The following is a 109946-nucleotide window of genomic DNA, read 5'->3' as shown; positions in this document are numbered from 1 at the left end:
GCCAGCTCTGGCCGCTGAGGCGCTCGCCGTTGAACTCGGCGCTGACCGTGCGCTGCGGCGCGCCGGCCGCGATGCGCAGCCGCGAGCTCGACTGCCCCGCGCCCTGGGCCGACACGCCGGGCGGCGGGCTCTGGCCGTCGAAGTTCATCGTATCGCGCTGCGCATCGAAGTAGCCGCGCGGGCGGGTGAAGACGACCACCGCGCCCGCGCCGCTCTCGGCCGGCGCCAGGCGCTCGGTCCGCAGGTTGACCACGCCGCTGCTGCGCACGAACGGGCTGCGGTAGATGTGCGTGGTGCCCTGGCCGGGCACGTCGAGGACGAACTCGTAGCGCGCCGTGGGCTGCGCGCTGAACGGGCCCCAGCGGCCGTCGGCGCCGACCGTCTGCTGGTGCGCCGCCTCGCCGCGCCGCGCGCCCGAGGCCGGGTCGACCGCAAAGACCGTGACGCGCGCGCCGGTCAGTGCGAGGTTGTCCGCGCCGGTCGCGCGGCCGTCGAGCACGACCTTCGATTCCGGCGCCACCGCCGTGCTGGCCGGCGCCTGGCCGGTCAGGAAGCGCCAGGTCGCCGCGAAGGCAGAGGGCGAAAACGAGGTCTCGCGGTGGTCCACGCGCGGCAACACGAGGTTGGTGGCGCCCTTGAGTGCCGGCCCGTCGAAGCCGATGTTCGTCGGCTGGCCCGGCGCGCCGATCCACAGGCCGTCGGGCTGGGCGTACTTGTCGTTGGTGTCCGAGCGCAGCGTGAGCCACTGCACGCCGGGCGTGACCTCGTCGCCGTTCGGTCCCTTGGGCGCATTGAGCTGCTGCATGAAGGCCGAGAGCCCCGAGAACTCGTTGTTCTCGCGCAGGCCCTTCACCTTCCAGATGCCGTGCGCCGGGTTGCCGCCCAGCACCCCGTGGCTCACCACGGCCGCGCCGCCGCCGTTCTGCACGTAGTTGCGGATGGTGTTGCCGCCGCGCGAATTGCCGATGAGCACGACCTTGGGTGCGCCCGTGGCCTTCAGCACCTTCTCGACCTCGGCGCGCAGGAACGCGGCCGACTCGGCGGTGGAACTGCGCCCCGGCTGGGCCACGGCGTCGTCGTCGCGGGCCAGGGGATTCGGCTGGTCGACGGCGAAGAGCCGCTCGCGCGGCCAGCCGTTCGATTCGAAGCGCCAGATCGTGGTCTGCCACAGCGCGGCCGAGTCGCCGTTGCCGTGCATGAAGACGATGGGCGGACGCTCGGTGGAAGAGGGCGCGGAGGTGGCGCAGCCGGTCAGCCAGGTGACGGCGGTGGTTCCGGCAAGGGCCAAGGCAAGCAGGGTGCGGCGGGAAGGCATGTCTGTCTCTCTCCTGGCAGGGGGCTGGGGCCCCGCAAGTGAAAACGCCCGCCGGCGCAAGGCGGGCGGGCGTTGGATGCTATCGACAAACAGCCGTCAGGCGAAGACGCCGGCGGTGTCCTGCATGCGTGCCGACACTTCACCCAGGTGGTGCAGGGTGTCGCCGAAGGTGAGCTCGAGCTGCGTGAGCTTGCGGAAGTAGTGGCTGCCGATGTACTCGTCGGTCACGCCGATGCCGCCATGCAGCTGCACCGAGTTCGCGGCCACGTAGCGCATCGACGTGCCCAGCTGGTACTTGGCGCGGGCCAGCGCCTGGCGGCGTTCGTCCGCCGGGGCGTTGAGCTTGAGCGTCGCGTAGTAGCTCATCGAACGCGCCAGTTCCAGCTGCATCTTCATGTCGGCGACGCGGTGGCGCAGCGCCTGGAAGCTGGAGATGACCACGCCGAACTGCTTGCGCTGGTTCATGTAGTCGATGGTGACGTCGAGCGTCTTGTCGAGCACGCCGACCGCTTCGGCGCAGGTGGCGGCAATGCCGACATCCACCGCGTATTCGAGCGCGGCCAGGCCGTCGGCCGTGACCAGCGTGGCGTCGGCCTTGTCGAACACGACTTCGGCCGCGCGGCCGCCGTCCTGCGTGCCGTAGCCGCGGGCTTCGACGCCGCTGGCGCTGCGCTCGACCAGGAAGAGGGCGATCTTGCCGTCGACCTTGGCGGGCACGATGAAGGCATCGGCCTCGTCGCCCACGGGCACCACGCTCTTGGCGCCGGTCAGCGAGTAGCCGTTGCCCGACTTGACGGCCGTGGCCTCGCACACGTCGAGGCGGTAGCGCGCCTTGCGCTCCTGGTAGGCCAGCACCACGATGGCCTGGCCGCCGGCGATGCGCGGCAGCCAGTTTTCCTTGGTGGCCGCATCGGCGTAGCCGCCAAGCACGGCGCCGGCGATCAGCGTCTGCGCGAAGGGCTCCAGCACGATGCCGCGACCCAGTTCTTCCATCACGACCATGCCGGCCACCGGGCCCATGCCCAGGCCGCCGTCGTCTTCGCTGATGTACAGGCCGCCCAGGCCGAGCTCGGCCAGTTCGTCCCAGGCTTCGCGCGAGAAGCCGCCCTTGGCCTCGATGCCGCGGCGGCGCTCGAAGTCATAGCCCTTGTCGACCCACTTGCGAACGGCGTCGCGCAGTTGGTCCTGGTCTTCCGAAAAATTGAAATCCATGTTGGTGTCTCCTCAGCCCAGGACGGTTTGCGCCACGATGTTGCGCTGCACTTCGTTCGAGCCGCCGTAGATCGTGGTCTTGCGCATGTTGAAGAAGGTCGATGCCAGTGGTGCCAGCGCCGGGTTGCCGCCGGGGAAGTTGCCCTGCCAGCCGGCTTCCATGGCTTCGCGGATCAGCGGCAGCGAGTAGGGGCCGCCGGCCAGCAGCATCAGCTCGGCGTAGCGCTGCTGGATCTCGCTGCCGCGGATCTTGAGCAGGCCCGCCACGTCCAGCGAGTTCTTGCCCGAGGTGGCAGCCGAGAGCACGCGCAGCACCATCATCTCGAGGGCGACGATGTCGACTTCGAGCTTGGCAATCTCGTCGCGGAAGCGCAGGTCGTCGTACACGCCTTCGCTCTTGGCGATGCGCTTGAGGCGCTCGAGTTCGCGCTTGGCGCGGTTCACGTCGGCGATGTTGGTGCGCTCGTGCGAGAGCAGGTGCTTGGCGTAGGTCCAGCCCTTGTTCTCTTCGCCGATCAGGTTCTCGGCGGGCACTTCGACGTTGTCGAAGAACACCTCGTTCACCTCGACGCCGCCGTCGATCAGCTTGATCGGGCGCACGGTGACGCCGGGCGACTTCATGTCCAGCAGCAGGAAGCTGATGCCGGTCTGGGGCTTGCCCTCGTTGCTGGTGCGCACGAGGTTGAACATCCAGTCGCCGTGCTGGCCGAGCGTGGTCCAGGTCTTCTGGCCGTTGACGATGTACTTGTCGCCCTTGCGCTCGGCCTTGGTCTTGACCGAGGCCAGGTCGGAACCCGAGCCGGGTTCGCTGTAGCCCTGGCTCCACCAGACTTCGCCGCTGGCGATGCCGGGCAGGAAGCGCTTTTGCTGCTCGGTGTTGCCGAAGGCCATGATCACCGGGGCCACCATGACGGGACCGAAGGGGATGATGCGCGGCGCGCCGGCCAGGGCGGTTTCTTCCTCGAACAGGTGGCGCTGCACGGCGGTCCAGCCGGGGCCGCCGAATTCCTTGGGCCAGCCGTAGCCCAGCCAGCCCTTCTTGCCGAGGATCTTGGCCCAGCCTTGCAGATCGTCGCGCGTCAGTTCGAGCGCGTTGTGCACCTTGTGCGAAATCTCCTGGGGGAGGTTGTCCTTGACCCATGCGCGAACTTCTTCGCGGAACTTCTGTTCTTCGGGTGTGAAGCTCAAATCCATGCGTGCCTCGCTGTGTTGATCGGTCCACCGCAGACGCGGGGTGTCTCCGGAACTGCGAGTTTTAGCACGGTCGTGCTGCGATCCGGTGTCCGCGTCGCGACAAGCCCGCCGGCGTGCGGGTCGACGGGAGGCTGATCGGGGTGTTGGCGGGGCACGGATAATCCCGGCCTCCCATGAAGAACATCGTGATCCTGATCTCCGGCGGCGGCTCGAACATGGCGGCCATCGTGCGCGCCGCCGAGCGCGACCGCTGGGCCGAGCGCTTCGGCGCGCGCATTGCCGCCGTCATCAGCAACAAGGCGGAGGCTGGCGGGCTGGCGCTCGCCAGGTCGCACGGCATCGCGACTGCCGTGGTGCCGCACCAGGCCTTCGACAGCCGCGAGGCCTTCGACGCGGCGCTGGCCGAGGCGGTCGACGCCCACGAGCCGGCCCTGGTGGTGCTGGCAGGCTTCATGCGCATCCTGACGCCGGGCTTCGTGGCGCGCTACGCGGGGCGGCTGGTGAACATCCACCCCTCGCTGCTGCCGGCTTTTCCGGGGTTGCACACGCACCAGCGCGCCATCGAGGCGGGCTGCAAGGTGGCCGGGGTGACGGTGCACCAGGTCACGGCCGAGCTCGACCACGGGCCGATCCTGGCACAGGCCGTGGTGCCGGTGCTTCCCGACGACACGGCCGCCACGCTGGCCGCCCGGGTGCTGTCCCAGGAGCACCTGCTGTATCCGCGCGCCATCGCTGGATGGCTTTTGGATACATTGAGTCACAAAGCTTAAAGTTGTTTATATTGCTGGGTTTTCGGGAGCACAGAACTTTGAAAACCCAATCGCTACTGCTGACGATGGCCACCGCGGCCCTGCTGGCCGCCTGCGCCGCTCCGGCCCCCGCGCCGGCACCGGGCGCTGCTGCGCCCGCGCCCGCCGCGCCGGCCGAGCCCGTCTTCCAGTGCAACGCCGAGGGCGCCCGCTTTGCCGTGGGCCAGCAGGTGACGCCTCAGCTTGAAGCCGCCGCGCGCGCACGTGCCGGCGCCGGCACGGCGCGGGTGCTCAAGCCGAACCAGGCGGTCACGATGGAACTCAACCCCGGACGGCTCAACATCAGCGTCGACGCGCGCGGCCGCGTCAAGGAAGTTCACTGCGGCTGAGCGTCGATCGGGGTGAAGCGGCGTTGCGGCCGGCCGTCGATCTCGATGGTTTCTTCGAACATCGCGGCGGGCCGGACCCACAGGCCGCGGGCACCGTAGAGGGCGCGGTACAGCGTCATCGGCTCCAGCGTTTCGCTGTGGCGGACGGTGCCGATCACGTCGTACTCGCCGCCCTTGTAGTGGCGGTAGCGACCGGGGGGCGTTTCGATCAGGGGAGGGAGGTCTTCGTCGTTCAACGGGGCACTTCTTTCTTCGAATAACAACTGTCGGATACGTATTTGACGGGAGTCGGATGGACCGTGCGGATTTTGTTCACCTGGTTCGCCTGAGCGAGCACGCGAGTGCGGACGACAGCGCGCGCTACCGGCGTGGCGTCGCGGCGTTCGCCGCGCTCGGCTACCTCTGGGTGCTGGCCTGCCTCGGGCTCGCGGTGGGCATTGTGGCCTGGGTGGTCGTGTCGGTGGCCGAGGGGCGTTTCAACTTCACCCGCGGCTGGCTGCTCGTGTTTGCGCTGGGCTTGTTCTGGGCGACCCTGCGCGCGCTCTGGGTGCATTTCGACGAGCCCGATGGCGAGCCGCTCACGCGCGCCGACGCGCCCGGATTGTTCGAGGCGCTGGACCGCATCCGCGAGCGGATCAAGGGACCGCCGGTGCACCGCGTCTACCTGGACGACAACTTCAACGCCAGCATCAGCCAGGTGCCGCGCTTCGGCCTGTTCGGCGGCGCGCTCAACTCGCTGAGCATCGGCCTGCCGCTGCTGATGATGCTGGACCGGCAGCGCCTGCTGTCGGTGCTGGCCCACGAGTACGGGCACCTGCGCGGCAACCATGGCCGGCTGAGCGCCTGGATCTACCGCACGCGGCTGTCGTGGCTGCGGCTCGATGCCAGCCTGCAGCGCGACGAGGGCGTGATGGCGCTGGTGTCGCAGGCCTTCTTCCGCTGGTACTTTCCGCGCTTTGCCGCCAAGACCTTCGCGCTGGCTCGCCAGGACGAGTACGAGGCCGACCGCATCTCGGGCCGGCTGCTCGGCACCGCGGTGGCCGCGGCTGCGCTCACCGAGGTGGCCATCAAGGGCAACTGGTACGCCAGCGAGTTCTGGCCCTGGCACTGGGCGCGCGCCGAGCGCGAGCCGCTGCCGCCCGGGCCGTTCGCCGCGCTGCGGCAGCGCGCCCGCACGCCGCCGAGCGAGGAGTTCGCGCGCCAGGCGCTGCGCGAGGCGATGCGCCGCGTGAGCGACCTGGACGACACCCATCCCGTGCTGCGCGACCGGCTGGAAGCGCTGAACCAGAAGGCGGCGCTGCCGGCCTGGTCGCTGCGGCCCGCGCTGGACATGCTGGCCGACAAGCACAAGTGGATCTCGCATTTCGACAACGCCTGGCGCCGCGCCCATGCCGCGGACTGGAAGCAGCACCACGCGCACCGCTCGCGCATCCGCGAGCGCATCGCCGTGCTGGCGGCCCGCGGCGAGCGCAACACGCCCGACGAGATGGTCGAGTGGGCCGACGCCGAGCGCCGGCTCGACCCGGCGGCGCCGGTGCGTGCGCGCTACGAAAGCGCGCTGCGGATCGCGCCGGACCACCCAGGCGCCCTGCGCGGGCTGGCCCAGATGCTGCCCGTGCGCGAGCGCGCCGAGCGCCTGGTGGTGCTCGAGCGGCTGCACCAGTCGGGCGTGGCCAGCCGCTGGTGGGCGGCCAAGAACGCCGTCGCCTCCCTCGAAGATCCCGAAGCCGGGTCGCACGACGAGCAGGGGCTCAAGCTGTGGCGCGCGCGGCTCAAGGAGGCGGAGGAGGCCGAGGCGCGCGCCTGGGAAGAGATCACCGACACGCCGTTCTTCAGCCAGATTTCGCGCCACGACCTGAACGACCATGAGCTGGGCGAGCTGCGCGCGGACATCGTGCGCTGCCTGCCCGTGTCGCGGCTCTGGGTGGTGCGCAAGAACCTGCGCGAGTTCGCCTGGCGGCGGGCGTACATCGTGTTTGTCGAGGTGCCGGGGCTCGATGACGAGGACCGCTGGCACCTGTGCCGCGAACTCGAACAGACGCTGACCCTGCCGGGGGCGGCGCTGGTGCTCTGGGCGGGGCATTCGCCCACGCTGGAAGACATCGAGCGGCAGGCCTTCGGAACCGTCTGGGTGCGCGGCGCCTGAGGCGTTTCGGCCGCGAGGCCGGCCGGCTGAGACAATCGGGGCTATGCATCCCAAAGCCCTGTTGGAGGCCACCGCCGATCTGGTCGGCCTGGTCCTGAAATTCGATCACCCGGCCGACCAGGTCGTTTCGCGCTTTTTTCGCGACCACCGCGAGTTCGGCCCGCGCGAGCGCGCGACGCTCGCCGAAACCGTCTACACCGTGCTTCGCAAGAAGCTGCTGTTCGATCACCTGTCGCCCTCGGGCAGCGGTTCGAAGGAGCGCCGCATGGCGATTCTGGGCTTTCACGGCCCGCGCGACTTCTTGAAGAGCGCGCTCAACGACACCGAGAAGCGCTGGCTCGACAACTGCGACGCTGTCCAGCCCGACGACCTGCTCGAGCGCCATCGCCACAACCTGCCCGAATGGCTGGTCACGCCGCTCAAGGCGCAGCTGGGCGACGGCTTCTGGCCGATGGTCGAGAGCCTGCAACAGCCGGCGCCGCTCGATCTGCGCGTCAATGCGTTCACCGACAAACGGGCCGAAGTGAAGGCGGAGCTTGCGAAGGCTGCTATCAAATCGGAAGTGACGCCGTTCTCGCCCTGGGGGCTGCGCATCGACGGCAAGCCCGCGCTGACCAAGCTCGACGCGTTCGTGCGCGGCGCCATCGAGGTGCAGGACGAAGGCTCGCAACTGCTGGCGCTGCTGCTGGACGCCAAGCGCGGCGAAATGGTGGTCGATTTCTGCGCCGGTGCGGGCGGCAAGACCCTGGCCATCGGCGCGACCATGCGCAACACCGGCCGGCTCTACGCCTTCGACACCTCGGCCCACCGTCTGGACGCGCTCAAGCCGCGGCTGGCGCGCAGCAAGCTCTCGAACGTGCACCCGGCCGCGATCGCGCATGAGCGCGACGACCGGATCAAGCGCCTGGCCGGCAAGATCGACCGCGTGCTGGTCGACGCGCCCTGTTCGGGGCTCGGCACGCTGCGCCGCAACCCGGACCTCAAATGGCGCCAGTCGGCCAAGTCGGTGGCCGAGCTGACAGCCAAGCAGACCGCCATCCTGCAAAGCGCGGCCCGGCTCGTGAAGTCGGGCGGCCGGCTGGTGTACGCCACCTGCAGCGTGCTCCCGGAGGAAAACGAGGCCATCGCCGAGGCTTTTGCCGCCGCGAACCCCGATTTCGAGCCCATGAACGCGGCGGAGTTGCTGCAAAGCCTCAAGGTGGAGGGCGCCGAGGCCCTCTGCGCGGGCGGGGAAGACGGCCGCCGCTACCTGCGGCTGTGGCCTCATCGCCACGCCACCGACGGCTTTTTTGCCGCCGTGTGGAACCGTAAATAGGGACGGGGCTCCAAACTAGGGTAAATCTGCGGTGTGACAGAAGGACAAAAGGCCTCGTTTTGGCCCTGACATCCTAAAATCGCGGGTTACTTACCTGAAGGCTGCACCTTCGTGTGGCCATGGAGTACCTGACTCAATGATGCTTCCTGACTCCGCCGTTCTGAACGCGGTCATCCAATGGCTCGGACACGGCCTGTGGGACATTGCCTGGTGGCAGGTCGTGGTGTACACGCTCGTCACCACGCACATCACCATCGCAGCGGTCACGATCTTTCTGCACCGCACGCAGACGCACAAGGCGATGGACCTCGGTCCGATCCCCTCGCACTTCTTCCGTTTCTGGCTCTGGCTCGGCACCGGCATGGTGACGAAGGAGTGGGTCGCCATCCACCGCAAGCACCACGCGAAGTGCGAAACCGCCGACGACCCGCACAGCCCGCAGGTCAAGGGCATCGACGAAGTCTTCTGGCGCGGCGCCGAGCTGTACCGCAAGGAATCGAAGAACAAGGAAACGATGGAGCGCTACGGTCACGGCACGCCCGATGACTGGATCGAGCGCAACCTGTACACGCGTTACAGCTGGCAAGGCGTGGGCCTGATGCTGGTGATCAACCTGGCGCTGTTCGGCGCGCTCGGCCTGACCGTGTGGGCGGTCCAGATGCTCTGGATCCCGATCACCGCCGCCGGCATCATCAACGGCATCGGCCACTACTGGGGCTACCGCAACTTCGAGGCGTCCGACGCCAGCCGCAACATCATGCCCTGGGGCCTGATCATCGGTGGCGAAGAGCTGCACAACAACCACCACACGTACCCGACCTCGGCCAAGTTCTCGGTCAAGAAGTACGAGTTCGACATCGGCTGGGTCTACATCCAGGTGTTCCAGAAGCTCGGCTGGGCCAAGGTCAAGAAGGTGCCGCCGAAGATGCAGATGGGTGACATCCAGCCCGTGGCCAACGAGAAGACGCTCGAGGCCGTCATTGCCAACCGCTACGAAGTGATGGCCGGCTACGCCCGCGAAATGCGCCGCGCCACCAGCGAAGAAATCGACGTGCTGAAGGCCAAGGGCGCCGACCTGTCGGTGCTCAAGGCGGCCAAGCGCTGGCTGCATCGCGACGACGACAAGGTGCCCGCCTCGGCGCGCACCCATCTGGTGCAGGCCCGTGCCGCGCACCCGGTGCTCGACAAGATGGTCACGATGCGCGAAGAGCTGCGTCAGCTCTGGCTGAACACCTCGCAGTCGCGCGAGCAGCTGGCGGCCGATCTGGCGGCCTGGTGCCACCGTGCGGAAGCCAGCGGCATCGCCGGCCTGCGCGAGTTCTCGACCCGCCTGCGCGCCGCACGCGCCTGAAGAAGCTGGGCGCCAGCGCCTCGTGCGCTGCGGCCCTTGCTCAATAAAGAAGCCGACCTGAGGGTCGGCTTTTTTGTGTCCGCCTTTTCTGCTTTCGCAAAAACGACAGGCAATAAAAAACCCGCTGGGTGAGCAGCGGGTTTCTTGGGAAGAACAGGCCGAATTACTTCAGCTTGATTTCCTTGTATTCGACGTGCTTGCGTGCCTTGGGGTCGAACTTCATGATCGACATCTTTTCAGGCATCGTCTTCTTGTTCTTGCTCGTCGTGTAGAAGTGGCCGGTACCCGCGGTGGATTCCAGCTTGATCTTTTCGCGTCCGCCTTTGCTCGTTGCCATGATTCAGCTCCTTAAGCTTGGCCGCGGGCACGCAGGTCTGCGAGCACGGCATCGATACCGTTCTTGTCGATCAGGCGCAGTGCAGCGCTCGAAACGCGCAGGCGAACCCAGCGGTTTTCGGTCTCGACCCAGAAACGGCGGTATTGCAGGTTCGGCAGGAACCGGCGCTTGGTTTTGTTGTTGGCGTGGGAAACGTTGTTTCCGACCATCGGGCCTTTGCCCGTTACGTCGCATACGCGTGCCATGTGGACACTCTTTCTTGAACAGCTGGCACCGGCGCAATCAGGGTGATTGCAGGGTGTTTTGCAGCTTGACCTCGCCAGAAACGGGTGGCGGTACCCCGGATTTGCCGCAACCCGACTCCCGGTGGGAGGTAGGCCCTGTTTCGGCAAAGCCTTGGATTATAGCCCTTTCAGGCCCGACTGGGCTGGCCGTGCCGCAGATGCGGAAAACCAGGCCCTGCAGGACGGTGCCCCGTCCCGCGGGAAAGGCCTCAGTGTTCCTCGAGGAAGCGCTGCGCGTCGAGGGCGGCCATGCAGCCCGTGCCGGCGCTCGTGATGGCCTGGCGGTAGATGTTGTCCTGCACGTCGCCGGCGGCGAACACGCCGGGCACGGTGGTCATCGTCGCGAAGCCCTTCAGGCCCGAGCGGGTCACGATGTAGTTGTCCTTCATTTCCAGCTGGCCCTGGAAGATGTCGGTGTTCGGGTGGTGGCCGATCGCGATGAAGCAGCCCTTGAGTCCGATCTCTTCGGTGGCGCCGGTCTGCGTGTTCTTGATACGGATGCCCGTCACGCCCGTGCCGTCACCGAGCACCTCGTCAAGCTGGTTGTGCAGCTTCAGCACGATCTTGCCTTCGGCCACTTTCTCCATGACCTTGTCGATCAGGATGGGCTCGGCGCGGAACTTGTCGCGGCGATGCACCAGCGTCACCTTGTTGGCAATGTTGGAGAGGTACAGCGCCTCTTCGACGGCCGTGTTGCCGCCGCCGATCACGCAGACTTCCTGTTCGCGGTAGAAGAAGCCGTCGCAGGTCGCGCAGGCGGAGACGCCGCGGCCCATGAACTTCTCCTCGGAATCCAGGCCCAGGTACTTGGCCGATGCGCCCGTGGCGATGATCAGCGAGTCGCAGGTGTAGGTGCCGCTGTCGCCCGTGAGCGTGAACGGGCGCTTGCTCAGGTCGACCTTGTTGATGTGGTCGAACACGATCTGCGTCTTGAAGCGTTCGGCGTGCTCGAGAAAGCGCTGCATCAGCTCCGGGCCCTGGACGCCGTGAACGTCGGCCGGCCAGTTGTCGACCTCGGTCGTGGTCATGAGTTGACCGCCTTGTGCGATGCCCGTGATGAGCAAAGGCTGGAGGTTGGCGCGTGCGGCGTAGACGGCGGCGGTGTAGCCGGCCGGGCCGGAGCCCAGAATGAGAACCTTGGCGTGTTGGGGTGCGGACATGAGTAGAAAACCTAGGATGGACGCTGCGTCAGCGTGTACATTTTCAGGGTGGTAGCGATACGTGGGGAGTATCACCGCCCGGTTCAACACCGGGTGCACGGTGTTTTCAATGCGCGCGATTGTAGTAATCCATGGGCTCAGCATCAGGATCACATTGCGCGCTGTTTCAGGGATTGATTAATGTCGATGCTGTCCAACCTTGAATTGCTTCGGCGCGTTCCATTGTTCGCGTCGTTGACGGCCTCGCAGTCCGCAAGCATTGCGGATGCGATCATCAAGAAGCGCTTCAAACGCGCCGAGGTCGTCGTGGAGCAGGGCAAGAAATCCGATGCGCTGTACATCATCCTGACCGGCCGCGCCCGCGTCACGAGCGCCGACAGCCGTGGCCGCGAGGTGATCCTGGCCACGCTGCATCCCGGCGACTACCTCGGCGAGATGAGCCTGATCGACGACGAGCCGCATTCGGCCACCGTGCGCACCGAAATCCAGTGCGACGTGCTCATGCTGGGCCGCGACGCCTTCGCGCGCTGCCTGCCCGAGAACTCCTCGATGGCCTACAACATCATGCGCGGCCTGGTGCAGCGCCTGCGCCACGCCGACCGCAAGATCGAGTCGCTGGCGCTGATGGACGTGTACGGCCGCGTCGCCCGCGCGCTGCTCGAGTTCGCCAGCCAGGACGGCATGGGCAACCTCAAGGTCCGCGACAAGATCTCCCGCCAGGACCTGGCCAAGATGGTCGGCGCATCGCGCGAAATGGTGAGCCGCGTGATGAAGGACCTGGAAGAGCGCGGTTTCGTCCAGTCCCAGGAAGACGGCTCGGTGATCATCAAGGACCGGCTCCTGACGCTGACCTGAGCCCATAGGCCGGGCGCTTTCGGCGTCCACGGCCTTTTGTTGTAGTGTTCGGGTGGCCGGCCTGTGTTTTTTCGGGCCGGGCGCCGTGCTTTCATGACCTATTCGCTCCATACGCTTCAATCGTCCTCCTCTTCTTCCGCTGCCGAAGGGCAACCCGTGCGCCTGCGCGCCCTGCGCTTCGCCCACGAAATCACCTTGATCGCCGGGTTTGCAGCCCTCCTGTTCTGGCTGCTGGCGATGCTGAGCTTCACCCCGTCCGATGCCGCCTGGTCGACCTCGGGCACGGGCGGTGAGATCAAGAACTGGGGCGGCCGCATCGGCGCCTGGCTGGCCGACGGCAGCTACTTCCTTGCCGGCTATTCCGTCTGGTGGTGCCTCGCGGCCGGTCTGCGCGCGTGGCTCTCGTCGCTGGCCGGCTGGCTGCGCGGCGGTGAACCGACGGCGGCGGTCGAGCAACAGCCCCCGCGCGGTCGCTTCAACCGCAGCCGGCTTGCTTTCTGGTTCGGCCTCGTCCTGCTGCTGTGCGCGAGCGCGGTGCTCGAGTGGTCGCGCCTGTACCGGCTCGAATCGCACCTGCCGGGTTCGGGCGGCGGCGCCCTGGGCTACCTCGTGGGGCCGGCGAGCGTGCGCTGGCTGGGCTTCACGGGCTCGGCGCTGGTCGCCATCGCCGGCGGCGTGATCGGCTCGGCGCTGGTCTTCCGTTTTTCGTGGAGCCTGATCGCCGAGCGCATCGGTGCCCGTGCGTACTCGCTGTTCGAGTCGCGCCGTGAAAAGCGCGAAATGGCGGCCGACATCGCCATGGGCAAGCAGGCCGCGCGCGAACGCGCCGGCGACGAAGAAGAGCAGGCGCCCGCGCCACGCGTCAAGAAAACGCGTGCCAACAAGGAACCCGTGTTCGGCGACGCTTCCGGCCCGCAGGAGCCGAGCTTCGACGACGAAGAGGAAGAAGTCGCGCCCAAGCGTCGCCCCGCATCGCCGCCCGTGCAGATCGAGCCCGCGATGACCGAGGTCCCCCGCAGCGACCGCGTCGTCAAGGAGCGCCAGAAGCCGCTCTTCAACGAACTGCCCGACAGCAAGCTGCCGCAGGTCGACCTGCTCGACGCCGCGCTGGTGCGCCAGGAAACCGTCTCGTCCGACACGCTCGAGATGACCTCGCGCATGATCGAGAAGAAGCTCAAGGACTTCGGCGTCGAGGTGCGCGTGGTGCTCGCCTCGCCCGGCCCCGTCATCACGCGCTACGAGATCGAGCCCGCCACCGGCGTCAAGGGCTCGCAGATCCTCGGCCTCGCCAAAGATTTGGCGCGCTCGCTCTCGCTGGTGTCGATCCGCGTGGTCGAGACGATCCCCGGCAAGAACTACATGGCGCTCGAGTTGCCGAACGCCAAGCGCCAGTCGATCAAGCTCAGCGAAATCCTGGGCTCGCAGGTCTACAACGAGGGCAAGTCGATGCTCACGATGGGCCTGGGCAAGGACATCATCGGCAACCCCGTGGTGGCCGACCTCGCGAAGATGCCGCACGTGCTGGTGGCCGGTACCACCGGCTCGGGCAAGTCGGTGGGTATCAACGCGATGATCCTGTCGCTGCTCTACAAGGCCGAGGCACGCGACGTTCGCCTGCTCATGATCGACCCGAAGATGCTCGAAATGTCGGTCTACGAAGGCATCCCGCACCTGCTGGCGCCCGTGGTCACCGACATGCGCCAGGCCGCGCACGGCCTGAACTGGTGCGTGGCCGAGATGGAGCGCCGCTACAAGCTCATGAGCAAGCTCGGCGTGCGCAACCTGGCCGGCTACAACACCAAGATCGACGAAGCCAAGGCGCGGGAAGAGTTCATCTACAACCCCTTCAGCCTCACGCCCGACGATCCCGAACCGCTGCGCCGCGAACCGCACATCGTGGTCGTCATCGACGAACTGGCCGACCTGATGATGGTGGTCGGCAAGAAGATCGAAGAGCTGATTGCCCGCCTGGCGCAAAAGGCCCGCGCCGCCGGCATCCACCTGATCCTGGCCACGCAGCGCCCCAGCGTGGACGTGATCACCGGCCTCATCAAGGCCAACATCCCCACGCGCATCGCGTTCTCGGTGGGCTCCAAGATCGACAGCCGCACCATCCTCGACCAGATGGGCGCCGAGGCGCTGCTGGGCATGGGCGACATGCTCTACATGGCCAGCGGCACCGGCCTGCCGATCCGCGTGCACGGTGCCTTCGTGAGCGACGAGGAAGTCCACCGCGTGGTGGCCTACCTCAAGAGCCAGGGCGAGCCCGACTACATCGAGGGCGTGCTCGAAGGCGGCACGGTCGATGGCGACGGTGACGGCGACCTGCTCGGTGGCAGCGACGGCGAAAAAGACCCGATGTACGACCAGGCGGTCGAGGTCGTGCTCAAGAACCGCAAGGCCAGCATCTCGCTGGTGCAGCGCCACCTGAAGATCGGCTACAACCGCGCCGCGCGCCTGGTCGAGGACATGGAAAAAGCCGGCCTCGTGAGCGCCATGAGCGGCAGCGGCCAGCGCGAGATCCTCGTGCCCGCGCGCCAGGCGGAGTGAACCGCCGACGCGCCACCGACGATCACCGCTGCAGGGCCGGTTACGTGCTGAGAGGCAATTTGCAAACGCGCACCGGTGCTGCTGCAAATCTTCATCAAAGCCTACAGATGCCGGCATCTGCTGCGGGTAGTGTCGATGGACATCGCAGCAACGTTTTTCCGAGGAACCTCCCATGAAGAAAACCCGCCTCTGGCTGTTGGCCGGCCTGTTCTGCACGGTGGCCGGCAGTGCCTGGGCCGACGGGCTCGAGAGCCTCGAAGCCTTCGTGAAGACCGTCAAGTCCGGCCGCGCCGAGTTCACCCAGACCGTGACGGCCCCGCCGCGCGAGGGCCAGCCGGGCCGCGTCAAGACGTCGACCGGCACCTTCGAATTCCATCGCCCCGGCAAATTCAAGTTCGACTATCGCAAGCCTTTTGCGCAAAGCATCGTGGCCGACGGCAAGACGCTGTGGCTCTACGACGCTGACCTGAACCAGGTCACGCAGCGCACCCAGGCGCAGGCGCTGGGCTCGACGCCCGCGGCGCTGATTGCCTCCGCGGCCGACCTGCGCGCCCTGCAGGCCGATTTCGCGCTGGAGGCCGCGCCCGAGCGCGACGGCCTGCAGTGGGTCAAGGCCACGCCGAAGAACAAGGACGGCCAGTTGCAGAGCGTGATGGTCGGCTTCCAGGGTGACGCGCTGGCGGCCCTCGAAATCCTGGACAGCTTCGGCCAGCGCTCGATGCTCAAGTTCAGCAAGGTCGAGGTGAACCCGGCCTTGCCTGCGAGCACCTTCGAGTTCAAGGCGCCTGCGGGCGCGGACGTGCTCAAGCAGTAGTCACACACAGCAAGACGGTAGTTCCGGTTTGGCCACGCGCTCCCACCAGCCCCTCGCCGAGCGTCTGCGTCCCAAGACGCTCGGCGAAGTGATCGGCCAGCAGCACCTGCTCGGTCCGGGCATGTCGCTGCGCATCGCCTTCGAGTCGGGCCAGCCGCACTCCTGCATCCTCTGGGGCCCGCCGGGCACCGGCAAGACCACCATCGCGCGGCTCATGGCCGACGCCTTCGACGCGCAGTTCCTGAGCATCAGCGCGGTGCTGGGCGGCGTGAAGGACATCCGCGAGGCGGTCGAGCAGGCCACCGCCGCGCGCGACGGGCTCACGCAGCAGCGCACGATCGTCTTCGTGGACGAGGTGCACCGCTTCAACAAGAGCCAGCAGGACGCGTTCCTGCCGCACGTCGAGTCGGGCCTGTTCACCTTCATCGGCGCGACCACCGAGAACCCGTCGTTCGAGGTCAATTCGGCCTTGCTGTCGCGGGCGGCGGTGTACGTGCTGCAGTCGCTCAACGAAGGCGACCTGAAGCAGATCGTCGCCAAGGCGCAATCGATCCAGGCGGTTCCGGCCATCGACGAGGCGGCCATCGACCGCCTGGTCGCCTACGCGGACGGCGACGCGCGCCGCCTGCTCAACACGCTCGAGACGCTAGCGGTTGCCGCCGGCGCCGAAAAGCTCACGAACATCACCGACGAGTGGCTGCTGCGCGTGCTCGGCGAGCGCATGCGCCGCTACGACAAGGGCGGCGAGCAGTTCTACGACACCATCAGCGCGCTGCACAAATCGGTGCGCGGCAGCGACCCCGACGCTGCCCTGTATTGGTTCGTGCGCATGCTCGACGGCGGCGCCGACCCGCGCTACATGGCGCGCCGCCTCGTGCGCATGGCCAGCGAAGACATCGGCCTGGCCGACCCGCGCGCACTGCGCCTGGCGCTCGATGCGGCCGAGGTCTACGAGCGCCTGGGTACCCCCGAAGGCGAGCTGGCACTGGCCGAATGCGTGGTCTACCTGGCCATCGCGCCCAAGTCGAATGCGGTCTACAAGGCCTACAACGCGGTGCGCGCGCTGGTGAAGAAGGACAGCACGCGCCCGGTCCCGATGCACCTGCGCAATGCGCCGACCAAGCTCATGAAGGAGCTCGACTACGGCAAGGGCTACCGCTACGCGCACGACGAGGAGGGCGGTTTTGCCGCCGGCGAGCGCTACCTGCCCGAAGGGCTGGAAGGCCAGGTTTTCTACGAACCGGTCGAACGCGGGCTCGAAATACGCATCGGCGAAAAGCTGCGCGAACTGCGCCGACGCAACGCTGAAAAAGACGATTGATACTGTCTTGCAACATGCGCTCATGCCGCGCATGACCTCACCCACATACAGCATGAGGTGAGCGGGTAAACCCCGGTCAAAGCGCCCCAAAACAGCGCCGGGGCATGTCTAAAATCCCGCCCACCAAACCTACCGACGGCACATGTTGGCTGGTTTTTTGCTTGTCAAGCCACGGCGCCAAACCGGTGCCATCGGTAGGTGAATGGCACCCGCAAGGTGCAACACATAGGGAATCGCGTTATGGAAATATTGCTGCAGCAGATCATCAACGGTCTGGTTCTCGGCAGCATGTATGCCTTGATAGCCTTGGGCTACACCATGGTGTACGGCATCATCAATCTGATCAATTTTGCGCACGGTGAAGTGCTGATGGTGGGGGCGCTTACAAGCTGGACCATCATCGGGCTCATGAAGGACGGAATGCCCAACACACCGGGCTGGCTGATCCTCTTCGTCGCGCTGATCATTGCCTGCGTCGTCGCGGCAAGCCTGAACTTCGTGATCGAAAAAGTGGCCTACCGGCCGCTGCGCAACAGCCCCAAGCTCGCACCACTCATCACCGCCATCGGCGTGTCGATCCTGCTGCAGACGCTGGCCATGATCATCTGGAAGCCGACCAACAAGGCCTACCCCAACCTGCTGCCGACCGACCCCATCCACGTGGGCGGCGCCGTGATCTCGCCGACGCAGGTCATGATCCTCAGCGTCACGGCGTTCTCGCTCGTGATCCTGATGTGGCTGGTCAACTACACCAAGCTCGGCCGCGCGATGCGCGCCACCGCCGAGAACCCGCGCGTCGCGGCGCTCATGGGCATCCGGCCCGACATGGTCATCTCGGCCACCTTCATCATCGGCGCCGTGCTCGCGGCCATCGCCGGCGTGATGTACGCCTCCAACTACGGCATCGCGCAACACGCGATGGGCTTCCTGCCCGGCCTCAAGGCCTTCACGGCGGCTGTGTTCGGCGGCATCGGCAACCTGGCCGGCGCGGTGGTCGGCGGCATTCTGCTGGGCCTCATCGAGGCCATCGGCTCCGGCTACATCGGCACCCTCACGGGTGGCGTGCTGGGCAGCAACTACAGCGACATCTTCGCTTTCATCGTGCTGATCGTGATGCTCACGCTGCGGCCTTCGGGTCTGCTCGGCGAGCGCGTGGCGGACCGGGCCTGAGGAGCAGCACACCATGAAAAACAGCAAGAACCTCGCGCTCTACATCCTCGGCGTGGTCGCCGTGCTGGCGCTGCCGATCCTGTTGCAGACCCAGGGCAATGCCTGGGTGCGCATCGCCGACATCGCATTGCTCTATGTGATGCTCGCGCTCGGCCTGAACATCGTGGTCGGCTACGCCGGCCTGCTCGACCTGGGCTATGTGGCCTTCTTTGCGGTCGGTGCGTACCTCTACGCGCTGATGGGCTCGTCGCACCTCTCGGACACCTTCCCGTGGTTCAAGGCGATGTTCCCGAACGGGCTGCACACCTCGCTCTTGATCGTGGTTCCGCTCGCGCTGGTGGTGGCCGGGGTGCTCGGCGCGATGCTGGGGGCGCCCACGCTGAAGTTGCGCGGCGACTACCTGGCCATCGTCACGCTCGGCTTCGGCGAAATCATCCGGGTGTTCCTGAACAACCTCGACCAGCCGATCAACATCACCAACGGGCCGAAGGGCATCACGGCGATCGACTCCATCAAGTTCTGGGGCCTCGACCTCGGCAAGGCGTGGAAGTTCGACGGCTTCACGATCTCCTCGGTCACGCTGTACTACTACCTGTTCCTGGCGCTGGTGGTGGCCACCATCATCATTTCGCACCGGCTGCAGATCTCGCGCATCGGTCGCGCCTGGATGGCCATCCGTGAAGACGAAATCGCTGCCAAGGCAATGGGCATCAACACCCGCAACATGAAGCTGCTGGCCTTCGGCATGGGCGCCAGCTTCGGCGGCGTGTCGGGCGCGATGTTCGCGGCCTTCCAGGGCTTCGTGTCGCCCGAGTCCTTCAGCTTGATGGAGTCGGTGATGATCGTCGCCATGGTCGTGCTGGGCGGCCTCGGGCACTTACCCGGTGTCATTCTGGGCGCCGTGCTGCTGGCCGCGCTGCCCGAAGTGTTGCGCTACGTGGCCGGCCCGCTGCAGGCGCTGACCGACGGCCGCCTCGACGCGTCCATCCTGCGCCAACTGTTCATTGCGCTGGCCATGATCATCATCATGCTGATGCGTCCGCGCGGCCTGTGGCCCTCGCCGGAACACGGCAAGACGCTGACGAAAAAGGGCGGCGTGCCCGTCGACCCGACCCATGCGGCCGTGGCGCCCGGAACGCTCCAGACCCACGCACCGGGCATCGACAGCCCCGCCGACGAAGTGCCGGGTGCGGCATCGCGTCCCATGTCCATCAATCCGTGAGCCAAGGACACACAGACATGACGACAGACACCATCCTCGACGTTCGCGGCATCTCCAAGCGCTTCGGCGGGCTGCAGGCCCTCTCGGACGTGGGCATCACCATCAAGCGCGGCCAGGTCTACGGCCTGATCGGGCCGAACGGCGCCGGCAAGACGACCTTCTTCAACGTGATCACCGGGCTGTACACGCCCGACAGCGGCACCTTCGAGCTGGCCGGCAAGCCCTACCAGCCGACGGCCGTGCACGAAGTGGCCAAGGCCGGCATTGCGCGCACCTTCCAGAACATCCGCCTCTTCGCCGAAATGACGGCGCTGGAGAACGTGATGGTCGGGCGCCACATCCGCACGCATTCGGGCGTGTTCGGCGCCATGCTGCGCACCAGGGGCTTCAAGGCCGAAGAAGCGGCCATCGCCAAGCGCGCGCAGGAACTGCTCGACTACGTGGGCATCGGCAAGTTCGCCGACTACAAGGCGCGCACGCTGAGCTACGGCGACCAGCGCCGCCTCGAGATCGCCCGCGCCCTGGCCACCGACCCCCAGCTCATCGCGCTGGACGAACCGGCCGCCGGCATGAACTCGACCGAGAAGGTCCTGCTGCGCGAGCTCATCGACCGCATCCGCAAGGACAACCGCACGATCCTGATCATCGAACACGACGTCAAGCTCATCATGGGCCTGTGCGACCGCGTCACCGTGCTCGACTACGGCAAGCAGATTGCCGAGGGCAACCCGGTCGAGGTACAGAAGAACGAAAAGGTGATCGAGGCCTACCTCGGCACCGGAGGACATTGAGATGAGCACCGCAGAAGCAACGATGGCACCCACGACGGCAGCGGCCGCCGCCAAGGCAGCGGGCAAGAACCTGCTCAAGGTCCGCGGCCTGAAGGTGGGCTACGGCGGCATCCAGGCCGTGAAGGGCGTGGACTTCGACGTGTTCGAGGGCGAGCTGGTCTCGCTCATCGGCTCCAACGGCGCCGGCAAGACCACCACCATGAAGGCCATCACCGGCACGCTGCCGGCCGGCGCGGGCGACATCGAGTTCCTGGGCCGCAGCATCAAGGGCCGCGGCGCCTGGGACCTGGTGGGCGAGGGCCTCGTGATGGTGCCCGAGGGGCGCGGCGTGTTCACGCGCATGACGATCACCGAGAACCTGCAGATCGGCGCCTACATCCGCAACGACAAGGCCGAGATCGCGAGCGACATGGAGCGCGTGTTCGTGACCTTCCCGCGCCTGCGCGAGCGCAAGGACCAGCTGGCCGGCACGATGTCGGGCGGCGAACAGCAGATGCTGGCCATGGGCCGCGCGCTCATGGCGCGCCCGAAGGTGCTGCTGCTCGATGAACCCACCATGGGCCTGTCGCCCATCATGTGCGACAAGATCTTCGAAGTGGTGCAGACCGTGGCCGCGCAGGGCGTCACGATCCTGCTGGTGGAGCAGAACGCCAACCGCGCGCTGCAGCTGGCCGACCGTGGCTACGTCATGGAGTCGGGCCTCATCACGATGAACGGCGACGCCAAGGAACTGCTGCGCGATCCGCGCGTGCGCGCCGCCTACCTCGGCGAGTAAGCGCCCGCCAGCGCCGACCGGCCAGCACCGCAGAACGCGGTGGCTGGCCGTTTTTACGTCTGGTCCTATCCCATCATCGCGGCGGCGGCCTTGATCGCCTCGCGGATGCGGCCATACGTGCCGCAGCGGCACACGTTCTCGATGGCGTCGATGTCGGCGTCCGTCGGCGTGCGCGTGCGGCGCAGCAGGTCGACCGCCGCCATGATCTGCCCCGGTTGGCAGAAGCCGCACTGCGGCACATCGAGGTTCATCCAGGCCTGCTGCACCGGGTGCAGCGTGTTGCCGTTGGCCAGGCCCTCGATGGTCGTCACCTGGCGGCCGCGCACATCGGACACGCGCACCGAGCAGGTCGTCACGGCCTTGCCGTCGACGTGGCAAGTGCAGGCCTTGCACACGTTGATGCCGCAGCCGTACTTCGGGCCGGTGATGCCGAGCTTGTCACGCAGCACCCACAGCAGCGCCAGGTCGTCGGGCGCCTCGACGTCGACGTTCTGGCCGTTCACCTTGAAAGATTGCACAGGCATGGCGGGGTCTCCTCAGGCGGGGATCGGAACGTTGACGGGCGTGGGCAGCTTGCCCGGCGGGATCGGCGTGAAGTCGACCGGGAAGTTCAGCGGGAAGCTGCGCGGCTTGATGCCGGTGGCGCGCCCATAGGCGTTGGCGATGGCGCCCGAGCTCGCCGACAGACCCACCTCGCCCAGGCCGCCGATGGCCTCGCCGCTGGCCGGCATGATGATGATCTTCACGTCCTTCGGGTAGTGCTTCATGCGCGAGAAGTGGTACTGCGAGTAGCTGCCTTCCAGCGGCAGGCCGTTCTGGATGTGCAGCCCCGCCGACAGCACCAGCGCGATCGATTCGCACAGGCCGCCCTGCAGCTGCGCCTCGATGCCCGAAGGGTTGATCGGCGTGCCGACATCGATGGCGATGGTCGCGCGCACCACGCGCGCCTGCGCCGGCACGCGCGCGTCGATCTCGACGATGCAGGCCGTGAAGGACTTCGACTCCTGGTGCACGGCCACGCCCTGCGCAAAGCCCGCCGGCATCGCCTTGCCCCATTGCGCGGCCTCCGCCACCGCCTTCAGAACCGCGCGGGCGCGCGGCAGGCGCAGGTACTCGAGCCGGAAGGCGATCGGGTCCTTGCGCGCGGCGCGGGCCATCTCGTCGACCAGGATCTCTTCCACCAGCCGCGCGGGCTGGATGTGCACCGAGCGGTAGGAGCAGGTGTTCATGTCCATCGGCACCGGCGTCAGCAGCTTGGTCGTGACGCCGAAGTTGTAGGGCGAGGTCACCATGGTCTTGAACATGACCTGCTCGATCGCGAAGTTGCCCACCGTCTGCGGGAAGGCATTGGGCAGCGCGATGGCGGCGGCCTCGAGCATGTTGCCGAAGCCGTGGCGCGTGTCCAGGCGCACGCTGGCGATGCGCTGCTCGAAGGCGATGACCTGGCCCAGCAGCATCGTGGCGCGCGCCTTCTGGTAGATCGGCGGGCGGATGCGCGTGTGGCGCATGTCGTCGGTGCGGTGGTACATCAGGCGGCAGGGGCGCCCCAGCGCCTTCGACACCTGGATCGCCTGCAGCACCGGGTCCCAGAACAGGCGCCGCCCGAACGAGCCGCCCGAGGGCACCGCATGCACGACGACCTTGTTCAGCGGCAGGCCCAGTTCGGCGGCCACCGCCTGCTGGGTGACGATGGGGCTTTGCAGCCCGGCCCAGATCTCGGCGCGATCCGCTCGCACGTCGGCAATCGCGCATTCGACTTCCATCGGGCAGTGCGCGGCCGGTGCGAACTCGAACTCGGCCTCGACCGTCAGCGCGCCCAGCGGCGGCAGTGCGAAGGGCAGCAGCGACGACTTCAGCTTGCGCATGATGGTGGCGTTCGATTCGCCGTCGAGCGGGCCGGCGGCCCAGGTCACGTCGAGCGCGTTCACCGCGGCCCAGGCCTGGCCGAAAGTTTCGGCCATCACGGCCACGCCCGGCGGCGTCGGTGTGATGCCATTGGTGGCGGGGATCGGCACCACGCCGATCACGCCCGGCATTGCCATCACCGTGTTCATGTTGTTGATGCCGACGAACTTGCCGTTGATGGTCGGCGGGCGCCGCACCATCGTCGGCTTGGCATTGGGCACCGCCTGGTCGAGCGTGAACTTCTTGCGCCCGGTGACGATGTCCAGCGCATCGAGCCGCGTCACGCGCTGGCCGACCACCGAGGGCGTTGAGCCCGAGAGCAGGCCGCCGAGGCCGCCCAGCAGCGGCATGCCCGCGTGCATCGAGCGCACGCTCGACGAGCCGCCCGTGAGCTGGTTCCAGATCAGCTCGGGGCTCGCATCGGCCGACGTGACTTCGATGGCGCTCAACGGCAGGCGCAGCTTGTCGGCCAGCATCATGGCGCTGGCCGTGGCGATGCCCTGGCCCACTTCGAGGCGCGGCAGCGCCAGGCGCACGCGGCCGTCGCCGGTGTTCGTCACCTTCACCAGCGGCATGGTCGGCAGCGAGGTCAGCGTGACCGCGTCGCCGATGTCGATCAGGTCGGTGGTGTCGGGCGGGGTCATCGGCAGCAGCGCGGCCACCGCGGAGGCGGGCGCCGTGAGGGCGCCGAGCCCCGCGATGCCGGCCGCCGCCGAGGCCAGCGGCGCGGCCGTGGCGTAGCCCAGCACGTCGCGCCGGCGCAGGCCGTGCGCATCCCCGTCGTCCGCCCCGCGCGCGGGGCGCGGGTCCTTGTTCGAACGCTTCATCGTTGTCTCCTTGTTGTTTGGCGAACGCGGATGACTGTGGCACCATCGCCGCGCCGAAGATGTCGTTGCAACGACATTTCTTACGGCCCCCCGCCGACCGGCGCCTGCGACGGATCGGCCGATGCGATGTCACGAGGGACGACAGCAGGAGGCGCGATGTCGAACGCGTTGGAGAACATGCTTCGCGAGAGCCTGTGGGCGCGCGCGCTCACGGACGATGAACTCGACCGCGTCGTCCAGGAGTCGCACGAGCGCGTGGTGCCGGCCGGCGGCTTCGTCGTGCGGCGCGGCGAGCCCGCCGATCACTGGATCGGCGTGATCGACGGCCTCATGAAGATGTCGGTGTCGCTGCCCGACGGGCGCGTGTCCACTTTCACCGGCGTGACCGCCGGCGGCTGGGGCGGCGAAGGCTCGCTGCTCACCCCCGGATGCTGGCGCTACGACGGCGTGGCGCTGCGGCCCACGCGCGTGGCCTGCGTGCCGCGGCACAGCTTCGAGCGGCTGATGTCCACCAGCATCGACTTCAATCGGTTTCTGTTGTTACACATCAATGCGCGACTGAGCCTGTTCATCGGCCTCATGGAATTCGATCGCCTGCTCGGCCCCGACGCGCGCGTGGCGCGCTGCCTGGCCAGCCTGTTCGACCCCATCCTCTATCCGCGCGCCACCCGCTTCGTGCGGCTGAGCCAGGACGAGATCGGCCTCTTGTCGGCGGTGTCGCGCCAGCGTGCCAACCGCGCGCTGCATGCGCTGCAGCGCGACGGCCTGCTGCGCATCGAACATGGCGGCGTGGAAGTGCTCGACCTCGCAGGCCTGCGCACCTACCAGAGCGGGGCGGCCGAAGCGGCGGCGGCCGTGGCTGCGGCCACCGACACGCAGGCCGCGGCGCCCCTGGACGACCTTGTCAGTCCACCTTCGCCCCGGTGGCCTTGACCACCTTCTCGTACTTGGCGAGTTCGCTCTTCATGAAGCTGCCGAACTGCTCGGACGAGTTGCCCACCGGCTCGGCCAGCATCGAGGCGAAGCGGGTCTTCGTTTCCGGCGCGTTCAGCGCGGCGACGAAGGCCTGATTGAGTTTCGCGACCACCTCGGGCGGCGTGCCGGCCGGCGCGACCAGGCCCCACCACGTGTCGATCGAGAAGCCCTTGAGCGTGTCGGCCACGGGCGGCACGTCGGGCAGGGCGCTGCTGCGCTTGAGCGTCGTGACCGCGATCGCCTTCAGCTTGCCCGAGCGGATGTTCGGCGCGGCCGTGGCGAGGTTGTCGAAGTTGAAGTCGACCTGCCCCGACAGCAGCGCGAGCTGCGCCGGGTTGCCGCCGTTGTACGGAATGTGCACCGCGAAGATGCCCGCTTCCTTCTTGAACAGCTCGCCCGCCAGGTGGCCGGCGCTGCCGTTGCCGCCGCTGGCGTAGTTGAGCTTGGCCGGGTTGGCCTTGGCGTAGCGGATCAGGTCGGCCAGCGTGCGGATGTTCAGGCGGTTGGCCGTGTCGGCGTTCATCACCAGCACGTTGGGCACGCGCACCATCTGCGTGATCGGCGCGAAGTCGGTCGCGGCGTTGAACGGCATCTTGCTGTACAGCCACGGGTTCACCGCGTTCGTGGCCGTGGCCGCGATGCCGATGGTGAGGCCGTCGGCCGGCGCCTTGGCCACGAAGTCGGCGCCGATGTTGCCGCCCGCGCCGGGCTTGTTGTCGATGATGACCGGGCCGCCCAGCGTGTCCTTCACCTGCTCGGCCAGGATGCGCGCCGTGTTGTCGATCGGGCCGCCGGCCGCGTAGGGCACGACGAGGCGGATCGGGCGGTGTTGTTGTGCGACCGCGTGGCTGGTGGCCAGCACCGTGGCGCCAGCGATCAGGGTCAGGAGGAAGTGTCTCGTCTTCATGTTGTTCTACGCAAAGGAAAAGGGGGAACGCGAAGGCTCAGGGCAGGGCCTTGTCGGCTTCGGTGGTGAAGGCGTCGGCGAAGAACTCTTCTTCGGGCAGGCCCGCGAGCGCCACGTAGTCGCGCTTGGCCGAGTCGACCACGATCGGCGCGCCGCAGGCATACACCTGGTGGCCCGACAGGTCGGTGAAGTCTTCCAGCACCGCCTGGTGGACGAAGCCGGTGCGGCCGGTCCAGTTGTCTTCCGGCGTGGCGTTCGACACCACGGGCACGTAGCGCAGGTTCGGCATCGCGGCCAGTTGCTCGCGCAGCCAGGCGTCCATGTACAGGTCTTCGGGGCGGCGCCCGCCCCAGTAGATCGCGGCGGGCCGCTCGATGCCCTTGAACTGCATGTGCTCCAGCAGCGCCTTGATCGGCGCGAAGCCCGTGCCCGAGGCCAGCAGGATCAGCGGCTTGTCGGAGTCTTCGCGCAGGAAGAAGCTGCCGAACGGGCCTTCGATGCGCAGGATCTCTTTTTCCTTCATCGCGCCGAAGACGTGGTCGGTGAACTTGCCGCCCGGCAGGTGGCGCAGGTGCAGCTCCAGGCCCGTGCCCGGCACGGCCACCGTGTGCGGCGCGTTGGCCATCGAGTAGCTGCGGCGCGCGCCGTCGCGCAGGATGAATTCGACGTACTGGCCCGCATAGAACTGCAGCGGCTCGCCGGCCGGCAGCTGCAGGCGCAGCATCATCACGTCGTGCGACTGGCGCGTGAGCGCCATCACGCGCACCGGCATCTTGCGGATCGGCAGCGCGCCGGCCTCGGTGACCTGGCGCGACTCGAGCACCACGTCGCTCGTCGGGTGGGCGCAGCAGGTCAGCACGTAGCCGGCCAGCTGCTCCTCGGCGCTCAGCGCCTTGCTTTGGTGCGGGCCGAGCGTGACCTCGCCCGACAGCTTCTTGCACTTGCAGGAACCACAGGCGCCGTCCTTGCAGCCGTAGGGGAGGCCGATGCCCTGGCGGATGCCGGCCGCGAGGATGGTTTCGTCGCCCTGGACCACGAAGTGGCGCCCGCTGGGCTCGACGGTGATGGAAAAGCCCGCTTCGTGCGGCGCTGTAGCAGTCATCGGTATTCTTCGGGGGTGAACTTTCCCGGCTGCGTGCGGCCGGGACAACTGAATTGAGACAGGAAACCCGGATTTTGCCTTCAATCAATAGTCCCTCCGGCGCACTGCCGGCCCGGTTCCGGCGCGAGCGCCTGCTGATCGTCGGCTGCGGCGACGTCGGCCAGCGCGTGGCGCGCAACCTGCGCGGGCGCATGCAGCTGGTGGCGCTCACGTCCTCGGCCGACCGCGTCGCGGCGCTGCGCGCGGCCGGCATCCGGCCGCTGGTGGGCAACCTGGACGACCGCGCCACCCTGCGCCGCCTGGCGGGCATCGCCACCCGCGTGGTGCACCTGGCGCCGCCTGCGCGCGAGGGCGGCGCGGCCTGGTGGCGCGACCAGCGCACTGCGTCGCTGGCGCAGGCGCTGCGGCTGCGCTCGCTGCCCTCGGCGCTGGTCTACGGCTCGACCAGCGGCGTGTACGGCGACTGCGGCGGCGCGCGCGTGAGCGAAACGCGCGGCGTGCGGCCCGACACCCCGCGCTCCCACCGGCGCGTCGATGCCGAGCGCGCCGTGCGCTGGTTCGGCCGCAGCACCGGTGTGCGCACCAGCATCCTGCGCATCCCGGGCATCTACGCGCCCGACCGCGAGAACGGCACGCCGCGCGGCCGCCTGGAGCGCGGCACGCCCGTGCTGCGCCGCGAGGACGACGTCTACACCAGCCACATCCACGCCGACGACCTCGCGCGCGCCTGCGTGGCGGCGCTGTTCCGCGGCAAGCCCCAGCGCGTGGTGCACGCGTCGGACGACACCGAGCTGCGCATGGGCGACTACTTCGACCTGGCCGCCGACCTCTATGGCATGCCCCGCCCGCCGCGCGTGGCGCGCGGCGAGGCCGAGCGGCAATTGCCGCTGCAACTGCTGAGCTTCATGGGCGAATCGCGCCGGCTCGACAACACGCGGCTCAAGCGCGAGCTGCGCGTGCGGCTGGCGCACCCGACGGTGCACACCGGCCTGCAGCCGGCAGACGCCTGAAAGGACGCAACCCGTGAGCAAACAGAGCGTGCGCATTCCCGACGGCCATCCGACCTTCGGCTCCACCGCCGTCTTCGACACCTTCAAGTACGCGCCCGGCGTCAAGGCCGGCGGCCTGCTGTTCGTGGCAGGGCAGGTCGGCCTGCGTGCCGACGGCAGCGTGCCCGAAAGCGCTGCGGAACAGGCCGACTGGGCCTTCCGGCGGCTGGGCGTGGTGCTCGAGAGCGCGGGGCTCGGCTTTGCCGACCTGGTGGAGATCGTGAGCTACCACGTCGATGTCGAGCACGAGCTGGCGGGCTTTCGCGAGGTGAAGGACCGCTACATCACCGAGGATTTCCCGGCGTGGACCATCCTCGGCGTGGCGGCGCTGGCGCGGCCGGCGCTGCGGGTGGAGATTCGCGCGGTGGCGGCGTTGAAGACTGCGCAAGCGGGCTGACACCGAAGCGGAAGCCCAGGGGCCGGGCGTACCATGGCAGGACAGGTTCCAGATCGAACCGATCGAAGCGAAGCGGACAAAACGAATGCCCCAAACGATTGAAGCGTTGCTTGCCGATCAAGGCGCACAGGCGGTCCTCGCCTACCTGAACGCGCGCGTGCCGCATCGGTACACCGGGATCTACAAGATCCGCTCCGACCTGGTCACGAGCCTCTACCTGCACGACAAGCAAGGCGAGCTGATCCCCGAGAACATCGCCGTCGTTCCCTTCGAGGCGAGCATCTGTCCCTTTGTCCTGCGCGACGGGTGGTTCCGCACCGACGACTCGAGCGTCGACGAGCGTTTTGCCACGCATCCCGGGCGGGACTACACCATCAGCTACCACGGCGTTCCGCTGTTGAACCCCGCGGGCGCGGTCGCCGGCACCTTGTGCCACTTCAACTTCACGGCCGTGCCGCTGCCGGACGACGAGTTCGAGCTGCTGCACCAGGCCGCCTTGTCGCTCCAGGTGAAGCTCGCCGACGTGCTTGGCTGAGGGGGGCGCTGTCCGGCCTGAAAGGCCCCGAGGCAAAGAAAAACCCGCTGCGCCAGTGAAGCGAGCGGGTTTCTTGATGTGGGGGTGAGACGGTGTCGTCTCGTGGTGCCCGGGGCCGGAATCGAACCGGCACACCTTTCGGTGGGGGATTTTGAGTCCCCTGCGTCTACCAATTTCACCACCCGGGCACATCCGGAAGGAAGCCCAAAATTATGGCACAGTGGCTGGCATGAATTATCCGACGATCGAAGACGCCATCGGCAAGACCCCCCTGGTTGCCCTGCAACGCATCCATGCCGCGGAAAACGCCAAGCGCGGGAACGTGATCCTGGGCAAGCTCGAAGGCAACAACCCGGCGGGCTCGGTCAAGGACCGGCCGGCGCTGTCGATGATCAAGCGGGCCGAGGAGCGCGGTGAAATCAAGCCCGGCGACACGCTGATCGAGGCCACCTCGGGCAACACCGGCATCGCGCTGGCGATGGCCGCGGCCATCAAGGGCTACCGCATGGTGCTGATCATGCCGGAGGACCTCTCGGTGGAACGCGCCCAGACCATGAAGGCCTTCGGCGCCGAGCTGGTGCTCACGCCCAAGAGCGGCGGCATGGAATACGCGCGCGACCTGGCCGAGCAGATGGTCGCCCAGGGCAAGGGCCGCGTGCTCGACCAGTTCGCCAACCCCGACAACCCGCGCATCCACTACGAGACCACGGGCCCCGAGATCTGGACCGACACGCACGGCAAGATCACCCACTTCGTGAGCGCGATGGGCACCACGGGCACCATCACCGGCGTCTCGCGCTACCTGAAGGAAAAGAACCCGGCGGTGCGCATCGTCGGTGCGCAGCCGGCCGAAGGCTCGCGCATTCCGGGCATCCGCAAGTGGCCGGTCGAGTACCTGCCGAAGATCTACGACCCGAGCCGCGTCGATGAAGAAATCAGCGTGAGCCAGGACGACGCCGAGGAGATGTGCCGGCGCCTGGCGCGCGAAGAGGGCATCTTCGGCGGCATCTCGGCGGCCGGCGCGCTGTGGGCGGCCATCGAGGTGTCGAAGAAGGTCGAGAACGCCACCATCGTGTTCGTGGTCTGCGACCGCGGTGACCGCTACCTGTCGACGGGCGTTTTCCCCGCCTGATCCCTTCACCCTGCGGCGGCGCCCACCGGGCGCCGCACGCCCGCGAAAAAGAATAGAGACTCCCCATGCCCCACCCCAAGTTCTGTCAGGCCTGCGCCACCCCGCTCGAATGGATCGCGTTGATGGAAGACGGCGGTCCCAAGGAGCGCCTGCGCTGCCCCAACTGCGGCCACACGCACTGGAACAACCCCACGCCCGTGCTGGCGGCCATCGTCGAGTACCGCGGCCAGGTGCTGCTGGCGCGCAATGCGGCCTGGCCGGGCAAGATGTTCGCGCTCATCACCGGCTTCATGGAGGCCGGCGAGACGCCCGAGGAGGGCATCGCGCGCGAGGTCAAGGAAGAGACCAACCTGGACGTGAGCGCCGCCAAGCTCGTCGGGGCCTACGACTTCCAGCGCATGAACCAGATCATCATCGCGTACCACGTGGTGGCCGACGGCGAAGTGAAGCTCTCGCCCGAGCTGGTGGACTACCGCCTCTACGACCTGCCCGACCTGCGGTGCTGGCCCGCCGGCACCGGCTACGCGCTGGCCGACTGGCTGCGCACGCGTGGCCACGAGCCGGTGTTCTTCACTGCGGCGGAAAACGAAGAGCGTCGTCGCGGCCTGAACCTGCCGCCGGAGCCTGGCAATGCAAGTTGACCGCGAAATCGACACGCGCGGCCTCAACTGCCCGCTGCCGATCCTGAAGGCGAAGAAATCGCTCAATGACATGGCGAGCGGCCAGCTGCTGAAGGTGGTGTCGACCGATCCGGGTTCGGTGCGCGACTTCCAGGCCTTTGCGCGCCAGACCGGCAACGAACTGGTGGCGCAGGAGACCGTGGGCAGCGACTTCATCCACGTGCTGAAGCGGCGCTAGCGTCGGCGACCGACCAAAGAAAAAGGGGCCTCGCGGCCCCTTTCTGTTTTCAGCGCTTTGCAGCGCCCTCAGAGCTTCAGGCTCTTGAGGTACTCGCGGAACTGCGCGCCCACTTCGGGGTGCGCCAGCGCCAGCTCCACCGACGCCTGCAGGAAGCCTTCCTTGCTGCCGCAGTCATAGCGGATGCCCTTGTACGAATAGGCGTAGACCGATTCCTTCTTCATCAGCGCCGCGATGCCGTCGGTCAGCTGGATCTCGCCGCCCGCGCCCTTGGGCTGGTTGCGGATCTCGTCGAACACGCCGGGCGTGAGGATGTAGCGGCCGGCCACGCCCAGGCGCGAGGGCGCGTCTTCGGGCTTGGGCTTCTCGACCATGCGGTTGACCTTCACGAGGCCGTCTTCCACGGTCTCGCCGGCCACGATGCCGTAGCGCTTGACGTGTTCCAGCGGCACTTCCTGCACGGCCAGCACCGAGGCGCCCAGACGCGCGAAGACTTCGGTCATCTGCGCCAGCACCGGCTGGCCATCGACGGGGCCGACCATCAGGTCGTCGGCCAGCAGCACGGCGAAGGGCTCGTTGCCCACCAGGTGCTCGGCGCACAGCACGGCGTGGCCCAGGCCCAGCATGCGCGGCTGGCGCACGTACGAGCAGGTCATGTCGTCGGGCGACACCGAACGGGCGATTTCGAGCAGCGCATGCTTGCCGCTGGCTTCGAGCTGGCTTTCGAGCTCGTAGGCGGTGTCGTAGTGGTCCTCGATCGCGCGCTTGTTGCGCCCGGTCACAAAAATCATGTCGCGGATGCCCGCGGCATAGGCTTCTTCGACGGCGTACTGGATCAGCGGCTTGTCGACCACGGGCAGCATCTCTTTGGGCTGCGCCTTGGTGGCCGGCAGAAAGCGGGTGCCGAAGCCTGCAACAGGGAATACGGCCTTGCGGATGCGCGTCGGGGAAGAAGTGGACATGGGCAGTTCAGTGTCGTTTCAAAGAGGAAAGAAGAGGGTTGGGAGAGGATGCAGCGCAAAGCCTGCATCCGCATCCTAAGCCCCCACCCTGGCCTCGTCTGTCAGCCGAGGCGCACAAGCTGGCCGCGCAGGCGCTCCAGCGTGGCGGTGAAATCGGCCAGGCGCGTGCGCTCCTGTTCGATCACGGCGGGCGGCGCCTTGGCCACGAAGGCCTCGTTGCCGAGCTTGCCGTGCACCTTGGCGATCTCGCCTTCGATGCGCGCAATTTCCTTGCCGATGCGCAGTTTCTCGGCCGCCTTGTCGATCTCCATGTGCAGGCACAGGCGCGTCGTGCCCACCACCGCCACGGGCGCGGCTTCGGCGGCGGCCTGCCACGAGGCCTCGTCGTCGAACACCTTCACTTCCTTGAGCTTGGCCAGCGCCTGCAGCACCGGGGCCGCGTCGCGCAGGAAGGCCGCGCCCTCGGCGTCGTCGGCCACCGCGTACAGCGGCAGGCGCGTGGCGGGCGACACGTTCATCTCGCCGCGCAGCGTGCGGCAGGCGTCGACCAGCGCCTTCAGGCGCGCCACGTGCGCCTCGGCGGCCTCGTCGATCTTCTCGGGCTGGCTCTGCGGGTAGGCCGCGATCATGATCGACGCGCCTTCGCGGCCCGCGACCTTCGACACCTTCTGCCACAGCTCTTCGGTGATGAACGGGATGATCGGGTGCGCCAGGCGCAGCAGCGCCTCGAGCACGCGGATCAGTGTGCGGCGCGTGGCGCGCTTTTGCGCATCTTCGCCGGTCTGGATCTGCACCTTGGCGATCTCCAGGTACCAGTCGCAGAACTCGTCCCAGGCGAACTGGTAGATCGCGTTGGCCACGTTGTCCAGGCGGTATTCCTCGAAGCCCTTGGCCACTTCGGCCTCGACGCGCTGCAGCTGCGAGACGATCCAGAAGTCGGCACGGCTGAACTTCAGGTAGCCGTGCGCCTTGCCGCCGACCTGGCAATCTTCCTTCGTGTGCTCCAGCAGGCCGCAGTCCTGGCCTTCGCAGTTCATCAGCACGAAGCGCGTGGCGTTCCACAGCTTGTTGCAGAAGTTGCGATAACCCTCGCAGCGCTTCGAGTCGAAGTTGATGCTGCGGCCCAGCGAGGCCAGCGAGGCAAAAGTGAAGCGCAGCGCATCGGCGCCGAAGGCCGGAATGCCCTCGGGGAATTCCTTCTGCGTGTTCTTGCGCACGGCCGGTGCGGTCTCGGGTTTGCGCAGGCCCTGCGTGCGCTTGTCGAGCAGCGCGGGCAGCTCGATGCCGTCGATCAGGTCGACCGGGTCGAGCACGTTGCCTTCCGACTTGCTCATCTTCTTGCCCTGGGCGTCGCGCACCAGGCCGTGGATGTACACGTCCTTGAACGGCACCGTGCCCATGAAGTGCTTGGTCATCATGATCATCCGGGCGACCCAGAAGAAGATGATGTCGTAGCCCGTGACGAGCACGGTCGAGGGCAGGTACAGCGCCAGGTCCTGCGTCTTCTCGGGCCAGCCCAGCGACGAGAAGGGCACCAGCGCCGACGAGTACCAGGTGTCGAGCACGTCTTCGTCGCGCGTGAGCGTCTTGCCGGGCGCCTTGGCCTGCGCCTCGGCTTCGGTCTCGGCCACGTACACCTTGCCGTCTTCGTCGTACCAGGCGGGAATCTGGTGGCCCCACCAGAGCTGGCGCGAAATGGTCCAGTCCTGGATGTTCTCCATCCAGTGGTTGTAGGTGTTGACCCAGTTCTCGGGCACGAAGCGCACCTCGCCCGACTTCACCACGTCGATGGCCTTCTGCGCGATCGACTGGCCGTCGGCGCCGGGGCGCGTCATGGCCACGTACCACTGGTCGGTGAGCATGGGCTCGACCACGGCACCCGAGCGCGCGCAGCGCGGCACCATCAGGCGGTGCTTCTTCACCTCGACCAGCAGGCCCAGCGCCTCCAGGTCGGCCACGATGGCCTTGCGCGCCACGAAGCGGTCCATGCCGCGGTATTTTTCAGGCGCGTTGTCGTTGATGGTCGCGTCCAGCGTCAGGATGCCGATCACCTCGAGCTTGTGGCGCTGGCCCACGGCGTAGTCGTTGTAGTCGTGCGCGGGCGTCACCTTGACCACGCCGGTGCCGAATTCCTTGTCGACGTAGTCGTCGGCAATGATGGGAATCAGCCGATCCACCAGCGGCAGCTTCACGCGCTGGCCGATCAGGTGCTTGTAGCGCTCGTCTTCGGGGTGGACCATCACGGCCGTGTCGCCGAGCATGGTCTCGGGGCGCGTGGTGGCCACCGTGAGCGTGCCGCTGCCGTCTTCCAGCGGGTAGGCGATGTGCCAGAGCGAGCCGTCTTCTTCCTCGCTCTCGACTTCCAGGTCGCTCACCGAGGTCTTGAGCACCGGGTCCCAGTTGCCCAGGCGCTTGCCGCGGTAGATCAGGCCTTCTTCATATAGCTTCACGAAGGTGTGCGTGACCACCTTGGAGAGGTCGTCGTCCATCGTGAAGTACTCGCGGCTCCAGTCGACCGTGTCGCCCATGCGGCGCATCTGCTCGGTGATGGTGCTGCCCGACTTTTCCTTCCATTCCCACACGCGCGCCACGAAGTTCTTGCGGCCCAGGTCGTGGCGGCTGACCTTCTGCTCCTGCAGCTGGCGCTCCACCACGATCTGGGTGGCGATGCCCGCGTGGTCGGTGCCCGGCACCCACAGCGTGTTGGCGCCCTTCATGCGGTGGTAGCGCGTGAGGCTGTCCATGATCGTCTGGTTGAACGCATGGCCCATGTGCAGCGTGCCCGTCACGTTGGGCGGTGGCAGCTGGATCGCGAACGACTCGGCGCCTTCCTTGGGCTGCTGCGTGCCGCGGAAGCCCGCCTTGGCGTAGCCGCGCTGCTCCCATTCCGGGCCCCAGTGCGCCTCGATGGCGGCGGGTTCGAACGATTTGGACAGGCTCTCGAGGCCGGGCTGGGAGGTAGGTTCGCTCATGGGGAATGCAAAACGGCACCCTCGGGTGCCGTTGGTGACAGGGTGGGATTGCCCGGGATTTTACCGGGGCGGCTCGGGGAAACCCCAGCCCCACATAATCAGCTGATGCTGTTCCTGCTTTCCCCCGCGAAGTCGCTCGACTACGACACCCCCGTCCCCTCCGAAACCCCCGCCACCCAGCCCCATTTCGAAGCCCCGCGCGGCCCCTCGGTCGAACTCATCAAGCTGCTGCGCGAGAAGTCGCCCCAGGACATCGCCGAGCTGATGCACCTGTCGGACAAGCTCTCGGCCCTCAACGTGGCCCGCTACGCCGCCTGGTCGTCCAAGAGCACCGACAAGAACGCCCGCCAGGCCGCCTTCGCCTTCGACGGCGACGTCTACGGCGGCTTCGACGCCCGCAGCCTCACGCCCGCCCAGCTCGCCTGGGCGCAGGACCACGTGGGCATCCTCAGCGGCCTGTACGGCCTGCTGCGCCCGCTCGACCGCCTGCAGCCCTACCGGCTCGAAATGGGCACCGCGCTGGCCAACCGCCACGGCAAGGACCTGTACGCGTTCTGGGGCTCGCGCATCGCCGAGCACCTGAACGAGCGCCTGGCAGCCGACCGCACGCCGGTCGTCGTCAACGTGGCCTCGCAGGAGTACTTCAAGTCGGTCGACCAGAAAGTGCTCAAGGCGCGCGTGGTCGAATGCGTGTTCCAGGAATGGAAGGGCGACAAGTACAAGATCGTGAGCTTCTTCGCCAAGCGCGCCCGCGGCCTGCTGGCGCGCTGGGCCGTGCTGCACCAGGCGGCCACGCCCAAGGCGCTGGAAAAATTCGATCTCGAGGGTTATGGTTTCGACGCTCAGGTATCGACAGCCGAAAGGCTGGTGTTCAGAAGAAAGCTAGCATGACCCCCAGGCTGCGCGCACTTCGTGTCGCTTCGCCAACCCCCTTCCAGGGGGCAACACCAGCGGCCCGGCAAAGCCGGTTCCGCGGTGTTTCTGGCGAAGAACTGCGTGGAGTCATGTGTTGCGGGTCTCATTGCAGAGTGGAGGAGCACTGACATGTCCCAAGCGATCAGTCCGGAATTGCGCGAATGGCTGGTGGCCCAGCTCGCGGCCGGCCATTCGGTGCCCGCGTTGCGCATGTCGATGCGGGCGGCCGGCTGGCAGGATGCCGCCACCGACCTGGCGCTGGCCCAGCTCGAAGCCGGCTTCCCCGATGTCGCGGCGGCCCTGGCGCCGGCCCGCACCGAGATGCCCGGCCCCGACCTCGACGGCGCGCCGCTGTACATCGAGGCCGGCGACCGCCGCGTGCAGGTGCTGCAGACCGTGCGGCATCCGCGCGTCGTGGTGTTCGGCAACCTGCTGTCGGTCGAGGAATGCGAAGGCCTGATCGCCGCCGCGCGCGTGCGGCTGGCGCGCTCGCTCACCGTCGAGACCCGCACCGGCGGCGAGGTGCTCAACGTCGACCGCACCAGCGACGGCATGTTCTTCGAGCGTGGTGAGAACGAGATCGTCGCGCGCCTCGAACAGCGCCTGGCCATGCTGCTGCGCTGGCCGCTCGAATACGGCGAGGGCCTGCAGATCCTGCGCTATGCGCCCGGCGCGCAGTACCGCCCGCACTACGACTACTTCGACCCGCACGAGCCCGGCACGCCCACCATCCTCAAGCGCGGCGGCCAGCGCGTGGCCACGCTCGTGATGTACCTGCAGGAGCCCGAGCAGGGCGGCGCCACCACCTTCCCCGACATCGGCCTCGAAGTGGCCCCGGTGCGCGGCACCGGCGTGTTCTTCAGTTACGACCGGCCCGACCCCGCCACCCGCACGCTGCACGGCGGCGCGCCGGTGCTCGCGGGCGAGAAATGGGTCGCCACCAAGTGGCTGCGCGAGCGCGAGTTCAAGTAAAAAGAAAAACAGGGAACCGATGAAAGTCACCGCCAACGGCCTGCAGATCGAAGTCGACGACACCGGCGGCGAAGGGCGCCCCGTCATCCTGCTGATCATGGGGCTGGGCATGCAGCTGGTCGCGTGGCCCGACGGCTTCGTGCAGCAGCTGGTCGATGCGGGCTTTCGCGTGGTGCGCCACGACAACCGCGACATCGGCCTGAGCCAGGGCTTCGATCACCTGGGCACCGGCAACCTCGTGTGGGAAACCATCCGCCACCGCATCGGCCTGAAGGTGCGCAGCGCCTACACGCTGCAGGACATGGCGCTCGATTCGCTCGGCGTGCTCGACGCGCTGGGCATTGCCCGCGCCCACATCGTCGGCGCCTCCATGGGCGGCATGATCGCGCAGCGCATCGCCGCCACCGCGCCCGAGCGCACCGCCAGCCTCGTGAGCATCATGAGCTCCAGCAGCGCGCGCGGCCTGCCGGGCCCGCGCCGCGAGGTCGGGGCCATGCTCATGCGGCGCCCGCGCAGCCACGACGAGGCCGCGCTGGTCGCGCACAGCATCAAACTGCTGCGGCTCATCCAGAGCCCGGCCTACCCGCAGACCGACGAGCAACTGGCCGCGCGCCTCACCTTCAGCATGCGCCGCGCCTACCACCCGGCCGGCCTGATGCGCCAGATGCTTGCCATCGGCGCCGACGACGACCGCCCGCAGGTGCTGGCGCGCATCCAGCGTCCGACGCTGGTGCTGCACGGCGACGCCGACGCGCTCGTGCCCATCGCCTGCGGCCGCGATTCGGCGCAGCGCATTCCGGGTGCGACCTTCATTTCCGTGCCCGGCATGGGCCACGACCTGCCGCCCGAGGTCTGCACGATCCTCGCCCACCACATCGCTCCGTTCGCACACGCGGCGGATGCCGGAACCGCCCCATGAGCCACGACCCGACCAACCCCAACACGAACCCCAACACCCCCGAGCAGTCGCAGCTCGGCCGCGCCTCGGCCTACGCCGACACCTACGACCCGAGCCTGCTGTTCCCCATCGCACGCACCACGCAGCGCGAAGCCATGGGCATCCAGGCCGGCGCCTTGCCCTTCTTCGGCGCCGACCTCTGGACCGCCTTCGAGCTGAGCTGGCTGAACCCGCGCGGCAAGCCGCAGGTGGCCATCGCGCACTTCACCATTCCCTGCGAAACGCCCAACATCATCGAGAGCAAGTCGTTCAAGCTGTACCTCAACAGCTTCAACAACAGCACCTTCGCCAGCATCGATGCCGTGCGCGAGCACCTGCGCACCGACCTCGCCGAAGCCGCATGGCGCGGCAGCGACCAGTCGGCCGGCATCGGCGTGAAGCTGCTCACGCCCGACCTCTTCGATCGAGAGCCCGTGCACGAGATCGACGGCCTGGACCTCGACCGCCTCGACATCGAATGCACCCACTACCAGCCCGCGCCCGAGCTGCTGAGCAGCGACACGACGCAGGTGCACGTGAACGAGACCCTCACCAGCCGCTTGCTCAAGAGCAACTGCCTCGTCACCGGCCAGCCCGACTGGGGCAGCGTGCAGATCCGCTACAGCGGCCCGCCCATCGACCAGGCCGGCCTGCTGGCGTACATCGTGAGCTTTCGCAACCACAACGAGTTCCACGAACCCTGCGCCGAGCGCATGTTCACGGACATCTGGCGCCAATGCCAGCCGACCAAGCTCGCGGTGTATGCGCGCTACACGCGGCGCGGCGGGCTGGACATCAACCCGTTCCGCACGAGCTGGCCGCAGACGCTGCCGCTGAACATCCGCACGGCGCGGCAGTAAGTCGCTATCTCGTTGTCCATCGGGGAGAAAAAATGCGTTCAGTGCTTTCACGCGCGACGGCTGGCGCATTGCTGTTCATGGCAACCGCGTGTCCCGCCATCGCGGGCGAGGACGTTGCCGTCAGGCAGCTCGGCAATGCCGCGTACGAGTTGACGCTCAAGGTGAGCGAACCGCTCGAAATTGCCGCCGGGCAAGCCCGACTGGGGCCCACGGCGCAGACGCTGTGCGGCGAAAACCAGGTCACCTTCGGGCGCTACAGCTTCGCACGTCAGGAGCCCGTTGATCCGGCCTCTTCAGCGGCGTCGGGCCAACTGGCGCTTCGCCAGGAGATCCGATGCGGACAGGCCACGCCGGAAAAGGTGGCCTCCGCGATGAAGCAGCCATCGACGCCCGAAGAAGACCAGAAGCAGGTCGAAGCGCTGACATACCAATATCTGAAGGCCAAGGATTCGGGTGATTTTGCGAGGGCTTATGGCTTCTTTGCAGATTCGATGAAGGCCACGGTTTCGCAGGAAAGCTGGAGCGCTGCCCAGAAGGAGTTCAACGCGCTTTCCGGGCCGGTCACGAGCCGCCGCATCCGGAAGATCACGCGCTATGACAACCCGCCGTCGGCCCCGCGGCCTGGTGTCTACATCGCGGCCGACCTGGTGAGTCAGTTCCAAAACATGGACACCCATTGCGGCTTTGTCGTCTGGTACGGCCAGGCGGACGGTTCGTTCCAGGCCATTCGCGAAGAGGCCAACTACATCAACAGGGCCACGCAGCAACGCATGACGACAGAGCAGGTGACGGCCTTCAAGGCCAGCGCGCGCTGCTGAGTTCACAGGGCACAGGCGAAGCCCCTCTTCGGAATTCCCGAACCCGCAGCCCGCCCCCTGTGGCATTCTGGAATCGATCCCGCGAACCCGCGGTCGAACATCCGGAGCAGAGACAAAATGGTTGAAGGCAAAGTGATCGTCGTCACCGGCGCGGGCGGCGGCATCGGGCGCGACATTGCGCTCGCGATGGCGCGGCACGGCGCGAAGGTGGTGGTCAACGACATCGGTGCGGGGCTCGACGGCGCCGGCGGCAGTGCCGGGCCGGCGCAGCAGGTGGTCGAGGAGATCCGCGCGGCGGGCGGGCAGGCCGTGCCCAACACCGACAGCGTGGCCGACGCGGCGAGCGCGGGGCGCATCGTGGAATGCGCAGTCGACAGCTTCGGGCGCATCGATGCGGTGGTGAACAACGCGGGCATCCTGCGCGACCGGTTCTTCCACAAGATGTCGGTCGACGAGTGGGACGCGGTGATCAAGGTGCACCTGTACGGCGCCTACTTCGTGAGCCGCGCGGCCGCGACGCACTTCAAGGAACAGAATTCGGGCGCGCTGGTGCACATGACCTCCACCTCGGGCCTGATCGGCAACTTCGGCCAGGCCAACTACGCGGCGGCCAAGCTCGGCATCGCGGCGCTGTCGAAGTCCATCGCGCTGGACATGCTGAAGTTCAACGTGCGCTCCAACTGCATCGCGCCCTTCGCCTGGAGCCGCATGATCGGCGCGATTCCCACCGACACCGACGAGCAGCGCGCCCGCGTCGACAAGATCAAGCAGATGACGCCCGCCAAGGTGGCGCCGCTCGCGGTGTACCTGGCGAGCGATGCAGCGGCGGCCGTGAACGGCCAGATTTTCTCGGTGCGCAACAACGAGATTTCGCTCATCAGCCAGCCGCGCCCGGTGCGCTCCATCCACCGCTCGGAAGGCTGGACGCCCGAGAGCATCGCCGAGCACGCCATGCCCGCGATGCGCGCCAGTTTCTTCCCGCTGGACCGCTCGGCCGACGTGTTCAGCTGGGACCCGGTCTGAAGACATGAGGGCATGAGGACAAACCCGCAAGCGGCTGCAGGCGACGCCGTTCGCCGGACAATGCGCGTTCCTCCCGCTTCCTTCGTGCCCGCCCGGTGAACCTGCACTTCGACCTGTTCGACCTGAAACTGTTCGTCTACGTGGCGGACGCGCGCAGCCTCACGCGCGGCGCCGAGAAGGCCTGCATCTCGCTGGCCGCCGCGTCCACGCGCATCAAGCAGATGGAAGAAGCGGTGGGCGGCAAGCTGCTGCACCGCAGCGCGCAGGGCGTGAGCCTCACGGCGGCGGGGCAGGCGGTGCTGTACCACGCCAAGCGCGTGATGCAGCAGATGGAGCACCTGCGCTGCGACATGCAGGACTTCGGCAAGGGCATCAAGGGCCATGTGCGCGTGTTTGCCAACACCACCTCGATCACCGAGTACCTGCCGCAAAAACTTGCGGGCTTTCTCACGCAGCACCCGGCCGTGCAGGTCGACCTGCGCGAGTACCTGAGCGAAGAAATCGTGCGCGCCGTGGCCGACGGCGAGGCCGACATCGGCATCCTCGCGGGCGACGTGCACACCGGCGAGTTCGATGCGCGCCCCTTCGGACGCAATCACCTCGTGCTGGTCGTGCCGGCCACGCACCACCTCGCGGGCGCGCCCTCGGTGGCCTTTGTCGACACGCTCGACGAGCAGCACGTGGGCCTGCACCACGGCAGCGCCATCCATCGCTTCCTGCAGCGCCGCGCCGAACTCGCGGGGCGCGGCTTCAACCCGCGCATCCAGGTGAGCAGCTTCGAGGCCATCTGCCTGATGATCGAAGCGGGCGTGGGCGTCGGCGTGCTGCCGTCGTCGTCGGCGCAGCGGCTGTCGATGGCGATGCGGATCGCTACGGTTCCGTTGAGCGATGCATGGGCCGAGCGCGAACTCAAGCTCATCGCGCGTAACCGCGAACAGCTACCCGCTTCCGCGCGCGAGCTCTTCGACCACCTCGTTGCGCCCTGAAGGCGCATCCCGCATGTCCGCCGACCTGAAATCGCTGCGCCTGTTCGTGGCCGTGTCCGACCACGGCAGCATCAGCGAAGGCGCCAAGCGCTGCCACATCGCGCTCGCGGCTGCGAGCAAGCGCATCTCCGATCTCGAAGCACGCGCGCGACTGCCGCTGCTGGTGCGGCATGCGCGCGGCGTCACGCTCACCTCGGCCGGCCATGGGCTGCTCCTGCATGCGCGCGCCGTGCTCTCGGCCATGGACCGGCTGGGCGCCGAGCTCGACGACTTCCAGAACGGCGTGGCGGGCGTGGTCAGCATCACGGCCAACGCCTCGACCATCGCGCAGTTCCTGCCGGCGCAGATCGGCTCGTTCCTGCGCCTGCACCCGGTGCTCAAGATCGACCTGCAGGAGCGCGCCAGCACCGAGGTGGTGAAGGCCGTGCAGGCCGGCCTGGCCGACATCGGCGTGATTGAGGGGCAGACGCCCGCCGACGGCCTCGAATGCCTGCCCTACCGCACCGACGAGCTGGCCGTGGTGGTCGCGCGCGACCACCCGCTGGCGCGCCGCAAGCGCATCGATGTGCAGGAGGTGCTGCGCCACGACCATATCGTGGTGCGCGAAGGCACGGCGCTGCACCGCGTGCTGCTGGCCGCCGCGCTCGAGGCCCAGGTGCCGCTCAAGGTGCGCATGCAGGTGGGCAGCTTCGACATGGTCTGCCGCATGGTGGAGCAGGGTGTGGGCATCGGCGTGCTGCCCTACGCGGCCATCCTGCCGCAGCTGCAGATCCTCAAGCTGCGCTGCCTCAAGCTCGATGCGCCCTGGGCGCTGCGCCGCCACCTGCTGTGCGTGCGCCGCCAGCAGGACCTCACGGCCGCCGCGCGCTCGGTGCTCGAACACCTCGGCCGTCCCGACTGATCTGAGGCCATCGGGCGGCGAGCCTTCGCGTCGCGCGAAGGCTCGAACTCGCCAAAAACGAATTGTTCTCCCGCGGCCCTCGCGCAAAGATGCGGGCACACCAAAGGAGACACCCTTGAAGATCATCCGCGTCAGCGCCACGCCGCTGAACATCCCCGTGACCATCGACGTGGTCGGCCTGAACAAGCAGACCTCGCTGTCGTTGTGCCTCACCGAGATCGAGACCGACACCGGCCTCGTCGGCCACGGCATGACGGCCATCACCGAAGAAGAAATCATCGCCGCCGCCGTGCGCGAAGTGGCCGGCCCCGCGCTGATCGGCGAAGACCCGATGGCCACCGAGCGCCTGTGGGAGAAGCTCTACTGGCTGCTCTCGCCGCGCGGCCAGACCGGCTACGCCAGCCACACCATCGCCGCGCTCGACATCGCGCTGTGGGACCTGAAGGGCAAGGCACTGGGCCAGCCGCTGTGGCGCCTGTTCGGCGGCGCGCGCGCCAAGGTGCCGGTGTACGCCACCTTCGGCTTCGGCTTCTTCGAGCGCGACCAGCTCGCCGCCGCCGCCAGGCTGTGGGTGTCGCAGGGCTTCCAGCGCCTGAAGATGACTGTCGGCAACCACGCGCTGGCGCGCCGCGACGAGCCGCGCCCGCTCGACGAGGTCATTGCCGAAGACGTGCGCCGCGTGGCCGCCGTGCGCGAGGCCGTGGGCCCCGACGTGAAGCTGTACGTCGATGCCAACTGCGGCCTCGACCTGTTCCACGCCACCGAACTTGCGCACCGCATCGAGCCCTACGGCATCAGCTTCTTCGAGGAGCCGCTCACGCAGAACGACGTGCGCCAGATGGCCCAGCTGCGCGCGCGCACGCGCATTCCGCTGGCCTGCGGGCAGAACGAGGGCCTGGCCTTCCGCTTTCGCGACCTGCTGGTGAACCAGGCGGCCGACGTGCTGCAGCCCAACGTGACCATCTCGGGCGGCTACTCGCAGTGCCTGAAGATCGCGGGCATGGCCGCCGCCTTCAACGTGCCCATCGACAACGGCGGCGCCTGGCCCTTCCACAACATGCACCTGCACGCGGGCGTGTCCAACGGCGGGTTGGTCGAGTACCACTACGTCGCGGTGCAGATGCTCAAGCAGATCTTCGACGGCCTGCCCGTGCCCGACCAGGGCTGGCTCACGTTGCCCGAGGCGCCGGGGCTGGGCTTCACGCCCAACGCCGAGCGCGTGCGCGAACTCGCGAAGCTGCCGACCTCGCACGGGAAAGGCAAGGCCTGAGCGCCACCCGACGACACTTCCGACCACGACCAGGCCGCGCAGACGGCCGGCGCATCCCGACCACCACGGAGACAAGATGAACGACAGAAGAACAGACGCCATGCGGCCATCGCGCCGGCATGCCCTGCAGGCCGCCCTGGCCCTGGCCGGCCTGCTGGCCGCCGCACCCGCCGCATGGGCGCAGAAGTTTCCCGACAAGCCCATCCGCATCGTCGTCGGCTACTCGGCCGGCGGCGGTGTCGACGCGGTCGCGCGCATGCTCAGCGCGCGCCTGCCCGCCGTGCTGGGCCAGCAGGTGCTGGTCGAAAACCGCACCGGCGCCACCGGCCTCATCGCGGCCGACCTCGTCGCCAAGGCACCGCCCGACGGCTACACGCTGATGATGGGCGACAGCGCCTTGCTCATCGCCAAGCTGCTGCAGCCGAAGATCGCCATCGATCCGCTGACCAGCTTCAAGCCCGTGGCCGGCGCCTTCGTGTCGCCGCTGATGATCGTCGCGGGCAACGACTTTCCCGCGAAGACACCCGCCGAACTCGTCAAGGAACTCAAGGCGCACCCGGGGCGTTACTCCTATGCGTCGTCGGGTGTCGGCACCGTGCAGCACCTGGGCTTCGAGATGCTCAAGCAATCCACCGGCGCGTTCGTGGTGCATGTGCCCTACCGGGGCGCGGCGCAGATCGTGCCCGACGTGGTCGGCGGCCAGGTGCCGCTGGGCGTGGTGAGCGCCACCGCCGCCATGGCGCAGTCGAAGGCCGGCAAGCTGCGCGCCCTGGCGCTGCTGAACAACGCGAAGCTCGAAGGCGCCGAGAGCGTCGCACCGCTGGCCGAGGCGCTGCCAGGCTTCGACGTCGCACCGCGCATCTTCCTGCTCGCACCGGCGGGCACGCCCAACGACGTCGTCGACAAGCTCTCGGCCGCCGTGAAGACCGTGCTCGACATGCCCGAGACGGGCACGGCTGCCGCCGCGCAGGGCACGCTGCGCGCCTACGCCACGCCGGCCCAGCTGGGCAAGGACATGGCGGAAGAAACGACGCGATGGAAACGCATCATCACGGACCAGCGCATCGTGGCGGAGGGGAACTGAGGTGACACAACAGCCCCATCTCGGCCTCATCGTGCCGCCCGCAGCCGGCGCCGTGCCGGTCGACGGCCCGCTGCTCTACGGCGACCGCATCCGCTTCAGCGCCAAAGGCCTGGGCCTCGGCGAAATCTCCACGCGCGGCTACACCGAGGTGATCGACTCGGTCATCGGCAAGGCGCTGGAACTCAAGGCGGAGGGCGCCAGTGCCGTCTCCCTCATGGGCACCTCGCTGAGCTTCTTTCGCGGCGTCGCCTTCACCCGCCAGCTGAAGCGCGAGATGGAACAGGCCACGGGCCTGCCCTGCACGACGATGAGCGACGCGATCCTTGCGGGCCTGCGTCACCTGAAGGTGCGGCGCGTGGCCGTCGCCACGGCCTACATCGACGAGGTCAACACGCAGCTGCGCACCTACCTCGAACAGAGCGACTTCGAACCGCTGGCGCTCGAAGGCCTGGCCATCTCCGACGTGCAGGCCGTGGGCCAGGTGTCGACCAAGGTGCTGGTCGACCTGTGCCTGAAGGTGTTCGAAGACCAGCCCGGTGCCGACGGCCTCCTCATCTCCTGCGGCGGCCTCGTCACGCTCGATGCCGTGCGCGAGGTCGAGGCGCGCCTGCGGGTGCCCGTGGTGTCCAGCTCGCCCGCGGGCTTCTGGGACCTCGTGCGCACCGCGGGGCTCGATGCGCGCTCGCCGGGGCAGGGACTGCTGTTCGTCTGACCGGCCTCAGCCGAGCCAGCGCCCCACGCGGGCCGTGCCGGCCAGCTGCCAGACGCGTTCGCACAGCGCCTTCGCTTCGTCGGCCGTCGCGCCTTCGCCGTAGTGCGCCAGGCGCTGCATCTTGTCCTCGATCTCGGCGCGGCTCAGGCTGTTGCCGGGGTCGCCCTTGGGCTCGTCGACGCGGCCGGCCAATGTGCGGCCGTCGGCGGTGTGCACGCTGACCTTTCCGATCCAGCGCGCGGGGTAGGCGGTGTCGACCTCGTCGTCCAGCGCCATCGTCACCTTCTCGCGGAAGGCCGAGACCTCGGGCGAGAGAAAGTCGCGGTCGAACTCGCCCAGGCCCGCGCGGCCGTGCACGGCGATGAGGCCCAGCACCGTGCCCATCGAGAACTTGCCCTGGTGCACCGTGGCCGGCACCGTCACGCGGCCCAGCACGTCGATGGCGCCCTGGTGCACATGGGTCGTTACTTGGGAAACGTCGGCCGGCTTGAGTTGGTTCTGTTCCATCACCTGCAGCAGCGCGTCGGCGGCCGGGTGCGTGTGGCGGCAGGAGGCGTGGTACTTGAACGAGGTCTCGGCCAGCGTCCAGCGCGTGCCCAGGCCGTCGGTGAGCTTGGCCGGATCGGCGTCGCTCGACATGCCCACGCCCAGCCCCTGCGCGCCTTCCAGGATCTTCGCCGCGCCCGTGAAGCCGTCCTGCGCGAGGTAGGCCGACATCAACCCGCTGGCCGCCGCGTGCGCGCAGTGCAGCTGCTTTGAGTCGGCGGCATCGCGCAGGAACTCCCACACGCCGGCCGACTGCGTGCCGGCCGAGCCGAAGGCATGCAGCATCTGCTGCGGCGACAGCTCCAACAGGCGACCCACCGCCGCGGCTGCCGCGAGCGTGCCCGCCGTCGCCGTGGTGTGGAAGGTGCGGTAGTGCGACCGGCCCAGGAATTCGCCGACGCGGATGCCCACCTCGTAGCCCGCGACCACGGCCGTCAGCAGCTGCGCGCCGCTGGCACCGAGGCTCTGTGCCACCGCCAGTGCGGGTGCGATGACCACGGCGGCCGGGTGGAACACCGAGCCGTTGTGCACGTCGTCCTGCTCCACGTAGTGCGAGGCCGCCGCGTTCACCATCGCCGCGAACAGCGGGGAGCTGGTGCGCCGCGAGGTGAGGATTTCGCTCGGCCCTTCAGCGGGGCCCATCATCTGCGCGAAGCGCTCGATGCTGCGTATCGGCCGCGCCGTGCGGGCCGCGAGCACGGAGCCGAGCCAGTCGAGCATCAGGTCTTCGGTGCGGCGCAGCACGGGCGCGGGAATGTCGGCGAACTTCAGGTCGGCCGCGAAGGTCGCGAGCACCTTGCTGGGGTGGTCGATGGCGTTCATGTGCAGTCCTTCAGAACGAACGAGGCAGGCCGAGCATGTGTTCGGCGACGTAGCTCAGGATGAGGTTGGTCGAGATCGGCGCCACCTGGTACAGCCGCGTCTCGCGGAACTTGCGTTCGATGTCGTATTCGCATGCAAAGCCGAAGCCGCCGTGGAACTGCAGGCAGGCGTTGGCCGCCTCCCAGCTCGCCTTGGCCGCGAGGTACTTCGCCATGTTGGCCTGTGCGCCGCAGGGCTGGCGCGCGTCGAACAGGCGGCAGGCCTCGTAGCGCATCAGGTTGGCGGCCTCGGTCTCGATGAAGGCTTCGGCAATCGGGAACTGCACGCCCTGGTTCTGGCCGATGGGGCGGCCGAACACCACGCGGTCCTTCGTGTAGGCCGTGACCTTGTCGATGAACCAGTAGCCGTCGCCGATGCACTCGGCCGCAATCAGCGTGCGCTCGGCGTTCAGGCCGTCGAGGATGTACTTGAAGCCCTGGCCTTCCTCGCCGATGAGGTTCTCGGCCGGGATCTCGAGGTTCTCGAAGAACAGCTCGTTGGTCTCGTGGTTCACCATGTTGAGGATGGGGCGCACCGTCATGCCTTTGCCGATGGCTTCGCGCAGGTCGACGATGAAGATCGACATGCCTTCCGACTTCTTCTTCACGTCCGCCAGCGGCGTGGTGCGCGCCAGCAAAATCATCAGGTCCGAATGCTGGATGCGCGAGATCCACACCTTCTGTCCGTTGACCACATAGCGGTCGCCCTTCTTCACGGCGGTGGTCTTGATCTTCGTGGTGTCGGTGCCCGTGGTCGGCTCGGTCACGCCCATCGACTGCAGGCGCAGCTCGCCGCTGGCGATCTTCGGCAGGTACTGGCGCTTCTGCGCCTCGCTGCCGTGGCGCAGCAGCGTGCCCATGTTGTACATCTGGCCGTGGCAGGCGCCCGAGTTGCCGCCGCAGCGGTTGATCTCTTCCATGATCACCGAGGCTTCGGTCAGGCCCAGGCCCGAGCCGCCGTATTCCTGCGGGATCAGCGCGGCCATCCAGCCGGCCTTCGTGAGTGCGTCGACGAAATCGGCGGGGTAGGCGCGCGCCTCGTCGACCTTGCGGAAGTACTCGTTGGGAAACTGCGCGCACAGGTCGCGCACCGCGTCGCGGATGTCGGGGAAACGGTTGTCGGTAGCGATCATCGTGTTCAGTCCTGGCGGGGGCCGCCCGCTTCCTTTTCGACGCGTTGCCAGATCTCGATGGCCATCGGGTCGTCGATCTCCTCGAGGATGTGGCCCACCAGGCCGATGGCGCGCGCCATCACGCCGAAGCCGCGGATGATCTTCCACGGAAAGCCGAACTCGGCCGCAATCGCGCCGATGGCGCCCGTGGCGTTGATCGGCAGCGACTTGCCCGATACGCGCTCGGCCTCTTCCTGCACGGCCTGCATCAGCGCGACGTAGTGGCTCGACAGGCCGTTCTCCGCCGCGATCTGGAACAGACGCGGCGTGCGCGGATCGATCGGCTTGTGCAGCGGATGGCCCAGGCCCGGCACGATGATCTTGCGCGCGCGGTGGTCGGCCACGATGTCCTTCGCCATGTCGGCCAGCGGGCGGTTCGGCTTCTCGCCGAAGGGAATGGCCTCGTACAGCATCTTCGCGGCGCCCTCGGTGCTGCCCACGAACACGCTGCCCAGTCCGCACAGGCCGGCGGCCACGGCGGCCTGCAAGGCCTCGGGCGCGCCGGCGTAGGTGAGCCGCGCGGCCAGCGCGCTAGGCGTCACGCCGTGCTCCACCAGCGTGACGACGATGGCGTTGAAGGTCACGGACTCCTGCGGCGTCGGGATGCGGCCCGTCAGCTCCAGGAAGGCCATGTCGCCCAGGTTGAGGTGGCCGAGGATCTCCGAGGGCAGGTCGCGCCCGCGCACGGTGATCTTGTCGGGCGTGCTGTGGCCGAGGTCGGTGTGCAGGGATTTCTTGATCTTTGTCATGGCCGCAAATCTATCCCCGCACGCGCCCGCAGGCGCTCAGTGATTGCGAAACCCTCCCTTCCGCAATCGCGAATGCCCGCCGGCGAGGTCTTCGGGCACGCTGCGACTCGTCATTGCAACGGAAAAGAAAAGGCAGACAGCGCGATGGATTCCGACTCACTCCTGGCCGTGCGCGAAGCGGCGCTCGACTACTTCACCCGCAGCGGCGCCACCGCGCGACGCCGCGCCCGCACCGAACACCCGCAGGCCGACGAGGCGGAAGGCTGGGGCGAGATCGCCGCGCTCGGCTGGCCCGGCATGCTGGCGCCCGAAGCGGCCGGCGGTCTCGCCTTGGGGCTCGATGGCGCCGCCGAGATCCTGCGCGCGGCCGGCGAGCACGCGGCGCCCGAGCCGCTGCTGGCCGTGGCGGGCCTGAGCACGCTGCTGCTGGCGCGGCTCGACACGCTCGCGGCGCGCGCCCTGCTGGCCGAACTCGTGGCGGGCCGCAGCCTGCCCGCGCTGGCCTGGCAGGAAAGCGCGGGCGACCTCAGCGCCGTGCCGCTGGCCTGCGGCTGCGAGGCGCGCGCGGGTCAGGGGGGCGGCATGCTGCTGCAAGGCGACAAGCTCATGGTGCTGCCCGGCGCCGCCGCCAGCGGCTGGCTGGTGTCGGCGCGCGGCGAGGACGATGCCGTGCTGCTGTGGGTGCCGCGCGGCACAGCCGGCGTGAGCGAGACGATCGTGCCGCTGGTCGATGGCAGCCAGGCAGCCAACCTGCGCTTCGAAGAGGTCGTGCTGCCGGCCGACGCCGTGCTGGCCAGCGGGCCGGCCGCGCAGGAGGCGCTGCGCCAGGCGCTCGCGGCCGGACAAATCTTGCAGGCCGCGGAGCTGCTCGGCGCGGGGCAGGCGATGCTGGCGCAGACCCTGGCCTACCTGCGCACGCGCGCGCAGTTCGGCAAGGCCATCGGCAGCTTCCAGGCGCTGCAGCACCGCAGCGTCGACATGTTCATCCACCTCGAGGTGGCGCAGGCCACGCTGAACGAAGTGCTGGCGCTGGCAAGCGACGGCACCTTGCCTTCTGACCGGCTCGAAGCCGAGGCCAGCCGCGTCAACGCGCGTTGCACTGCTGCCGCGCTGCAGGCGTCGCGCGCGGCGGTGCAGCTGCATGGGGCGATCGGCTATACGCAGGAGTGCGACCTGAGCCTCTTCTACAAGCGCGTGCTGTGTCTGTCGGCGTGGCTGGGCAATGCCACGGCGCACCAGCGTCGCCATGCCGCGCTGACCGGCGAGGCCGAGGCCGCTGCGAGCAGTGCTGCAGCTTGGAACGGCGAGTTCCTGGCGCGCACCACCGACTGGTCCGCCATGTCCGAGGCCGAGTTCCGCCGCATGGTGCGCGGCTTTTTGCAGCAGCGTTATCCGGCGCACCTGCGCTACCTGTCGCACCGCGCGCGCTGGAGCGAGATTCGCGAGTGGTACCTCACGCTCTCGGCGCAAGGCTGGATCGCGCCGGCCTGGCCGCAGTCGCACGGCGGCATGGGCCTGCCGGCCGACAAGCTCATCGCGTGGATCGAGGAGCTGGAGCAGCACGGCGTGGCGCGCGCGCCCGACCAGGGCATCGTGATGATCGGGCCGCTGCTGATCCAGCACGGCACGCCCGAACAGCAGCAGCGCTTTCTGCCGCGCATCCTCAGCGGCGAGCACGTGTGGTGCCAGGGCTATTCGGAGCCCAATGCCGGCTCCGACCTCGCTGGCCTGCGCACCGAGGCGGTGGCGGGGCGCGATGCGCAGGGCGATCACTTCGTCGTCAACGGCCAGAAGATCTGGACCACGCTCGCGCAGGACGCCAACCACATCTTCATGCTCGTGCGCACCGACAAGGGCGCGCGCAAGCAGGAAGGCATCAGCTTCCTGCTGTGCGACCTGCGCACGCCGGGCGTCACGGTGCGGCCGATCCACACGTTGGCGGGCGAGCCCGAGTTCTGCGAAGTCTTCTTCGACAACGTGCGCGTGCCGGCCGACCAGCTCGTGGGCCGGCTGCACGGCGGCTGGACGATTGCGAAGGCGCTGCTGGGCTTCGAGCGCATCTTCCTGGGCAGCCCCAAGCAGTCGCAGTACGCGCTGGGCCAGCTGGCGCGGCTCGGGCAGGCGCGGCGCTTGTTCGCCGACCCGGTGTTCGCACAACGCTTCGCGGCGCTGCGGCTCGACGTGCTCGACCTGTCGGCCGCCTACACGGGCTTCGCCGACATCGTGCGCGCGGGCAAGCCGCTGCCCGCGTCGGTGTCGCTGCTGAAGATCTGGGCCAGCGAGACCTACCACCGCATCGGTGCGCTGCTGGTCGAGGCCGGCGAAGAGCAGGGCGCGGTCGCGGGCGACCAGGTGCTCGACGGCCAGAGCTTCAACGTGCTCTCGCCGCTCATCGGCTCCACCGCCGCCATGATCTACGGCGGCACGAACGAGATCCAGCGCAACATCCTCGCGCGACAGGTGCTCGACCTGCCGGCCTGAGCGATGTGAGCCGCCAAAGACATACACAACTGGAGACAACGCTCATGCAATCCCTCGACTTTCTTTCGCGCCGCCAGCTCATGGCCGCGCTGGCGGGCGGCGCGGCGCTGGCCGCACTGCCGCACCGCGCCTTCGCGCAGCAGCCGCTGCCGCCGCTCATCAAGCTGGTGGTCGGCTATTCGGCCGGCGGGCCGGTGGACGGCGCCGCGCGCCTGCTCGCGCCCGCGCTGGGCCAGGAGCTGGGCACGCAGGTGATCGTGGACAACCGGCCCGGCGCCGCCGGTTCGCTCGGCGGCAATGCCGTGGCCAAGGCACCGCCCGACGGCGCGATGCTGTTCTTCGGCGCGAGCCCGACCATCACCATCAACCCGAACGTGCAGCGCAGCATGCCCTTCGACCCGATGAAGGACCTCACGCCGCTGGCGCCGCTGGTCGACTACACCAACGTGCTGGTGGTCAACAACGACCTGCCGGTGCGCAGCGTGGGCGAGCTGCTGGCCTATGCCAAGGCCAAGCCCGGCAAGCTGTTCTACGGCTCGGCGGGCGTGGGTGCGTCGAACCACCTGAGCGGCGCGCTGCTCGAGAAGATGAGCGGCGTGCAGCTCACGCACGTGCCCTACAAGGGCAGCGCCCCGGCGCTGGCCGACGTGATGGCCGGCACCGTGCCGATGATGTTCGACATCATCGCCACCTCGCGGCCCTTCATCCAGTCGGGCAAGCTGCGCGCATTGGCCGTCACCTCGCGCCAGCGCAACCGCATGCTGCCCGACGTGCCGACCATGATCGAGTCGGGCGTGCCCGGCTACGACGTGGGCGGCTGGTTCGGCCTGTACGGCCCGGCGCGCATGGACCCGGCGCTGGTGGCGCGCGTGAACGCCGCGGCGCAGAAGATGCTGGCGCGCGAAGACATCGCGCACCGCCTGCGCGAGCAGGGCTACGAGGTCTGGACGGGCGCGCCGGAAGTGCTGGCGACCAAGGGCGTGTCGGACCGCAAGCTGTGGGCGAGCGCCTCCAAGGGCATCGAGGCGGAATAGCCGATGCAGCCCCGCATTCATCACCTGCTCGAAGACCGCGCCGCCCGCACGCCGGACGCGGTGTTCCTCCACGAACCCGATGGCACCACCACCTATGGCGCCCTGCAGGCCATGGTCGAGACCGCCGCGAACGACCTGCTCGCCGCCGGCGTGCGGTCGACCGACCGCGTGCTGCTGGTGGCCGAGAACTGCGCCGCCCACATCGCGCTGCTGCTGGCCTGCAGCCGCGTGGGCGCGTGGTCGTGCGGCGTCAACGCGCGCATGTCGCCGGGCGAGATCGCGGCGATTGCCGAGCGCGCCGACGCGCGCCTGTGTTGCTTCACCACCGATGCCTCCGACGCGGCGCGCACGCATGCGCAGCGCGCATCGGCCGTGCCGGCCACGCTGCCCGGCGTGATGTTCACCGCCGCGCGCGCCGACGCCCGCCCCGAGCCCGATGCGGCGCTGGCCGATGCCGCCGCGATCATCTTCACCTCGGGCACCTCGGGCACGCCCAAGGGCGTGATGGTGTCGCACCGCGGGCTGCTGCACTTCGGCCGCGTGTCGGCGGCGGTGCGCGCGCTCGACACGCGCGACCGCGTCTACGCCTTCCTGCCCATGACCCACATCTTCGGCATCGGTACCGTGCTGATGGCCGCGCTCACGGGCGGGGCCGCGCTGGTGCTGCGCGCCAGCTTCTCGCCGGCCGACATGCTCGAGGCGCTGGCGCACGGGCAGGTGTCGAACCTGCTCGGGCCGCCGACCATGTACGCGCGGCTGCTGGCGCACATCGAGGCGCAGCAATTGGCGGTGCGCTTTCCGCAGCTGCGCTACGTGTACACGGGCTCGGCGCCGCTCGACCCGGCGCTCAAGCAGCGCGTGGAGCGGCTGTTCGGCCAGCCGCTGCACTACGGCTACGGCCTGTCGGAGTACGCGGGCTCGGTGTTCCTCACGCGCACCGAGGCGCCGCGCGCCGACACCTCGGCCGGCTATGTGGTCGAGGGTGGCGAAGGGCGCATCGTCACGCCCGAGGGCACCGAAGCCGCCATCGGCGACACCGGCGAGATCTGGCTGCGCGGCCCGGGCCTGATGCTGGGCTACTTCCGCGACGCGCTCGCCACCGCGCTGGTGATGCGCCCGGGCGGCTGGTACGCCACCGGCGACCTCGGCCGCTTCGACGCCGACGGCGCGCTGTTCGTGGTGGGGCGGCTGAAGGAAATGATCATCCGCTCGGGCTTCAACGTGTACCCGGCCGAGGTCGAGGCGGTGATCGGCCGCTTCGCGGGCGTGCACCTGTGCGCCGTGGTCGGGGTGCCCGAGGCCGACGGCAACGAGCAGATCGTCGCCTTCGTCGAGCTGAACCCGGGCGCCGTGCTCGACGAGGCGGCGCTGCGCGCCCACCTGGCCGAGCACCTGTCGCCCTACAAGCGGCCGGCGCGCATCGAGGTGATCGACGCGATGCCGACCACCGCCAACGGCAAGCTGCTCAAGCGGGAACTGCAGGCACGGGCCCGGCGGCCCTGAGGTCAGAGGGCAGGTCGCCGATGACGCTGCGGCGGCCCTTCTGCGTGTCCATGTACTCGCGCATGCGGGCGATGCGGCCTTCGCGCAGCGCGAGGATGAAGCAGTAGTCGTTGTCGTAGTGCCGGCCGTTGGCGAGCGTGGCCTGCAGGCGCATCTCCAGCACCACGGTGTCGCCTTCGCAGAGCAGGTGGGTGAAGTCCACCGACACGTCGGCCACGAACAGCTTCGGAAACTCCTCGACCAGGAAGCGCACGATCGTGTCCGGCCCGATCATGTGGTCGGTGAAGCCCAGGGCCACGCCGGTGGCGTTGTCCTTGGGCGCAAGCCATTCGGCGTCGTCGGTGAAGGCGGCGCGCACGCGCTGCGGGTCGCGGCTGGCGAAGGCCTTCCAGGCGTCGACGACGGCGCGCTTGTTCTGCTCGGGGGTCATGGGGTGTGCGGGGATGAAGTGAAGGAGCGGCGACGATAGGTGCGCGGCGTGGCGCCGGCCCGCTGCTTCCGGACCTTTCCATCTGGCGCCGTGCGGACGTAGGCTGCCTCCTACACGCGGCGGCCGAGGCCGGGGCCGATACTTGGGGGCCTCTTCTCCCGTTCGATCCAGAAAGTCCGCCGTGACCGTGCCTTCCTTCGTTTCCCGCACCGCCTGCTGTGTCCACCCGGCAACTCCCTTCGCGGGCGGGCGGGCATGAAGGCCGCACCCAGCGCCCGCAGCTGGATTGCGGCCGGCGTGCGGCACGAGCTGCTCACGCGGGCCTTGCCGGCCCTTCGGCACGACATGACGGCGCCGGTCTCGGTGATCCGCATGGCGGTGCTGATGCTCAAGCGCCAGGTGGCGACCGACCCCGTCGACCCCGCCGCCTGCGAAGAGCGGGTGAACCTCATCGACAACCAGGTCTCCGAGCTGGTGGGGGCGATCCGCTCGCTGCGCGACTGGGAACTGGCTACCACCGACGACGGCATCACGCGCGGCGCGCTGGTGGCGCAATGCATGACGCTGATGCGCTCGGCCTTCGACCTGCACGGCGTGGCGCTCGAGGTCGACGACGCGCTCGCACCGCAGGAAGACGAACCGCGCCGGCCCAACGCTGCCGCGCAGCGCTACCTGGTCCTCGGCGCACTGGGCTACCTGCACGACGGCGTGGCCGAGGCCGGCGCCATCCGCATCGAAGCCGACGGTACCGACGGGCTGCGCCTGAGCGCGGGGCCGCGCGAGGCGGGCGGTGCGTCCGCCGTGCTCGATGCACACCGCGCGCCGCGCGCGCTGGCCATCGATGCCGTCGCGCTGCAGAACCTGGCCGAAGACATGGGCTACGCCGTGGCCATCGCGCCCGACAGCGTGCGCTTCGCGCTGGCGGCCCCTGCGGGGTGAATGGGCTGGCGGGCACGATGGTTGCTGGCACCGAAGCCTGAGCTTCCTTTTTTCTTTTTCTCCTCTTTCGCGAGTTTCCCCATGACGCTGTCTTCTCTCTCCCGCGCCTCTTCCTGCGGCCGCTGGCTGTCGCTCGGCGCCGTCGCGCTGCTGGCCACGGCCTGCGCCTCCACCGACCCGCGCGCACCGTCGGCCACGGCCGCGGTGCCGCCCGTCAAGGTGAAGGTGTTCGTCGCCGCCATGTTCGAGATCGGCCAGAACACCGGCGACCGCGCCGGCGAGTTCCAGCACTGGTACGAGCGCTACTGGAAGGGCGCCAAGCCGATGGCCGTGCCCGGCGCGCTGCAGCCCGTGTACTGCAACACCGACGGCGTGTGCGGCGCGGTGCTGGGCATGGGCAAGGTCAATTCGTCGTCGTCGATGCAGGCCATCCTGCTGAACCCGCAGCTTGATTTTTCGCAGGCCTACTACGTGATCTCCGGCGTGGCCGGCACGCCGCCCCAGCGCGGCACCATCGGCGAGGTGAGCTGGGCCACCTGGCTGGTCGACTACGACCTCGGCCACCGCTGGGCGCCCGAAGAGAACAAGCCCGGCGAACCCACCTTCATGCCGCGCAAGGGCTACGAGGAGTACCGCCGCTTCAAGCTCAACCCCGACCTCGTCGGCTGGGCCATGAAGCTGTCGGCCGACACGCCGCTCAAGGATTCGGAATCGGCCCGCAAGTACCGCCTGCGCTATCCCGATGCCGCCGCGCGCCGCGCCCCCTTCGTGGGCACCGGCACGCACATGACGGGCGACACCTTCTTCCACGGCCCCGGCATGTCGAAGCAGGCGCAGTACATCGCCAAGCTCTACGGCGCCGACGACTACGTGATCACCGAAATGGAGGCCGCCGCCATCACCCTCGTGATCCAGCGCACCCACGGCACCGACCGCGTGATGAGCCTGCGCGGCGCGGTCAACTTCGACCAGGGCAACCCGAAGGAAAGCACGCTGCAGCACCTGGACCCGGCACCGGGCGAGACGGCGGGCGGCTTTGCCGAGACGGTGGAGAACATCGCGCTGGTGGGCACGCGCGTGGTCGATCACATCGTGAAGAACTGGCCCACGTGGTCGGTGGGCGTGCCCAAACCCTGAAGATCGTCAGGGATGCAGCACCGGCTGCAGATGCCACGTCACGTTGAAGTCGAAGGGCGTCCAGCGACTCACCGTGACGCCTGCCTGGCGCAGGCCGCGGCCGGTCCAGGTATTGCAGGTCTCGAACAGGTGGTAGCTGCCCTGGGCTTCATAGAAGGCATCGTCGTTCGCGTAGTGCGCGCCCGCGATCGGCACCGCGCGGCCTGAAGGCAGCGTGGCGCGCACATGGGCCACGAGCTGCGCGTACTGCGCCTGCGTGAGCGGCAACTTGTACGCCCCGCGTCGCAGCTGCGCGCGCTGCAGGTAGGTCACGTGCAGCAGCGAGCGGTTGCCGCCCGACAGCGCCCCGAAGGCGCGCGCGGCCGTCAGGTCGCCCCAGGTCGGCGTGTGCAGGTAGAACTCGCGGTCGCCCCAGCCGATGGCGACGAACTCGGCATCGGGCGGCGGCGCCTTGAAGTCGGACGGCGGAAAGAGCTGCAACCAGTCGACGGTGGCCGAGCGGACCGGAAACACCAGGTCGGTGTGCACGCCGTTGCTCAGCACCCAGGCCTCGACGGTCGCAGGCCCGGCCGGCGGTTTCGCGTTGGCCGGCAGGAAGACCAGCGCGCAGGCCACGGCGACATACAGCGCGATGGCCAGCAGCAGCCCCAGCAGGGTGAAGGCGATGCGTCGCAGCCAGCGTCGGATCATGGGGGGTCAGAAGAGCGAGGCCGTGGTCGCCACCGGCGCCGCGCTGCGGGCGTTGCCAGCGGGTGCCAGCGCCTCGGGGCTTCCGGCCTTGGCCAGCGCGCCCACGCGCACGCCCAGGAGGCGCAGCGGCCGTTCCAGCGGCACGCGCTTCAAGCACTGGCCGCCGACCTGACGGATGGTCTTGCCGTCGTCGGTGAAGCGGTCGATGGTCTGGTCGCGCGTGGCGATCTTGAAGTCGTCGTAGCGCAGCTTGATGCCGATGGTCTTGCCCACGTAGCCCTTGCGCTGCAGGTCTTCGGCCAGCTTCTCGCACAGGTGGGTGAAGATCGCGCCCAGCTCGGCGCGGTCGCGCACCGCGTGCAGGTCGCGCTCGAAGGTGGTCTCGCGGCTCATCGACACGGGCTCGCTCTCGGTCACCACGGGGCGGTTGTCGCGGCCCCAGGCCACCTCGTGCATCCACGCACCGGTGGCCTTGCCGAAGGTGTCGATGAGCCAGCCGCGCTCGCGCGCCGCCAGCTGGCCCACGGTCTCGATGCCGAAGCGCTTGAGTTTTTCGTCGGCCTTCGGGCCGATGCCGTTCACCTTGCGGCAGGGCAGGGGCCAGATGCGGGTTTCGAGGTCGTGCTCGTAGACCACCGAGATGCCGTTGGGCTTCTCGAACTCGCTGGCCATTTTTGCGATGAGCTTGTTGGGCGCCACGCCGATCGAGCAGGTCAGGCCCGTGGCGTCGAAGATGGCCTTCTGGATCAGCCGCGCCAGCGAGCGCCCGCCGTCGCGCTGGCCGCCGGGCACGTCGGTGAAGTCGATGTACACCTCGTCCACGCCGCGGTCTTCCATGAGCGGCGCGACCTCCAGGATCACCTGCTTGAAGGTGCGCGAGAAGCGCCGGTACTCGTCGAAATCGACCGGCAGGATCAGCGCCTGCGGGCACAGCTTGGCGGCCTTCATGAGCCCCATGGCCGAACCGATGCCGAACTGCCGCGCGGGGTAGGTGGCGGTGGTGATCACGCCGCGCCCCGTGTAGTCCTTCAGGCGCGGAAAGGCCTCGATCGGAATGTCGGCCAGCGTGGCGCCCTCGGGCAGTTCGCGGATCGCCTCGTCGACGCGGCGCCGGCCGCCGCCGATGACCACCGGCAGCCCCTTGAGCTGCGGGTAGCGCAGCAACTCGACGGACGCGTAGAACGCGTCCATGTCGAGGTGGGCAATGCGGCGGATCGGAGGGGCCGGGGGCGGCGCGGGCTGGGAACTCACGGTGACGATTGTCTCGCTCTCGCCGCATGTTCGCCCGCGCCCGTGTCGCGTGCAAGAATGCGGCGGAAATTCAGTCCCCCGAGAGGGACGACGAGGGTGCATCGGCACGCGCAACGCGCCGGATGCAGATGGACAACGGCCAGCCGGCCCGACACTTTTTTCCTCACGACCCACGATGCGCTTCGAACTGATCGACCACCTCACCACGGTCTATTTCGGCCAGGACGCCGACCTTCTTTTCGGCGACACCGGCGCCGAGATCATGGCCTCGTACCGCGAATCGAGCACCGAGGCCGAACTGGCCGCGCTGCGTGCCGAGATTGCCGATTACATCGGCTCGCACGACGACCTGGAGGCGGCGTTCGCGCGCGACTTCTCGCGCGGCTACGTGCCTGAAGATTTCGGCACGTCGGCGAAACAGTTTCTCGACAGCGTGCGGGCCGCTGTGCAGTAGCAGATCGTCAGCGCGATTCGACCGTCACCAAGAGTGGCGAGTCGAACATCGCCACCGGCGAGATCACCGGCTCGTCCATCGGCACGGTGTCGCCATAGCGCTCGCGCATCTTGGCGTGCACGGCCGGGTCGGAAAGGTTGAAGCTGCGGATCTTCTGCAGCTCGCCGATGCGCACGCCCAGCGCGCGGTCGTAGAGCTTCCACACCAGTTCCGAGCAGTAGATGCGTGAATCCGACCATTCGAAGGTCAGGTCGTACGGGCGGCCCGCGAAGTCCGAGGTGCGCGCATGCAGGCGCGCGACGGCGCCGGGTGTGAGCCGCGTGTCGGCGTCGCGCAGCCGCTTCACCACGTAGTGGCCGCCGTTGCCGCGCGCGGTCCATTGCGCCAGCGGCGTGTAGCGCACCGTCGAGACGGCCTCGAACACGTAGGGTTTGCCCTCCCGCAGCAGCACGACGCCCATGTGGCTGTAGCGCGAGCCGGTGGCGCGCTGCACGGCCAGGCTCTGCGCCGAGCGCGAGGTGTGGAAGATGATGTCGCCGTCTTTCAAGGCGGTGGCCGCATGGCCGGCGCCGGCTGTCAGAAGGGCAAGAAGGGCAGACAGCAACGGATAAAGGGCTTTCGACATGCAGGGCATTTTGCGGGATGCCGCTTGCGCCCCGCGGCATGCCGGTGCCATGATCCGCGCCATATGCAAACCGTCGCCTCCATCCTCTGGCGCAGGCTCGATGCACCGGGCCACGATGCCTGTCGTCTCGAACGCAACGCCTCGGCCTGGCAGCTCGACGGCGCCGCGGTGTTCCGCACCGAAGGCGGGCGCATCGCGCAACTGCACTACCGCGTGCGCTGCGACCTGCTCTGGCACACGCAATGGGGCACGGTGCGCGGCTGGCTCGGCGAGTCGGCCATCGACCTGTCGATCACGCGCGACGCGCGCGGCCACTGGAAGCTCAACGACGAAGCGGTGTCCGACATGTCGCACTGCGTCGACCTCGACCTGGGCTTCACGCCCGCCACCAACCTGCTGCAACTGCGCCGACTGAACCTCGCGCCCGGCGAAAGCGCCGATGCGCCGGCGGCCTGGGTCGACATCGAAGACGGCGGGCTCAGCGAGCTGATGCAGCGCTATGAGCGGCGCAGCGACAGCACGTACGCGTACGAGGCCAAGCGCTTCGATTACGCGGAGGTGCTGGGCGTCACGGCGGACGGGTTCGTGAGCGACTATCCGCGGCTGTGGGCCGCACAAGGCTGACCGTCAGTCGAACTGCGCCCGCGCCCCCGCCACCAGCGCGCGGTTGCGCCGCCGGTCTGCCGCAATCTCCTGCGCGAAGTCCTCGATGCTCCCGCCGGCCGGCAGGTTGTAGGCCTCGCGCAGGCGCGCGCGCAGCGGGTCGCCTTGCAGCAGGCGGTTGATCTCGGCGTTGAGGCGCTGCACCACCGCCGTCGGCGTGCGCGCCGGCGCGAAGATGCCGAAGAGCGAATCGCGGTTCGCCTTCTCGTAGCCCAACTCCGCGAGCGTGGGCACGGCGGGCAGTGCCTCGATGCGCGCGGGTGCACCGACTGCCAGCGCCTGCAGCCGGCCGCTCTCGATGTACTGTAGCTGCTGCGCCGCGACGTTGGTCGACAGCACCTCGAACTGTCCGCCCAGCGCGTCGTTGAGCTGCGGGCCGCCGCCCTGGTAGGGGATGTGGGTGATGTCGGTGCGGCTTTGCAGGCGCACCTGCGCGAGCACCATGTGGCCGACGGTGGCCACGCCCGAGGTGGCCCAGCGCACCGCGCCGGGCTGGCGGCGCGCCAGCGCGATCAACTCCGCAAAGCCGCGGCCCGCGAAGGCCGGCGTGCCCACGACCAGCACCGGTGTGCGCATGACGCTGGCCACGGGCACGAAGGCGCGCAGCGGGTCGTAGGGCGCGCGCGCGAGCAGCGGGTGCAGGGTGAGCGGGCTGATGGCCGAAAAGGCCAGCGTGTGGCCGTCGGGCGTGGCGCGTGCGAGTGCGTCCATCCCCAGGCTGCCGCCCGCACCGGCGCGGTGTTCGATGAGCACCGGCACGCCCAGCGACTGCGCCAGCGGCTCGGCCAGCGCGCGCGCCATGCCGTCGCTCACGCCGCCCGGCGGGTAGACCACGATCAGGCGCACGGGGCGGCTGGGCCAGGGCGACGAGGCGGCCTGCGACAGGTGCGGCCATGCGCACACGGCAGCGAGCCCGACGCGTTGCAGGAAGTGGCGGCGCGGCAGCGGCAGGGTCATGCGACGGGCTTCCCCTCGGCCAGCCCACGCAGCAGCGCCGCGAAGTGCCGCGCCGGCAGGTTGTCTTCGTCGGCGCGCGACACCAGCGTGAGCGGTGCGTCGAGCTGGCCGCCGTCGGCCAGCCGCGTGTAGGCGATGGCGTGCGCGTGCACGCCGGTCATCGAGGTCGGCACCACCGACAGGCCGACGCCCGCGGCCACGAGGTTCAGGTTGGTCATCATGCGATCGACTTCGGCCACCACGCGCGGGCGCAGGCCCTGCGCGTGGCACAGCGCGAGCAGCTCGGCATAGAGGCCGGGCGCGCCCGGGCGGCGCACGAGGATGATGCCCTCTTCGCACAGTTTCGACAGTGGCAGCGGCTTCGCGGGCTTCTTGCCGTTTGCAGGTGGCGCGAAGCGGTGATCGCTCGGCATCGCGACCCACACGGGCTCGCGCAGCAGCGTCTCGAACACCAGCCCCTCGGGCCGCGCCACCGGCACGCGCAGCAGGCCGCAGTGCAACCGGCCCGCGGCCAGCGCCTCGGTGAGCTCGGCGGCGTTGTCCTCGCGCAGCTGCAGCTCCACGCCGGGGTGCGCGCGGCGGAAGGCGCGCAGTGCCTCGGGCATGAAGTGGTGCGCGGCGGCCGAGCTGGTGAAGCCGACCGCGAGCGTGCCGGTCTGGCCCTGGGCCACGCGCGCCATGCGCTGCTTCATGGCCTCCATGTCCTGCAGCATGCGCAGCGCCTCGGCCTGGAACAGCCGGCCGGCGTCGGTGAGCGCCACGCCGCGCGGATGGCGCTTGAACAGCAGCACGCCCAGCTCGCGCTCCAGCGCCTTGATCTGCAGGCTCAGCGGCGGCTGCTGGATGCCCAACTGCTCGGCGGCGCGCGTCATGTGGCCGGTGCCGGCCACGGCCACGAAGTACCTCAGGGCGCGTATGTCCATATGTTTTTTGTATTGAATAGGCCTTGTTATTTTATTTGACCCTAGGTCACACGGAATCTATCGTCCGGCCGCCCCTTCAAACAAGCCGCCCGCCGAGGCTGCATGCCGGAGACAAATCCATGCGCACACCGCGCCCCGCCTCGAAGTTTCGTGTCGTCGTTGCGCTGATCGGCGCGTCGTTGGTCATGGCCGCCTGCGGTGGCGGCAGCGGGGGAGGAGGAAGCCCCGGCTTCTTCCTGCCGACCCCGCCGCCCGCCAGCGGCAACACCCCGCCGGCCGAGGAGCCGCCCGGCACAGTGCCCCCGCCCGTGCTGCCCGTCGTGGCCTGCGCCGACCTGGCCGGCAAAAGCCTGCCTGCCGCGCTCATCAGCCTGCCCACGCAGGGCGCCACCGTCACCAGCGCCACGCCCGTGGCGGCCGGCGACGCGGGCAACACGCTGGGCGACCACTGCCGCGTGCGCGGCACCATCGCGCCGGTGGACCCGGCCTCGCAGCTCATCCACTTCGCGGTCAACCTGCCCGAGCAGTGGAACCAGAAGACCATCCACTTCGGCGGCGGCGGCTTCGACGGCGTGCTCATCGACGGCACCGAGGTCATCCGCTTCGGCCCCGCCGGCAAGCCCGCTCCGCTGGCGCTGGGCTACGCCACCTACGGCGACGACTCGGGCCACCAGTCGAGCAGCATCACCGACGGCAAGTTCGCGGCCAACGACGAGCAGCTGGCCAACTACGGCGGCCAGTCGCTCAAGAAGACGCGCGACGTGGCGCAGGCGCTGGTGTTTGCGCGCTATGCGGCCAAGCCCAGGCACGCCTACTTCCTCGGCACTTCGACCGGCGGGCGCGACGCGCTGAGCTACATCCAGCGCTGGCCGCAGGACTACGACGGCGTGATCGCCAACGAGCCCGCGCTCAACTACACCGGCACGCGGCTGTCGAACGTGGCGGTGGGCCGCGCGCTGTACAACGACGGCGGCAAGGGCTGGCTCAACCTGACGGAGACGCTGCTGGTGCAGAAGGCCGCGATGCAGGCCTGCGACAAGCTCGACGGCGCCATCGACAACATCGTGAGCAATGTGGAGAGCTGCCGCCAGCTGAACACGCAGATCCTTGCGTCGCTGCGCTGCCCCAACGGCGCGGACACGGCCGACACCTGCCTGTCGGACGCGCAGATCGACACGGTGCACGCCATCGAATCGCCGCTCGAATTCACGACGTACGCGCTGGCCAACGGCGTGAAGCGCGCTGGCGGCTACAACCTCCTCGAAGGCGCACTGGTGGCCGGCCCGTACACCACGCGCGATCTCGGCACGCGCAAGGCGCCGGGCAACCCCGCCACCTCGGCCGACGCCAACATGTATGTCACGGGCGACCAGTGGGTGAAGTTCTTCGTCACGCGCGATGCCGGTTTCAACACGCTCACCTTCGATCCGCAGAACCCCGGCGTGTACGCGGCGCGCGTGGCCGAGGTGTCGAAGCTCACCGACGCGACCGACCCGAACCTTGCACCCTTCTTCGCGCGCGGCGGCAAGCTGATCATGCTGCACGGCCTGGCCGACGAGGTGATCAGCCCCAACTCGACCATCGACTACTACCGGCAGCTCGTCGCCACGCTGGGCCAGGCCGCGGTCACGCAGAACGTGCGCTTCTACACCGTGCCCGGCATGGGCCACGGCACCGGCAGCTTCATTCCCAACTGGGACTCGCTCGCGGCGCTCGAAGGCTGGGTCGAGGCCGGCCTCGCGCCCGCCACCCCTGTGGCTGTGGACGCCGTGCCCGGCAGCTACGGCCGCACGCGCCCGCTGTGCCAGTTTCCGTCGTGGCCCAAGTACCGCGGCAGCGGCAGCCTTGATGCGGCCGTCAACTACAGCTGCGTGACCGAAGTCGGCGACCCGCTGGCCTGCCCCAACCTGCCGGCGAGCGCAACGCGCTACAAAGGCGGCAACAGCTTCGGCGAGGAACTGCAGGTGCAGATCGACCCGGCCACCATGGCCTACACCGTGACCATCGATGCGAGCCACGCACCCACGCGGGTCGGCACGCAGCGCAGCGGCTCGCTCGTGTCGCAGGGCAGCTGCAGCTATGCGAGCGGCGAGAGCGGGGCGGTGTTCAGCTTCGGGGCCGGCGGCGTGCTGCTGGGCGGCGTGAACCCGCCGAGCGGCAGCGGCTTCTCGCCGCTGGTGGCGTTCCAGAACACCTTCCAGAACGTGTCGCCGTCGACGGACTTCCGCTCGGTGTCGCTGATCTTCAATGCGGCCGGCGTGGAACAGCTCGGCGCGGGCACCACGGCGGCGTTCTCGTCGGCGGGGCGGCTGCGCAATGCGGGCACCTTCCAGTTCTGCCGCAGCCCGGCGTCGAACAGCTTCATGACCTACGACCAGACCTGCAAGAACACCGAGAAGGGCTACCTCAGCTACAGCACGGCGCGCGGCGCCTTCGACATGTACACGACCTCGACCTCGTCGAGCGGCACCGCCGAGACCGAGGGCGGCACGCTCACCGGTTCGGTGGTGATCGGGCTGGTCAACGGCGTGTCGACGCCGCTGTACCTGCGCCGCGTGGCCACCGCCGTGCCGGCGACCGACACCAGCAGCGGCGCGGCCACCGTCATCCAGCCGGGCCTGCGTCTGCTCGCCGTGCAGCAGACCCTCATGTCCGGCGCGGCCGACGGCAGCTACGCCATGGCCAGCGTGAAGGGCGAGACCCGCGAGACCACCGTGGTCGGCACGGCCTTCAACCTCGGCGGCGCGGCCACCACGCTGGGCTACGACACGCCGGTGCTTGGCGTGGCGCAGGCCGGTGCCGGCCGTCCGGGCCACCTCATCTTCAACAGCGGCGTCGTGGCCTTCGTCACCACCGATGGGGGGAACGCGACGCTGGACCTCGGAGTACGCCATTGAAAAAATACCTCTCGCAACTTGCCGCCGTCGCTTGGCTGGGTGCCGCGCCGCTGCTGTCCGCGCACGCGGCCCCCGCCATCGCGCCGAAGCCCACGGCCTGCCCGTCGCCCGTGCCCGAGACCGCGCGCTGCTACACCGGTGAAGACGGTGCGGGGTCGTTCTACTGGATCGCCATTCCCAAAGACTGGCAGCGCGGCGTGCTCGTGATGCACGCGCACGGCGGCCCCGAGACCGGCGCGCCCAAGCTCGCGCGCAGCGAGGAAGACCTCAAGCGCTGGGCCGTCACCGTGAAGGCCGGCTATGCCTGGGCCGGCTCCACCTACCGGCGCGGCGGCTACGGCGTGACGATGGCGGCGCAAGACACCGAGCGGCTGCGCCAGATCGTCGTGCGCCACTTCGGCACGCCCCAGCGCACGCTGCTGCATGGGCAGAGCTACGGCGCGGGCGTGGCGGCGAAGGCGGCCGAACTCTATGCGCCGGTGGGCGATGCGAAGTCGCCCTACGACGGCCTGCTGCTCACCAGCGGCGTGCTCGGCGGCGGCAACAGCGCCTATGACTTCCGGCTCGACCTGCGCGTGGTGTATCAGTACGTCTGCCGCAACCATCCCAAGCCCGACGAGCCGCAGTACCCGTTGTGGATGGGCCTGCCGATGGACGCGAAGCTCACGCGCGCGGACCTCGCCGCGCGCGTCAAGGACTGCACCGGCGTCGGCACGCCCGCCTCGCAGCGCACGCCCGAGCAAGCGGCGCGGCTGAAGACGATCCTGTCGGTCGTGAAGATCCCCGAGCGCTCGCTCGTCGGCCACCTCAACTGGGCGACCTGGCTGTTCCAGGACCTCGTGCAGCAGCGCCTGAAGGGCCGCAACCCCTTCGGCAACATCGGCGTGGTCTACAGCGGCTCGAGCGACGATGCGGCGCTCAATGCCGGCGTGCTGCGCTACGCGGCCGACCCGCAGGCGCAAGGTGCGCTCGCGGCCGACAGCCAGCCCACGGGCCGCACCTCGCTGCCCACCGTGGGCCTGCATGCCATCGACGACCCGACCGCATTTGTCGAGCTCGAGAACGCCTACCGCCGCATCCGCGACGCGGCCGGCACGGGCGGCCATCTGGTGCAGAGCTTCAGCGCCGAGCGCGAGCACAGCTACCTCAGCGATTCGGAATACCCCGCGCTCTTCGGCGCATTGCTCGACTGGATCGACAAGGGCGAGAAGCCCGCGCCCCAGAGCCTCGCCCAACGTTGCGCGTCGCTCATGCCGCGCTACGACACCGACGGCAAGAACGGCTGCCACATCCAGCCCGAATGGCAACCCCCGACGCTCGAAAGCCGCGTGCCTTCGCGCGCGCCCTGATTCTTCTTTTTGACCTTGACGGAGACCTTCATGAAAAAACTGTTCGCCCTCGCGGCGATGGCCCTGGCTGTGTGCGCCCACGCGCAGGACTTTCCCGCGGGCAAGCCCGTGACCATCGTCGTGCCCTTCGCGGCCGGCGGCCCGACCGACCGCGTGGCGCGCGATCTGGCCGAGGCACTGCGCAAGCCGCTGGGCGGTGTCAGCGTCATCATCGACAACGTGCCCGGCGCGGGCAGCTCCATCGGTGCGGCCAAGGTCGCGCGCGCCAACCCCGACGGCTACACGCTGCTGCTCAACCACATCGCGATGGCGACCGTGCCGACGCTGGTGCGCAACGTGCCGTTCAAGGTCGAGACCGACTTCGAGTACCTGGGCATCGTCAACGACGTGCCCATGACGCTCATCGCCAAGCCCAGCCTGCCGGCCACCAACTACAAGGAACTGACCGCCTGGATCGCCGCCAACAAGGGCAAGATCAACCTGGGCAACGCGGGCATCGGCTCGGCCTCGCACCTGTGCGGCCTGCTCTACCAGAGCGCCACGAAGACCGAGATGACGCCTGTGCCCTACAAGGGCACGGCGCCAGCCATCACCGACCTGATCGGCGGCCAGATCGACCTCCTGTGCGACCAGAGCACCAACACCTCGCCGCAGATCGAAGCGAAGAAGGTCAAGGCCTATGCAGTGACCACGCTCAAGCGCCTGACCACGCCGCTCTTGAAAGACCTGCCAACGCTCGATGAGGCCGGTCTGAAGAACTTCCAGGTGACGATCTGGCACGGCCTGTACGCGCCCAAGGGCACGCCCGCGCCGGTGCTCAAGAAGATCAGCGACGCGCTGAAGGCGGCGCTGAAAGATGCGGACTTCATCAAGCGCGAGGAAGCACTCGGCGCCGTGGTCGCCACCGACGGGCGCATCGAGCCCGAGGGGCACAAGAAGTTCGTGGCGGCGGAGATTGCGAAGTGGAGCCCGATCATCAAGGCGGCGGGGGTGTACGCGGACTGAGGTTGTCGGCTGGCGTCAGCCGCCCGGTGCGACGGACTCTCCGCTCCATCGGACGCGCGACGCCTGCAGGTGATGCCGCATGGCCGCGGCTGCCACTTGCAGACCGGGTGTCACCAGCGGGAGGTAGATCGCCTCTTGCTTCACGAAGGCCGCTTCCCATGCCCGCGGGTTTTCCGTGCGTTTGCTCGTGTGCGGCGAGATCGGGCTGTGCACGCGCAAGTTGGGGCACCTGCCAATGTGTCACGCTATGCTGTCGCCCCTATAACCAGGAGCGAAGAGCGAATGAAATCTCGTTGGAAGATCTGGGCCTCGATCACGGCCTTGATGGCGATATCGGGCTGCACACAGTATCCGATCGCAATGACGGCTGAGACGTTCGAAACCATCATCGAGGGTCGCTATGACCCGAGCAAACAAGGGCTTCTCGCCGACTGCATCTTCGATGGATGGGACACGGTGATGAACTACGCCGCGTTTTCTCAGGCAAGGCTCGTCAAGCGTGCATGGGGCTACCGGGTAGATTCCATCTCAATGACCAACAAGCTGATGGCTGCGGAATTGCGAGACGATGGAATCGTCACCATCTCGCGCATGAAGGAGCGGCGCATGGTCACCACGCTGGTACCTGAGACCACCGCCGCAACCGCTTGCCTCACTCGCTATGGCGCGACCTTCACGAAGGTCGGCGGCCCGTAGGATCACGAGAGACCATCGAGCTGCCGACGGGCCCTCGTTTTTTTATTGCAATCTCTCTTCGATGGAGGTTGCGAAAAAAGCCTCACCCCAACCGCATCGACAACTCCACGTCACCGCCGAACGGCACCGACAGGTACCCGCTGTCAGGCGAGCGTACGCGCGCCAGGTACGCCGGGCTGTGGTCGGCGTTGTCCGCCACGATCAGCGCGCCCGGCCGCAGGCGCGCCTCGACCAGCGCCAGCACGTCGGGGTAGAGCGCCTTGGCGCCATCGAGCAGCAGCAGGTCGATGGACTCTGGCAGGTCGACGGCCAGCGTCTGCAGCGCATCGCCTTCGCGGATCTCGACCAGGTCGGCCACGCCGCCTTCGGCCAGGTGCGCGCGGGCCCTGGCGACCTTCGAGGGTTCGAACTCGCTGCCGATCAGGCGGCCGCCGCCGTTGTCGCGCAGCGCCGCGGCCATGTACAGGGTGGACAGGCCGAAGGAGGTGCCGAACTCCACGATGTGGCGCGCGTTCGTGCTGCGCGCCAGCTGGTACAGCAGCACGCCGGTCTCGCGCGACACGGGCAGCCACACATCCTTGAGCCGGCTGTAGAGCGCGATGTACTCGGTCTTGCTGTGCATCAGCCGGTGGCGTTCCTCCGGGCTGACGTCGGCGATGGCCGGGCTGGTGGCCGCGCTGGCCTCCTGGAACAGGCGGTCCAGCAAGGGCGCGAGGGGGGCGGTGGTCAAGGTGCTCACGGGTTTCTTTCGTGTGAAAAGCAGATGAGAAATACTATGAAGAACCCTTCATGTTTTCCATTCGCGTTTCGCCACGCTCCCATGACCGACCGTCAAAGCACCCCGATCTCCTCTCGCAGGCAGCCCAAGCAGGCGCGCTCGGCCGACCTTCTCGGGGCCATTCTTCAGGCCGCTGTTCAGGTTTTGGCGAAAGAAGGCGTGCGCCGCTTCACCACGACGCGCGTGGCCGAGCGTGCGGGCGTGAGCGTGGGGTCGGTGTACCAGTACTTCCCGAACAAGGCGTCGATCCTGTTCCGCTTGCAGAGCGATGAATGGCGGCAGACCACGGAGTTGATGCGCGGCATCCTCGGGGACACGCAGCGTCCTGCTCTGGAGCGCCTGCGCCTGCTGACGCACGCATTCGTCCGCTCCGAATGCGAGGAGGCCGACGTGCGAACGGCGCTCGACGCCGCCGCGCCGTTCTACCGCGACGCACCCGAGGCGCAAGAAGTGCGCGCCGCCGGCGACGAGATCGTCCGCGTGTTCATGCAGGAGGCGCTGCCAGCGGCTTCCGATGCCACGCGTGCGATGGCGGGCGACCTGATCGTGGCGACGCTCAGCGCCGTGGGGAAAGAATTCTCGGAGCGCCCTCGCACCGACGCCGAGATCGAGGCCTGGGCGGGTGCGATGGCCGACATGTTCTGCGTCTACATGGAAAGCCTGGCCTCGCGCTGAACCGGCCGCGAGGCGCTTCGTGCATCAATGGTCGTGATGCAGATAACTCGCCTGCCTCGGCAACCGCAAGCTCACCAGGAACGCGATCACCATCATCGCGCTCACGTACCAGAAGAACGCCGACTCGTGGCCCAGTGACTTGAGCCCCAGCGCCACGTACTCGGCCGATCCGCCGAAGATCGCATTCGCCACCGCGTAGGCCAGGCCCACGCCCAGTGCGCGCACCTCGGGCGGGAACATCTCGGCCTTCACGATGCCGCTGATCGAGGTGTAGAAGCTCACGATGGCCAGCGCCGCGATGATCAGCACGAAGGCCAGCACCGGGCTCGTCGTGTGCTGCAGCGCCGTGAGGATCGGCACGGTGGCCAGCGCGCCCAGGCCGCCGAACAGCAGCATGTTGTTGCGCCGCCCGATGCGGTCCGACAGCGCACCGAACAGCGGCTGCATGCACATGTAGACGAAGAGCGCGCCCGTCATCACGTAGCTCGCGGTCTTGATCGGCAGGTGCACGGTGTTCACCAGGTACTTCTGCATGTAGGTGGTGAAGGTGTAGAAGATCAGCGAACCGCCGGCCGTGTAGCCCAGCACGGTGAGGAAGGCCGGCGTGTGGTGCTTGAAGAGCCCGGCCATGCTGCCGGCCTCCTTGTTGGCCTTGGCCTCGGCGCTTTGCGTTTCGTGCAGCGTGCGACGCAGCAGCAGCGCGACCACGGCGGCAATGGCGCCGATCACGAAGGGAATGCGCCAGCCCCAGGCCTTGAGCTCGGCCTCGGTGAGCAGCTGTTCGAGCACCACGATGACCAGCACCGCGAGCAGCTGGCCGCCGATGAGCGTGACGTACTGGAACGACGAGAAGAAGCCGCGCTGCCCGCGCAGCGCCACCTCGCTCATGTAGGTGGCGGTGGTGCCGTATTCGCCGCCCACCGACAGGCCCTGGAACAGGCGGCACACCAGCAGCAGGAAGGGCGCCCAGGCACCGATCTGCGCATAGGTGGGCAGGCAGGCGATGACGAGCGAGCCGGCGCACATCATGGTCACCGAGATCAGCATCGAGGTCTTGCGCCCGAGCCGGTCGGCCACGCGGCCGAAGAGCCAGCCGCCGATGGGCCGCATCAGGAAGCCGGCCGCGAACACGCCGGCGGTGTTCAGCAGCTGTGCGGTGGGGTCCGACTTGGGGAAGAAGGCCGGCGCGAAATAGAGCGCCGAGAAGGCATACACGTAGAAGTCGAACCACTCGACCAGGTTGCCGGAAGAGGCCGCCATGATCGCGAAGACGCGGTGGCGTTTTTCTTCGGCCGTGTAGTGAGGGAGGGACGAAGAAGAGGCCGCGAGGCCTCCCTGGGTCGAGGTGACTGCGCTCATGGTGTGCCTTCTGTGGCCCCGGGGGACCTGTTGTTGTGGCTCAACCATTCTGCGCCGCCCTGCGGGGGTGGCGTGTCAGCCGACGCCGCATCGGCCTGCGCCCGACGGGGTCTTCAGCCGCCTGTCAGAACGTGCCAGGCAACAGGATGTCCGACTTCACATCGTCGATCTGCGTGCGACCGCAGAAGGCCATCGTGATGTCCAGTTCCTTGTGGATGATCTGCAGCGCGCGCGTCACGCCCTCCTGGCCATAGGCGCCCAGGCCGTACAGGAAGCTGCGGCCGATCAGCGTGCCGCGTGCGCCCAGGGCGCGGGCCTTGAGCACGTCTTGCCCGCTGCGCACGCCGCCGTCCATCCACACCTCGATCTGGCTGCCCACGGCATCGGCGATGGCCGGCAGCGCGGCGATGGACGACGGGGCGCCGTCGAGCTGGCGCCCGCCGTGGTTCGACACGATGAGCGCGTCGGCGCCGCTGGCCACGGCCAGGCGTGCGTCTTCGGCGTCCATGATGCCCTTGAGGATCAGCTTGCCGCCCCAGCGCTTCTTGATCCATTCGACGTCCGCCCAGCTCAGGGCCGGGTCGAACTGCTCGGCGGTCCATGACGACAGCGACGACAGGTCTTTCACGCCCTTGGCGTGGCCGGCGATGTTGCCGAAGGTGCGGCGCTTGGTGCCCAGCATGCCCATGCACCAGCGCGGCTTGGTCGCCAGGTTGATGAGGTTCTTGATCGTGGGCTTGGGCGGCGTGGACAGGCCGTTCTTGATGTCCTTGTGGCGCTGCCCGAGGATCTGCAGGTCGAGCGTGAGCTGCAGCGCCGACACGTTGGCGGCCTTGGCGCGGTCGATCAGGCGCTCGATGAAGTCGCGATCCTTCATCACGTAGAGCTGGAACCAGAAGGGATGCCGGTCGGTGTTCTCTGCAATGTCTTCCAGCGAGCAGATGCTCATGGTCGAGAGCGTGAACGGAATGCCGAAGGCCTTGGCCGCGCGCGCGCCCAGAATTTCGCCGTCGGCGTGCTGCATGCCGGTCAGGCCCGTGGGCGCGATGGCCACGGGCATGGCCACCTCCTGGCCGATCATGGTGGTGCGGGTGGAGCGGCCTTCCATGTTCACGGCCACGCGCTGGCGCAGCTTGATCTTCTGGAAGTCGCTCTCGTTGGCGCGGTAGGTGCTCTCGGTCCAGGCGCCGGAGTCGGCGTAGTCGTAGAACATCTTCGGCACGCGCCGCTGGGCGATCGCCCGCAGGTCTTCGATGCAGGTGATCTTGGAAAGGTCGGGCACGGGGGAGGTCTCCTGGCTGGTGTTATGGGGGTCAAGGCGGGCCGGGCCATGTGGGCCACGGCAGCGCCGGGGGTCGAGTCTGCAGGGGAAACGCGCCGGCGACCTGAAAAAAGCCCACACCCCGGCTGAAAATTATTCAGCCCGGCTCGCGCAGCGCCTGGCGCAGCCATTCGACGAAGGTGGCGCATTCCCAGCGTTCCATGGTGCCGGGGCGCCAGCACAGGAAGTAGGCGTTGGGCGAGGGCGCGCTGTGCGGCGACAGGCGCACCAGCCGGCCGTTGTCGAGCCAGGCGCGGCCCAGCCGCAGGTGCATGAGCACCACGCCGAAGTCTTCGGCGGCCGCATCGAGCGCCAGCCCCAGGTCGTTGAACTGGTGGCCCACGGCCGGCTCGGGCAGGCCGATGCCGCAGGCCTTGAACCAGATGCGCCACGACTCCAGCGGCGTGCGCAGCAGCTGCACGCGCGCCACCTCGGCGTCGGTCGAAAAGTGCTGCTCGAAGGGCCCGTGGCGTTCCAGATAGGCCGGGCTGCACACCGGCGAGACGTCGTCGGCCAGCAGCTGGCAGAACTCGCGGTCGTGGAACGGGCCGGTGCCGAAGCGCAGCTCGATGTCGGCGTCTTCGGCCGTGAAGTTACGCACCGGCATGGTCACCTGCAGCATCAGCTCGATGGTCGGGTAGGCGTCGCGGAACTCGGCCAGCCGGGGCAGCAGCATCTGGCGCGAGAAGGTGGGCGTGACGGCCACGCGCAGCCGCCGCACCTGCGACGCGGGCTCGCGTCCCGGCACCTGCTGCAGCGCCGCGATGGCCTCGCGCACGCGCGCCAGGTAGGCCACGCCGTCGGCGCTCAGGCCGAAGTCGTTGCCCGTGAAGAGCTTGAGCTCGAGCTGCGTCTCGAGCTGGCGGATGCGGTGGCTGACCGCGCTGGGCGTGACGCTGAGCTCCTCGGCCGCGACGTTCACGCTGCGCAGCCGCGCGACGGCCTCGAAGGCCTGCAGGCCCTGGGTCGAGGGAAGTCGCGTCGATGCCATGTGTTTCTTGGAAGGGAGTGAGCGATGCGATGTTATCGAAGCGCGACGAGCGCATCGAGCAGCCGCCGCAGGTCGTCGACCGCCTCGCGCGCCAGGGCCGCATCGCCCATCTGCGCCTTGACGATGGCGCCGTCGACGCCCAGCGCGGCCGCCTGCGCAACGGCCATGCGCTGCGGGCCGTCGGGCAGCAGGCCGGCGATCACCTCGACCATCTCGCGCTTGTGCTCGCGCGCGATGTCGGCGGCGCCGGCCACGCTGGCACCGACTTCCACCACCGAGTTGATGAAGGCACAGCCCCGAAACAGCGGGTCGGCGAACCACTCGGCCATCACGTCGGCCAGCACCGGCAGCGCCTGCCCCTGCGCGATGCGCTGCTGCGCGTCGCGCCGGCCCAGCGCATCGACGAACCAGGCCATCCACACGCCGTGCCGGTGGTCGAGAAAGGCGCGCACCAGGTCGTCCTTCGAGGGGAAGTGCCGGTAGAAGGTGACCTTGGTGACGCCCGACGCGGCGATCACGCGGTCGATGCCGGTGGCGCGGATGCCGTCGGCATAGAAGAACTCGTGCGCCGTGAGCAGGATGCGCTCGCGCGCGGGCAGTGCAGAGATGTCCATGCGGCGATTGTAGGCATGTAGACAGGTCTGTCTACTCGTGGCACATTGCGGGCCTTCATCACTTCATCTTTTGACTGAAAGACCGCCATGGAATCCCGCCCGCCGCTGCCGCCCTTCACCCTCGAATCCGCCCTCCAGAAAGTCCAGGCCGCCGAAGACGCCTGGAACTCGCGCGACCCCGTGCGCGTGAGCCTGGCCTACACGCCCGACACCGAATGGCGCAACCGCGCCGACTTCGTCAATGGCCGCGAACAGGTGGTCGAGTTCCTGTCGCGCAAGTGGGAGCGCGAGCACGACTACCGCCTGAAGAAGCAGCTGTGGGCCTTCATGGACAACCGCATCGCGGTGCGCTTCGAGTACGAATGGCACGACGCCGCGGGCCAGTGGTTCCGCAGCCATGGCAACGAGAACTGGGAGTTTGCGCAGAACGGGTTGATGCAAAGGCGCTACGCGAGCATCAACGACCAGCCCATTGCGGAATCGGAGCGCAAGTTCCGCTGGGAGCGCTGAAGCGGTCTTGCTCCTTCCCCCTCTGGGGGACGGTTGGGATGGGGGCAGGCCTTCGAACAGGCGCCATGTTTTTTCGGAGGCCGCGTGCCCCCACCCCAGCCCTCCCCCAGAGGGGGAGGGAGCAAGTCAGCTGGGCATGTCTGTTGCTAGTCCTGTTGCATCCGTTTCAACCCAGGAGCCAAGCCGCATGAACCGCAACGACGTCACCGAGAAGATCATCACCGTGAAGGTGTCCAAGGGCATCCAGTGGGCCGACGTGGCCAAGAAGGTCGGCCTGTCGAAGGAGTGGACCACCGCCGCCTGCCTCGGCCAGATGACGCTCGACGACAAGCAGGCCAAGGCCGTCGGCAAGATCTTCGGCCTCACGCCCGAGGAGCAGAAGTGGCTCCAGCTCGTGCCCTACAAGGGCTCGCTGCCCACGCCCGTACCCACCGACCCGCTGATCTACCGCTGGTACGAGGTGGTGAGCGTGTACGGCACCACCATCAAGGAACTGATCCACGAGGAGTTCGGCGACGGCATCATGAGCGCCATCGACTTCAGCATGGACATCCAGCGCCAGCCCGACCCGAAGGGCGACCGCGTCAACGTGGTGCTGTCGGGCAAGTTCCTGCCGTACAAGAGCTACTGAGGCCAGGCGCTCAGTCAGTACACCGGTGCCGCCGGCTTCGGCCGCTGCGTCGGGGCCGGGCGCCAGCCCGGGCCCGCCATGCCGTAGCGCGCGCCCTCGATCGCACCGGCAATGGCGCGCGCCACGCCATCGACCGGCGTCGTCAGCCGTCGCCGCGTGCGCATGCGCTCGAAGGCGTAGCTGTCGGCGATGCGCTCGGCCAGCGGGTCGGCGGCCTCGGCCACGTCGGGGCTCACCAGCGAGACGTGCACACGCCCCGCGTGTTCCCGCCGCAGCCCTTCGGAAATCGCCTGCACCGCGTACTGCGTGCCGTGGTACACGGCCGAGTCGGGCGTGGCGCCGCCCATGGCCACCGGCGCGACGTTGACGATGTGGCCCCAGCCCTGCTCCTGCATCGTGGGCAGCACGGCCGCCACGCCCAGCAGCATGCCGCGCAGGTTGACGTCGATCATCAGCTCCCACTCCTCGATCTTGCGCTGCCACAGCGGCGACAGCGGCATCACGCCGGCGGCATTCACCAGCACGTCGATGCGGTCGTGCGTGTCGAGGGCGAACTCGGCAAAGGCCTCCATGTCGGGCCGGTGCGTCACGTCCAGCCGCCGGAAGCTCGCCGAGCCGCCGGTGGCGTTGATCTCGGCCGCGAGCGCCGCGAGCCGTTCGGTGCGGCGCGCGCCGAGCACCACATGGGCGCCACGCCGCGCGAGCCGCCGCGCCGTCGCCTCGCCGATGCCGCTGCTGGCGCCGGTGACGAGAACCACTGTGTCCTGGATTGCACTCATACAAAACTCCTCATGCGGGTCGGTGCGCCACGGCGCGAGGGGTGCGCCGGGCATGGGGATGAGTCTCGGGGCGAAGGGGCTGGAGGCGGTATCCGGATCGAACGAGGTTTTTGCCTGATCCTGCGAAATGCAGAAACAGGCGAGCCGTGCGCGGGGCCGCGTCAGCCGCGCCGGCCCAGCCGGTTCCCCAACGCCAGCAGCCCCCATCCCGCCAACCCGAAGGTCAGCGCGATGCCTGCGGCATAGACGGCCACGCCGCCGTAGCCGCCCACGTTCGCGGGATTGAGGAAGGGGTAGGGGTACCAGCCGATGTGGCTGCCGCGCACCAGCGTGTAGGCCAGGTAGGCCATCGGGAAGACCAGCGTCCACAGCAGCTGCCGGCCGCCGAGGCGCGTGCGCGGCGGCTGCAGCAGCCAGTCGAGCAGCACGACGCACGGCATCACGTGGTGCAGCAGCGTGTTGATCCACGGCCGCAGCGCGCCGAGGTCGACGTCGCGCAGCAGCAGCGAGAAGACGATGCCGACCACCACCATGTTCACGGCCGACATGGCGCGCAGCCCTTCGTCAGGCCCCGTGGACACCGGCTGCCAGAGGCGGCGCGCGCCCAGCACCAGCACGATCGCCGCGAACAGGTTCGAGAGGTTGGTGAAGAAGCTGAAGAAGTTGACGACGTTGAAGCCCATGCGCACATGGATCGTCAGCTGCCAGCCGATCGCCACCAAGGTCAGCAGGCCGAAGAAGAGGCGCAAGGCAGGCCAGATCACGCGATGCTGCCCTCGGCTCAGGGCTTGCAGTTGCCGCCCATGGACACCGAGCCGTCCTTGCACTCGGTGAGCATCGGCTCGCCGCGCGGTGCGGGGGCCGAGGTGGATGCAGGGGCCGGCGAGGCCGCGCCGCCTTCGCGCTGGTAGACGATCTTCTTGGTGCCGAGGTCGCAGCTGCCCACCACCTGGCCGCTTGCCGTGGCGGTGGCATCGACGGTGACGACGCTGAAGTTCGTCACGCCCGATGCGGCGATCTTGGCCTCGATCTCGGCGCGCAGCGTGTCGCAGTTGCTCTGGGCGTGGGCGCCGCCGGCGGCCACGAGCAGGGTCGACGCGGCAGCAGCAGTCACAAGCAGACGGAGTTTCATGAGGGGCCTGCCTTTCTTTTCTCTTGCAGTGGAATGGGGGCGGGGGAGTCGGCGTCTAGTTTCGCGCTGCGCGGTGGCAGACGCAAAGACAAACGCAAAAACAAACGGCCTGCCGCGCGAGCGACAGGCCGTTGGTGTCAGGGCTTCCGGGTCAGCACAGACCCGGAAGACGCAGGCGCAGCGGGATCAGGCCGCCGGTGCCAGCGCCGCGTTCAGCGTGGCGCTCGGGCGCATCACGGCTTCGTACTTCTTCGGGTCGGCCAGGTAGTAGCCGCCGATGTCCACGGCCTTGCCTTGCACGGCGGCGAGTTCGTCGACGATCTTCTTCTCGTTGGCGGTGAGCGTCTCGGCCAGCTTCTTGAACTTGGCCTGCAGGTCCTTGTCCTCGGTCTGCGCGGCGAGTTCCTGGGCCCAGTACATGGCCAGGTAGAACTGGCTGCCGCGGTTGTCGAGCTGACCGGTCTTGGGCGACGGGTTCTTGTTGTTGTCCAGCAGCTGGCCGGTGGCGGCGTCGAGCGTCTTGGCCAGGATCTTGGCTTGCGCGTTGCCGGTCTTCAGGCCCAGGTCTTCCAGGCTCACGGCCAGCGCGAGGAATTCACCCAGCGAGTCCCAGCGCAGGTGGTTTTCTTCCACCAGCTGCTGCACGTGCTTGGGAGCCGAGCCGCCCGCGCCGGTCTCGTACATGCCGCCGCCGGCCATCAGGGGCACGATCGACAGCATCTTGGCCGAGGTACCCAGTTCCATGATGGGGAACAGGTCGGTCAGGTAGTCGCGCAGGATGTTGCCGGTGGCGCTGATGGTGTCCAGGCCGCGCACGACGCGCTCCAGCGTGTAACGCATGGCACGCACCTGGCTCATGATCTGGATGTCCAGGCCCGTGGTGTCGTGCTCGTGCAGGTACATCTTGACCTTGGTGATCAGCTGCGCCTCGTGCGGGCGGTAGGCGTCGAGCCAGAACACGACCGGCATGCCGGAGTTGCGCGCGCGGTTGACGGCCAGCTTCACCCAGTCGCGGATGGCGGCGTCCTTGACCTGGCACATGCGCCAGATGTCGCCTTGCTCCACGTCTTCGCTCATCAGCACTTCGCCGGTGTCCAGGTCGGTGATGTTGGCCACGCCGTCTTCGGGGATCTCGAAGGTCTTGTCGTGCGAGCCGTACTCTTCGGCCTTCTGGGCCATCAGGCCGACGTTGGGCACGGTGCCCATGGTCTTGGGGTCGAAGGCGCCGTGCCACTTGCAGAAGTTGATGATCTCCTGGTAGATGCGGGCGAAGGTCGATTCGGGCATCACGGCCTTCACGTCCTTCAGGCGGCCGTCGGCGCCCCACATCTTGCCGCCGTTGCGGATCATGGCGGGCATCGAGGCGTCCACGATCACGTCGTTGGGCGAATGGAAGTTGGTGATGCCCTTGGCCGAGTCGACCATGGCCAGCTCGGGGCGGCCTTCGTGGCAGGCGTGCAGGTCGCGCTTGATCTCGTCCTGCGTGCTCTGGGGCAGCGTGGCGATCTTGTTGTACAGGTCGACCATGCCGTTGTTGACGTTGATGCCCAGCTCGTCGAACAGCTTGCCGTGTTTCTCGAAGGCTTCCTTGTAGAAGATCTTCACGCAGTGGCCGAACACGATGGGGTGCGAGACCTTCATCATGGTGGCCTTGACGTGCAGCGAGAACATGACGCCGGTCTTGTGCGCGTCTTCGATTTCCTTTTCATAGAAGGCCAGCAGGGCCTTCTTGCTCATGAACATGGAGTCGATGACTTCGCGGTCGAGCAGGGCGACCTTGGACTTGAGCACGATGGTCTTGCCGCTCTTGGTGAGCAGTTCCATCTTGACGTTGCGCGCGCGGTCCAGGGTCATGGACTTTTCGCCGTGATAGAAGTCGCCGCCGTGCATGTGCGAGACGTGCGAGCGCGAGGCCTGGCTCCAGTCGGCCATGCTGTGCGGGTTCTTGCGGGCGTATTCCTTCACGGCGCGGGGCGCGCGGCGGTCGGAGTTGCCTTCGCGCAGCACGGGGTTCACGGCGCTGCCGGTGCACTTGTTGTAGCGCGTGCGGATGTCCTTGTCCTCGTTCGAGGTCGGGTTCTCCGGGTAGTCGGGGATCTTGTAGCCCTTGCCCTGCAGTTCCTTGATCGCCGACTTGAGCTGGGCGACCGAGGCGCTGATGTTGGGCAGCTTGATGATGTTGGCGTCGGGCTGCAGCGTGAGCTTGCCCAGTTCGGCCAGGTTGTCAGGCACCTTCTGGTCGTCGCTCAGGAATTCGGGGAATTCGCCCAGGATGCGGGCGGCCACCGAGATGTCGCTCGTCGTCACGTTGATGCCGGCCGGAGCCGTGAAGGCGCGCACGATGGGCAGGAAGGCGTAGGTCGCCAGCAGGGGCGCCTCGTCGGTGAGGGTGTAGACGATGGTGGGTTGCTTCGTGCTCATGCGCTTGCTTCCGTAGGTTCTGGGTTGTCGAGAGGGCTGAAATTTCATTGGGCGAAATGGACTTTCGCCGGAGCCCCCCATTGTCGCCCGGTCGGGCCGGGGCGCGGTCGGAGAAACCCCGATGACCCCTCTGCCAGGGCTTCGCGCGATGGCTACCATTGCGCCCCATGAAAAAGCTGCCTCTTGCCGGGATCGTCGGTCTTCTCGCGTCGCTGCCGGCCGGCCCCCTGCTCGCCGCGCCCGCGGCGCAGGTCTTCGTGGCCGTCAAGGCGCCCGAGGCCGTCGACGCCATGTGGCGCGCCCACCTGTGCGCCTTGCTGCCCCAGCCCTGCGATGCGCAGGCGCTGAAGCTGCACCGCCCGCGCGACGGCGGCGCGCCCGACGACTACCTGCTCACCTCGGAAAAGCCCCTGGCCATGGCGCGCCTGAAGCGCGATGCCGGCGCCGACACCTGGCAGCTCGCGCAGCTGCACGATTTTTCGACCTACGTGGCCTCGCAGCAGCGCGACCGCCCCAGCGACCACCCCGAGTTGCACCTGGCCCTCGCGCCGGTGCTCTACCCGCTGGCGGAAGGCCGTTGGGCCGTGGCCGTGACCCAGCGCGAATCGGAAAGCTATTCGGGCGGCGGCGCGTCCTATGTGACGGCCGACTTCGTGCCGCTGGACACGCCGCCCGGGCAGCGCGCCAAGGCCGCGCGCGAGGGCATCCCGTACTGGTGTTCGCGGTCGATCCGCGCCTGCTTCAGCGAGAAGGAATACAAGACCTCGAAGCACTGCCACGACGAAAGCCGCGGCAGCCTGCGCATCGCCTACGACGCGCCGGCGAAGGCCGGCGGCCCCTATGGGTGGCGCTACACCTGGCTGCAGAGCGAGTGGCCGGCGCACACGGGGCCGGCCGGCAACAAGCGCACCAGCGTCGACTTCACGGACGACAGCGCGCAGAAACCGACCGCCTGCGACGGCGGGCTGCAGTAGGCAGGCAGCAGCGGCTCAGTGCCGCGGCACCGTCACCGCGCCCACGTGCAGCGTGCGTCCCGCGCCCAGCCCCGCCATGACCAGCACCACGCCCAGGCCGACGAACAGCCAGGCCGAGGCGCGGAAGCTGCCGGTCCAGCCGTGCAGCAGCCCGGCCAGCAGCGGACCGAAGGCCGCCACCATGTAGCCCACGCCCTGCGCCATGCCCGACAGGTGCGCGGCAATGTGCGAATCGGGCGAGCGCAGCACGATCATCGTGAGCGCCAGCGCGAAGGTGCCGCCCTGCGAAATGCCCAGCACCACGGCCCAGGTCCACATGCCGCCGGGGGCGTCCAGCGGCGCGAACAGCATGGCCAGCATGGCCGCCACCGTCATCGCCGACAGCACCACCGCCAGCGCGCGCTGGTTGCGCAGCTTCACGGCCAGCGCCGGCACCACGAGGCAGGTCACGACCTGCGTCATGACCGACAGCGACACCACATAGCCGGCCATTTCGCCGCTGAGCCCGCGCTCGCGCAGGATCGGCGCCAGCCAGCCCATCACGATGTACGCCAGGGCCGACTGCAACCCCATGAAGAAGGTCACCTGCCAGGCCAGCCGGTCGCGCCACAGGCCGCGCACGGTGAAGCCCGACTCGCTCGCCACCGGCTTGAGCGGCAGCGCCTGCGGCGCCCAGATGAACGTGACCAGCGCGGCCGGCACGGCCCACATGGCGAGCGCCAGCGTCCAGCCGCCGCCCAGCGCGTGCTCCAGCGGCACGGTGAGGCCCGCGGCACTGGCGGCGCCGCCGCACACGGCCATGGTGTACAGGCCCATCATCAGCGCGGCCTGCTTGGCGAAGTCGCGCTTCACCAGGCCCGAGAGCAGCACGTTCGACACCGCGATGCCGCTGCCCGCGATGGCCGAGGCCAGGAACAGCAGCGGGATGTTGCCGGTGCCGCGCAGCAGCGTGCCCACGCCGATCAGCACCATGCAGCCCAGCAGCGTGCGCTCGGTGCCGAAGCGGCGCCCGAGCCAGGGCGCCATCGGCGCGAACACGCCCAGGCAGACGATCGGCAGCGTGGTCAGCAGGCTGGCGGCGGTGGCCGACAGGCCGGTGGCACGGATGATTTCCGGCAGCACCACCGACAGGCTGGCGAACACCGGCCGCAGGTTGAAGGCGATGAGCACCACCGTCAGGCCCAGCAGCAGCCGACGGGCCCGGCTGGGGGTGGGCGTGGGGCGCGGTGCGGGCAGGCTGTCGACTTCGGCGTCGATCAGCAGTTCTTCGGCGCCCGATGGCGCCGCCTGGGTGCGCGCAGCGGTGGCGGCACCCGTGGGCAAGGTCATGGCGCTCATGCCGTGCCCAGTGCGAGCGCGTTGAGCGTCGGCGCCATCAGCTCGCGCACGGCGGCGGCGGCGCGCTCGGGGTCGCGGCTGGCAATGCCTTCGACGATGGCGCGGTGCGCCGCCTCGTCGGGCTCGGGCAGGCTGGCGCTCAGCGTGCTGGCGATGGTTTCCTTGATGTAGCCGGTGATGAAGCGGCAGGTCTCGACCAGCGCCAGGTTGCCCGACACATCGACGATGGCCAGGTGGAAGGCCAGGTCGCGCTCGATGAAGGCCGCGCCGTTGTCGGCCATGTCGGGCTGGCCGCGCTTGTCGAGCAGGGCGTGCAGCCGGCGCAGGTCTTTCGCGGTGTGGCGCACGGCGGCGAGCCGGGCGGCCTCGACCTCGAGCGCGCGGCGCACCTCGAACTGGTCGCGCAGGCTGGCCAGGCGCAGCTTCTGCAGGCTGGCCGAGGGGTCGAAGCCCGATCGCACGTAGGTGCCCGAACCCTGCTGCACCTCGAGCAGGCCGCGCGAGACCAGCGTCTTCACCGCCTCGCGCACCGTGCCGCGGCTCACGCCCAGCAGTTGCGCCAGCTGGGGCTCGATGGGAATGCGCGAGCCGATGGGCCAGCGGCCCGAGGCGATCTCGGTGCGGATGCTGTTCGCGGCGGCGTCGGCCAGGGAGGTGCGAGGAGGTTGGACGAGCATGGGATCAGGCCGGCTTATTCATTGAATGATTGGATGAATTTAACCATTGTTAAAAAGACGCGGTCAACGGGAGGGGCATGAGCGGCTCGCCGGGAGGGCCGGCCGCCCGCTTTCGCCCGCTCTACCAGCTGCCCGAGGCGCCGCCGCCGCTGCTCGAACCGCCGCTGTCCGAGGAGGAGGATGAAGAGGAGGACGAGGACGACGAACTGCTGCTGCTCCAGCCGCTGTCGTCGTCGTCGCCGCTGCCCGACTCCATGACGCCGGGCGGCAGGAAGCCGATCAGCATCGAGAAGAACGCCGCCAGCGCGATGGGAATCCACGAGGTGTCGGGCACCGGGCCGGGCGATGTGATGTGGAACACGTAGCCGCAGATGCCCGCCACGATGACCAGACGGACGAGGAAGCTGACCATGCTGCGCTGGAAGGTGTTGACCATGCAGCGCACGATGACCACCGCGAACAGCGTCGCGCCGCCGATGCACAGCGCCCACAAGAAGCCCCACCAGAAGCGGTCGGCGCCGACCGTCCACGCAATGGCGACCAGCGACGCGATCACGAGCACGAAGCCGCCCATGAAGATGGCGGCCGTGCGCGACATGCCGCAGAGAAAGCCCAGGCCGTAGCCGAAGATCGCCGGCATCGCCAGCACCAGCGCGATGGCCGGGTTCAGCAGCGCCGCGCCGGCCGCCAGCGGGCCGGCCCCGAGCAGGCCGAGCACCAGGCGCAGGTCGCGCGGGGCAGGGCGCGCACGCACCGGTTCGGGCTCGATCGCCGCCAGGGCATCGGCCCAGGGTTCGGGGCGCGCGCTGCCCTTGCGCTTGCCCTTGCGTTTTTTCTCCTCGGCGCGCCGCGAGGCCGAGCTGCCGCGCGGCGGGTCGCGCGGGACGCCGCGGCCGTGCCAGATGCCCAGACCCAGGCCCCACAGCACCACGCCCATCAGGCCCCAGCCCTCGGGCGTGACGTGGCCGCCGCGCGTCAGGCTGGTGACCTTCTCGTCGTCGGGTGCGGGGGCGCGGTCCACGACGATCTGCTGCGACTCGGGTGCGACGACGCTCACCTCGCCGCCGAGCAGCCGGGCGAGCGCGCCCACGGCCGCTTGCACGCCGCCGGCGAAGTCGCCCTCGCGAAAACGCGGCGCCATCTCGCGGTCGATGATGCGGGCCGCCTGGATGTCGGTCACCGTGCCTTCGAGGCCGGTGCCGACCTCGATGCGCATGCGTCGGTCCTTCTGCGCCACGAGCAGCAGGATGCCGTCGTCGGCGTCGCTGCGGCCCAGCCGCCATTTGGCGAAGACGCGCGTGGCGTAGGCCTCGATGGTGTCTTCGCCCGTGGTCGGCACGATGAGCACGGCGAGCTGGGCCTGGGTGCGGCTCTGGATGTCGGCGATCTGCGCGCGCAGCGCCTCGGCCTCACCGGCCGGCAGCGCCTGCGCGAGGTCGACCACGCGCGAGCTCATCGGCGGCACCGGCACGGGCTTGGCCTGCACGGCGCGCGGGCCGGCGAGGCCCAGCACGAGCAGCAAGGCGAGGCACAGCGACAGCCAGCGGGGCATCGGCAACGGCGCGCGCACCAGCGCGTTCATCGGCGCGCGCCCTTCGCCGCCACCACGCCCGCGCCGCGCACTTCAACCCGGCGCTGGTCGACCACCTTGCCGCTGGCGTCCACCAGCTCGATCAGGTGCCGCCCGGGCCACGGCAGCCACTGCGCGCTGTTGCCGCGCGCGTGGAACTTGCCGTCGATGCGCCACTGCACGCCGCGCCCTTCGGCTTCGAAGCGCACGCGCTGGCGCTGCGGCGGAATGTCGGGGTCGAGCGCGAGGATCGTGCCGTCGGACGGCGCCGTGATGCGCGCCGAGGCGGCGTCGCTCGCCATGCCGGTGTCGAGCGCGAACAGCGGCTGCTCGGTGCCCTGCAAAAACCATTCGCTGCGCGCCGCTTCGAGCGGGCTGCCGTCGGCGCCCGGGCCGAAGCTCACGCGCGCCTCGACCAGCCCGGCGGGCGGCGCGGGCGCGCGGCTGGGTTCGCGCGCGTGCAGGAAGCGCATCACCTCGGCCCACACGGGCGCGGCGCCGCTGGTGCCGCTCACGTCCCACATCGAGGCGCCGCTGGCGTTGCCGACCCACACGCCGACCGTGTAGCGCTGCGACCAGCCCACGGCCCAGTTGTCGCGCATGTCCTTGCTGGTGCCGGTCTTCACGGCGGTCCAGAAGCGGGTGGACAGGATGCTGTCCAGGCCGAAAGTGCGCGTGCGCGCGTTCGGGTCGGAGAGGATGTCGCCGACGATGAAGGCGGCGCGCGGGTCGAGCAGTGGCGCAGCTTCTGCAGGCTTCGTCTTGTTGGCCGGGGCAGGGCGTGGCGTGAGCGTGGTCGCCCCGAAGCGCCCGCCGTTGGCCACCATGCGGTAGGCATTGGCCAGCGACAGCAGCGACACCTCGGCGCTGCCCAGCGCCAGGCTGTAGCCGTAGTAGTCGCCGCTCTCGCGCAGCGGCAGGCCGGCGGCGCGCAGCTCGCGCGCAAAGGCCTCGGGCGACACCATCACCAGCGTGCGCACGGCCGGCACGTTGAGCGAGGCGGCCAGCGCGGTGCGCGCCGACACCGGGCCCTTGAAGCGGCGGTCGTAGTTCTGCGGAATGTAGAGGCCGCTCGCGGTGCTGATCTGCGCCGACGAATCTTCGATGAGCGAGGCGGCCGTGATGCGCTTCTCGGCGAGGGCCTGCGCGTACAGCAGCGGCTTGAGCGTGGAGCCGGGCTGGCGCAGCGCGGTCACGCCGTCGACCTCGGCGGCCTGGCTCAGCGGGCCCGAGGAGCCGACCCAGGCCAGCACCTCGCCGCTCGCGTTGTCGAGCACCACGAGCGCGCCGTCTTCGACGTGGCGCCCGCGCAGCTCGCGCAGGTGGCGCTGCAGGCTGTCGAGCGCGTAGCGCTGCAGCGGCGCGCGCAGCGTGGTGCGGACGCTGGCGGGTGGGGTGGATTTGTCGTTCCCGGCATCACGCCATTCGCGCAGCACCCGCCGCGCGGCATGCGGCGCGATGCCTTCGTTGGGCTCGAACGCACGCCGCTGCACCACGGCGCTGGTGAACATGTCGAGCGCCTCGCAGTCGGCCTTGGCGCCGGGCTCCATCACGCGCAGCACCTCGCAGGCGCGCTGCGCCACCAGCGCGGGGCGGGCGTTGGGCGCGCGCACCAGCGCGGCGGCCACGGCGGCCTCGCGCGCGTCGAGCCCGCTCGGGGCCTTGCTGAAGAGCGTGCGCGAGAGCGCGTCGATGCCGACGATCTCGCCGCGGAAGGGCACCGTGTTCAGGTAGGCCTCGAGGATCTGGTCCTTGCGCCAGCGGCGCTCCAGCTGCGTGGCCGCCACCGTCTGGCCGATCTTCTGCGTGAAGCTGCGCCCGCCCGCCGCGCGGCGCAGGTCGTCGTCGAGCAGGCCCGCCAGCTGCATGGTGATGGTCGAGGCGCCGCGCGTGCGCGTGTTCCACAGGTTGCCCCAGGCGGCGGCCGAGGCGGCGCGCCAGTCGACGCCACTGTGTTCGTAGAAGCGCTTGTCCTCGCTCAGCACCATGGCCGCGCGCAGCGCGGGCGACACGTCGGCCAGCGCGGTCCACTGGCCGCGCCGCACCGTGGGGTCGGTGCGCACGCGCTGCAGCAGCTCGCCCTGGCGGTCGAGCACGGCGGTCTCGGAGGAACGAAAGTCGCGCTTCACTTCCTCGAAGCTGGCCAGCGCCCAGGCGGAGGGTGCGGCGGCTGCCGTCAGCAGGACCACGGCCAGGGTGCGCCGGGCAGTGGAAGAAAACGAGAACGCAAGAGGCATCGCAGCAGACGGGGCCGCGGGGCGGCAGGCAAAGCGGAGACGGCCCATTCTCCGCCATGCCTTGCGGGACGCGTCAGGTGCCCACGTACGCAGCGAGATGCTGTCCTGTGAGCGTGGCGCGCTGGGCGACCAGGTCGGCCGGCGTGCCCTCGAAGACCACGCGCCCGCCGTCGTGGCCGGCGCCGGGGCCCAGGTCGATGATCCAGTCCGCGTGCGCCATCACCGCCTGGTGGTGCTCGATGACGATGACCGACTTGCCCGCATCCACCAGCCGGTCGAGCAGGGCCAGCAGCTGCGCCACGTCGGCCAGGTGCAGGCCGGTGGTCGGCTCGTCGAGCACGTACACGCCGCCTTTCTCGGCCATGTGCGTGGCCAGCTTGAGCCGCTGGCGCTCGCCGCCCGACAGCGTGGTGAGCGGCTGGCCCAGGCTCAGGTAGCCCAGGCCCACGTCGGCCAGCCGTTGCAGGACGGCGTGCGCGGCCGGCGTGCGCGCCGGGCCCTCGCCGAAGAAGGCCGCGGCCTCGGTCACCGGCATCGCGAGCACCTCGCTGATGTCGCGCCCGCCGAAATGGTGTTCGAGCACCGAGGCGTGGAAGCGCTTGCCCTCGCACTCCTCGCAAATGGTGGCCACGCCGGCCATCATCGCCAGGTCGGTGTAGATCACGCCCGCGCCGTTGCAGGTGGGGCAGGCGCCCTCGGAGTTGGCGCTGAACAGCGCAGGCTTCACGCCGTTGGCTTTGGCGAAGGCGTTGCGGATCGGGTCGAGCAGGCCGGTGTAGGTGGCCGGGTTGCTGCGCCGCGAGCCGCGGATCGCGCCCTGGTCGACTGCCACCACGCCCGCACCAGCGGGGATCGATCCGTGCACCAGCGAGCTCTTGCCCGAGCCCGCCACGCCGGTCACGACCACCAGCACGCCCAGCGGAATGTCGACATCGACGTTGCGCAGGTTGTGCGCCTTGGCGCCGCGGATCGGCAATGCACCGGTGGGCTGGCGCAGCTTTTTCTTGAGCGCGGCCCGGTCGTCCAGGTGCCGGCCCGTGAGCGTGCCGCTGGTGCGCAGCGCTTCCACGCTGCCCTCGAAGCAGACCGTACCGCCCGCCGAGCCCGCGCCGGGGCCGAGGTCGACGACGTGGTCGGCGATGGCGATGGCCTCGGGCTTGTGTTCCACCACCAGCACCGTGTTGCCCTTGTCGCGCAGGCGCAGCAGCAGCTCGTTCATGCGCTGGATGTCGTGCGGGTGCAGGCCGATGGTGGGTTCGTCGAAGACGTAGGTCACGTCGGTGAGCGAGGAGCCCAGGTGGCGGATCATCTTCACGCGCTGCGCCTCGCCGCCCGAGAGCGTGCCCGAGGGACGGTCGAGGCTGAGGTACCCGAGGCCGATCTCGACGAAGGAATCGAGCGTGTGCGCCAGCTTGGCCAGCAGCGGTGCCACCGAGGGCTCGTTCAGGCCGCCGACCCACGCGGCGAGGTCGCTGATCTGCATCGCGCAGGCCTCGGCGATGTTGAGCTTCTTGATGCGCGACGAACGCGCCGCTTCGCTCAGCCGCGTGCCTTCGCATTCGGGGCAGGTGGTGAAGGTCACGGCCCGTTCGACGAAGGCGCGGATGTGCGGCTGCATCGCCTCGACGTCCTTGGCCAGGAACGACTTCTGCACCTGCGGAATGAGGCCCTGGTAGGTGAGGTTGATGCCGTCGATCTTGATCTTGGTCGGCTCCTTGTGGAGCAGGGCGTCGAGCTCTTTTTTCGTGAACTTGCGGATCGGCTTGTCGGGGTCGAAGAAGCCGCAGCCGTTGAAGATGCGCCCGTACCAGCCTTCCATGCTGAAGCCCGGGATGGTGAGCGCGCCTTCGTTGAGCGACTTGCTGTCGTCGTAGAAAGCCGTCAGATCGAAGTCGGTGACCGCGCCCCGGCCCTCGCAGCGCGGACACATGCCGCCGGTGCGGCTGAAGGTCTGCTTCACGGTCTTGCTGGCGCCACGCTCCACCGTGATGGCGCCGGTGGCCTTCACCGAGGGCACGTTGAACGCGAAGGCGCTGGGCGAGCCGATGTGCGGCTTGCCCAGGCGGCTGAACAGAATGCGCAGCATCGCGTTGGCGTCGGTCGCGGTGCCGACGGTGGAGCGCGGGTCGCCGCCCATGCGCTCCTGGTCCACGATGATCGCGGTGGTCAGGCCGTCGAGCACGTCGACCTCGGGCCGCGCCAGCGTCGGCATGAAGCCCTGCACGAAGGCACTGTAGGTCTCGTTGATGAGCCGCTGCGACTCGGCCGCGATGGTGCCGAACACCAGCGAACTCTTGCCCGAGCCCGAGACGCCCGTGAACACCGTGAGCCGCCGCTTGGGCAGCTCGACGCTGATGTCCTTCAGGTTGTTGACGCGCGCGCCCTGCACGCGGATGAGGTCGTGGTGGTCGGCGGCGTGCCTGTGCTGCGCGTCTTTCGGGGGCTTCGCGTCCTTCTTCGGGGCCTTGCTGCTCATCGGGTCTTTCTCTGGAAGGGACACGGGGCCGCCACGGCGGCGGCGCCCGTGCAGGAGGTCAGGGGGCTGCGGCGCCAGAGGCCGGCTCAGCGCGTCTGCTGGATGCGGATCAGGTTGCCCGCCGGGTCGCGCACCGCGCAGTCGCGCACGCCGTAGGGCTGATCGGTGGGCTCCTGCACGATCTCGGTGTTGCGGGCCTGCAGCCGTTCGAAGGTGCCGGCCAGGTCGGGCGTGGCCAGCAGCAGCGAGGCGAAGGTGCCCTTGGCCATCATCTCGGCGATCGTGCGGCGCTCGTCGTCGGTGAGCCCGGGCGTGGCGGCCGGCGGGTACAGCACGATGGAGGTGGCGGGCTGGCCGGCCGGGCCGACCGTGATCCAGTGCATGCCGCCATAGGCGACGTCGTTGCGCACTTCGAAGCCCAGGGTGTCGCGGTAGAAGGCCAGCGAGGCCTGCGCGTCGGTGTGCGGGAGAAAGCTCGAATGGATGCTGAGATTCATGGTGACGAGGGTCCGTGGTTGTGTCGGGCCGTCATGCTAGGTGCGAGGCGGGGTTTCGCGCTTCTCGATTCCTGATCGGGCGCGTCACTTGTTTGGCGATGCACGCCGGCATGCCCGCCGTCGCCTGCGCCGCTTCGCGCCGGTAGACGCCGGGCGACACGCCCACCAGCTCCGTGAAGCGCGTGGTGAAGGTGCCCAGCGAGGCGCAGCCGACCTCGAAGCAGACCTCGGTCACGCTCAGGTCGCCGCGGCGCAGCAGCGCCATCGCGCGCTCGATGCGCCGCGTCATCAGGTAGGCGTAGGGCGACTCGCCATAGGCCAGGCGGAACTGGCGGCTGAGGTGCCCGGCCGACATGTTCGCGTCGCGCGCGAGCGCTTCCACGTCCAGCGGCTGCGCGTGCTCGCGGTCGATGCGGTCGCGCACGCGGCGCAGCCGTGCGAGGTCGGGCAGGGAGGGCTGGGGCTGCGTGGCGGTCATCGGCGGGATCGTGCCACGTCGCTACGGCGTGCTCAAGCGCAGGCAAAGGTTCCACATCCGGTAACGAACTTCACACAAGCGCCCGCATCTGGACACCCGATGCGCACGCGGCGGGGCTTCAATACGGTACGGGCTCGCAGCAGGCGGGCCCGACCGTACAGCCCCACCCAAGGAGAACTCCGCATGACGAAAACACTCGCGCTTCTGCTGGCCGCCTCGGCCATCCTGGCTGGTTGCGTGGTCGCACCCTACGACCGGGGCCCGCCCCCGCGCGGCCATGGCTACGACCGCGACCGCGACGGCGTGCCCAACCGCTACGACCGTGACCGCGACAACGACGGCGTGCCCAATCGCTACGACCGTCGGCCGAACAACCCCTACCGCTACTGACACCGGGGCCGAGGGCCCTCAAAGAAAAAGACCGCGAGGCGCGCAGCCCCGCGGTCTTTTTTCTTTCTTGTGCGTGTGTGGATGTGATCAGGCGGCGCGGCGCGCCATCAGCGCCCACAGGCCGGCCGCGCTCAGCAGCGAGCCGCCCGCCAGGTGGAAGCGCCGCTGCGCGCGCGGCGAGGCGAGCAGCCGGCCGGCTGAACTCGCGAACACTGCGTAGAGCGTGGCATTGAGCGTGGCCAGCGCCACGAAGGTCAGCGCCAGCACCCACATCTGGTGCGACACGTCGGCGCCCGGGCGGATGAACTGCGGCAGGAAGGCCACGAAGAACACGATGCCCTTGGGGTTCAACGCCGTCACGAGGTAGGTGTTGGCGAACAGGCGCCAGCGCGAGGCCGGTGCCGCCGGCGCGGCGGTCTCGGTGGACGAGATGCCGGCGCGCAGCAGCTTGATGCCCAGGTACAGCAGGTACAGGCCGCCGACCCACTTCACCACCGTGAACCAGAAGGCCGAGGTGGCCAGCAGCGCGCCCAGGCCCAGCAGCGACACCACCAGCGCGGTCGAATCGCCCAGCGCCACGGCGGCCACCAGCGGCACGTTGGCGCGGCGGCCGTGCGACATCGAATAGCTGATCACCGTGAGGATGGTCGGCCCCGGAATGATCAACAGCAGCGCCGAAGTGGCGACGAAGGCGAGCCAGAGTTCGATGGGCATGGGGATGGATGCTCCTGGTGGTGTGGGAAGGGCGGTGCGCCGTTCAGCGCGGGAACGAAGTCTTTTTCATGCGTCCGAGGTCGAAGCAGGTGCGCCGAAACGCAGCGCAGACCGCGCCTTGGCACGCTCGGCCTCGATGGCCCGGTCACGCGGCTCGGCCGTGGTCACCAGCGAGTCGATCAGCCGCGTGGCCGTGGCGGCCACCTCGTCCACGGCGCGCTCGAAGGCCTGCTCGTTGGCGCGCGAGGGCACGCTGAAGCCGCTGAGCTTGCGCACGAACTGCAGGGCGGCGGCGCGGATCTCCTGCTCGGTGGCAGGGGGCTCGAAGTTGTAGAGGGTCTTGATGCTGCGGCACATGGCGAATGCTCCGGTCAGGCGCGGCGCAGGGGCCGCGCGGCCAGTCTAGCGAAACAGCGCCTGGTTGCGCAGCACCCGCCGGGCAAAGGCTACTTCAGGCTCAGGACACCCAGCCCCAACCCGATGACACCCAGCACGAAGCTCACGAGGCTGAGCTGCAGCGGGATGCGGTAGGCGGGATCGGGGTGGTCCCAGTGCGCGCGCAGCACCTCGAGCGCGGTGGCCCGGCGGATTTCCATCGCGCAACCGTGAAAGCCCTGCATGTTGATGCTGCTCTTGGGAATCTGCAGCGCGAGCCGGGTCTCGTAGTCGATCTCGATGCCGTCTTCGGGGAAGCCCGGGTCGCGGCCGATGCCCCGGATCATGCGACAGCAGCGCTTGCCGGCGTTCGTCTTCAGCACCACCCAGGCGTTGCGCCCGCCCAGCGGCGCGAGCCGCTGGTTGTGCACGCGGATCAGCGAGAAAGCCTCGTAGTCCGCCGGGTTGGTGAACGAGCGTTGTTGCGTGACGTGCAGTCCTGTGACCATGATTTCCTCCCTCTGTGAATGAACGCCGGTGCGCCTGCCGGAGAGCCCGTGCAGGCGTCGGTTTCGACGTTAATTCAGAAGCCGGGAGGCGCCCATTGGCGTTGCCATGGAGAGAACGATTCAATCGTCAACAATGGTGAAGCAGACGGGCGATCCGGTCGCGCGCCTGACTGGGCTCAGTCGCCGGCGTAGAAGAACTCTTCGCGCACGATCTTGCCGTCCTTGACGGTGTACAGCGCCATCTCTTCCATCGTGAAACGCTGGCCCGTGGGCTTCACGGTCACGTCGAAGCGAAAGCCGACGATGAAGCGGTCGTCGTGCGGCCAGGGGCCGGCCACCTGGAACGAATGCACCTCGTGGTTGGCCACCCACCATTCGCCCTTGGCGCGGATCTCCGACAGGCCCACCGATTCGCGCGACTGGCCGGGCGGCGCGCTGGCCTCGACGCTGACGGCCTCGGGCGCGTAGAGCGCCTGGGCTTCATCGAATGTCCCTGCTTTGCACAGCGCCACGAGCTTGGCGGCGATTTCCTGGGTGTTCATGCGTTTCTCCAGTGAGTTGGGGGGATGACGGGAGGCGCAGTGTAGGCCCGCGCACCGCGCGGCGTCGACAGGCGGTTAACCCACTGGCCCGTTGAGCGCGCGCAGGCTCTCGACGCCCTCCGGCGAGAGCCACAGCAGCGTGTTCAGGTAAGTCTCGATGCGGTCGACCAGCGCGCTGCGCGGGCCCTCGCGCCATTCGGTGGAACCGTAGAACGCCGCCTGCTCGGCCTCCAGCGCCTCGCGGCTTGCGTAGGCGCGCACGAGGTGGTAGCTCTCTTCCTCGTGGTCCGACCGGCCGTAGCCGACCACGTCCATGCCCTTGCTGCGCAGCATGGGCACCGCGCGTTCATGCATCGCGCGGTGGAAGTCGTCGAGGGTGCCGGGCTTGAGGCGGTAGGTGCGGATTTCGAGCAGGCGCTTCATGGGGATGGACGGCAGGGTTCATGCGGGAATGCGCAGTGCTTCGACGTCGTGCAGCCGCGCGCTGAAGTCGTCCTTGTAGCCGCAGTCGCCCGTGCAGGCCAGCGCGATCTTCACAGTGCCTGCGACCACCCGCGTGCCGCCTTACCCCTGCATGGCCGTGTTCCAGCGGCGTTGCATCTCCTGCGGGCTGACTTCTTCGAGGCGCGAGGCCACATGCCAGCGGTGGCCGAACGGGTCGAGCAGCATGCCCGACCTGTCGCCGAAGAACTCGTCCTTGGCGGCGCGCATGACCGTGGCGCCGGCTTCCTCGGCCAGGGCCAGCGTGGCATCGACGTCCGCGACGTACAGGTGGATCGACACCGGCGTGCCGCCCACGCGCGCCGGGCCCAGCGCGCCGAAGTCGGGGTACTCGTCGGCCAGCAGCAACTTGGCATCGCCGATGCGCAGTTCGGCATGCCCGACCTTGCCGCCGGGCTCCGCGAGCCGGAACAGCTCTTCGGCGCCGAACACGCGGCGGTAGAAATCGATCGCGCCGGGTGCGTCGGCAACAATGAGGTAGGGCGCCAGGCATTGCGCCGGAACGGGAAGAAAAGTACGCATGGGCAGGGTGTCCTTGTGGGTCTAGAATTTAATTACGTTACGCATCGTTCCATAAATGAAACCTGTTGTCAAAGAGACGCCGGAAGTTGCCGCGCCTGCGGCCGCCCGTGGTCGGCCGCGCAACCTGCAATTGCGCCAGGCCGTGCTCGACGCGGCGCGCGAACTGCTGTCGCAGGTCGGGCCGTCGGGCGTGACGATGGAGGCGGTGGCGGCGAAGGCGGGCGTCGGCAAGCCGACGGTCTACCGGTGGTGGCCGAACCGGCACGCGGTGACCATGGATGCGCTGATGGCGTCGACCGCGCAGGAAAAGAAGAAGCCGACGCGCGCCGCGACGTCAGCGCTGCATGCGCTGTCGCAGCAACTGGACACGGTGGTGCGCACGCTGTCGTCGCACATGGGGCGCAACATCACGACGATCATCGCGGCCGCGGACCCCGACACCGAGCTGTCGAAGGCCTTTCGCAATCACTTCATCCTGTCGCGCCGCGACGAAGGGCGGGTGCTGTTGCAGCAAGCGGCCGAGGCGGGCGAGATCCGGCCGGATGCCGACCTCGAGATCGTGCTCGACCAGATCTACGGGCCGTTGTTCTTCAGGCTGCTGATGGGGCACGCGCCGCTCGACGCGGGCTTTGTCGAGGGACTGATCGACAGCCTGCTCGTCGGGCTTGGCACGGGCCCCGCGAGCGGCAAGCGCAAGCCCGCGGTGCCTGGCGCCGCCACGCGTGCGTCACGGAGCAAGGCGGCCTGAGTCGGTGTTCACGGGGGCGGTGGGCGGCGGGTGCCGAAGACGTACTGCGCGACCCATTCCGCCTGTTCCGATGTATCGGGCATGTCGACGCCCCGAGAGCGGCTCAGCAGGCGGAAGATGTTCTGGCCCGGAACGCCGAGCCCGTGCAGCAGGCTGCCCGCGATGAGGCCCGTGCGGCCGATGCCTGCGCGGCAGTGGATGGCGATGGCCTTGCCGCTCGCCAGTTCGGCGCCCAGTTCGGCAATGAGGGCCGCCGCGTCCCGCTGCGATGCCGGGATGCCGCGGTCCGGAATCGGGAAATGCCGGAACACGATGCCATGTTCGGCGCACAGCGCAGGCTCTTCCTGCAGCTCGAGCGCCCTGATTTCCTGCGCCTCGAGCAGGGAGACCACGATGTCCAGCGAGGCACGCTGCCAGGCCGCAACCTCCTCGCGCAGCTGGTCACCGCCGCGCGGGCGTGCCATCAGGCCCAGCCGATGCGGCGGTATGTCGCGGACCCAGTGGATGGTGGTCTCGAACATGGTCTGCGGACCTTACAGCCGATCGATCAGCCGCATCGCCCTCAGGTGAAAACGATCGCCGTCTTGTGCGCGATGCTCAGCCGCGCCGATTCGTACAGCAGCAGCCACGATTCGATTTCCCGGTAGAGGCCTTCGTCCTCTCCCATGCTGTCGGCGATCCGCGCGGCTTCCTCGTCCGACAGCTCGCCGTCCGAGAGCGTGATGCCGAGGGCAGGAGCGACCAGCACCAGTTCCTCGAGCAGGCGGTACGACGAGCCGAGCATGCCGCCGGGCAGGTCGGTCTCGTCTTCCTCGGCAAAGATCACCTCCTGGAAGTCGACCGGCAGATAGAAGCCTTCCGCGTCGGAGTGGCACAGCAGGTGGCTTTCGAACATGTGGGCCACGTCTTCGAGCGTCTCGTCTTCCGTGGGATCGGTGTCTTCCGGCAGCGGTGTCGCGATCCAGCCAGGGGTCGTCACGCGGTGCGCGTAGGCACGGCGCAGGTAGTGGATGAACGAGTAGGGCAGGCCGTCGAGCGGCGCGCGGGATTCGAGCGGCGGCAAGGTGCGAGGCTCGATGTGCGGCGGCAGCCCCGCTTCGGCGAGCTTGCGGTTCGCGGCGGCGAAATCTGCCTCGAAGTGTTCGACGCTCTCGGGATCGTTTTTGATCAGGTCGGCGAGGATGCCGACGCAAATGGCCAGGCCCATGGGGTTCTCCTAGTGGTTCACGCGATGGTGATGAGCGCAGATGAAGGCGGGATGACCGGCGGGTTTCAGTTCCCGCCGGTCATCTGCTGCACTTGGCCTTCGCCCTGATGGGCGTCGGAATGCCTACTGGAGTACGCAGGACCAGTCTGCGGCTGGCGTGTTGGCTGCGACGTAGTTCTTCACCGTGACGACGGGTGCGACGTAAAGATCGGCTTGGCGCGAAACCAGGTAGTCGGCGATCTGCGTGTAGGCCGACTGGCTGACCGAGTAGCCGTCACCGGTGTCGCCCAGCGAATGGAAGACGAGGACGGTCCAGGTGCCCTTGGCAATGCCGTTGTCGATCGCCTGCTTGGCGGTGCTGACTGCGATCGCGTCGCTTCCCGCGATCGAAAGTCCGCTGATGTTGAAGCGGCGCCGAACCACGGCGCCCGGCTGGTTTTCTCCGGAGCCCAACCCGCGCGCGCCTGTGACCGACGAGGCCAGCAGGCCCGCATATTCGCAGGCACCGACCTGTGTGCTTTGACCGCTCGCCTGAGACCCGACCACGTAGTTGCCTTGCGGGTACGCGTAGGTGTGATCGGCGGGCGTCATGCCGTAGATGTTGCTCAAGAGCCACCATTCCATGCTGCCGACTTCACCGGCGACTTCCTGCCACGTCTTCGTTGCCAGGATCTGGTCGCTCCAGTGGGTGTACGAGTGGTTTCCCACCTCATGCCCGCGCTGGTAGACCTGTGCCCATTGCCCCGCATTGGCCGGGACCGAGGACAAGCCCATCGCGGTCAGATAGAAGGTCCCTTTGAGTCCTCTGGCATCCAGGATGGCTGCCTGCGTGAGTTGGCTGGGCCATCCATCATCGGCCGTGATGCTGACGGCGCTCTTCTTGTTCGCCGGCCATTGGAACGCCATCGCAGTGCCGGAGAAAAGAACGGCCAGCGCGAGCAGCGATTTGACGGGGACTTTCATTCTCAGAACCTTTCAACAGAGGATTGATTCCTCAGGGACACGAACTGGCGGACGACCTGAGGACCCCTCTGGATTTCTTGCTTCTTGAGCCTCACTTCGCCGCCTCCACCTTCACCCGCGCATTCGGCGTCTCGCCGAACATCTCGGGTGCGTACATCGCTTCCACGCGGCTGGGCGGCAGCGCGAAGTCGCCGACGTTGTTCAGGCGCACGGTGTACTCCAGCTTCATCACGCCCTTGGCCATGTAAGCGTAGTAGCTGCGGAACGCCTCGAAGCTGCGTTCCTCGAACGCTGGCAAGGAACCGCTCCTCTTCTCGCCCTGTGCGGCGATCTCCGAGTCGCGGCCCAGGCCGCTGCCCAGGATGGTGGCGCCGCCCGGGATCGGGTCGCTGATCACGACCCAGGTCATGTCGGTGCTGGCGTTGACCTCGATGTTCACGCGCAGCACGTCGCCGCGCGTGTACTTGCCGGCCACGGCCTGCTCGACCGGCGTGATGGTCTTCTTGAGCGCGTAGCCCGCCGCGAACGGCGCCTTCAGCTGCACGGCGGCCAGCGACTGCAGCGTGAACCACGGCTTGCCGGTGCCTTGCTGCGTCACCAGCAGCGTGTCGCGCACGGGCGCACCCGTGGGCGATGCGGCCCACGGCAGGAACATGGTGTTGTTGCGCAGGTTGCCCGGCGAAGCGGGCGCGCCGAACATGGTGGTCTGGTTCGGCGCGCCGGTCGGGTCGCTGGCCTTCACGCGCTCCACCTTGCTCCAGTCGACCTGCGCCTTCACCGCGCCCAGCGTGGCGGCGGTGACGCCGGCCACCGGCGTGCTCTCGAACACCTTGCTGAACTTCTCCAGCGCCAGCCCGCCCCACAGGTTGGCGGTGGTGGTGTGCCAGGCGCCGTTCTGCTGGCGGCCGATGAAGCCGTTGGCGAGCTTGCCGATGTCGTCCTTCCAGGCCGGGTCGTCCATCACCGTGAGCAGCAGGCGCGCGGTGTTGACGTCGCCGTTGGTCATGAGCCACCACCAGTAGTCGTCCTGCTCGGTGCTGAAGATGAGCTTGGTGCCCTGGTACGACAGGCGTGCCTTCAGCACGTTGTTGGCTTCGTCCAGGCGCTGCTGGCGCTGCGGCACGTCGTTCACGCGCTTCAGGATATTGAGCCAGTCGATCACCGCGCTGGTGGGCCACTGGTTCGGCGCGATGGTGATGCTGCCGAGCATGCTGCCCTTGGCCTTGCCGTAGCGCGAGAGCGCTTCGAGCGCGGCGAGCTTGCGCACGTCCAGGTCCTTGCGCGGGCTCCAGAAGTCGCGCGTGACGCGGCCTTCGACGAACGCGATCAGGCCCGATTCCATCGGTGCGCGCGCGTCGTCGGCGAGCGCGAAGGCCGGGTTGAGCTGGGCCGCTTCGTGCGTGGCCGCGAGCAGGTACGACGTGAGGATGTCGCTGCCTCGGTTGGCTTCACCGTCGCGCGGCGGGAAGTAGTTGGCGAGGCCGTCGCTGTCCAGGTAGGTCGGCAACGTGGCCAGCACGCCCTGCCACATCTTCGGGTCGCGCAGGCCGACCGACTTGCTGGTCTTCTGTTCGAGGCAGCTGAAGGGGTAGTTGGCGAACCAGTCGCGCACGCCCGGCAGGCCTTCGGCCAGCTTGGGTTGCAGCGACAACTTCAGGCCGCCGCGGCCGGGCAGGGCGTCGGCGGGCGGCGCCACGTCGAGCGTGAACGGCCCGTCGATCTGCACCAGCGTGGCCTGCTGCACCGTGAGCGGCACGGCGGGCACGATGCGCTGGCGCACCTTGAGTGCGTCGCGCGCGCCGCCGACCGTGTCTTTCGCCTCGATCTCCCACAGGATCGCTTCGGTGCGCGTCTGCGCGAGCTGCGCGGGCGCGGTCACGTTCCAGGCCACTTCACGCGATTCGCCGGCCGGAATGTCCACGGTCTGCGTTTCGAGCGTGAGCAGCGTGGCGCGCGGCGTGGCTTCCACCTTCATCGGCTTCTGCGTGGTGTTGCGCAAGGTGATCTGCGCGCGGAACTGGTCGTCCTCGCGCACCAGCGGCGGCAGGCCGCTGATGACCTGCAGGTCTTGCGTGGCCTGGATGCTGGCCTGGCCGGTGCCGAACAGGCTGGTGCCCGCATCGGCCACAGCCACGATCTTGAAGGTGGTGAGCGCGTCGTTGAGCGGCACCGTCACCACGGCCTGGCCGTTGGCATCGAGCACGATCTTCGGGTTCCACACGAGCAGGGTGTCGAGCAGTTCGCGCGTCTGGCCCTTGCCGCCGCCGCCGCCCGCGGGCACGGCCTTGCGACCGTAGTGGCGCCGGCCGACGATTTCCATCTGCGCGGTGGAGGTGCTTACGCCCCAGCTGCGTCGCTGCAGCATCGCGTTGAGCAGGTTCCAGCTGTCGTTGGGCATGAGCTCCAAGAGCGCCTGGTCGACCGCGGCCAGCGCCACTTCGGCGCCGGCGGCCGGCTTGCCGTCGGGCAGCTTGGCGGTGATGGTGACCTGCGCCTTGCTGCGGATCGGGTAGCTGGGCTTGTCGCTGGTGACGGTCACGTCGAGCTGGTGCGCGCGCGTGCCGACGCGGATCTCGGCCATGCCCAGGCGGTAGGCGGGCTTGCTCAGGTCGACCATGGCGGTGGGCGCGACGTATTCCTTGCCCTCGTACCAGAAGGCGGTCCACCACTCGCGCGGCGCCTTGAAGCCCCAGGTGAAGAAGCTGTACCACGGCACTTCGCGCAGTCGCCCGCGCAGCGCGAGCACGCTGATGTAGGCGTTCGGGCCCCATTCGGGCTTGACCTGCAGCGAGACGGTCGGGTCCTTGCCGTCGAGCTGCACCACGTGCGTCTCGATGATGCCTTCGCGTTCCACGGCCACCAGTGCGGTCGCAAAGCGGAACGGGCTGCGCACCTGGAACTTGGCGACTTCGCCGGGCTGGTAGCTCTTCTTCTCGGGCAGCACGTCGATGCGGTCGTTGTCTTCGCCGCCGAACCACAGTTCGCCCTGCTTGGTCACGTAGACCGAACTCACGGCGCTGGCGCTGCGGCCCTCGCTGTCGGTGGCGCTGGCCACCAGCTCGACCTCGCCCGCTTCCTTCAACTCCGACTCGCACAGCAGCAGGCCGCGCGAGTCGCTCTTGCCGGAGCAGACGGTGCCGATGTCCTTGGTCTCGGTCTTGTTGTCGTAGGTGTAGAAGCCGCCCACCATGCGCTTGCGGCTGGTGGTGGTGATGCGCGCCACGGCGCGCACGTTGAGCGTCACGCCGGCCTGGGGCTTGCCCGTGAGGTCGAGCGCGAGCGCCTGGAACTTGAGCTTCTGGCTGGTCGAGACCCAGCCCTCGGTCTTGATGCCGGCGATGACCGACGCGGGCCACAGCGTCTGCGTGCTGCGGATGGTCTGCACCTCGCCGTTCGGGTCGGCATAGGTGGCTTCGAGCAGCAGCTCGCGCGCGGCCTTCACCTTGGGCACCTTGTCGATCGTGACCTTGCCGGCGCCGTCCTTGTTCAGCGTGAGCGGCAGCTTGTCGGCGATCACGCGGGTGTCGTTCACGCTGTTGAGGTCTTCCTCGCCGGCGCCCGTGTCGGCGGCGGTGGCGGCTTCGCTGCCGTCGCCCGAAGCGCGCGGCGGGTTGAAGCTGAAGGCGTCGTAGTCGGAAAAGCTCAGGCTCTTGCCGCGCACCATGGCCGACACGCGCACCGGCAGGTTGGCGGCGCCGCCGCCGGCCACGTAGTTGATCTGCACGTCGGTGGGCACGCTCGTGGCGGCCACCAGCGGTTTTTTCTCGGTGGGCGCGATGCGGCCTTCGAGCACCGGCAGGCGGAACTCCTCGACGCGGAACATGCCGGTCGAGAAGGTGCGGTTGATGCCTTCGTCGCTGGTGCCGTCGCCGGTGCGCAGCTCGACCTGGTACACGCCGAGCTTGGCGGCCGGCGGAATGGCCAGGCTGTTCTCGGCGCTCAGGCCGCCGGTGGCGGTCTTGCGCCAGACCAGCGGCTGGGTGAAGCGCTGGCCGCTGCCCATGTGGGTGATGACCAGCGTGTCGGGCCGGTCTGCCGGCAGGCCGAAGCCCTTGCTGGTCTGCGTGCGCAGCAGGCTCTTCATCGACACGGTTTCACCGGCGCGCAGCAGCGTGCGGTCGAAGATGGTGTGGGCGATGCCGTCGGGGCGCACGTCCAGGCTGGTGGGCACGTTGAAGCGCCAGGGTTCGATGCCGCGCTGCCAGTCGCTCCAGGTGAAGGCGAGGTCTTCCACGCCCTTGTCGTCCTTGGCGCGCGCGCTCACGAACCAGGCGCTGGTCTCGTACTCGTTCGGGCCGTTGCAGCTCGGTGCGTCGGGCGACACGCCGTTGAGCATCACGATGCCGCTGGCGTCGGTGGTGCCGGTGGCCACGGCCTTGCCGTCGCAGCTGGACACGCGCACCTCGGCGCCCGCCACCACCTTGCCTTTGTCGAGCGTGGTGACCCAGGCCATCGAGTTCTCGCGGCCCAGCTTGAAGTGCACGGCCAGGTTGGTGGCCAGTGCGGTGGTGCGCACGTACATCGTGCGACCGGCCTTGTAGCGCTCGTCGAGCAGGGCTTCGCCGAGTTTCTGCGAAGCGATCTCCAGCACGTGGAAGCCCGGCGTCAGCGGGATGCCGATGACCTCGAAGGGGCGCGGGTCGCCGCTCTCGGCCTTGGGCATGTCCAGCGCCTTCACGCCCGGCTGGCCGCCGAGCAGCGACAGCATGCGGGTCTGCACGTGCGAGCGCTCGTTCTTGTCGATCACCGGGGGCAGGGCGCCCTTGACGTCGCGGCGTGCGTCGTCGCGGCTGACGGAGTAGCTGTCGTAGCGGCGCACCTTGCGGTACCACGCGATGATCTCGGCGTCGGTCTTGGGGTTGAGGTCGCTCACCTTGCCGGGCGTGAGCGCCTGCACCATGAGCTGCGGCTCCACGCGACGCACCGTGACCGGCATCATGGCCGGGGTGTCGGGTTCGGCCAGCCGCTCGATCACGCCGAAGGGCGAGGCCGCGAACTTGGCCAGCGGCGGCATCGCGCCGGTCGCCACCTTCAGCGGAAAGCTGCCGGGCGTGCCCAGCGGGCGGCCCGAGGCGTCCTGGAAGCCGGAGGGCAGCTCGATGCTGAACTGCGCGCTCTCGGCCAGCGGCGGGCCGAAGCTCGCGCTGCTGACCACGTCGTCGTCGTTCTGCGAGCCGCCGTCGTTCTCCAGCTTGGCCTTGATCGTCTTGCCGTCGCCCTTGAGCTCGATCTGCGAGGCCACCTTGCGCGTCACCGGCGCGTTGAACTGCAGCTGCATCGGGCGCAGCGGCAGGCAGGCGGCCTGCGCGTTCTCGCGCTCGCAGCTGAACGACACCGCGAAGGGCTCGCGCACCTGGTAATCGAAACGGCGTTCCGTGGCGTTGGCCACACCCGACGGCGTGGCCACGCCCTTGCCATAGACGACCTGCACCTTGGCGCCCGGCGTGAGCGTGCGGTTGCACTGCATCGTGATGAAGCGCAGCGGGTCTTTCGCGGCTTCCTTCTCGCGGTGGAAGGCTTTGAGCAGTCCGGTGCGCGCCTCGCCTTCAAGCAGCTTGGCCGGAATGCGTTCGCCGACACCGTCGGCCGCGCACCAGACGTTCTGGCGCACGCTCTCGATCGTGGCCGCGCCGTTGAGCTCGAGCAGGAACATCTGCTGTTCGTCGATGCGCTCGAAGGTGCTCGGCAACTGGTTGCGCACGAACGGGCCGCCGCTATTGAATTGATAGCGTTCAGGGCCGGTCAGCTCGCCGCCGCCGGCCGGCTTGAAGGTGGGAATGCGGGTGACCGAGCAGCGCACGCCGGGCGGCAGGTCGTTCTCGAAGTCGTAGACCCAGGCCTTGGCGTCGGTCCAGCGGCCGGTGCCCTTGCCGGCCTGCGCGTCGGAGCAGCTCACGGTGAGCGGCGCGGGCGCCTTGGGGTCGCCGAAGTTGACCGCCGCCTGATCGAATTTGGCGACGACCTGGCGCACGCGCGCCACTTCGCCCTGCGGGGTCAGGCTGGTGATCTGAAGTGCATGGCCCGGGCCTGCCGCGAGGGTGCCGGCGGCCAGTAGCAATGTCGGAATGAAACGGTTCACGGAATTCTCCACCTTGAGGCAGCGCGCAGCGTAGCCGATTTGCATGGCGCGCCGGGAGTGCCAAGCGTCATAGGCCGTGCGTGTTTGGAGCGCGCGTTCTGTTGACGTACGCCGGTCTTCTTACAATCGCTGACGTCGTGCGTGCGCTGCGCAGACCGCCACCAAGACCTCGCCGCCGACCGAATGAAACGCTACTGGGAAATAGACGCCTTGCGCGGGCTGATGCTCGTGCTGATGACCGTCACCCACCTGCCCACGCGGCTGACCGATCCGCTGGGTCAACCTTTTGGCTTCGTGTCGGCCGCCGAGGGCTTCGTGCTGCTGTCGGCCTTCGTGGCGGGGCTGGTCTACAGCCGCATCGGCCATGTGCGCGGGGTCGACTCGATGCGCCAGGCCTTCTGGCGGCGCGTGCTCAAGGTCTACCTGTGCCAGGCGGCGATCCTGCTGTTCCTGTTCACCGTGATCGCCGCGCTCGGCGTGCACATCGACCAGCCGGCGGTCAAGAACCTCGTGTCGTACTACCTGGCGGAGCCGCGCGACGGCTTCCTGTTCGGGCTGCTGCTGATCTACGAGCCGCCGCTGCTGGACATCCTGCCGATGTACATCTTCTTCATGCTCATGAGCCCCTGGGTGCTGGCCTTTGCCATGCGCCACGGCTGGACGCTCGTGATGGTGGCCAGCGCCACGGTCTGGGCGATGGCGCAGTTCGGGCTCAGCGAATGGGTCTACGGGCTGGCGGTGCGCTACCTCGGCATGCCGGTGCCGTTCCACGAGATGGGCGCCTTCAACACCTACGCCTGGCAGTTCCTGTGGTTCGCCGGCCTGTGCCTGGGCGCCAGCCGCAACGCGCCCGACGCCCGGCCGCTGCGCTTTCCGGCCTGGCTGCTGGTGCTGGCGGCGGGCGTCGCGCTGTACGGTTTCTACTGGCGCCACACCGGCATCAACGGCCAGGCGCCGTTCGGCGGCGATGTGGAAATGAACCTGCTGTTCGACAAGTGGCAGCTCGGCCCGCTGCGCATCGTGAACCTGGTGGCGCTGGGCATCCTGGCGGTGCGCTTCGGGCCCTGGCTCATGCGCAAGATCCCGCGCCTGCACTGGCTCGAAGCCATGGGCTCGGCCTCGCTGCCGGTGTTCTGCGCGCACCTCGTGGCGGTGCTGCTGGTGCTGGCCTTCTACGGCGACAACCAGATGGCGCGGCCCTGGTGGGGCGACGGCCTGCTGCTGGCGGCGGTGTTCGCGGGGATGTACTTCGTGGCGCGCTTCACGCGCGGCGCCGACGTGCCGCCGCCGGCGGACGATGTGCCTTCGGAGCCTGCGCCGGCGTGAAAGAACTCGCCCCCAGGCCTCGCGCACTTCGTGTCGCTTCTCCTACCCCTTGCCGGGGGCGACACCTGCAGCCCGGCAAAGCCGGTTCTGCGGTGTCTCGCGACTGAATCGCGTCGGCTGTCCGCTCAGGGCTGCACCGCAGGCGGCATCGGCAGATGCGGCGCCACCACCGACTGCCACAGCCGGTAGCCCTCGTCCGTCAGGTGCAGCCGGTCGCCGCGGAACAGCTCGGGGCGCGGGCGGCCGTCCGCGCCAAGCATCGGCGTGTGGATGTCGATGTACTCGCTGTTGGGCAGCAGGTTCAGGTAGGCCGAGATCACGTGGTTGGTCTCTCGGATCTGCGGCATGAGCTGCTCGCGCGACGGGCTGGGCTTGACCGAGATGAAGCTGATGCGCGCGTCGGGCAGCTCGGCGCGCACCGCGTTCGCAAAGCGGGCGAAGCTGTCCAGCACCTGCAGCGGCGTGCGGCCTTCGGCCAGGTCGTTGTCGCCGGCATAGAGCACCACCTGCCGGGGCTTGTAGCGCACCACGAGATCGCGCGCGAACAGGGCGCAGTCGGCCAGCGTCGAGCCGCCGAAGCCGCGGTTGACGATGCCGCCCGGCACGCGGGAAAAGTCCTGCGAGAGGCGGGTCCACATGCGCACGGTCGAGCTGCCCACGAACACCACGCCGCCGGGTTGCGGAAAGCGCTCCTGGTCGGCGCGCGCGAAGGCGGCCAGCTCGTTGTGCCAACGGGCCTTGGCGGCGAGGTAGGCGGGGGCGGTGTCGGCGGCTGTGGCGCCGTCGGCTTCGTAGGGGAAGGCGGCGGCTGCGGTTTGAGCCTGGGCCTGGGCAGTGAAGGCGAGGGCGGCTGCAAGAAGCAGCGCCGCCGCGCGGACGGATTTCATCGAAGGCATCGAACGGACAGAAGACAGGGAATTCAGAACAGGGTCAGAGCGTCTTTTCGATCAGCGGGCCATGGAACAGCACCGGCCCGGTCGGGCCGCCCGCGCTCGGCACGCCGCCCTTGGGCTCCAGGCTGATCGCCAGCGCCGGCACGCGCACATCGGACTCCGAGGCGGCCAGTCGCAGCGCCGGTGCATTGTCCAGCACGCCGAGCGAGCGCGGCGCGCCGCCGGGCGGCAAGGCCCACAGCTGCAGCGACTTGTCGGTGCCTTCGCGGAAGTTGCCCACGCGCTGCAGCACGAGCTGCTTCTTCTTCGGATCGAAGGTCACGAGCATGGAGGCGGCGGCCTTGTCGTCGGACAGCACGGCCACGTACTGCACGGCGGGCGCGTTGATCAGCTGCTCGCGCAGGTTCAGGCCGACGCCCACGGCCAGCACGGCCACGAGCCCGCCGGCCGCGGCGGCGCCGCGCCACAGCGCGAGGCTGCGCAGCCAGCCGCCCGTCGATGCAGACGCAATGGGCGCGGCCTTGTCGCGCTGCCGCGCGAGGGCCTGCTGCGCCTGCTCGGCATCGATGAGGTTGCGGATGCGGGTCCAGACGGCCGGGTCGGGCGTGACCGGCTGTTGCAGCTCGGTCATGCCGGCCAGCCGGCCCTGCCAGACCAGCGCGGCGGCGCGCACGGGCGCCTGCTCGCGCGCCAGGGTTTCGAAGCGGCGGCGGGCGCCGCCGCGCAGCGTGCCGAGTGCATGGCTGGCGGCCAGCAGTTCGAGCAGTTCGGGGTGGGCAAGGAGGTTCATGGGGCGGGTCTCGTGGTCAGGCGAAGCGGCCCATGCAGATGCGCAGCTTGTCGAGCCCGCGCCGGATCCAGGTCTTCACGGTGCCCAGCGGCAGCTTGAGCTGTTCGGCCAGCTCGCTGTGGCTCATCTCGCGCAGGTAGGCCAGGCTGACCACCTCGCGCTGGCGGCCCTCGAGCTGGCTCAGGCACTGGTGCAGCGCCCAGGCCTGCTCGCTCGCATCGGCCATGTCGGCCGGGTTGGGCGTGTCGGATTCGAAGGTGTCGGCCATCAGCTCGTCGAATTCCTGCGTGAGCTGGGCGCGGTCGGCGGTGCGGCGGCGCAGCAGGTCGAGCGAGCGGCTGCGCACGATGAGCCCCAGCCAGGCCAGCGGCGGACTCAGCGAGGCGCGGTAGTCGCCGGCCACGCGCCAGACGGTGAGAAAGGACTCCTGCAGCACGTCTTCGGCCCACTCGCGCTGGCGCACCACGCGCATCGCCAGGCCCATGAGGCGGGGCGAGGTGCGGTCGTACAGCTGTCGCAGGGCGGCTTCGTCGCGATGGCCGATCCGGTCGATCAGCGCCATCAGTTCGGCGTCGGGGCTGGGTGCGGTCATCCGCGGATTGTGGGGCATCGGTGCGCATGCCCAAGGTACGGCCCGGTGGCGTCGGCGGATTCAGCGCGACCGGTCTGAATCCAATGGGCGTCGGGCTGCGTACACGGGGCAGGGGGGCGTCGACATGCAGAACTCCAGACGGCGGCTCTTTCTTTTTCACCATCGATCAGACACCAAGGAAACGACCATGCACATCCGCACCCTGACCGTCCTGGCCTCCACCACCGCAGCGGCGCTTGGCCTGGCCGCCTGTTCCGGCATGGGCGCCCAGCCCCTGCCGATGTTCTCGCAGGCCAGCCTGCCCGACGCCGTGAAAGTGCCCGCCGGCCACCGCGTGGCCATGGAAACCGTGGGCGCGGGCGACATCACCTACGAATGCCGTGCCAAGGCCAACACGCCGGGCGCGCACGAGTGGGTGTTCGTCGGTCCCGACGCCCGGCTGATGGACCGCGCCGGCAAGCAGGTCGGCAAATACTATGGACCGCCCGCCACCTGGGAGAACGCGGACGGCTCGAAGGTCACGGCCACGCAGGTGGCGGTGGCGCCGAACGGCACCGGCAACATTCCCCACCAATTGGTGAAGGCCAACCCCGCCACCGGCATGGGCGCCATGCAGGGCGTGAGCTACATCCAGCGCGTGGCCACGCAGGGCGGTGTGGCCCCCGCTGCCGCTTGCGGCGCCACGAACATGGGCCAGAAACAGGTCGTGAAGTACCAGGCCGATTACATCTTCTACCGCGCGGGCTAAGGCCGGCTGAGCCCCCGTTTCGCCGCCGTTTGGAAACATTCGGCAACGTATACTGCGCCGCAAAACGGAGCGGGACCGCGTGCGCGCGGGGGCGGGAATGAAGCAAATTGCGATCGTGATCGCGCTCTGCGTGGGCGCGTGGTATTTCTTTATCGGCGGCCGCAAGCTCGACGAGGCCATGGCGCGCGACTATTACCGCAAGGAAGCGCACGCCATCTATTCGCGCGATGCGCAAGCGCTGTGCAAGCAGCTCAGCCGCAAGGCGGTGATCGAGAGCAAGGTCACGATGATGGGCCGCACCGTCGAGAGCAGCCACAACCGCGAGGAAGCCTGCGAGGCGGTCGAGAAGACCTTCGAGCTGTTCCGCGTCGTGGGCGACCGCATGGGCGGCATCCTCACCATCGAGTACGAGTACCACATCGACGCCGTCGAGGTGGCCACCGACCGCAAGAGTGCCGTCGTCACGGGCACCAGCGTGCTCAAGATGGGCGAGGCCGCGCTCCAGTACAAGACCAGTTTCAGCCAGCGCCTGGAGCGCGAACTCGGCCAGATGCGCCTCGTGCATTCCAGCGACGCCACGGTCGTGCGCATGGGCGGCGCGGGCGCCATGAGCCAGAGCGATTTCTTCCGCAAGTAGCCGCCGCAGCAGAACAGGCCCCGCCATGATCGACCGCGACTCCCTGCCGCCGCCCCCGCCGTTCTGGCACCGCCTCAACAGCTTCTTCGCCTTCCCGCTGCAGCTGCGACCGCTGGCCTACGGCCTGGTGCTGTCGTTCTGCAGCCTGCTGTTCGAGGCCGTGTTCTTCCTGCCCGATGCGTTGGCCTTCATCGTCATCGAGGTCGGCATCATCCTGGCGGCCAGCCGCTACGGCTTCAAGGTCATTGCGCTGGGCGCGCGCGGCATCCGCGACTCGGCCGACTTCGGGCGCGAATCGAGCGACGAGTGGACCTACCTGCCGTGGAAGCTCTTTGCCATCTCGCTGGTGCAGACGATGCTCATCGGCTGGCTCGCCTGGTACGAGCCGGTGCTGGGCACGGTGGGGCTGTTCATCATGTCCTTCACCTTCCCGGCCGCGGTGATCGTGCTGGTGCAGTCGGGCAGCTTCTTCCAGGCCATGAACCCGGGCTATGTGATGGACGCGATGCGCACCATCGGCTGGCCCTATGCGCTGCTGTGCTTCTTTCTGTTCCTGCTGAGCACGGGCGCGCAGGTGGCGATCTCGATGGTGCTGCCGGTGTTCGACGGGCGCATCGTGCTGCCGATCGTCAACTTCGCGTTCATCTACTTCGGCTGGGTGATGGCGAGCCTCCTGGGCTACGTGATGTACCAGCACCACGACGCCTTCGGCATCGACCTCGTGCCCGGCGCGGGCGCCGACGAGGGCGCGCCGGCCGACCGCCGCACGCCCGCGCAGATCGCCGCGCAGCGCACCGACGCCGAGGTGGCGCAGTGCATCACCGACGGCGACCTGGCCGCCGCGCTGGGCATTGCCTACGAGGCGCAGCGCACCGCCGACGCCGACGACCTGGCCGCGCAGCGCCGCTACCACCGCGTGCTGGCGCTCATGCCCGAGAAGAAGGACACGCTGTTCGATCACGCGCGCCGCTTCATTCCGCTGTTGATGCGGCGCGACCTCACGTCGGACGCGCTGAAGGTCTTCAAGGCCTGCCGCGCGATCGACAAGAGCTTCGTGCTCGACGACCCGGCGATGGTCATCGCCATGGCCCGCGCCGAATGGCGTGGCGGCGACGCGCACGGCACGCTCGCGCTGCTGTCGGGCTTCGACAAGCGCTTCCGCGGCCACGCGGCGATCCCGCAGGCCTACGAACTCGCGGCCCGTGCGCTGGTGCAGGGGCTGGGCCGCGCGGACATGGCGCAGCCGATCCTCACCACGCTCGAAGCCCGCTACCCCGAGAGCGAGCAGACGCAGGAAGTGCGCTGGCTGCTGCGGCCGGCGGCCTGAGAGGGGACCGGCCCGCGGATCAGGGCAAAATTCCGCACGCCGCGCCGGCCGGACCTGCGGACCCGCCTCCCATGCCGCCCCTCACGCCCGAACCGTCCCTTCCTGCTCCCTCTTCTGCCTCCACGCGCTCCCGCCGCCGCGCGCTGGTGGCCTGGGCGGGCGCCGTCGCGCTGGCGCTGCTGCTGATCGCCGTGGCCGGCCAGTGGGCCGCGCGGCGCGAGGCGAACTTCCAGGCCGACTCGATCCGCCGCGCCATGGAAGTGCACGTGCTCGGCCTGCGCGATGCCGCCGGCAAGTACGGCTACCTGCCGTTCACCGCCGGCATGCACCCCGACGTGCTGGCCGTGCTGGCTCACCCGCAGGACCCCGCTGCGCGGCAGCGCGCCAACCACCACATCGAGGAAGTGAACCGCCTCGCGGGCTCCGACGCGCTGTACCTCACCGACCCGCAGGGCCTCACGCTGGCCGCGAGCAACTGGGCCACGCCGCAGAGCTTCGTGGGCGAGTCGTACGCCAACCGGCCGTACTTTCTCGACGCGCGGGCCGGGCGGCGCGGCCTGTTCTACGGCGTGGGCCAGACCACGGGCGAGCCGGGGCTGTTCATGTCGGCGCCGGTGCGCGCCGAGGGCGGCGGCGAGGTGCTGGGCGTGGTCACCGTCAAGGTCAGCCTGCGCCAGCTGCACGACGCCTGGGCCTTCGTGCGCGACCCGATCCTGCTGACCGACGCGCGCGGCATCGTGTTCCTGAGTTCGGTGCCGGGCTGGATGTACCAGGCCACGCGGGCGCTGAGCCCTGCCGACCTGGCCGGCATCGAGCACGACCAGCAGTACGGCGCGCGCACCCGCTTCGCGCCGCTGCCGTGGCGCGTCGAGCACATCGAGGGCGCGCCGGGCTACCTGGTGCGCACCACGGTCGGCGGCAAGGCGCGGCGTTTTCTCGCCGTGGACGAGCCCTTGCCCGACCTGGGCTGGACCCTGACGGTGATGGCCGACCACGCCGAAGTCACCCGCGCGCGCGAGCGCACCTGGATGCTCGGCCTGCTGGGTGCCGGCGTGCTGCTGCTGGGCGCGCTGTACTGGCGGCTGCGCGAGCGCCGCTTCGCCGAACAGCGCGACGCGCGGCGCGACCTGGAGCTGCGCGTGCGCGAGCGCACCCACGAGCTGGACCAGGCCCATGCCTTCCGCAAGGCGATGGAAGACTCGCTGCTGGTCGGCATGCGCGCGCGCGACCTGCAGGGCCGCATCATCTACGTCAACCCGGCCTTCTGCGAGATGACCGGCTACGGCGCCGACGAGCTGCTGGGGCGGCTGCCGCCGTACCCCTACTGGCACCCCGACGACGTGACGCAGCACTGGTTCCACTACGAGGCCATGATGAGCGGGCAGCCCGCGCGCTCGGGCTTCGAGTCGCGCCTGCGGCACCGCGACGGGCACGAGGTCATCACCATGGTCTACACCGCACGGCTCATCGACGCCGACGGCCGCCACAGCGGCTGGATGAGTTCGGTGGTCGACATCACCGAGCAGAAGCGCGCCGAGCTGCGCCAGCGCCAGAACGACGAGCAGCTGCAGCACGCGCAGCGCCTGGCCAGCCTGGGCGAGATGGCCTCCACGCTGGCGCACGAACTCAACCAGCCGCTGATGGCGCTGAGCAACTTCGCGAGCGCCGCCAAGGCCTTCGCCGCGCAGGGCAACCAGCCGCTCTTGGCCAGCAGCCTCGACGAGACCGTGGCGCAGGCCAAGCGCAGCGCCGAGATCGTGCGGCGCATCCGCGGCTTCGTGCGCCAGCGCACCGCCGGCACCGAAGACTGCGCCGTGGCCGCGCTGGTGACCAACGCGCTGGCACTGCTGCAGGGCGAGATGCGCCAGCGGCAGGTGCGCGCCGAGGTGCGCATTCCGCCCGCGCTGCCGCCGGTGCGCGGCGACCGCGTGCTGCTCGAACAGGTGCTGCTGAACCTGTTGTCCAACAGCCTGCAGGCGATGGAACAGGGCACGCCGCCCGAGCGGCGCGTGGTCGAGGTCGAGGCCGAGTTGCATGAAGGCCGCGTGCACATCCGCATCGCCGACCACGGCCCGGGCATCGACGCCGCGCTGGCCGAGCAGGTCTTCGCGCCGTTCTTCACCACCAAGGCCGGCGGCCTCGGGCTGGGCCTGAACATCTGCCGCACCATCGTGGAGGCCCACCGCGGCCGCTTGTCGTTCGCCGACCGGCCCGG

The 109946-nt window shown here is 68.7% G+C and carries 104 protein-coding genes and 1 tRNA gene (2 of these 105 only partly in view); 53 read left to right on the top strand and 52 right to left on the bottom strand.

What is annotated here, in order from left to right; translation table 11 throughout:
• From AC07Q9_RS25785 to AC07Q9_RS25775, 3 genes are all read right to left on the bottom strand, one after another.
• Positions 1-1315: the 5' portion of an alpha/beta fold hydrolase gene (locus AC07Q9_RS25785; RefSeq protein ID WP_495312250.1), read on the bottom strand. The gene continues 44 nt to the left of window position 1, outside the view; 1315 of the gene's 1359 nt are visible here — the first part of the coding sequence; the start codon lies at positions 1313-1315; its stop codon lies off the left edge, out of view.
• 96 nt (positions 1316-1411) lie between these two features.
• Positions 1412-2527 (bottom strand): acyl-CoA dehydrogenase family protein, encoded by a 1116-nt coding sequence (locus AC07Q9_RS25780; protein ID WP_495312249.1) that lies wholly within the window; start codon positions 2525-2527, stop codon positions 1412-1414.
• 12 nt (positions 2528-2539) lie between these two features.
• Positions 2540-3721 (bottom strand): acyl-CoA dehydrogenase family protein, encoded by a 1182-nt coding sequence (locus AC07Q9_RS25775; protein ID WP_495312248.1) that lies wholly within the window; start codon positions 3719-3721, stop codon positions 2540-2542.
• A 173-nt stretch (positions 3722-3894) separates the two neighbouring features.
• On the opposite strand from AC07Q9_RS25775, the gene purN reads away from it, so the two are divergent.
• Together purN and AC07Q9_RS25765 are read left to right on the top strand one after the other, a co-directional pair.
• Positions 3895-4491, top strand: coding sequence for a phosphoribosylglycinamide formyltransferase (purN, locus tag AC07Q9_RS25770; RefSeq protein ID WP_495312247.1), 597 nt, complete (start codon positions 3895-3897; stop codon positions 4489-4491).
• Positions 4492-4529: 38 nt separating this feature from the next.
• Positions 4530-4859: an I78 family peptidase inhibitor gene (locus AC07Q9_RS25765; protein ID WP_495312246.1), complete on the top strand. Its 330-nt coding sequence runs from the start codon at positions 4530-4532 to the stop codon at positions 4857-4859.
• Here the strand turns inward: AC07Q9_RS25765 and AC07Q9_RS25760 are convergent.
• Positions 4847-5095 (bottom strand): DUF1653 domain-containing protein, encoded by a 249-nt coding sequence (locus AC07Q9_RS25760; RefSeq protein ID WP_062483076.1) that lies wholly within the window; start codon positions 5093-5095, stop codon positions 4847-4849. The two genes, AC07Q9_RS25765 and AC07Q9_RS25760, sit on opposite strands and share 13 nt — an antisense overlap.
• Before the next feature lie 56 nt (positions 5096-5151).
• Between AC07Q9_RS25760 and AC07Q9_RS25755 the strand changes: the two genes are divergently transcribed.
• From AC07Q9_RS25755 to AC07Q9_RS25745, 3 genes are all read left to right on the top strand, one after another.
• Entirely contained in the window at positions 5152-7005 is a 1854-nt protein-coding gene (locus AC07Q9_RS25755; protein WP_495312245.1) for a M48 family metalloprotease, read from the top strand.
• Between the two features lie 43 nt (positions 7006-7048).
• Entirely contained in the window at positions 7049-8320 is a 1272-nt protein-coding gene (locus AC07Q9_RS25750; RefSeq protein ID WP_495312244.1) for an RsmB/NOP family class I SAM-dependent RNA methyltransferase, read from the top strand.
• A 136-nt stretch (positions 8321-8456) separates the two neighbouring features.
• A complete protein-coding gene (locus AC07Q9_RS25745) occupies positions 8457-9671 on the top strand; it encodes a DesA family fatty acid desaturase (RefSeq protein WP_495312243.1) in 1215 nt (404 codons plus the stop codon).
• Between the two features lie 163 nt (positions 9672-9834).
• On the opposite strand, the gene rpmG is transcribed toward AC07Q9_RS25745, so the two are convergent.
• The 3 genes from rpmG to trxB all read right to left on the bottom strand — a co-directional run bounded on the left by rpmG (position 9835) and on the right by trxB (position 11452).
• Complete coding sequence (gene rpmG, locus AC07Q9_RS25740) at positions 9835-10008, bottom strand: 50S ribosomal protein L33 (protein ID WP_007830291.1); 174 nt, start codon at positions 10006-10008, stop codon at positions 9835-9837.
• An 11-nt stretch (positions 10009-10019) separates the two neighbouring features.
• On the bottom strand, positions 10020-10253 hold the full coding sequence (rpmB, locus tag AC07Q9_RS25735; protein WP_007830293.1) for a 50S ribosomal protein L28: 234 nt from the start codon (positions 10251-10253) through the stop codon (positions 10020-10022).
• A 248-nt stretch (positions 10254-10501) separates the two neighbouring features.
• Positions 10502-11452, bottom strand: coding sequence for a thioredoxin-disulfide reductase (gene trxB, locus AC07Q9_RS25730; protein ID WP_495301907.1), 951 nt, complete (start codon positions 11450-11452; stop codon positions 10502-10504).
• A gap of 180 nt (positions 11453-11632) precedes the next feature.
• Between trxB and AC07Q9_RS25725 the strand changes: the two genes are divergently transcribed.
• From AC07Q9_RS25725 to AC07Q9_RS25690, 8 genes are all read left to right on the top strand, one after another.
• Positions 11633-12307 (top strand): Crp/Fnr family transcriptional regulator, encoded by a 675-nt coding sequence (locus AC07Q9_RS25725; protein ID WP_062481025.1) that lies wholly within the window; start codon positions 11633-11635, stop codon positions 12305-12307.
• A 93-nt stretch (positions 12308-12400) separates the two neighbouring features.
• Entirely contained in the window at positions 12401-14857 is a 2457-nt protein-coding gene (locus AC07Q9_RS25720) for a DNA translocase FtsK (RefSeq protein WP_495312242.1), read from the top strand.
• A gap of 172 nt (positions 14858-15029) precedes the next feature.
• Positions 15030-15671 (top strand): outer membrane lipoprotein periplasmic chaperone LolA, encoded by a 642-nt coding sequence (lolA, locus tag AC07Q9_RS25715; RefSeq protein WP_101493173.1) that lies wholly within the window; start codon positions 15030-15032, stop codon positions 15669-15671.
• A gap of 28 nt (positions 15672-15699) precedes the next feature.
• Complete coding sequence (locus tag AC07Q9_RS25710) at positions 15700-16992, top strand: replication-associated recombination protein A (RefSeq protein ID WP_495312241.1); 1293 nt, start codon at positions 15700-15702, stop codon at positions 16990-16992.
• Positions 16993-17232: 240 nt separating this feature from the next.
• Positions 17233-18162 (top strand): branched-chain amino acid ABC transporter permease, encoded by a 930-nt coding sequence (locus AC07Q9_RS25705; protein WP_062481019.1) that lies wholly within the window; start codon positions 17233-17235, stop codon positions 18160-18162.
• A gap of 13 nt (positions 18163-18175) precedes the next feature.
• Positions 18176-19384, top strand: a complete 1209-nt coding sequence (locus AC07Q9_RS25700) for a branched-chain amino acid ABC transporter permease (RefSeq protein ID WP_192195314.1) — start codon at positions 18176-18178, stop codon at positions 19382-19384.
• A 17-nt stretch (positions 19385-19401) separates the two neighbouring features.
• Positions 19402-20175 (top strand): ABC transporter ATP-binding protein, encoded by a 774-nt coding sequence (locus AC07Q9_RS25695; protein WP_307587043.1) that lies wholly within the window; start codon positions 19402-19404, stop codon positions 20173-20175.
• A gap of 1 nt (position 20176) precedes the next feature.
• Positions 20177-20950 carry an ABC transporter ATP-binding protein gene (locus AC07Q9_RS25690; RefSeq protein WP_370877941.1) on the top strand — a complete coding sequence of 258 codons (774 nt, stop codon included), beginning with the start codon at positions 20177-20179 and terminating at the stop codon, positions 20948-20950.
• A 65-nt stretch (positions 20951-21015) separates the two neighbouring features.
• Here AC07Q9_RS25690 and AC07Q9_RS25685 read toward each other — a convergent pair whose 3' ends face one another.
• Together AC07Q9_RS25685 and AC07Q9_RS25680 are read right to left on the bottom strand one after the other, a co-directional pair.
• Positions 21016-21474 carry a (2Fe-2S)-binding protein gene (locus AC07Q9_RS25685; RefSeq protein ID WP_056572291.1) on the bottom strand — a complete coding sequence of 153 codons (459 nt, stop codon included), beginning with the start codon at positions 21472-21474 and terminating at the stop codon, positions 21016-21018.
• Positions 21475-21486: 12 nt separating this feature from the next.
• Positions 21487-23682: a xanthine dehydrogenase family protein molybdopterin-binding subunit gene (locus AC07Q9_RS25680; protein WP_495312240.1), complete on the bottom strand. Its 2196-nt coding sequence runs from the start codon at positions 23680-23682 to the stop codon at positions 21487-21489.
• 156 nt (positions 23683-23838) lie between these two features.
• On the opposite strand from AC07Q9_RS25680, the gene AC07Q9_RS25675 reads away from it, so the two are divergent.
• On the top strand, positions 23839-24615 hold the full coding sequence (locus AC07Q9_RS25675) for a Crp/Fnr family transcriptional regulator (RefSeq protein ID WP_095746547.1): 777 nt from the start codon (positions 23839-23841) through the stop codon (positions 24613-24615).
• Here the strand turns inward: AC07Q9_RS25675 and AC07Q9_RS25670 are convergent.
• Positions 24587-25564 carry a Bug family tripartite tricarboxylate transporter substrate binding protein gene (locus tag AC07Q9_RS25670; RefSeq protein ID WP_495312239.1) on the bottom strand — a complete coding sequence of 326 codons (978 nt, stop codon included), beginning with the start codon at positions 25562-25564 and terminating at the stop codon, positions 24587-24589. The two genes, AC07Q9_RS25675 and AC07Q9_RS25670, sit on opposite strands and share 29 nt — an antisense overlap.
• Before the next feature lie 37 nt (positions 25565-25601).
• Complete coding sequence (locus tag AC07Q9_RS25665; protein ID WP_495312238.1) at positions 25602-26666, bottom strand: CDP-6-deoxy-delta-3,4-glucoseen reductase; 1065 nt, start codon at positions 26664-26666, stop codon at positions 25602-25604.
• A gap of 74 nt (positions 26667-26740) precedes the next feature.
• Between AC07Q9_RS25665 and AC07Q9_RS25660 the strand changes: the two genes are divergently transcribed.
• The 3 genes from AC07Q9_RS25660 (at position 26741) to AC07Q9_RS25650 (ending at position 28647) form a co-directional block, all read left to right on the top strand.
• Positions 26741-27676 (top strand): SDR family oxidoreductase, encoded by a 936-nt coding sequence (locus tag AC07Q9_RS25660; RefSeq protein ID WP_495312237.1) that lies wholly within the window; start codon positions 26741-26743, stop codon positions 27674-27676.
• A gap of 13 nt (positions 27677-27689) precedes the next feature.
• Entirely contained in the window at positions 27690-28112 is a 423-nt protein-coding gene (locus AC07Q9_RS25655; RefSeq protein WP_354342503.1) for a RidA family protein, read from the top strand.
• 85 nt (positions 28113-28197) lie between these two features.
• A complete protein-coding gene (locus tag AC07Q9_RS25650; RefSeq protein WP_495301901.1) occupies positions 28198-28647 on the top strand; it encodes a guanylate cyclase in 450 nt (149 codons plus the stop codon).
• Between the two features lie 103 nt (positions 28648-28750).
• On the opposite strand, the gene AC07Q9_RS25645 is transcribed toward AC07Q9_RS25650, so the two are convergent.
• Positions 28751-28835 (bottom strand) — tRNA-Leu (locus tag AC07Q9_RS25645).
• 41 nt (positions 28836-28876) lie between these two features.
• Here AC07Q9_RS25645 and cysM point away from each other — a divergent pair.
• The 3 genes from cysM to AC07Q9_RS25630 all read left to right on the top strand — a co-directional run bounded on the left by cysM (position 28877) and on the right by AC07Q9_RS25630 (position 30637).
• Complete coding sequence (gene cysM / locus AC07Q9_RS25640) at positions 28877-29779, top strand: cysteine synthase CysM (protein WP_095746540.1); 903 nt, start codon at positions 28877-28879, stop codon at positions 29777-29779.
• Between the two features lie 65 nt (positions 29780-29844).
• Positions 29845-30420 (top strand): NUDIX domain-containing protein, encoded by a 576-nt coding sequence (locus AC07Q9_RS25635; RefSeq protein ID WP_056572274.1) that lies wholly within the window; start codon positions 29845-29847, stop codon positions 30418-30420.
• On the top strand, positions 30410-30637 hold the full coding sequence (locus tag AC07Q9_RS25630) for a sulfurtransferase TusA family protein (RefSeq protein WP_056572272.1): 228 nt from the start codon (positions 30410-30412) through the stop codon (positions 30635-30637). Before AC07Q9_RS25635 ends, AC07Q9_RS25630 begins: the two co-directional genes overlap by 11 nt.
• A 68-nt stretch (positions 30638-30705) precedes the next feature.
• On the opposite strand, the gene galU is transcribed toward AC07Q9_RS25630, so the two are convergent.
• Positions 30706-31599 carry a UTP--glucose-1-phosphate uridylyltransferase GalU gene (gene galU, locus AC07Q9_RS25625; protein ID WP_495312236.1) on the bottom strand — a complete coding sequence of 298 codons (894 nt, stop codon included), beginning with the start codon at positions 31597-31599 and terminating at the stop codon, positions 30706-30708.
• A 101-nt stretch (positions 31600-31700) separates the two neighbouring features.
• Positions 31701-34571: a valine--tRNA ligase gene (locus AC07Q9_RS25620; protein WP_495312235.1), complete on the bottom strand. Its 2871-nt coding sequence runs from the start codon at positions 34569-34571 to the stop codon at positions 31701-31703.
• Positions 34572-34676: 105 nt separating this feature from the next.
• Between AC07Q9_RS25620 and yaaA the strand changes: the two genes are divergently transcribed.
• The 11 genes from yaaA (at position 34677) to AC07Q9_RS25565 (ending at position 45049) form a co-directional block, all read left to right on the top strand.
• The gene (yaaA, locus tag AC07Q9_RS25615) at positions 34677-35462 is read left to right on the top strand and encodes a peroxide stress protein YaaA (RefSeq protein WP_495312234.1); all 786 of its coding nucleotides are present in this window, start codon (positions 34677-34679) and stop codon (positions 35460-35462) included.
• A gap of 153 nt (positions 35463-35615) precedes the next feature.
• On the top strand, positions 35616-36458 hold the full coding sequence (locus tag AC07Q9_RS25610) for a 2OG-Fe(II) oxygenase (RefSeq protein WP_492684693.1): 843 nt from the start codon (positions 35616-35618) through the stop codon (positions 36456-36458).
• Between the two features lie 19 nt (positions 36459-36477).
• A complete protein-coding gene (locus tag AC07Q9_RS25605; protein WP_495312233.1) occupies positions 36478-37377 on the top strand; it encodes an alpha/beta fold hydrolase in 900 nt (299 codons plus the stop codon).
• Positions 37374-38255 (top strand): NADPH-dependent 7-cyano-7-deazaguanine reductase QueF, encoded by an 882-nt coding sequence (gene queF, locus AC07Q9_RS25600; RefSeq protein WP_495312232.1) that lies wholly within the window; start codon positions 37374-37376, stop codon positions 38253-38255. The genes AC07Q9_RS25605 and queF overlap by 4 nt, the downstream gene beginning before the upstream one ends.
• Positions 38256-38287: 32 nt before the next feature.
• Positions 38288-39073, top strand: coding sequence for a DUF4019 domain-containing protein (locus AC07Q9_RS25595; RefSeq protein ID WP_495312231.1), 786 nt, complete (start codon positions 38288-38290; stop codon positions 39071-39073).
• Positions 39074-39190: 117 nt separating this feature from the next.
• Positions 39191-40096 (top strand): SDR family NAD(P)-dependent oxidoreductase, encoded by a 906-nt coding sequence (locus tag AC07Q9_RS25590; protein WP_495312230.1) that lies wholly within the window; start codon positions 39191-39193, stop codon positions 40094-40096.
• A 95-nt stretch (positions 40097-40191) separates the two neighbouring features.
• Positions 40192-41082 (top strand): LysR family transcriptional regulator, encoded by an 891-nt coding sequence (locus AC07Q9_RS25585; RefSeq protein WP_495312229.1) that lies wholly within the window; start codon positions 40192-40194, stop codon positions 41080-41082.
• A gap of 13 nt (positions 41083-41095) precedes the next feature.
• The gene (locus AC07Q9_RS25580; RefSeq protein ID WP_159273125.1) at positions 41096-41983 is read left to right on the top strand and encodes a LysR family transcriptional regulator; all 888 of its coding nucleotides are present in this window, start codon (positions 41096-41098) and stop codon (positions 41981-41983) included.
• A gap of 115 nt (positions 41984-42098) precedes the next feature.
• Positions 42099-43253, top strand: coding sequence for a mandelate racemase/muconate lactonizing enzyme family protein (locus AC07Q9_RS25575; protein ID WP_062479787.1), 1155 nt, complete (start codon positions 42099-42101; stop codon positions 43251-43253).
• 76 nt (positions 43254-43329) lie between these two features.
• Positions 43330-44337: a Bug family tripartite tricarboxylate transporter substrate binding protein gene (locus AC07Q9_RS25570; RefSeq protein WP_070062162.1), complete on the top strand. Its 1008-nt coding sequence runs from the start codon at positions 43330-43332 to the stop codon at positions 44335-44337.
• A gap of 1 nt (position 44338) precedes the next feature.
• Positions 44339-45049, top strand: a complete 711-nt coding sequence (locus tag AC07Q9_RS25565) for an arylmalonate decarboxylase (protein ID WP_495312228.1) — start codon at positions 44339-44341, stop codon at positions 45047-45049.
• 6 nt (positions 45050-45055) lie between these two features.
• Here AC07Q9_RS25565 and AC07Q9_RS25560 read toward each other — a convergent pair whose 3' ends face one another.
• Genes AC07Q9_RS25560 through AC07Q9_RS25550 form a run of 3 tightly spaced genes read right to left on the bottom strand, consistent with a single transcriptional unit; the run spans position 45056 to position 48376 of the window.
• Entirely contained in the window at positions 45056-46417 is a 1362-nt protein-coding gene (locus tag AC07Q9_RS25560) for an MmgE/PrpD family protein (protein WP_495312227.1), read from the bottom strand.
• Between the two features lie 10 nt (positions 46418-46427).
• Positions 46428-47588: an acyl-CoA dehydrogenase family protein gene (locus AC07Q9_RS25555; protein ID WP_495312226.1), complete on the bottom strand. Its 1161-nt coding sequence runs from the start codon at positions 47586-47588 to the stop codon at positions 46428-46430.
• Between the two features lie 5 nt (positions 47589-47593).
• Positions 47594-48376, bottom strand: a complete 783-nt coding sequence (locus AC07Q9_RS25550; RefSeq protein WP_495312225.1) for a citryl-CoA lyase — start codon at positions 48374-48376, stop codon at positions 47594-47596.
• Between the two features lie 144 nt (positions 48377-48520).
• On the opposite strand from AC07Q9_RS25550, the gene AC07Q9_RS25545 reads away from it, so the two are divergent.
• Genes AC07Q9_RS25545 through AC07Q9_RS25535 form a run of 3 tightly spaced genes read left to right on the top strand, consistent with a single transcriptional unit; the run spans position 48521 to position 53394 of the window.
• Complete coding sequence (locus tag AC07Q9_RS25545) at positions 48521-50857, top strand: acyl-CoA dehydrogenase family protein (protein ID WP_495312224.1); 2337 nt, start codon at positions 48521-48523, stop codon at positions 50855-50857.
• 44 nt (positions 50858-50901) lie between these two features.
• Entirely contained in the window at positions 50902-51891 is a 990-nt protein-coding gene (locus tag AC07Q9_RS25540; RefSeq protein ID WP_495312223.1) for a Bug family tripartite tricarboxylate transporter substrate binding protein, read from the top strand.
• Positions 51892-51894: 3 nt separating this feature from the next.
• The gene (locus AC07Q9_RS25535) at positions 51895-53394 is read left to right on the top strand and encodes a class I adenylate-forming enzyme family protein (protein WP_495312222.1); all 1500 of its coding nucleotides are present in this window, start codon (positions 51895-51897) and stop codon (positions 53392-53394) included.
• On the opposite strand, the gene AC07Q9_RS25530 is transcribed toward AC07Q9_RS25535, so the two are convergent.
• On the bottom strand, positions 53357-53824 hold the full coding sequence (locus AC07Q9_RS25530) for a nuclear transport factor 2 family protein (RefSeq protein WP_495312221.1): 468 nt from the start codon (positions 53822-53824) through the stop codon (positions 53357-53359). The two genes, AC07Q9_RS25535 and AC07Q9_RS25530, sit on opposite strands and share 38 nt — an antisense overlap.
• A 255-nt stretch (positions 53825-54079) precedes the next feature.
• Between AC07Q9_RS25530 and AC07Q9_RS25525 the strand changes: the two genes are divergently transcribed.
• On the top strand, positions 54080-54763 hold the full coding sequence (locus tag AC07Q9_RS25525) for a hypothetical protein (RefSeq protein ID WP_495312220.1): 684 nt from the start codon (positions 54080-54082) through the stop codon (positions 54761-54763).
• Positions 54764-54844: 81 nt separating this feature from the next.
• The gene (locus AC07Q9_RS25520; RefSeq protein ID WP_495312219.1) at positions 54845-55900 is read left to right on the top strand and encodes a purine-nucleoside phosphorylase; all 1056 of its coding nucleotides are present in this window, start codon (positions 54845-54847) and stop codon (positions 55898-55900) included.
• Positions 55901-55906: 6 nt separating this feature from the next.
• Here the strand turns inward: AC07Q9_RS25520 and AC07Q9_RS25515 are convergent, their stop codons facing one another.
• Positions 55907-56590 carry a TIGR02117 family protein gene (locus AC07Q9_RS25515; protein ID WP_495312218.1) on the bottom strand — a complete coding sequence of 228 codons (684 nt, stop codon included), beginning with the start codon at positions 56588-56590 and terminating at the stop codon, positions 55907-55909.
• 6 nt (positions 56591-56596) lie between these two features.
• Complete coding sequence (locus AC07Q9_RS25510) at positions 56597-57781, bottom strand: Y-family DNA polymerase (RefSeq protein WP_495312261.1); 1185 nt, start codon at positions 57779-57781, stop codon at positions 56597-56599.
• 235 nt (positions 57782-58016) lie between these two features.
• Here AC07Q9_RS25510 and AC07Q9_RS25505 point away from each other — a divergent pair, with 235 nt between their 5' ends.
• Positions 58017-58295 carry a contact-dependent growth inhibition system immunity protein gene (locus AC07Q9_RS25505; protein WP_099795479.1) on the top strand — a complete coding sequence of 93 codons (279 nt, stop codon included), beginning with the start codon at positions 58017-58019 and terminating at the stop codon, positions 58293-58295.
• Positions 58296-58302: 7 nt separating this feature from the next.
• Here the strand turns inward: AC07Q9_RS25505 and AC07Q9_RS25500 are convergent, their stop codons facing one another.
• Positions 58303-58920: a YiiX family permuted papain-like enzyme gene (locus AC07Q9_RS25500; protein ID WP_495312217.1), complete on the bottom strand. Its 618-nt coding sequence runs from the start codon at positions 58918-58920 to the stop codon at positions 58303-58305.
• 63 nt (positions 58921-58983) lie between these two features.
• On the opposite strand from AC07Q9_RS25500, the gene AC07Q9_RS25495 reads away from it, so the two are divergent.
• The gene (locus AC07Q9_RS25495) at positions 58984-59544 is read left to right on the top strand and encodes a putative glycolipid-binding domain-containing protein (protein ID WP_492738858.1); all 561 of its coding nucleotides are present in this window, start codon (positions 58984-58986) and stop codon (positions 59542-59544) included.
• A gap of 3 nt (positions 59545-59547) precedes the next feature.
• On the opposite strand, the gene AC07Q9_RS25490 is transcribed toward AC07Q9_RS25495, so the two are convergent.
• Positions 59548-60540, bottom strand: a complete 993-nt coding sequence (locus tag AC07Q9_RS25490) for a Bug family tripartite tricarboxylate transporter substrate binding protein (protein WP_495312216.1) — start codon at positions 60538-60540, stop codon at positions 59548-59550.
• Entirely contained in the window at positions 60537-61463 is a 927-nt protein-coding gene (locus AC07Q9_RS25485) for a LysR family transcriptional regulator (RefSeq protein WP_495312215.1), read from the bottom strand. Before AC07Q9_RS25485 ends, AC07Q9_RS25490 begins: the two co-directional genes overlap by 4 nt.
• A 119-nt stretch (positions 61464-61582) precedes the next feature.
• On the opposite strand from AC07Q9_RS25485, the gene AC07Q9_RS25480 reads away from it, so the two are divergent.
• The 4 genes from AC07Q9_RS25480 (at position 61583) to AC07Q9_RS25465 (ending at position 67410) form a co-directional block, all read left to right on the top strand.
• Positions 61583-64360 carry a tannase/feruloyl esterase family alpha/beta hydrolase gene (locus tag AC07Q9_RS25480; protein WP_495312214.1) on the top strand — a complete coding sequence of 926 codons (2778 nt, stop codon included), beginning with the start codon at positions 61583-61585 and terminating at the stop codon, positions 64358-64360.
• Positions 64357-65709: an alpha/beta hydrolase family protein gene (locus tag AC07Q9_RS25475; RefSeq protein WP_495312213.1), complete on the top strand. Its 1353-nt coding sequence runs from the start codon at positions 64357-64359 to the stop codon at positions 65707-65709. Before AC07Q9_RS25480 ends, AC07Q9_RS25475 begins: the two co-directional genes overlap by 4 nt.
• A gap of 30 nt (positions 65710-65739) precedes the next feature.
• Positions 65740-66714 (top strand): tripartite tricarboxylate transporter substrate-binding protein, encoded by a 975-nt coding sequence (locus tag AC07Q9_RS25470; protein WP_495312212.1) that lies wholly within the window; start codon positions 65740-65742, stop codon positions 66712-66714.
• Positions 66715-66996: 282 nt separating this feature from the next.
• Complete coding sequence (locus tag AC07Q9_RS25465; RefSeq protein WP_492697278.1) at positions 66997-67410, top strand: hypothetical protein; 414 nt, start codon at positions 66997-66999, stop codon at positions 67408-67410.
• Positions 67411-67492: 82 nt separating this feature from the next.
• Here AC07Q9_RS25465 and AC07Q9_RS25460 read toward each other — a convergent pair whose 3' ends face one another.
• Positions 67493-68149, bottom strand: coding sequence for an O-methyltransferase (locus AC07Q9_RS25460; protein ID WP_495312211.1), 657 nt, complete (start codon positions 68147-68149; stop codon positions 67493-67495).
• 81 nt (positions 68150-68230) lie between these two features.
• On the opposite strand from AC07Q9_RS25460, the gene AC07Q9_RS25455 reads away from it, so the two are divergent.
• Positions 68231-68863, top strand: a complete 633-nt coding sequence (locus AC07Q9_RS25455; protein ID WP_495312260.1) for a TetR/AcrR family transcriptional regulator — start codon at positions 68231-68233, stop codon at positions 68861-68863.
• A 24-nt stretch (positions 68864-68887) separates the two neighbouring features.
• On the opposite strand, the gene AC07Q9_RS25450 is transcribed toward AC07Q9_RS25455, so the two are convergent.
• The 4 genes from AC07Q9_RS25450 to AC07Q9_RS25435 form a co-directional block, all read right to left on the bottom strand.
• Positions 68888-70222: an MFS family transporter gene (locus AC07Q9_RS25450; protein ID WP_492681612.1), complete on the bottom strand. Its 1335-nt coding sequence runs from the start codon at positions 70220-70222 to the stop codon at positions 68888-68890.
• Positions 70223-70346: 124 nt separating this feature from the next.
• A complete protein-coding gene (locus AC07Q9_RS25445) occupies positions 70347-71504 on the bottom strand; it encodes an alpha-hydroxy acid oxidase (protein ID WP_495312210.1) in 1158 nt (385 codons plus the stop codon).
• A 136-nt stretch (positions 71505-71640) separates the two neighbouring features.
• Entirely contained in the window at positions 71641-72534 is an 894-nt protein-coding gene (locus AC07Q9_RS25440; RefSeq protein WP_495312209.1) for a LysR substrate-binding domain-containing protein, read from the bottom strand.
• A 32-nt stretch (positions 72535-72566) separates the two neighbouring features.
• A complete protein-coding gene (locus AC07Q9_RS25435) occupies positions 72567-73148 on the bottom strand; it encodes a TetR/AcrR family transcriptional regulator (RefSeq protein WP_495312208.1) in 582 nt (193 codons plus the stop codon).
• Positions 73149-73235: 87 nt separating this feature from the next.
• On the opposite strand from AC07Q9_RS25435, the gene AC07Q9_RS25430 reads away from it, so the two are divergent.
• Positions 73236-73658 (top strand): nuclear transport factor 2 family protein, encoded by a 423-nt coding sequence (locus AC07Q9_RS25430; protein ID WP_307586563.1) that lies wholly within the window; start codon positions 73236-73238, stop codon positions 73656-73658.
• A gap of 187 nt (positions 73659-73845) precedes the next feature.
• Positions 73846-74289, top strand: a complete 444-nt coding sequence (gene cynS, locus AC07Q9_RS25425; protein WP_495312207.1) for a cyanase — start codon at positions 73846-73848, stop codon at positions 74287-74289.
• 14 nt (positions 74290-74303) lie between these two features.
• Here the strand turns inward: cynS and AC07Q9_RS25420 are convergent, their stop codons facing one another.
• From AC07Q9_RS25420 to AC07Q9_RS25405, 4 genes are all read right to left on the bottom strand, one after another.
• Positions 74304-75068: an SDR family oxidoreductase gene (locus AC07Q9_RS25420; RefSeq protein WP_495312206.1), complete on the bottom strand. Its 765-nt coding sequence runs from the start codon at positions 75066-75068 to the stop codon at positions 74304-74306.
• Between the two features lie 161 nt (positions 75069-75229).
• Positions 75230-75832: a Pr6Pr family membrane protein gene (locus AC07Q9_RS25415; RefSeq protein ID WP_495312205.1), complete on the bottom strand. Its 603-nt coding sequence runs from the start codon at positions 75830-75832 to the stop codon at positions 75230-75232.
• A 17-nt stretch (positions 75833-75849) separates the two neighbouring features.
• Positions 75850-76200, bottom strand: coding sequence for a DUF1161 domain-containing protein (locus AC07Q9_RS25410; protein ID WP_495312204.1), 351 nt, complete (start codon positions 76198-76200; stop codon positions 75850-75852).
• A gap of 186 nt (positions 76201-76386) precedes the next feature.
• Complete coding sequence (locus tag AC07Q9_RS25405) at positions 76387-78621, bottom strand: NADP-dependent isocitrate dehydrogenase (protein WP_495312203.1); 2235 nt, start codon at positions 78619-78621, stop codon at positions 76387-76389.
• Positions 78622-78788: 167 nt separating this feature from the next.
• On the opposite strand from AC07Q9_RS25405, the gene AC07Q9_RS25400 reads away from it, so the two are divergent.
• A complete protein-coding gene (locus AC07Q9_RS25400; protein ID WP_495312202.1) occupies positions 78789-79595 on the top strand; it encodes a hypothetical protein in 807 nt (268 codons plus the stop codon).
• Between the two features lie 15 nt (positions 79596-79610).
• Here AC07Q9_RS25400 and AC07Q9_RS25395 read toward each other — a convergent pair whose 3' ends face one another.
• The 7 genes from AC07Q9_RS25395 to AC07Q9_RS25365 form a co-directional block, all read right to left on the bottom strand.
• Positions 79611-80933 carry a CynX/NimT family MFS transporter gene (locus AC07Q9_RS25395; protein WP_495312201.1) on the bottom strand — a complete coding sequence of 441 codons (1323 nt, stop codon included), beginning with the start codon at positions 80931-80933 and terminating at the stop codon, positions 79611-79613.
• Positions 80930-81610: a FadR/GntR family transcriptional regulator gene (locus AC07Q9_RS25390; protein ID WP_489057900.1), complete on the bottom strand. Its 681-nt coding sequence runs from the start codon at positions 81608-81610 to the stop codon at positions 80930-80932. The genes AC07Q9_RS25395 and AC07Q9_RS25390 overlap by 4 nt, the downstream gene beginning before the upstream one ends.
• A 121-nt stretch (positions 81611-81731) precedes the next feature.
• Positions 81732-83192 (bottom strand): TPM domain-containing protein, encoded by a 1461-nt coding sequence (locus AC07Q9_RS25385; RefSeq protein WP_495312200.1) that lies wholly within the window; start codon positions 83190-83192, stop codon positions 81732-81734.
• Positions 83189-85417, bottom strand: coding sequence for a penicillin-binding protein 1C (gene pbpC, locus AC07Q9_RS25380; RefSeq protein WP_495312199.1), 2229 nt, complete (start codon positions 85415-85417; stop codon positions 83189-83191). The genes AC07Q9_RS25385 and pbpC overlap by 4 nt, the downstream gene beginning before the upstream one ends.
• A gap of 73 nt (positions 85418-85490) precedes the next feature.
• Positions 85491-87893, bottom strand: coding sequence for an ATP-binding cassette domain-containing protein (locus AC07Q9_RS25375; RefSeq protein WP_495312198.1), 2403 nt, complete (start codon positions 87891-87893; stop codon positions 85491-85493).
• An 86-nt stretch (positions 87894-87979) separates the two neighbouring features.
• Positions 87980-88390, bottom strand: a complete 411-nt coding sequence (locus AC07Q9_RS25370) for a VOC family protein (protein ID WP_489057903.1) — start codon at positions 88388-88390, stop codon at positions 87980-87982.
• A 31-nt stretch (positions 88391-88421) separates the two neighbouring features.
• Positions 88422-88868, bottom strand: a complete 447-nt coding sequence (locus tag AC07Q9_RS25365) for a helix-turn-helix transcriptional regulator (protein ID WP_369629846.1) — start codon at positions 88866-88868, stop codon at positions 88422-88424.
• 183 nt (positions 88869-89051) lie between these two features.
• Here AC07Q9_RS25365 and AC07Q9_RS25360 point away from each other — a divergent pair, with 183 nt between their 5' ends.
• A complete protein-coding gene (locus tag AC07Q9_RS25360) occupies positions 89052-89258 on the top strand; it encodes a hypothetical protein (protein WP_062474353.1) in 207 nt (68 codons plus the stop codon).
• A gap of 87 nt (positions 89259-89345) precedes the next feature.
• Here the strand turns inward: AC07Q9_RS25360 and AC07Q9_RS25355 are convergent, their stop codons facing one another.
• The 6 genes from AC07Q9_RS25355 to AC07Q9_RS25330 form a co-directional block, all read right to left on the bottom strand.
• Positions 89346-89972 carry a LysE family translocator gene (locus AC07Q9_RS25355; RefSeq protein ID WP_495312197.1) on the bottom strand — a complete coding sequence of 209 codons (627 nt, stop codon included), beginning with the start codon at positions 89970-89972 and terminating at the stop codon, positions 89346-89348.
• Between the two features lie 66 nt (positions 89973-90038).
• Complete coding sequence (locus AC07Q9_RS25350) at positions 90039-90329, bottom strand: DUF2277 domain-containing protein (RefSeq protein ID WP_307637471.1); 291 nt, start codon at positions 90327-90329, stop codon at positions 90039-90041.
• Positions 90330-90418: 89 nt separating this feature from the next.
• Entirely contained in the window at positions 90419-90856 is a 438-nt protein-coding gene (locus AC07Q9_RS25345) for a hypothetical protein (RefSeq protein ID WP_307694858.1), read from the bottom strand.
• Between the two features lie 176 nt (positions 90857-91032).
• Positions 91033-91398, bottom strand: coding sequence for a SnoaL-like domain-containing protein (locus AC07Q9_RS25340; protein ID WP_495312196.1), 366 nt, complete (start codon positions 91396-91398; stop codon positions 91033-91035).
• Between the two features lie 75 nt (positions 91399-91473).
• Positions 91474-91821 carry an NIPSNAP family protein gene (locus AC07Q9_RS25335; RefSeq protein ID WP_495312195.1) on the bottom strand — a complete coding sequence of 116 codons (348 nt, stop codon included), beginning with the start codon at positions 91819-91821 and terminating at the stop codon, positions 91474-91476.
• Positions 91822-91962: 141 nt separating this feature from the next.
• Positions 91963-92421: a VOC family protein gene (locus tag AC07Q9_RS25330; RefSeq protein WP_495312194.1), complete on the bottom strand. Its 459-nt coding sequence runs from the start codon at positions 92419-92421 to the stop codon at positions 91963-91965.
• A 55-nt stretch (positions 92422-92476) separates the two neighbouring features.
• Here AC07Q9_RS25330 and AC07Q9_RS25325 point away from each other — a divergent pair, with 55 nt between their 5' ends.
• Positions 92477-93169, top strand: a complete 693-nt coding sequence (locus tag AC07Q9_RS25325) for a TetR/AcrR family transcriptional regulator (protein WP_495312193.1) — start codon at positions 92477-92479, stop codon at positions 93167-93169.
• A gap of 8 nt (positions 93170-93177) precedes the next feature.
• On the opposite strand, the gene AC07Q9_RS25320 is transcribed toward AC07Q9_RS25325, so the two are convergent.
• The 4 genes from AC07Q9_RS25320 to AC07Q9_RS25305 form a co-directional block, all read right to left on the bottom strand.
• The gene (locus AC07Q9_RS25320) at positions 93178-93690 is read right to left on the bottom strand and encodes a phosphatase domain-containing putative toxin (RefSeq protein WP_495312192.1); all 513 of its coding nucleotides are present in this window, start codon (positions 93688-93690) and stop codon (positions 93178-93180) included.
• Between the two features lie 41 nt (positions 93691-93731).
• Entirely contained in the window at positions 93732-94376 is a 645-nt protein-coding gene (locus tag AC07Q9_RS25315) for a putative DNA-mimic protein (protein ID WP_495312191.1), read from the bottom strand.
• A gap of 123 nt (positions 94377-94499) precedes the next feature.
• Complete coding sequence (locus AC07Q9_RS25310) at positions 94500-95339, bottom strand: polysaccharide deacetylase family protein (RefSeq protein ID WP_495312190.1); 840 nt, start codon at positions 95337-95339, stop codon at positions 94500-94502.
• Between the two features lie 91 nt (positions 95340-95430).
• A complete protein-coding gene (locus tag AC07Q9_RS25305) occupies positions 95431-101418 on the bottom strand; it encodes an alpha-2-macroglobulin family protein (RefSeq protein WP_495312189.1) in 5988 nt (1995 codons plus the stop codon).
• A 183-nt stretch (positions 101419-101601) separates the two neighbouring features.
• On the opposite strand from AC07Q9_RS25305, the gene opgC reads away from it, so the two are divergent.
• On the top strand, positions 101602-102744 hold the full coding sequence (gene opgC / locus AC07Q9_RS25300) for an OpgC domain-containing protein (protein ID WP_495312188.1): 1143 nt from the start codon (positions 101602-101604) through the stop codon (positions 102742-102744).
• A gap of 125 nt (positions 102745-102869) precedes the next feature.
• On the opposite strand, the gene AC07Q9_RS25295 is transcribed toward opgC, so the two are convergent.
• Genes AC07Q9_RS25295 through AC07Q9_RS25285 form a run of 3 tightly spaced genes read right to left on the bottom strand, consistent with a single transcriptional unit; the run spans position 102870 to position 105019 of the window.
• Entirely contained in the window at positions 102870-103631 is a 762-nt protein-coding gene (locus AC07Q9_RS25295; protein WP_489057912.1) for an SGNH/GDSL hydrolase family protein, read from the bottom strand.
• Between the two features lie 43 nt (positions 103632-103674).
• Positions 103675-104427 carry an anti-sigma factor gene (locus AC07Q9_RS25290; RefSeq protein WP_495312187.1) on the bottom strand — a complete coding sequence of 251 codons (753 nt, stop codon included), beginning with the start codon at positions 104425-104427 and terminating at the stop codon, positions 103675-103677.
• Between the two features lie 16 nt (positions 104428-104443).
• Positions 104444-105019 (bottom strand): RNA polymerase sigma factor, encoded by a 576-nt coding sequence (locus AC07Q9_RS25285; RefSeq protein WP_495312186.1) that lies wholly within the window; start codon positions 105017-105019, stop codon positions 104444-104446.
• A gap of 187 nt (positions 105020-105206) precedes the next feature.
• Here AC07Q9_RS25285 and AC07Q9_RS25280 point away from each other — a divergent pair, with 187 nt between their 5' ends.
• The 4 genes from AC07Q9_RS25280 to AC07Q9_RS25265 all read left to right on the top strand — a co-directional run.
• Entirely contained in the window at positions 105207-105767 is a 561-nt protein-coding gene (locus tag AC07Q9_RS25280) for a DUF3455 domain-containing protein (protein ID WP_492681569.1), read from the top strand.
• Between the two features lie 97 nt (positions 105768-105864).
• Positions 105865-106404, top strand: coding sequence for a hypothetical protein (locus tag AC07Q9_RS25275; protein ID WP_495312185.1), 540 nt, complete (start codon positions 105865-105867; stop codon positions 106402-106404).
• Between the two features lie 25 nt (positions 106405-106429).
• The gene (locus tag AC07Q9_RS25270; protein ID WP_495312184.1) at positions 106430-107731 is read left to right on the top strand and encodes a hypothetical protein; all 1302 of its coding nucleotides are present in this window, start codon (positions 106430-106432) and stop codon (positions 107729-107731) included.
• Positions 107732-107802: 71 nt separating this feature from the next.
• Positions 107803-109946 carry the 5' portion of an ATP-binding protein gene (locus AC07Q9_RS25265; RefSeq protein WP_495312183.1) on the top strand. The gene runs 43 nt beyond the window's last position, so the window shows 2144 of its 2187 coding nt (coding positions 1-2144); the start codon lies at positions 107803-107805; its stop codon lies off the right edge, out of view.

It is taken from the genome of Variovorax sp. GW821-FHT09A10 (assembly GCF_059418385.1).
Note: the sequence above shows the minus strand (reverse complement) of the source record. Positions and strands in the feature narration are given on the sequence as shown.

What these genes read in the sequence shown, in the direction of transcription:
- AC07Q9_RS25780 (WP_495312249.1), bottom strand. Translation starts at nt 2,527, where the DNA reads ATGGATTTCAATTTTTCGGAAGACCAGGACCAACTGCGCGACGCCGTT.
- AC07Q9_RS25775 (WP_495312248.1), bottom strand. Translation starts at nt 3,721, where the DNA reads ATGGATTTGAGCTTCACACCCGAAGAACAGAAGTTCCGCGAAGAAGTT.
- purN (WP_495312247.1), top strand. Translation starts at nt 3,895, where the DNA reads ATGAAGAACATCGTGATCCTGATCTCCGGCGGCGGCTCGAACATGGCG.
- AC07Q9_RS25755 (WP_495312245.1), top strand. Translation starts at nt 5,152, where the DNA reads ATGGACCGTGCGGATTTTGTTCACCTGGTTCGCCTGAGCGAGCACGCG.
- AC07Q9_RS25750 (WP_495312244.1), top strand. Translation starts at nt 7,049, where the DNA reads ATGCATCCCAAAGCCCTGTTGGAGGCCACCGCCGATCTGGTCGGCCTG.
- AC07Q9_RS25745 (WP_495312243.1), top strand. Translation starts at nt 8,457, where the DNA reads ATGATGCTTCCTGACTCCGCCGTTCTGAACGCGGTCATCCAATGGCTC.
- rpmG (WP_007830291.1), bottom strand. Translation starts at nt 10,008, where the DNA reads ATGGCAACGAGCAAAGGCGGACGCGAAAAGATCAAGCTGGAATCCACC.
- rpmB (WP_007830293.1), bottom strand. Translation starts at nt 10,253, where the DNA reads ATGGCACGCGTATGCGACGTAACGGGCAAAGGCCCGATGGTCGGAAAC.
- trxB (WP_495301907.1), bottom strand. Translation starts at nt 11,452, where the DNA reads ATGTCCGCACCCCAACACGCCAAGGTTCTCATTCTGGGCTCCGGCCCG.
- AC07Q9_RS25725 (WP_062481025.1), top strand. Translation starts at nt 11,633, where the DNA reads ATGTCGATGCTGTCCAACCTTGAATTGCTTCGGCGCGTTCCATTGTTC.
- AC07Q9_RS25720 (WP_495312242.1), top strand. Translation starts at nt 12,401, where the DNA reads ATGACCTATTCGCTCCATACGCTTCAATCGTCCTCCTCTTCTTCCGCT.
- lolA (WP_101493173.1), top strand. Translation starts at nt 15,030, where the DNA reads ATGAAGAAAACCCGCCTCTGGCTGTTGGCCGGCCTGTTCTGCACGGTG.
- AC07Q9_RS25705 (WP_062481019.1), top strand. Translation starts at nt 17,233, where the DNA reads ATGGAAATATTGCTGCAGCAGATCATCAACGGTCTGGTTCTCGGCAGC.
- AC07Q9_RS25700 (WP_192195314.1), top strand. Translation starts at nt 18,176, where the DNA reads ATGAAAAACAGCAAGAACCTCGCGCTCTACATCCTCGGCGTGGTCGCC.
- AC07Q9_RS25695 (WP_307587043.1), top strand. Translation starts at nt 19,402, where the DNA reads ATGACGACAGACACCATCCTCGACGTTCGCGGCATCTCCAAGCGCTTC.
- AC07Q9_RS25690 (WP_370877941.1), top strand. Translation starts at nt 20,177, where the DNA reads ATGAGCACCGCAGAAGCAACGATGGCACCCACGACGGCAGCGGCCGCC.
- AC07Q9_RS25685 (WP_056572291.1), bottom strand. Translation starts at nt 21,474, where the DNA reads ATGCCTGTGCAATCTTTCAAGGTGAACGGCCAGAACGTCGACGTCGAG.
- AC07Q9_RS25680 (WP_495312240.1), bottom strand. Translation starts at nt 23,682, where the DNA reads ATGAAGCGTTCGAACAAGGACCCGCGCCCCGCGCGCGGGGCGGACGAC.
- AC07Q9_RS25675 (WP_095746547.1), top strand. Translation starts at nt 23,839, where the DNA reads ATGTCGAACGCGTTGGAGAACATGCTTCGCGAGAGCCTGTGGGCGCGC.
- AC07Q9_RS25670 (WP_495312239.1), bottom strand. Translation starts at nt 25,564, where the DNA reads ATGAAGACGAGACACTTCCTCCTGACCCTGATCGCTGGCGCCACGGTG.
- AC07Q9_RS25665 (WP_495312238.1), bottom strand. Translation starts at nt 26,666, where the DNA reads ATGACTGCTACAGCGCCGCACGAAGCGGGCTTTTCCATCACCGTCGAG.
- AC07Q9_RS25650 (WP_495301901.1), top strand. Translation starts at nt 28,198, where the DNA reads ATGCCCCAAACGATTGAAGCGTTGCTTGCCGATCAAGGCGCACAGGCG.
- cysM (WP_095746540.1), top strand. Translation starts at nt 28,877, where the DNA reads ATGAATTATCCGACGATCGAAGACGCCATCGGCAAGACCCCCCTGGTT.
- AC07Q9_RS25635 (WP_056572274.1), top strand. Translation starts at nt 29,845, where the DNA reads ATGCCCCACCCCAAGTTCTGTCAGGCCTGCGCCACCCCGCTCGAATGG.
- AC07Q9_RS25630 (WP_056572272.1), top strand. Translation starts at nt 30,410, where the DNA reads ATGCAAGTTGACCGCGAAATCGACACGCGCGGCCTCAACTGCCCGCTG.
- galU (WP_495312236.1), bottom strand. Translation starts at nt 31,599, where the DNA reads ATGTCCACTTCTTCCCCGACGCGCATCCGCAAGGCCGTATTCCCTGTT.
- AC07Q9_RS25620 (WP_495312235.1), bottom strand. Translation starts at nt 34,571, where the DNA reads ATGAGCGAACCTACCTCCCAGCCCGGCCTCGAGAGCCTGTCCAAATCG.
- yaaA (WP_495312234.1), top strand. Translation starts at nt 34,677, where the DNA reads ATGCTGTTCCTGCTTTCCCCCGCGAAGTCGCTCGACTACGACACCCCC.
- AC07Q9_RS25610 (WP_492684693.1), top strand. Translation starts at nt 35,616, where the DNA reads ATGTCCCAAGCGATCAGTCCGGAATTGCGCGAATGGCTGGTGGCCCAG.
- AC07Q9_RS25605 (WP_495312233.1), top strand. Translation starts at nt 36,478, where the DNA reads ATGAAAGTCACCGCCAACGGCCTGCAGATCGAAGTCGACGACACCGGC.
- queF (WP_495312232.1), top strand. Translation starts at nt 37,374, where the DNA reads ATGAGCCACGACCCGACCAACCCCAACACGAACCCCAACACCCCCGAG.
- AC07Q9_RS25595 (WP_495312231.1), top strand. Translation starts at nt 38,288, where the DNA reads ATGCGTTCAGTGCTTTCACGCGCGACGGCTGGCGCATTGCTGTTCATG.
- AC07Q9_RS25590 (WP_495312230.1), top strand. Translation starts at nt 39,191, where the DNA reads ATGGTTGAAGGCAAAGTGATCGTCGTCACCGGCGCGGGCGGCGGCATC.
- AC07Q9_RS25580 (WP_159273125.1), top strand. Translation starts at nt 41,096, where the DNA reads ATGTCCGCCGACCTGAAATCGCTGCGCCTGTTCGTGGCCGTGTCCGAC.
- AC07Q9_RS25570 (WP_070062162.1), top strand. Translation starts at nt 43,330, where the DNA reads ATGAACGACAGAAGAACAGACGCCATGCGGCCATCGCGCCGGCATGCC.
- AC07Q9_RS25560 (WP_495312227.1), bottom strand. Translation starts at nt 46,417, where the DNA reads ATGAACGCCATCGACCACCCCAGCAAGGTGCTCGCGACCTTCGCGGCC.
- AC07Q9_RS25555 (WP_495312226.1), bottom strand. Translation starts at nt 47,588, where the DNA reads ATGATCGCTACCGACAACCGTTTCCCCGACATCCGCGACGCGGTGCGC.
- AC07Q9_RS25550 (WP_495312225.1), bottom strand. Translation starts at nt 48,376, where the DNA reads ATGACAAAGATCAAGAAATCCCTGCACACCGACCTCGGCCACAGCACG.
- AC07Q9_RS25545 (WP_495312224.1), top strand. Translation starts at nt 48,521, where the DNA reads ATGGATTCCGACTCACTCCTGGCCGTGCGCGAAGCGGCGCTCGACTAC.
- AC07Q9_RS25540 (WP_495312223.1), top strand. Translation starts at nt 50,902, where the DNA reads ATGCAATCCCTCGACTTTCTTTCGCGCCGCCAGCTCATGGCCGCGCTG.
- AC07Q9_RS25535 (WP_495312222.1), top strand. Translation starts at nt 51,895, where the DNA reads ATGCAGCCCCGCATTCATCACCTGCTCGAAGACCGCGCCGCCCGCACG.
- AC07Q9_RS25530 (WP_495312221.1), bottom strand. Translation starts at nt 53,824, where the DNA reads ATGACCCCCGAGCAGAACAAGCGCGCCGTCGTCGACGCCTGGAAGGCC.
- AC07Q9_RS25525 (WP_495312220.1), top strand. Translation starts at nt 54,080, where the DNA reads ATGAAGGCCGCACCCAGCGCCCGCAGCTGGATTGCGGCCGGCGTGCGG.
- AC07Q9_RS25520 (WP_495312219.1), top strand. Translation starts at nt 54,845, where the DNA reads ATGACGCTGTCTTCTCTCTCCCGCGCCTCTTCCTGCGGCCGCTGGCTG.
- AC07Q9_RS25515 (WP_495312218.1), bottom strand. Translation starts at nt 56,590, where the DNA reads ATGATCCGACGCTGGCTGCGACGCATCGCCTTCACCCTGCTGGGGCTG.
- AC07Q9_RS25510 (WP_495312261.1), bottom strand. Translation starts at nt 57,781, where the DNA reads ATGGACGCGTTCTACGCGTCCGTCGAGTTGCTGCGCTACCCGCAGCTC.
- AC07Q9_RS25505 (WP_099795479.1), top strand. Translation starts at nt 58,017, where the DNA reads ATGCGCTTCGAACTGATCGACCACCTCACCACGGTCTATTTCGGCCAG.
- AC07Q9_RS25500 (WP_495312217.1), bottom strand. Translation starts at nt 58,920, where the DNA reads ATGTCGAAAGCCCTTTATCCGTTGCTGTCTGCCCTTCTTGCCCTTCTG.
- AC07Q9_RS25495 (WP_492738858.1), top strand. Translation starts at nt 58,984, where the DNA reads ATGCAAACCGTCGCCTCCATCCTCTGGCGCAGGCTCGATGCACCGGGC.
- AC07Q9_RS25490 (WP_495312216.1), bottom strand. Translation starts at nt 60,540, where the DNA reads ATGACCCTGCCGCTGCCGCGCCGCCACTTCCTGCAACGCGTCGGGCTC.
- AC07Q9_RS25485 (WP_495312215.1), bottom strand. Translation starts at nt 61,463, where the DNA reads ATGGACATACGCGCCCTGAGGTACTTCGTGGCCGTGGCCGGCACCGGC.
- AC07Q9_RS25480 (WP_495312214.1), top strand. Translation starts at nt 61,583, where the DNA reads ATGCGCACACCGCGCCCCGCCTCGAAGTTTCGTGTCGTCGTTGCGCTG.
- AC07Q9_RS25470 (WP_495312212.1), top strand. Translation starts at nt 65,740, where the DNA reads ATGAAAAAACTGTTCGCCCTCGCGGCGATGGCCCTGGCTGTGTGCGCC.
- AC07Q9_RS25465 (WP_492697278.1), top strand. Translation starts at nt 66,997, where the DNA reads ATGAAATCTCGTTGGAAGATCTGGGCCTCGATCACGGCCTTGATGGCG.
- AC07Q9_RS25455 (WP_495312260.1), top strand. Translation starts at nt 68,231, where the DNA reads ATGACCGACCGTCAAAGCACCCCGATCTCCTCTCGCAGGCAGCCCAAG.
- AC07Q9_RS25450 (WP_492681612.1), bottom strand. Translation starts at nt 70,222, where the DNA reads ATGAGCGCAGTCACCTCGACCCAGGGAGGCCTCGCGGCCTCTTCTTCG.
- AC07Q9_RS25440 (WP_495312209.1), bottom strand. Translation starts at nt 72,534, where the DNA reads ATGGCATCGACGCGACTTCCCTCGACCCAGGGCCTGCAGGCCTTCGAG.
- AC07Q9_RS25435 (WP_495312208.1), bottom strand. Translation starts at nt 73,148, where the DNA reads ATGGACATCTCTGCACTGCCCGCGCGCGAGCGCATCCTGCTCACGGCG.
- AC07Q9_RS25430 (WP_307586563.1), top strand. Translation starts at nt 73,236, where the DNA reads ATGGAATCCCGCCCGCCGCTGCCGCCCTTCACCCTCGAATCCGCCCTC.
- cynS (WP_495312207.1), top strand. Translation starts at nt 73,846, where the DNA reads ATGAACCGCAACGACGTCACCGAGAAGATCATCACCGTGAAGGTGTCC.
- AC07Q9_RS25420 (WP_495312206.1), bottom strand. Translation starts at nt 75,068, where the DNA reads ATGAGTGCAATCCAGGACACAGTGGTTCTCGTCACCGGCGCCAGCAGC.
- AC07Q9_RS25410 (WP_495312204.1), bottom strand. Translation starts at nt 76,200, where the DNA reads ATGAAACTCCGTCTGCTTGTGACTGCTGCTGCCGCGTCGACCCTGCTC.
- AC07Q9_RS25405 (WP_495312203.1), bottom strand. Translation starts at nt 78,621, where the DNA reads ATGAGCACGAAGCAACCCACCATCGTCTACACCCTCACCGACGAGGCG.
- AC07Q9_RS25400 (WP_495312202.1), top strand. Translation starts at nt 78,789, where the DNA reads ATGAAAAAGCTGCCTCTTGCCGGGATCGTCGGTCTTCTCGCGTCGCTG.
- AC07Q9_RS25395 (WP_495312201.1), bottom strand. Translation starts at nt 80,933, where the DNA reads ATGAGCGCCATGACCTTGCCCACGGGTGCCGCCACCGCTGCGCGCACC.
- AC07Q9_RS25390 (WP_489057900.1), bottom strand. Translation starts at nt 81,610, where the DNA reads ATGCTCGTCCAACCTCCTCGCACCTCCCTGGCCGACGCCGCCGCGAAC.
- AC07Q9_RS25385 (WP_495312200.1), bottom strand. Translation starts at nt 83,192, where the DNA reads ATGAACGCGCTGGTGCGCGCGCCGTTGCCGATGCCCCGCTGGCTGTCG.
- pbpC (WP_495312199.1), bottom strand. Translation starts at nt 85,417, where the DNA reads ATGCCTCTTGCGTTCTCGTTTTCTTCCACTGCCCGGCGCACCCTGGCC.
- AC07Q9_RS25375 (WP_495312198.1), bottom strand. Translation starts at nt 87,893, where the DNA reads ATGAGCAGCAAGGCCCCGAAGAAGGACGCGAAGCCCCCGAAAGACGCG.
- AC07Q9_RS25370 (WP_489057903.1), bottom strand. Translation starts at nt 88,390, where the DNA reads ATGAATCTCAGCATCCATTCGAGCTTTCTCCCGCACACCGACGCGCAG.
- AC07Q9_RS25365 (WP_369629846.1), bottom strand. Translation starts at nt 88,868, where the DNA reads ATGACCGCCACGCAGCCCCAGCCCTCCCTGCCCGACCTCGCACGGCTG.
- AC07Q9_RS25360 (WP_062474353.1), top strand. Translation starts at nt 89,052, where the DNA reads ATGACGAAAACACTCGCGCTTCTGCTGGCCGCCTCGGCCATCCTGGCT.
- AC07Q9_RS25355 (WP_495312197.1), bottom strand. Translation starts at nt 89,972, where the DNA reads ATGCCCATCGAACTCTGGCTCGCCTTCGTCGCCACTTCGGCGCTGCTG.
- AC07Q9_RS25350 (WP_307637471.1), bottom strand. Translation starts at nt 90,329, where the DNA reads ATGTGCCGCAGCATCAAGACCCTCTACAACTTCGAGCCCCCTGCCACC.
- AC07Q9_RS25345 (WP_307694858.1), bottom strand. Translation starts at nt 90,856, where the DNA reads ATGGTCACAGGACTGCACGTCACGCAACAACGCTCGTTCACCAACCCG.
- AC07Q9_RS25340 (WP_495312196.1), bottom strand. Translation starts at nt 91,398, where the DNA reads ATGAACACCCAGGAAATCGCCGCCAAGCTCGTGGCGCTGTGCAAAGCA.
- AC07Q9_RS25335 (WP_495312195.1), bottom strand. Translation starts at nt 91,821, where the DNA reads ATGAAGCGCCTGCTCGAAATCCGCACCTACCGCCTCAAGCCCGGCACC.
- AC07Q9_RS25330 (WP_495312194.1), bottom strand. Translation starts at nt 92,421, where the DNA reads ATGCGTACTTTTCTTCCCGTTCCGGCGCAATGCCTGGCGCCCTACCTC.
- AC07Q9_RS25325 (WP_495312193.1), top strand. Translation starts at nt 92,477, where the DNA reads ATGAAACCTGTTGTCAAAGAGACGCCGGAAGTTGCCGCGCCTGCGGCC.
- AC07Q9_RS25320 (WP_495312192.1), bottom strand. Translation starts at nt 93,690, where the DNA reads ATGTTCGAGACCACCATCCACTGGGTCCGCGACATACCGCCGCATCGG.
- AC07Q9_RS25315 (WP_495312191.1), bottom strand. Translation starts at nt 94,376, where the DNA reads ATGGGCCTGGCCATTTGCGTCGGCATCCTCGCCGACCTGATCAAAAAC.
- AC07Q9_RS25310 (WP_495312190.1), bottom strand. Translation starts at nt 95,339, where the DNA reads ATGAAAGTCCCCGTCAAATCGCTGCTCGCGCTGGCCGTTCTTTTCTCC.
- opgC (WP_495312188.1), top strand. Translation starts at nt 101,602, where the DNA reads ATGAAACGCTACTGGGAAATAGACGCCTTGCGCGGGCTGATGCTCGTG.
- AC07Q9_RS25295 (WP_489057912.1), bottom strand. Translation starts at nt 103,631, where the DNA reads ATGAAATCCGTCCGCGCGGCGGCGCTGCTTCTTGCAGCCGCCCTCGCC.
- AC07Q9_RS25290 (WP_495312187.1), bottom strand. Translation starts at nt 104,427, where the DNA reads ATGAACCTCCTTGCCCACCCCGAACTGCTCGAACTGCTGGCCGCCAGC.
- AC07Q9_RS25285 (WP_495312186.1), bottom strand. Translation starts at nt 105,019, where the DNA reads ATGACCGCACCCAGCCCCGACGCCGAACTGATGGCGCTGATCGACCGG.
- AC07Q9_RS25280 (WP_492681569.1), top strand. Translation starts at nt 105,207, where the DNA reads ATGCACATCCGCACCCTGACCGTCCTGGCCTCCACCACCGCAGCGGCG.
- AC07Q9_RS25275 (WP_495312185.1), top strand. Translation starts at nt 105,865, where the DNA reads ATGAAGCAAATTGCGATCGTGATCGCGCTCTGCGTGGGCGCGTGGTAT.
- AC07Q9_RS25270 (WP_495312184.1), top strand. Translation starts at nt 106,430, where the DNA reads ATGATCGACCGCGACTCCCTGCCGCCGCCCCCGCCGTTCTGGCACCGC.